At 58.0% G+C, this 110479-nt stretch carries 119 protein-coding genes and 1 tRNA gene (2 of these 120 running past the window's edge); 62 read left to right on the top strand and 58 right to left on the bottom strand.

The genetic code is table 11. The annotated features are described in order from the left end of the window. From ACR0EV_RS09270 to ACR0EV_RS09260, 3 genes are all read right to left on the bottom strand, one after another. Window positions 1-807, bottom strand: the 5' portion of a protein-coding gene (locus ACR0EV_RS09270; RefSeq protein WP_480799825.1) for a DUF2927 domain-containing protein. 570 nt of this gene lie to the left of the window's left edge; the window shows 807 of its 1377 coding nt (coding positions 1-807); its start codon is at window positions 805-807; its stop codon lies beyond the left edge, outside the window. Further along, window positions 804-1253, bottom strand: a complete 450-nt coding sequence (locus tag ACR0EV_RS09265) for an N-acetyltransferase family protein (RefSeq protein WP_480799824.1) — start codon at window positions 1251-1253, stop codon at window positions 804-806. Before ACR0EV_RS09265 ends, ACR0EV_RS09270 begins: the two co-directional genes overlap by 4 nt. A 101-nt stretch (window positions 1254-1354) precedes the next feature. Then, on the bottom strand, window positions 1355-2200 hold the full coding sequence (locus tag ACR0EV_RS09260) for an AAA family ATPase (protein ID WP_480799823.1): 846 nt from the start codon (window positions 2198-2200) through the stop codon (window positions 1355-1357). A gap of 382 nt (window positions 2201-2582) precedes the next feature. Here ACR0EV_RS09260 and dksA point away from each other — a divergent pair, with 382 nt between their 5' ends. Continuing rightward, window positions 2583-3005: an RNA polymerase-binding protein DksA gene (gene dksA / locus ACR0EV_RS09255; protein ID WP_170354457.1), complete on the top strand. Its 423-nt coding sequence runs from the start codon at window positions 2583-2585 to the stop codon at window positions 3003-3005. A gap of 71 nt (window positions 3006-3076) precedes the next feature. Further along, entirely contained in the window at window positions 3077-4228 is a 1152-nt protein-coding gene (locus ACR0EV_RS09250) for an FAD-dependent monooxygenase (protein ID WP_480799822.1), read from the top strand. 4 nt (window positions 4229-4232) lie between these two features. On the opposite strand, the gene xth is transcribed toward ACR0EV_RS09250, so the two are convergent. Both xth and ACR0EV_RS09240 read right to left on the bottom strand, forming a co-directional pair. Continuing rightward, window positions 4233-5012: an exodeoxyribonuclease III gene (gene xth, locus ACR0EV_RS09245; protein WP_480799821.1), complete on the bottom strand. Its 780-nt coding sequence runs from the start codon at window positions 5010-5012 to the stop codon at window positions 4233-4235. A 280-nt stretch (window positions 5013-5292) separates the two neighbouring features. Then, window positions 5293-5616 (bottom strand): HesB/IscA family protein, encoded by a 324-nt coding sequence (locus ACR0EV_RS09240; protein WP_171090564.1) that lies wholly within the window; start codon window positions 5614-5616, stop codon window positions 5293-5295. A 76-nt stretch (window positions 5617-5692) separates the two neighbouring features. Here ACR0EV_RS09240 and ACR0EV_RS09235 point away from each other — a divergent pair, with 76 nt between their 5' ends. Then, complete coding sequence (locus ACR0EV_RS09235) at window positions 5693-6832, top strand: deoxyguanosinetriphosphate triphosphohydrolase (RefSeq protein WP_480799820.1); 1140 nt, start codon at window positions 5693-5695, stop codon at window positions 6830-6832. Here ACR0EV_RS09235 and ACR0EV_RS09230 read toward each other — a convergent pair whose 3' ends face one another. Then, entirely contained in the window at window positions 6833-7384 is a 552-nt protein-coding gene (locus ACR0EV_RS09230) for a putative pterin-binding protein (RefSeq protein WP_480799819.1), read from the bottom strand. Window positions 7385-7515: 131 nt separating this feature from the next. Here ACR0EV_RS09230 and argS point away from each other — a divergent pair, with 131 nt between their 5' ends. From argS to ACR0EV_RS09200, 6 genes are all read left to right on the top strand, one after another. Beyond that, window positions 7516-9261, top strand: a complete 1746-nt coding sequence (gene argS, locus ACR0EV_RS09225; RefSeq protein WP_480799818.1) for an arginine--tRNA ligase — start codon at window positions 7516-7518, stop codon at window positions 9259-9261. 88 nt (window positions 9262-9349) lie between these two features. Beyond that, complete coding sequence (locus ACR0EV_RS09220; protein WP_480799817.1) at window positions 9350-10405, top strand: SPOR domain-containing protein; 1056 nt, start codon at window positions 9350-9352, stop codon at window positions 10403-10405. Beyond that, window positions 10402-11409, top strand: coding sequence for a beta-N-acetylhexosaminidase (gene nagZ / locus ACR0EV_RS09215; protein WP_480799816.1), 1008 nt, complete (start codon window positions 10402-10404; stop codon window positions 11407-11409). The genes ACR0EV_RS09220 and nagZ overlap by 4 nt, the downstream gene beginning before the upstream one ends. Then, window positions 11399-12193 (top strand): segregation and condensation protein A, encoded by a 795-nt coding sequence (locus ACR0EV_RS09210; protein WP_480799815.1) that lies wholly within the window; start codon window positions 11399-11401, stop codon window positions 12191-12193. Before nagZ ends, ACR0EV_RS09210 begins: the two co-directional genes overlap by 11 nt. After that, entirely contained in the window at window positions 12186-12836 is a 651-nt protein-coding gene (scpB, locus tag ACR0EV_RS09205) for an SMC-Scp complex subunit ScpB (RefSeq protein ID WP_480799814.1), read from the top strand. The genes ACR0EV_RS09210 and scpB overlap by 8 nt, the downstream gene beginning before the upstream one ends. A gap of 65 nt (window positions 12837-12901) precedes the next feature. Next, entirely contained in the window at window positions 12902-13117 is a 216-nt protein-coding gene (locus tag ACR0EV_RS09200; protein WP_480799813.1) for a hypothetical protein, read from the top strand. A gap of 3 nt (window positions 13118-13120) precedes the next feature. On the opposite strand, the gene ACR0EV_RS09195 is transcribed toward ACR0EV_RS09200, so the two are convergent. The 8 genes from ACR0EV_RS09195 to ACR0EV_RS09160 all read right to left on the bottom strand — a co-directional run bounded on the left by ACR0EV_RS09195 (window position 13121) and on the right by ACR0EV_RS09160 (window position 18477). Continuing rightward, a complete protein-coding gene (locus ACR0EV_RS09195; protein ID WP_480799812.1) occupies window positions 13121-14200 on the bottom strand; it encodes a 2'-deoxycytidine 5'-triphosphate deaminase in 1080 nt (359 codons plus the stop codon). A 61-nt stretch (window positions 14201-14261) separates the two neighbouring features. Next, window positions 14262-14338: transfer RNA gene (locus ACR0EV_RS09190), tRNA-Pro, on the bottom strand. Between the two features lie 61 nt (window positions 14339-14399). Further along, on the bottom strand, window positions 14400-15005 hold the full coding sequence (locus ACR0EV_RS09185) for a MerR family transcriptional regulator (protein ID WP_480799811.1): 606 nt from the start codon (window positions 15003-15005) through the stop codon (window positions 14400-14402). A gap of 18 nt (window positions 15006-15023) precedes the next feature. Continuing rightward, on the bottom strand, window positions 15024-15326 hold the full coding sequence (ihfA, locus tag ACR0EV_RS09180) for an integration host factor subunit alpha (RefSeq protein ID WP_152458234.1): 303 nt from the start codon (window positions 15324-15326) through the stop codon (window positions 15024-15026). A 96-nt stretch (window positions 15327-15422) separates the two neighbouring features. Further along, window positions 15423-16394, bottom strand: coding sequence for a beta-ketoacyl-ACP synthase III (locus ACR0EV_RS09175; RefSeq protein ID WP_480799810.1), 972 nt, complete (start codon window positions 16392-16394; stop codon window positions 15423-15425). Between the two features lie 21 nt (window positions 16395-16415). Continuing rightward, window positions 16416-17504, bottom strand: a complete 1089-nt coding sequence (plsX, locus tag ACR0EV_RS09170; RefSeq protein ID WP_480799809.1) for a phosphate acyltransferase PlsX — start codon at window positions 17502-17504, stop codon at window positions 16416-16418. A 24-nt stretch (window positions 17505-17528) separates the two neighbouring features. Continuing rightward, entirely contained in the window at window positions 17529-17735 is a 207-nt protein-coding gene (rpmF, locus tag ACR0EV_RS09165; RefSeq protein WP_170570029.1) for a 50S ribosomal protein L32, read from the bottom strand. A gap of 205 nt (window positions 17736-17940) precedes the next feature. Then, on the bottom strand, window positions 17941-18477 hold the full coding sequence (locus tag ACR0EV_RS09160) for a YceD family protein (protein WP_480799808.1): 537 nt from the start codon (window positions 18475-18477) through the stop codon (window positions 17941-17943). An 85-nt stretch (window positions 18478-18562) separates the two neighbouring features. On the opposite strand from ACR0EV_RS09160, the gene ACR0EV_RS09155 reads away from it, so the two are divergent. The 3 genes from ACR0EV_RS09155 to ACR0EV_RS09145 all read left to right on the top strand — a co-directional run bounded on the left by ACR0EV_RS09155 (window position 18563) and on the right by ACR0EV_RS09145 (window position 21754). Next, entirely contained in the window at window positions 18563-19036 is a 474-nt protein-coding gene (locus ACR0EV_RS09155; protein WP_480799807.1) for an outer membrane protein assembly factor BamE, read from the top strand. A gap of 100 nt (window positions 19037-19136) precedes the next feature. Then, entirely contained in the window at window positions 19137-19877 is a 741-nt protein-coding gene (locus ACR0EV_RS09150) for a GNAT family N-acetyltransferase (RefSeq protein WP_480799806.1), read from the top strand. Between the two features lie 68 nt (window positions 19878-19945). After that, a complete protein-coding gene (locus tag ACR0EV_RS09145) occupies window positions 19946-21754 on the top strand; it encodes an ABC-F family ATP-binding cassette domain-containing protein (protein WP_480799805.1) in 1809 nt (602 codons plus the stop codon). Here the strand turns inward: ACR0EV_RS09145 and ACR0EV_RS09140 are convergent. Together ACR0EV_RS09140 and ACR0EV_RS09135 are read right to left on the bottom strand one after the other, a co-directional pair. Then, window positions 21751-22299 (bottom strand): sugar O-acetyltransferase, encoded by a 549-nt coding sequence (locus ACR0EV_RS09140; RefSeq protein WP_480799804.1) that lies wholly within the window; start codon window positions 22297-22299, stop codon window positions 21751-21753. The two genes, ACR0EV_RS09145 and ACR0EV_RS09140, sit on opposite strands and share 4 nt — an antisense overlap. Window positions 22300-22308: 9 nt before the next feature. Then, window positions 22309-23064 (bottom strand): 3-hydroxyacyl-CoA dehydrogenase, encoded by a 756-nt coding sequence (locus tag ACR0EV_RS09135; RefSeq protein ID WP_480799803.1) that lies wholly within the window; start codon window positions 23062-23064, stop codon window positions 22309-22311. A gap of 207 nt (window positions 23065-23271) precedes the next feature. Between ACR0EV_RS09135 and ACR0EV_RS09130 the strand changes: the two genes are divergently transcribed. After that, on the top strand, window positions 23272-24069 hold the full coding sequence (locus tag ACR0EV_RS09130) for a hypothetical protein (protein WP_480799802.1): 798 nt from the start codon (window positions 23272-23274) through the stop codon (window positions 24067-24069). 79 nt (window positions 24070-24148) lie between these two features. On the opposite strand, the gene tyrS is transcribed toward ACR0EV_RS09130, so the two are convergent. Next, window positions 24149-25399, bottom strand: a complete 1251-nt coding sequence (tyrS, locus tag ACR0EV_RS09125) for a tyrosine--tRNA ligase (RefSeq protein WP_480799801.1) — start codon at window positions 25397-25399, stop codon at window positions 24149-24151. Window positions 25400-25642: 243 nt separating this feature from the next. Here tyrS and ACR0EV_RS09120 point away from each other — a divergent pair, with 243 nt between their 5' ends. From ACR0EV_RS09120 to ACR0EV_RS09110, 3 genes are all read left to right on the top strand, one after another. Next, a complete protein-coding gene (locus tag ACR0EV_RS09120; RefSeq protein ID WP_480799800.1) occupies window positions 25643-26764 on the top strand; it encodes an anhydro-N-acetylmuramic acid kinase in 1122 nt (373 codons plus the stop codon). Between the two features lie 78 nt (window positions 26765-26842). After that, entirely contained in the window at window positions 26843-27133 is a 291-nt protein-coding gene (locus tag ACR0EV_RS09115) for a hypothetical protein (protein WP_480799799.1), read from the top strand. A 9-nt stretch (window positions 27134-27142) separates the two neighbouring features. Beyond that, window positions 27143-27604: a hypothetical protein gene (locus ACR0EV_RS09110; RefSeq protein ID WP_480799798.1), complete on the top strand. Its 462-nt coding sequence runs from the start codon at window positions 27143-27145 to the stop codon at window positions 27602-27604. A 67-nt stretch (window positions 27605-27671) separates the two neighbouring features. Here the strand turns inward: ACR0EV_RS09110 and ACR0EV_RS09105 are convergent, their stop codons facing one another. From ACR0EV_RS09105 to ACR0EV_RS09095, 3 genes are all read right to left on the bottom strand, one after another. Continuing rightward, window positions 27672-28562: a fatty acid desaturase gene (locus tag ACR0EV_RS09105; protein ID WP_480799797.1), complete on the bottom strand. Its 891-nt coding sequence runs from the start codon at window positions 28560-28562 to the stop codon at window positions 27672-27674. 45 nt (window positions 28563-28607) lie between these two features. Beyond that, a complete protein-coding gene (locus ACR0EV_RS09100; protein WP_480799796.1) occupies window positions 28608-29339 on the bottom strand; it encodes an extensin-like domain-containing protein in 732 nt (243 codons plus the stop codon). Between the two features lie 96 nt (window positions 29340-29435). Then, a complete protein-coding gene (locus ACR0EV_RS09095) occupies window positions 29436-29855 on the bottom strand; it encodes a cupin domain-containing protein (protein WP_480799795.1) in 420 nt (139 codons plus the stop codon). 86 nt (window positions 29856-29941) lie between these two features. Between ACR0EV_RS09095 and ACR0EV_RS09090 the strand changes: the two genes are divergently transcribed. Beyond that, entirely contained in the window at window positions 29942-31360 is a 1419-nt protein-coding gene (locus ACR0EV_RS09090) for a protein adenylyltransferase SelO (protein WP_480799794.1), read from the top strand. 14 nt (window positions 31361-31374) lie between these two features. On the opposite strand, the gene ACR0EV_RS09085 is transcribed toward ACR0EV_RS09090, so the two are convergent. Continuing rightward, window positions 31375-32262: a DMT family transporter gene (locus ACR0EV_RS09085; protein WP_480799793.1), complete on the bottom strand. Its 888-nt coding sequence runs from the start codon at window positions 32260-32262 to the stop codon at window positions 31375-31377. A gap of 220 nt (window positions 32263-32482) precedes the next feature. Here ACR0EV_RS09085 and ACR0EV_RS09080 point away from each other — a divergent pair, with 220 nt between their 5' ends. The 6 genes from ACR0EV_RS09080 (at window position 32483) to ACR0EV_RS09055 (ending at window position 37002) form a co-directional block, all read left to right on the top strand. Further along, on the top strand, window positions 32483-33187 hold the full coding sequence (locus ACR0EV_RS09080; protein WP_480799792.1) for an endonuclease/exonuclease/phosphatase family protein: 705 nt from the start codon (window positions 32483-32485) through the stop codon (window positions 33185-33187). A gap of 83 nt (window positions 33188-33270) precedes the next feature. Beyond that, window positions 33271-33684, top strand: a complete 414-nt coding sequence (locus ACR0EV_RS09075) for a Fur family transcriptional regulator (protein ID WP_171090502.1) — start codon at window positions 33271-33273, stop codon at window positions 33682-33684. 133 nt (window positions 33685-33817) lie between these two features. Further along, window positions 33818-34696: a DMT family transporter gene (locus tag ACR0EV_RS09070; RefSeq protein WP_480799791.1), complete on the top strand. Its 879-nt coding sequence runs from the start codon at window positions 33818-33820 to the stop codon at window positions 34694-34696. A 135-nt stretch (window positions 34697-34831) separates the two neighbouring features. Continuing rightward, a complete protein-coding gene (gene eno, locus ACR0EV_RS09065) occupies window positions 34832-36109 on the top strand; it encodes a phosphopyruvate hydratase (RefSeq protein WP_480799790.1) in 1278 nt (425 codons plus the stop codon). A 48-nt stretch (window positions 36110-36157) separates the two neighbouring features. Continuing rightward, entirely contained in the window at window positions 36158-36697 is a 540-nt protein-coding gene (locus ACR0EV_RS09060) for a GNAT family N-acetyltransferase (protein ID WP_480799789.1), read from the top strand. Between the two features lie 140 nt (window positions 36698-36837). Next, on the top strand, window positions 36838-37002 hold the full coding sequence (locus ACR0EV_RS09055) for a hypothetical protein (protein ID WP_171183540.1): 165 nt from the start codon (window positions 36838-36840) through the stop codon (window positions 37000-37002). On the opposite strand, the gene ACR0EV_RS09050 is transcribed toward ACR0EV_RS09055, so the two are convergent. From ACR0EV_RS09050 to mazG, 3 genes are all read right to left on the bottom strand, one after another. Then, window positions 36999-37448 (bottom strand): GNAT family N-acetyltransferase, encoded by a 450-nt coding sequence (locus tag ACR0EV_RS09050; protein ID WP_480799788.1) that lies wholly within the window; start codon window positions 37446-37448, stop codon window positions 36999-37001. The two genes, ACR0EV_RS09055 and ACR0EV_RS09050, sit on opposite strands and share 4 nt — an antisense overlap. Further along, window positions 37445-38386 carry a nucleoside hydrolase gene (locus ACR0EV_RS09045; RefSeq protein WP_480799787.1) on the bottom strand — a complete coding sequence of 314 codons (942 nt, stop codon included), beginning with the start codon at window positions 38384-38386 and terminating at the stop codon, window positions 37445-37447. Before ACR0EV_RS09045 ends, ACR0EV_RS09050 begins: the two co-directional genes overlap by 4 nt. Window positions 38387-38447: 61 nt before the next feature. After that, entirely contained in the window at window positions 38448-39305 is an 858-nt protein-coding gene (gene mazG, locus ACR0EV_RS09040) for a nucleoside triphosphate pyrophosphohydrolase (RefSeq protein WP_480800006.1), read from the bottom strand. A gap of 66 nt (window positions 39306-39371) precedes the next feature. Here mazG and ACR0EV_RS09035 point away from each other — a divergent pair, with 66 nt between their 5' ends. The 4 genes from ACR0EV_RS09035 (at window position 39372) to ACR0EV_RS09020 (ending at window position 43025) form a co-directional block, all read left to right on the top strand. Beyond that, window positions 39372-40535 (top strand): M20 aminoacylase family protein, encoded by a 1164-nt coding sequence (locus ACR0EV_RS09035; protein WP_480799786.1) that lies wholly within the window; start codon window positions 39372-39374, stop codon window positions 40533-40535. Between the two features lie 12 nt (window positions 40536-40547). Continuing rightward, window positions 40548-41522, top strand: coding sequence for an agmatinase (speB, locus tag ACR0EV_RS09030; RefSeq protein WP_480799785.1), 975 nt, complete (start codon window positions 40548-40550; stop codon window positions 41520-41522). 87 nt (window positions 41523-41609) lie between these two features. Beyond that, the gene (speB, locus tag ACR0EV_RS09025) at window positions 41610-42557 is read left to right on the top strand and encodes an agmatinase (RefSeq protein WP_480799784.1); all 948 of its coding nucleotides are present in this window, start codon (window positions 41610-41612) and stop codon (window positions 42555-42557) included. 66 nt (window positions 42558-42623) lie between these two features. After that, window positions 42624-43025 carry a DUF1499 domain-containing protein gene (locus tag ACR0EV_RS09020; protein ID WP_480799783.1) on the top strand — a complete coding sequence of 134 codons (402 nt, stop codon included), beginning with the start codon at window positions 42624-42626 and terminating at the stop codon, window positions 43023-43025. A 15-nt stretch (window positions 43026-43040) separates the two neighbouring features. Here the strand turns inward: ACR0EV_RS09020 and ACR0EV_RS09015 are convergent, their stop codons facing one another. Beyond that, entirely contained in the window at window positions 43041-43322 is a 282-nt protein-coding gene (locus ACR0EV_RS09015; RefSeq protein ID WP_480799782.1) for a hypothetical protein, read from the bottom strand. A gap of 62 nt (window positions 43323-43384) precedes the next feature. On the opposite strand from ACR0EV_RS09015, the gene prfA reads away from it, so the two are divergent. The 3 genes from prfA to ACR0EV_RS09000 all read left to right on the top strand — a co-directional run bounded on the left by prfA (window position 43385) and on the right by ACR0EV_RS09000 (window position 46102). After that, a complete protein-coding gene (prfA, locus tag ACR0EV_RS09010; protein WP_480800005.1) occupies window positions 43385-44440 on the top strand; it encodes a peptide chain release factor 1 in 1056 nt (351 codons plus the stop codon). Further along, window positions 44437-45282 (top strand): peptide chain release factor N(5)-glutamine methyltransferase, encoded by an 846-nt coding sequence (prmC, locus tag ACR0EV_RS09005; protein WP_480799781.1) that lies wholly within the window; start codon window positions 44437-44439, stop codon window positions 45280-45282. Before prfA ends, prmC begins: the two co-directional genes overlap by 4 nt. Before the next feature lie 241 nt (window positions 45283-45523). After that, window positions 45524-46102 (top strand): DUF4167 domain-containing protein, encoded by a 579-nt coding sequence (locus ACR0EV_RS09000; protein ID WP_480799780.1) that lies wholly within the window; start codon window positions 45524-45526, stop codon window positions 46100-46102. A gap of 47 nt (window positions 46103-46149) precedes the next feature. Here ACR0EV_RS09000 and rsmA read toward each other — a convergent pair whose 3' ends face one another. The 5 genes from rsmA to lptG form a co-directional block, all read right to left on the bottom strand. After that, window positions 46150-46998 carry a 16S rRNA (adenine(1518)-N(6)/adenine(1519)-N(6))-dimethyltransferase RsmA gene (gene rsmA, locus ACR0EV_RS08995; protein ID WP_480799779.1) on the bottom strand — a complete coding sequence of 283 codons (849 nt, stop codon included), beginning with the start codon at window positions 46996-46998 and terminating at the stop codon, window positions 46150-46152. An 84-nt stretch (window positions 46999-47082) separates the two neighbouring features. Next, window positions 47083-48048 (bottom strand): 4-hydroxythreonine-4-phosphate dehydrogenase PdxA, encoded by a 966-nt coding sequence (gene pdxA, locus ACR0EV_RS08990; protein ID WP_480799778.1) that lies wholly within the window; start codon window positions 48046-48048, stop codon window positions 47083-47085. Then, a complete protein-coding gene (locus ACR0EV_RS08985; RefSeq protein ID WP_480799777.1) occupies window positions 48045-49298 on the bottom strand; it encodes a peptidylprolyl isomerase in 1254 nt (417 codons plus the stop codon). Before ACR0EV_RS08985 ends, pdxA begins: the two co-directional genes overlap by 4 nt. Beyond that, complete coding sequence (locus ACR0EV_RS08980) at window positions 49289-51445, bottom strand: LPS-assembly protein LptD (RefSeq protein WP_480799776.1); 2157 nt, start codon at window positions 51443-51445, stop codon at window positions 49289-49291. The genes ACR0EV_RS08985 and ACR0EV_RS08980 overlap by 10 nt, the downstream gene beginning before the upstream one ends. Then, window positions 51445-52545 carry an LPS export ABC transporter permease LptG gene (gene lptG / locus ACR0EV_RS08975; protein WP_480799775.1) on the bottom strand — a complete coding sequence of 367 codons (1101 nt, stop codon included), beginning with the start codon at window positions 52543-52545 and terminating at the stop codon, window positions 51445-51447. The genes ACR0EV_RS08980 and lptG overlap by 1 nt, the downstream gene beginning before the upstream one ends. Before the next feature lie 229 nt (window positions 52546-52774). On the opposite strand from lptG, the gene ACR0EV_RS08970 reads away from it, so the two are divergent. Genes ACR0EV_RS08970 through ACR0EV_RS08960 form a run of 3 tightly spaced genes read left to right on the top strand, consistent with a single transcriptional unit; the run spans window position 52775 to window position 55782 of the window. Further along, entirely contained in the window at window positions 52775-54241 is a 1467-nt protein-coding gene (locus tag ACR0EV_RS08970) for a leucyl aminopeptidase (RefSeq protein ID WP_480799774.1), read from the top strand. 4 nt (window positions 54242-54245) lie between these two features. Then, window positions 54246-54704 (top strand): DNA polymerase III subunit chi, encoded by a 459-nt coding sequence (locus ACR0EV_RS08965; RefSeq protein WP_480799773.1) that lies wholly within the window; start codon window positions 54246-54248, stop codon window positions 54702-54704. A gap of 31 nt (window positions 54705-54735) precedes the next feature. Next, entirely contained in the window at window positions 54736-55782 is a 1047-nt protein-coding gene (locus ACR0EV_RS08960; RefSeq protein ID WP_480799772.1) for an aldo/keto reductase, read from the top strand. A gap of 74 nt (window positions 55783-55856) precedes the next feature. On the opposite strand, the gene ACR0EV_RS08955 is transcribed toward ACR0EV_RS08960, so the two are convergent. Next, on the bottom strand, window positions 55857-56843 hold the full coding sequence (locus ACR0EV_RS08955; protein WP_480800004.1) for a GlxA family transcriptional regulator: 987 nt from the start codon (window positions 56841-56843) through the stop codon (window positions 55857-55859). Between the two features lie 133 nt (window positions 56844-56976). Between ACR0EV_RS08955 and bcoG the strand changes: the two genes are divergently transcribed. The 4 genes from bcoG to ACR0EV_RS08935 are packed head-to-tail and all read left to right on the top strand — an operon-like array spanning window position 56977 to window position 60531. Further along, complete coding sequence (bcoG, locus tag ACR0EV_RS08950) at window positions 56977-57894, top strand: 3-dehydrocarnitine:acetyl-CoA trimethylamine transferase BcoG (protein ID WP_480799771.1); 918 nt, start codon at window positions 56977-56979, stop codon at window positions 57892-57894. A gap of 18 nt (window positions 57895-57912) precedes the next feature. Continuing rightward, the gene (locus ACR0EV_RS08945) at window positions 57913-58296 is read left to right on the top strand and encodes a hypothetical protein (RefSeq protein ID WP_480799770.1); all 384 of its coding nucleotides are present in this window, start codon (window positions 57913-57915) and stop codon (window positions 58294-58296) included. 13 nt (window positions 58297-58309) lie between these two features. Continuing rightward, window positions 58310-59776: a carnitine 3-dehydrogenase gene (locus ACR0EV_RS08940; RefSeq protein ID WP_480799769.1), complete on the top strand. Its 1467-nt coding sequence runs from the start codon at window positions 58310-58312 to the stop codon at window positions 59774-59776. Next, window positions 59773-60531 (top strand): SDR family oxidoreductase, encoded by a 759-nt coding sequence (locus tag ACR0EV_RS08935; RefSeq protein WP_171090452.1) that lies wholly within the window; start codon window positions 59773-59775, stop codon window positions 60529-60531. The genes ACR0EV_RS08940 and ACR0EV_RS08935 overlap by 4 nt, the downstream gene beginning before the upstream one ends. A gap of 1 nt (window position 60532) precedes the next feature. On the opposite strand, the gene ACR0EV_RS08930 is transcribed toward ACR0EV_RS08935, so the two are convergent. Both ACR0EV_RS08930 and ACR0EV_RS08925 read right to left on the bottom strand, forming a co-directional pair. After that, window positions 60533-60715, bottom strand: a complete 183-nt coding sequence (locus ACR0EV_RS08930; protein ID WP_171090450.1) for a hypothetical protein — start codon at window positions 60713-60715, stop codon at window positions 60533-60535. Between the two features lie 79 nt (window positions 60716-60794). Further along, the gene (locus ACR0EV_RS08925) at window positions 60795-61664 is read right to left on the bottom strand and encodes a helix-turn-helix domain-containing protein (RefSeq protein WP_480799768.1); all 870 of its coding nucleotides are present in this window, start codon (window positions 61662-61664) and stop codon (window positions 60795-60797) included. Between the two features lie 108 nt (window positions 61665-61772). Between ACR0EV_RS08925 and ACR0EV_RS08920 the strand changes: the two genes are divergently transcribed. Genes ACR0EV_RS08920 through ACR0EV_RS08910 form a run of 3 tightly spaced genes read left to right on the top strand, consistent with a single transcriptional unit; the run spans window position 61773 to window position 63795 of the window. Then, complete coding sequence (locus ACR0EV_RS08920; RefSeq protein WP_171090445.1) at window positions 61773-61976, top strand: DUF2061 domain-containing protein; 204 nt, start codon at window positions 61773-61775, stop codon at window positions 61974-61976. Continuing rightward, the gene (locus ACR0EV_RS08915; RefSeq protein ID WP_480799767.1) at window positions 61969-62871 is read left to right on the top strand and encodes a fatty acid desaturase; all 903 of its coding nucleotides are present in this window, start codon (window positions 61969-61971) and stop codon (window positions 62869-62871) included. The genes ACR0EV_RS08920 and ACR0EV_RS08915 overlap by 8 nt, the downstream gene beginning before the upstream one ends. 21 nt (window positions 62872-62892) lie before the next feature. Then, window positions 62893-63795 carry an EamA family transporter gene (locus ACR0EV_RS08910; RefSeq protein WP_480799766.1) on the top strand — a complete coding sequence of 301 codons (903 nt, stop codon included), beginning with the start codon at window positions 62893-62895 and terminating at the stop codon, window positions 63793-63795. On the opposite strand, the gene ACR0EV_RS08905 is transcribed toward ACR0EV_RS08910, so the two are convergent. The 4 genes from ACR0EV_RS08905 to ACR0EV_RS08890 form a co-directional block, all read right to left on the bottom strand. Continuing rightward, window positions 63792-65153 carry a DEAD/DEAH box helicase gene (locus ACR0EV_RS08905; RefSeq protein WP_480799765.1) on the bottom strand — a complete coding sequence of 454 codons (1362 nt, stop codon included), beginning with the start codon at window positions 65151-65153 and terminating at the stop codon, window positions 63792-63794. The genes ACR0EV_RS08910 and ACR0EV_RS08905 overlap by 4 nt on opposite strands. A gap of 185 nt (window positions 65154-65338) precedes the next feature. Then, the gene (locus ACR0EV_RS08900) at window positions 65339-66268 is read right to left on the bottom strand and encodes a glycosyltransferase family 2 protein (protein ID WP_480799764.1); all 930 of its coding nucleotides are present in this window, start codon (window positions 66266-66268) and stop codon (window positions 65339-65341) included. Continuing rightward, the gene (locus tag ACR0EV_RS08895; RefSeq protein ID WP_480799763.1) at window positions 66265-67008 is read right to left on the bottom strand and encodes a hypothetical protein; all 744 of its coding nucleotides are present in this window, start codon (window positions 67006-67008) and stop codon (window positions 66265-66267) included. The genes ACR0EV_RS08900 and ACR0EV_RS08895 overlap by 4 nt, the downstream gene beginning before the upstream one ends. 49 nt (window positions 67009-67057) lie before the next feature. Continuing rightward, complete coding sequence (locus ACR0EV_RS08890) at window positions 67058-68662, bottom strand: peptide chain release factor 3 (RefSeq protein ID WP_480799762.1); 1605 nt, start codon at window positions 68660-68662, stop codon at window positions 67058-67060. 109 nt (window positions 68663-68771) lie between these two features. Here ACR0EV_RS08890 and ACR0EV_RS08885 point away from each other — a divergent pair, with 109 nt between their 5' ends. From ACR0EV_RS08885 to ACR0EV_RS08850, 8 genes are all read left to right on the top strand, one after another. Beyond that, window positions 68772-69134: a SnoaL-like domain-containing protein gene (locus tag ACR0EV_RS08885; RefSeq protein ID WP_480799761.1), complete on the top strand. Its 363-nt coding sequence runs from the start codon at window positions 68772-68774 to the stop codon at window positions 69132-69134. Between the two features lie 75 nt (window positions 69135-69209). Continuing rightward, window positions 69210-69989, top strand: a complete 780-nt coding sequence (locus ACR0EV_RS08880) for an SDR family oxidoreductase (protein WP_480799760.1) — start codon at window positions 69210-69212, stop codon at window positions 69987-69989. A 2-nt stretch (window positions 69990-69991) separates the two neighbouring features. Further along, complete coding sequence (locus ACR0EV_RS08875) at window positions 69992-71104, top strand: hypothetical protein (protein ID WP_480799759.1); 1113 nt, start codon at window positions 69992-69994, stop codon at window positions 71102-71104. Window positions 71105-71210: 106 nt separating this feature from the next. After that, window positions 71211-72263 carry a methyltransferase domain-containing protein gene (locus tag ACR0EV_RS08870; protein ID WP_480799758.1) on the top strand — a complete coding sequence of 351 codons (1053 nt, stop codon included), beginning with the start codon at window positions 71211-71213 and terminating at the stop codon, window positions 72261-72263. A gap of 45 nt (window positions 72264-72308) precedes the next feature. Continuing rightward, window positions 72309-73439: an ABC transporter ATP-binding protein gene (locus tag ACR0EV_RS08865; RefSeq protein ID WP_480799757.1), complete on the top strand. Its 1131-nt coding sequence runs from the start codon at window positions 72309-72311 to the stop codon at window positions 73437-73439. Window positions 73440-73552: 113 nt separating this feature from the next. Continuing rightward, window positions 73553-74335, top strand: a complete 783-nt coding sequence (surE, locus tag ACR0EV_RS08860) for a 5'/3'-nucleotidase SurE (RefSeq protein WP_480799756.1) — start codon at window positions 73553-73555, stop codon at window positions 74333-74335. Next, on the top strand, window positions 74332-74982 hold the full coding sequence (locus ACR0EV_RS08855) for a protein-L-isoaspartate(D-aspartate) O-methyltransferase (RefSeq protein ID WP_480799755.1): 651 nt from the start codon (window positions 74332-74334) through the stop codon (window positions 74980-74982). Before surE ends, ACR0EV_RS08855 begins: the two co-directional genes overlap by 4 nt. A 62-nt stretch (window positions 74983-75044) precedes the next feature. After that, on the top strand, window positions 75045-76220 hold the full coding sequence (locus tag ACR0EV_RS08850) for a peptidoglycan DD-metalloendopeptidase family protein (RefSeq protein ID WP_480799754.1): 1176 nt from the start codon (window positions 75045-75047) through the stop codon (window positions 76218-76220). Window positions 76221-76283: 63 nt separating this feature from the next. Here the strand turns inward: ACR0EV_RS08850 and ACR0EV_RS08845 are convergent, their stop codons facing one another. Both ACR0EV_RS08845 and ACR0EV_RS08840 read right to left on the bottom strand, forming a co-directional pair. Next, a complete protein-coding gene (locus ACR0EV_RS08845) occupies window positions 76284-76955 on the bottom strand; it encodes a helix-turn-helix transcriptional regulator (RefSeq protein ID WP_480799753.1) in 672 nt (223 codons plus the stop codon). 21 nt (window positions 76956-76976) lie between these two features. Then, window positions 76977-77282 carry a hypothetical protein gene (locus tag ACR0EV_RS08840; RefSeq protein WP_480799752.1) on the bottom strand — a complete coding sequence of 102 codons (306 nt, stop codon included), beginning with the start codon at window positions 77280-77282 and terminating at the stop codon, window positions 76977-76979. Between the two features lie 222 nt (window positions 77283-77504). On the opposite strand from ACR0EV_RS08840, the gene ACR0EV_RS08835 reads away from it, so the two are divergent. From ACR0EV_RS08835 to ACR0EV_RS08820, 4 genes are all read left to right on the top strand, one after another. Beyond that, window positions 77505-77738, top strand: coding sequence for a twin-arginine translocase TatA/TatE family subunit (locus ACR0EV_RS08835; protein WP_480799751.1), 234 nt, complete (start codon window positions 77505-77507; stop codon window positions 77736-77738). Window positions 77739-77744: 6 nt separating this feature from the next. Then, window positions 77745-78203 carry a Sec-independent protein translocase protein TatB gene (tatB, locus tag ACR0EV_RS08830; RefSeq protein WP_480799750.1) on the top strand — a complete coding sequence of 153 codons (459 nt, stop codon included), beginning with the start codon at window positions 77745-77747 and terminating at the stop codon, window positions 78201-78203. Continuing rightward, entirely contained in the window at window positions 78200-79081 is an 882-nt protein-coding gene (tatC, locus tag ACR0EV_RS08825) for a twin-arginine translocase subunit TatC (protein ID WP_480799749.1), read from the top strand. Before tatB ends, tatC begins: the two co-directional genes overlap by 4 nt. A 113-nt stretch (window positions 79082-79194) precedes the next feature. Then, window positions 79195-80037 (top strand): ATP-binding protein, encoded by an 843-nt coding sequence (locus ACR0EV_RS08820; RefSeq protein WP_480799748.1) that lies wholly within the window; start codon window positions 79195-79197, stop codon window positions 80035-80037. Window positions 80038-80097: 60 nt separating this feature from the next. Here the strand turns inward: ACR0EV_RS08820 and ACR0EV_RS08815 are convergent, their stop codons facing one another. From ACR0EV_RS08815 to alr, 11 genes are all read right to left on the bottom strand, one after another. Next, window positions 80098-80742 carry an SDR family NAD(P)-dependent oxidoreductase gene (locus ACR0EV_RS08815; protein WP_480799747.1) on the bottom strand — a complete coding sequence of 215 codons (645 nt, stop codon included), beginning with the start codon at window positions 80740-80742 and terminating at the stop codon, window positions 80098-80100. Between the two features lie 42 nt (window positions 80743-80784). Next, a complete protein-coding gene (locus ACR0EV_RS08810; protein ID WP_480799746.1) occupies window positions 80785-81033 on the bottom strand; it encodes a hypothetical protein in 249 nt (82 codons plus the stop codon). 266 nt (window positions 81034-81299) lie between these two features. After that, entirely contained in the window at window positions 81300-82823 is a 1524-nt protein-coding gene (gene purF / locus ACR0EV_RS08805) for an amidophosphoribosyltransferase (RefSeq protein WP_480799745.1), read from the bottom strand. 651 nt (window positions 82824-83474) lie between these two features. Continuing rightward, window positions 83475-84068 (bottom strand): CvpA family protein, encoded by a 594-nt coding sequence (locus tag ACR0EV_RS08800; protein ID WP_480799744.1) that lies wholly within the window; start codon window positions 84066-84068, stop codon window positions 83475-83477. 40 nt (window positions 84069-84108) lie between these two features. Next, a complete protein-coding gene (radA, locus tag ACR0EV_RS08795) occupies window positions 84109-85473 on the bottom strand; it encodes a DNA repair protein RadA (protein WP_171090399.1) in 1365 nt (454 codons plus the stop codon). 122 nt (window positions 85474-85595) lie between these two features. Further along, window positions 85596-86378 (bottom strand): DNA repair protein, encoded by a 783-nt coding sequence (locus tag ACR0EV_RS08790; RefSeq protein WP_480799743.1) that lies wholly within the window; start codon window positions 86376-86378, stop codon window positions 85596-85598. A 150-nt stretch (window positions 86379-86528) separates the two neighbouring features. Then, window positions 86529-86981 carry a paraquat-inducible protein A gene (locus ACR0EV_RS08785; protein ID WP_480799742.1) on the bottom strand — a complete coding sequence of 151 codons (453 nt, stop codon included), beginning with the start codon at window positions 86979-86981 and terminating at the stop codon, window positions 86529-86531. An 86-nt stretch (window positions 86982-87067) separates the two neighbouring features. Beyond that, window positions 87068-88264: an adenylate/guanylate cyclase domain-containing protein gene (locus ACR0EV_RS08780; protein WP_480799741.1), complete on the bottom strand. Its 1197-nt coding sequence runs from the start codon at window positions 88262-88264 to the stop codon at window positions 87068-87070. Window positions 88265-88331: 67 nt separating this feature from the next. Beyond that, entirely contained in the window at window positions 88332-89078 is a 747-nt protein-coding gene (locus ACR0EV_RS08775; protein WP_480799740.1) for an ABC transporter ATP-binding protein, read from the bottom strand. Beyond that, the gene (locus tag ACR0EV_RS08770; protein ID WP_480799739.1) at window positions 89075-89857 is read right to left on the bottom strand and encodes an MlaE family ABC transporter permease; all 783 of its coding nucleotides are present in this window, start codon (window positions 89855-89857) and stop codon (window positions 89075-89077) included. The genes ACR0EV_RS08775 and ACR0EV_RS08770 overlap by 4 nt, the downstream gene beginning before the upstream one ends. After that, window positions 89854-90888, bottom strand: a complete 1035-nt coding sequence (gene alr, locus ACR0EV_RS08765; protein WP_480799738.1) for an alanine racemase — start codon at window positions 90886-90888, stop codon at window positions 89854-89856. Before alr ends, ACR0EV_RS08770 begins: the two co-directional genes overlap by 4 nt. A gap of 240 nt (window positions 90889-91128) precedes the next feature. Between alr and ACR0EV_RS08760 the strand changes: the two genes are divergently transcribed. Then, entirely contained in the window at window positions 91129-91668 is a 540-nt protein-coding gene (locus ACR0EV_RS08760) for a GNAT family N-acetyltransferase (RefSeq protein ID WP_480799737.1), read from the top strand. A 37-nt stretch (window positions 91669-91705) separates the two neighbouring features. On the opposite strand, the gene ACR0EV_RS08755 is transcribed toward ACR0EV_RS08760, so the two are convergent. From ACR0EV_RS08755 to ACR0EV_RS08725, 7 genes are all read right to left on the bottom strand, one after another. After that, entirely contained in the window at window positions 91706-92752 is a 1047-nt protein-coding gene (locus tag ACR0EV_RS08755) for a Hint domain-containing protein (protein WP_480799736.1), read from the bottom strand. Between the two features lie 121 nt (window positions 92753-92873). After that, window positions 92874-94364, bottom strand: coding sequence for a replicative DNA helicase (locus ACR0EV_RS08750; RefSeq protein ID WP_171179946.1), 1491 nt, complete (start codon window positions 94362-94364; stop codon window positions 92874-92876). A gap of 225 nt (window positions 94365-94589) precedes the next feature. After that, complete coding sequence (locus ACR0EV_RS08745) at window positions 94590-95270, bottom strand: orotate phosphoribosyltransferase (RefSeq protein WP_171183461.1); 681 nt, start codon at window positions 95268-95270, stop codon at window positions 94590-94592. 137 nt (window positions 95271-95407) lie between these two features. Continuing rightward, a complete protein-coding gene (locus ACR0EV_RS08740) occupies window positions 95408-96589 on the bottom strand; it encodes an ammonium transporter (RefSeq protein WP_480799735.1) in 1182 nt (393 codons plus the stop codon). A gap of 204 nt (window positions 96590-96793) precedes the next feature. Beyond that, window positions 96794-97261, bottom strand: a complete 468-nt coding sequence (locus tag ACR0EV_RS08735) for a CinA family protein (protein ID WP_480799734.1) — start codon at window positions 97259-97261, stop codon at window positions 96794-96796. Then, window positions 97258-97755, bottom strand: a complete 498-nt coding sequence (locus ACR0EV_RS08730) for a phosphatidylglycerophosphatase A family protein (protein ID WP_480799733.1) — start codon at window positions 97753-97755, stop codon at window positions 97258-97260. Before ACR0EV_RS08730 ends, ACR0EV_RS08735 begins: the two co-directional genes overlap by 4 nt. Then, window positions 97752-98882 (bottom strand): bifunctional 2-C-methyl-D-erythritol 4-phosphate cytidylyltransferase/2-C-methyl-D-erythritol 2,4-cyclodiphosphate synthase, encoded by a 1131-nt coding sequence (locus ACR0EV_RS08725; RefSeq protein ID WP_480799732.1) that lies wholly within the window; start codon window positions 98880-98882, stop codon window positions 97752-97754. The genes ACR0EV_RS08730 and ACR0EV_RS08725 overlap by 4 nt, the downstream gene beginning before the upstream one ends. A gap of 181 nt (window positions 98883-99063) precedes the next feature. On the opposite strand from ACR0EV_RS08725, the gene dusB reads away from it, so the two are divergent. The 7 genes from dusB (at window position 99064) to ACR0EV_RS08690 (ending at window position 108113) form a co-directional block, all read left to right on the top strand. After that, complete coding sequence (dusB, locus tag ACR0EV_RS08720) at window positions 99064-100047, top strand: tRNA dihydrouridine synthase DusB (protein ID WP_480799731.1); 984 nt, start codon at window positions 99064-99066, stop codon at window positions 100045-100047. Continuing rightward, a complete protein-coding gene (locus tag ACR0EV_RS08715; protein WP_171183449.1) occupies window positions 100044-101132 on the top strand; it encodes a two-component system sensor histidine kinase NtrB in 1089 nt (362 codons plus the stop codon). Before dusB ends, ACR0EV_RS08715 begins: the two co-directional genes overlap by 4 nt. Further along, the gene (locus ACR0EV_RS08710) at window positions 101132-102499 is read left to right on the top strand and encodes a response regulator (RefSeq protein ID WP_480799730.1); all 1368 of its coding nucleotides are present in this window, start codon (window positions 101132-101134) and stop codon (window positions 102497-102499) included. The genes ACR0EV_RS08715 and ACR0EV_RS08710 overlap by 1 nt, the downstream gene beginning before the upstream one ends. Window positions 102500-102622: 123 nt before the next feature. Beyond that, the gene (locus tag ACR0EV_RS08705) at window positions 102623-104887 is read left to right on the top strand and encodes a sensor histidine kinase NtrY-like (RefSeq protein ID WP_480799729.1); all 2265 of its coding nucleotides are present in this window, start codon (window positions 102623-102625) and stop codon (window positions 104885-104887) included. Then, window positions 104884-106293: a nitrogen assimilation response regulator NtrX gene (gene ntrX / locus ACR0EV_RS08700; protein WP_480799728.1), complete on the top strand. Its 1410-nt coding sequence runs from the start codon at window positions 104884-104886 to the stop codon at window positions 106291-106293. The genes ACR0EV_RS08705 and ntrX overlap by 4 nt, the downstream gene beginning before the upstream one ends. A gap of 24 nt (window positions 106294-106317) precedes the next feature. Beyond that, window positions 106318-106896, top strand: a complete 579-nt coding sequence (locus tag ACR0EV_RS08695) for a helix-turn-helix domain-containing protein (protein WP_480799727.1) — start codon at window positions 106318-106320, stop codon at window positions 106894-106896. Between the two features lie 53 nt (window positions 106897-106949). Then, the gene (locus ACR0EV_RS08690; RefSeq protein WP_480799726.1) at window positions 106950-108113 is read left to right on the top strand and encodes an MFS transporter; all 1164 of its coding nucleotides are present in this window, start codon (window positions 106950-106952) and stop codon (window positions 108111-108113) included. Here the strand turns inward: ACR0EV_RS08690 and ACR0EV_RS08685 are convergent. Then, window positions 108105-108587 carry a hypothetical protein gene (locus ACR0EV_RS08685; RefSeq protein WP_480799725.1) on the bottom strand — a complete coding sequence of 161 codons (483 nt, stop codon included), beginning with the start codon at window positions 108585-108587 and terminating at the stop codon, window positions 108105-108107. The genes ACR0EV_RS08690 and ACR0EV_RS08685 overlap by 9 nt on opposite strands. A 96-nt stretch (window positions 108588-108683) precedes the next feature. On the opposite strand from ACR0EV_RS08685, the gene trkA reads away from it, so the two are divergent. Continuing rightward, complete coding sequence (gene trkA, locus ACR0EV_RS08680; RefSeq protein ID WP_480799724.1) at window positions 108684-110060, top strand: Trk system potassium transporter TrkA; 1377 nt, start codon at window positions 108684-108686, stop codon at window positions 110058-110060. After that, window positions 110060-110479: the 5' portion of a TrkH family potassium uptake protein gene (locus ACR0EV_RS08675; RefSeq protein ID WP_480799723.1), read on the top strand. The gene runs 1119 nt beyond the window's last position; only the first 420 of its 1539 coding nucleotides appear in the window; its start codon is at window positions 110060-110062; the stop codon falls past the right edge of the window. The genes trkA and ACR0EV_RS08675 overlap by 1 nt, the downstream gene beginning before the upstream one ends.

The following is a 110479-nucleotide window of genomic DNA, read 5'->3' as shown; positions in this document are numbered from 1 at the left end:
CAGCCGATTGCCGCGCGGGTTCAGGCGGCTCAGCACTCCGGGGATCACGGCGGCAACCTCTTCGCGGCTCATGCCCGTGCGCAGTTCGGGCGCATAAGCGGCGCGCAGGATCAACATGTCAAACCCGGTCAGAACGGTGTGGATGTTGTCGTCGTTGAACACAGAATCCGGCAGGTGGTAGAGGTCATTCAGCGGCCCAAGGGCCTGGGCCAGCTCTTCATGCAAGCAGTCCCGTATTTCCTGCGGGCTGACGTCATAGGGGATGAAAATGCCAAGCCGTTCGCGTCGACGCAGTTCGGTCCAACTGCTTTTGGCCTTGCGGCGGTCACGGCGGTACTCGTTCAGGCTTGAGGCGTTTGGAACCACAAAGCAGGCTGCATTGGGCAGAATGCGCAGGATGTCTTCCTGGCTCACCGCCTCGATCGTGATATTGGCCTGACCCTCGCGGATCTGCCGGATATTGATCCCGGCTTCGCGTTTCAGGCGGTTCAGCAGCCGTGTCAGATCCTGCTGCATGCTGGTGGTGGGTGAACCGGTCAACCTTACAGTGATTGGTGTTTCAAACCGGGTGAACACGGGCAGCGCAGCCCCGCTTTCCAACGCGAAATGCAACGATAAAAAATCTTCGGCGATGTTCTTGTTGGATCGGGCAGGTGGCCAGGGCCGCGGAGCGCCAAAGGTCTTTGTCGGAGGCAAAGTTGCCTCAACCGAGCGGACCTCGTCTGACACTGGAATGGTTTGAATGGTTTCAACTGATGTGCAGCCCGCCGCAAACAACGCCAGAACAAGAGCGGACCAGCGCATCATGAGCGGGAATACTTGATAAATGGCGTGACTGTTCCAATGCGGTCATAGAGCTGACGCGCTGTTTTGTTGAACTCTTGTGTCAGCCAATAGACAGACGGGGCACCTTGTCGGTCCGCCTCGTCATACACCGCCTGGATCAGGGCACGGCCCACGCCTGTACCACGAGCTTCGGGGCGCGCGAACAGGTCTTGCAGATAGCAGACCTTTTCCACTTTCCATGCGTGGCTGTGAAACAGGTAATGCGTCAACCCGACAAGTTTGCCATCCTGCTCGGCGACAAAACACGAAAAATTCTGCGGATCATCCCCCAACAATCTTGAGAATGTCGTCTCGTACACCTCAGAGGGCAGCGCGGTTTCATAGAACGCCAGATAGTCCCGCCACATGTCTGCCCACTGATCCTTATCTTCGGCTTGAAGTGGGCGGATTTTCAATGCGTTCGCCAAGCGATCTATCCAATTCTGTGTGGTTGAGCCTGTCACTTCCGCGATGCTGACAGCCGGGGTGCAGCAACGCAAGTCAAGATCACCAATTGTTCAGGTTTCAGCTACCGTTTGCCGCGCGCCATGAAAGCCAGGCGCTCGAACAAATGCACATCCTGCTCATTTTTTAGCAAAGCACCATGCAGTTTCGGCAATGCATTGGCTCCGTCGCGTTTAAGGTCTTCGGCGGACAGGTCTTCGGCCAGCAGCAGTTTCAGCCAGTCCAGAACCTCTGAGGTCGATGGCTTTTTCTTTAAGCCCTGTGTCTCACGGATTTCGTAGAACTGGGTGAGAGCCGTGGTCAAAAGCGCGTCTTTGATACCAGGGTGATGCACTTCGACGATACGGCGCATCGTAGCCTCGTCGGGGAAGCGGATATAGTGAAAGAAGCAACGACGCAGAAAGGCGTCGGGCAGCTCTTTTTCGTTGTTCGAGGTAATGATAACGATTGGGCGGTTCTTGGCCCGGATCGTTTCTCCGGTCTCGTAAACATGGAACTCCATCTTATCGAGTTCCTGCAAAAGATCGTTGGGAAATTCGATATCCGCCTTGTCGATCTCATCAATTAGCAAAACGACCTTTTCATCGGCGTCGAATGCCTGCCACAACTTACCCTTGCGGATATAGTTCGACACGTCATGCACGCGCTCTTCGCCCAACTGACTGTCGCGCAGGCGGCTGACAGCGTCATATTCATACAGGCCCTGTTGCGCGCGCGTCGTGGATTTCACGTTCCACTCGATCATCCGCAGACCCAACGCGCCGGCCACCTGTTTGGCCAGCTCAGTCTTACCAGTGCCGGGTTCCCCTTTGACCAGCAGGGGGCGTTCGAGTGTGACGGCTGCGTTCACGGCAATGGTCAGATCGTCTGTGGCGACATATTCGGCTGTACCTTGAAAACGTGCTGTCATGGGCCTCTCATGTGGTTGTGCGACGTGGTTGGGCAAACTGTGTTTTCCGGGTTACAGAGAGGCAAGGTTTTTGACAACCCGGGTCCCTGCGTCGAACGACGGGATTTTTACTGCATCTCCAAGCCCTTTTGCTTGATTCGCGTGCAGTTAACGTTAAGGCGTTTAGCAAGCCGCCCCAAAAAAGCCTGCTCAATTTCATAGAAAAACAAGGTTTTCTTGATGTTTGTCTCATATTTAGACAAATCCGCGTGGGTGAATGTGGATGCAACGTTTGTGTAGTGACATTCCACGGCCCGTCGGCTAAACGCTGCGCAGAAGGGAGAGCCAAATGTCAGGTGAAACAACCGCGACCGACGTTTCTGGCCATACCGAGGGAGCAAAGATGAAGCAGGAAGTTTTTCTGCCGGAGGACTACCGTCCGGCCGAAGATGAACCTTTCATGAATGATCGTCAGCTTGAGTATTTTCGGCGCAAGCTGCTGGATTGGAAGACAGAACTATTGGCAGGCAGCCGCGATACGATCGAGGGGCTGCAGGACAACACCCGTAACATTCCGGACGTCGCAGATCGCGCCAGCGAGGAAACCGACCGTGCGTTGGAACTGCGCACACGGGATCGCCAGCGCAAGCTGGTCGCCAAGATCGACTCGGCGCTGCGCCGGATCGACGAAGGTGAATACGGGTATTGCGAAAAGACCGGCGACCCGATCTCGCTGAAACGTCTGGACGCGCGTCCCATCGCCACAATGACGCTTGAGGCGCAAGAACGTCACGAGCGCCGCGAAAAGGTCCACCGCGACGATTGATCGCCGGACTGGGGTTAAAAACTTAAACGCCGGGGCCTGTGGCTCCGGCGTTTTTGCGTTAAGGCGGTGGCATGAATATTCAGGGTTTGAAGTTTTGCGTGATTGGTGGCGGCATCGGTGGTCTGGCCGCCGCGCTTGCGCTGCGCATCAACGGCGCGCAGGTTACCGTGCTCGAACAGGCTGCCGAATTGACGGAAGTTGGGGCAGGTCTGCAAATCAGCGCCAATGGTATGACTGTGCTGAGGGCTCTTGGGGTTGCAGAAGGCAAACCTGCTTTCGGGCAAAAGTCGTTTGGCACAGTGCTGCGTGATTATCGGAAAGGGCGGGTGATCAGCCGCGTACCCAGTCCTGCCGCAGGACCAACCTTTTATTACCATCGTGCCGATTTGCTAGATGTACTGCACAAGGCCGCGTTGCGCGCCGGAGTGGAACTGCGCCTTGGATCACGCGTCACCGAAGTGCGCAAACACCCCGGAGAGGCCGAGATTGTTCTGGAAGGCGGCGAATGGCTGCGGGCCGAATGTGCCATTGCAGCAGACGGCGGACGCAGTGTGATCCGGCCAATCCTCAACGGACCAGAAACACCAGCCTTCACCCATCAAGTCGCATGGCGGGCCACGATTCCATGGAACCGTCCCGAGCAGATGCCGCGCGCCGCATTGACAATGGGGCCCGGATGTCACGTGGTGACGTATCCTTTGCGCGACCAAAGCCAGATGAACATCGTAGCGATCGAAGAGCGGTCGGACTGGCATCAGGAAGGATGGCGTCTGGAAGGCGATCCAGTTGATCTGCGTGCGCGTTTTGCTGACTTTGGCGGGGAAGTGGGCGAGATTTTGGCGCAAGTCCATCAGGTCAACATTTGGGCTTTGTTCCTGCGCCCGGTTGCCGAGAAATGGCAAAACGGTCGCCTTGCTTTGCTGGGGGATGCGGCACACCCGACGCTGCCCTTCATGGCGCAAGGAGCCTGCCTGGCGCTAGAGGATGCGTGGTGTCTTGCGCGCGTATTCGAGGCGCAGTCAGGTGTCGCACAGGCGTTGGCTGCGTATGAAAGCGCGCGCAAAATACGCGCGCGAAAAGTCGTTGCTGCAGCGGGATCAAACGCGCGGAACTTTCATCTCAGAGGCCCGATGCGCCTGGCTGCGCAGGCCGCTCTGATGGCGCTTGGTCCAAGGCTGGCACAACGATACGAATGGATTTACAGCTACGATCCGACGGCCTGAGGGTTTACAGATCCAAATCAACCCAGACCGGCACGTGATCCGAAGGCTTTTCATGTCCACGGATTTCAAAGTCGATCCGGCAATCGCGCATCAAATCCGCAGCTTGAGGGGTTAACAGGAAATGGTCGATCCGAATGCCGTCATTCCGGTTCCAGGCACCGGCCTGATAATCCCAGAATGAATAATGCCCGGGGCCTTGGGTCGTGGACCGGAACGCCTCGGTGAACCCAAGGTTCAGGATCTTGCGAAAAGCTGCCCGGCTTTCGGGGCGGAACAGGGCGTCCTCCCGCCATGCATCAGGACGGTTGGCATCTTCGGTCTGCGGAATGATGTTGTAGTCCCCCGCCATCAGGGCGGGCTCTTCACTGTCCAGCAGGTCACGCGCGCGTTGATACAGTCGTTCCATCCACGCCAGCTTGTAATCGTATTTCGGGCCGGGCACGGGATTGCCATTGGGCAGGTACAGGCCGCAGAGCCGCAGCGCTTTTTTTCCGACTACTGTCGCTTCGATCCAACGCGCTTGTTCATCTTCTTCGTCACCGGGCAGACCTCGCGAGACATCCTCCAAAGGCAGTTTCGATAGGATTGCCACGCCATTGAAGCTTTTTTGACCATGGGTTTCCACGTTATAACCACGCTCTTCAAACATCTCGTGTGGGAAGTTCTCGTCGATGGACTTGATTTCTTGCAAGAGAACGACGTCGGGTTGTGCGTCATCCAGCCACCGGGGAAGGGCTTCGGCCCGCGCTTTGATGCCGTTGATGTTGAACGTGGCGATTTTCATGCGCGATCCTCCGAAGCCATTGGCAACCTATCGCTCAGAATGAACCCAGCGGCAAGGTGGTGGGCGAGTTTGCGAGGCTCTGCCTCGCGCTCCGAGGTATTTTTAGCCAGATGAAGAAACGGATCTTTAACCTATTCAATCGATGCTTTTGAGGCGGTACAGGCGGAGGCGCCGATGACCGCGCCAGGTGAAGCTCTCTGATCGCTGGGTCAGAGCGCGGATCCCTGCTTCATCTGGCCAGAAATACCTTGGGGGTGTGAGGGCAAAGCCCCCGCGGCGCTTACATCGAAAAAGACGTGCCGCAGCCGCAAGAGGATGTCGCGTTGGGATTGTCGATCACAAAACGTGCGCCGATCAGCTCTTGGGTGAAGTCGATGACCGCATTTTCCAGGAAAGGCAGCGAAATCGCATCGACGATGACTTTCTGACCATTGCCTTCAAGGATCAGGTCATCCTCTTTCGGGGTGTCCAGCGCGATTTCGTATTGAAAGCCCGAGCAACCGCCGCCTTCCACCGCAACACGCAGAGCCTGGCCCTGATCCGCCGCGCCAATTTCGGCCAGACGTTCAAAGGCGCGTTCAGTGACTGTAGGGGGCAGATTCATGCCGCTCTCCAAAGGTTTATTTCCTCAGCATCCTACAATATATGGAACTCGAGGACAGGCGACAAGGACTAGACCGTTGGTCAGAGCGAGTTTTGCCTCGGACCCGGACCGCGCAAGGGGGCGGCTGGTGCCAGAGGAAGAGAGCAGCTTCCGGTCATGCTTTCAACGCGACCGGGACAGGATCATTCATGCAAGCGCATTTCGGCGGCTCAAGCACAAGACGCAGGTCTTTGTTGAGCATGAAGGCGACAGCTATCGCACGCGCCTGACCCATTCCATTGAGGTGGCGCAGGTGGCGCGGACCATTGCCGGGGCGTTGGGTCTGAACCCAGAACTCACCGAGGCCGTGGCTTTGGCACATGATCTGGGGCACACGCCGTTTGGTCATACTGGTGAAGACGCCTTGCACGCGTTGATGGAGCCCTATGGTGGCTTTGACCACAACGCGCAGGCCATTCGAATCGTGACGCGGTTAGAGCGTCACTACGCCGAGTTCGACGGCTGCAACCTGACCTGGGAATGTCTGGAAGGGATCGCGAAACATAACGGCCCGGTTGTGGGTGATTTGCCCTGGGCATTGGCCGAATGTAATCATGGCTTTGACCTTGAACTCCACACCCATGCCAGCGCTGAGGCGCAGGTCGCGGCGCTGTCTGACGACATCGCTTACAACAATCACGACCTGCTGGATGGGTTGCGGGCAGGGTTGTTCAAAGACGATGATCTGTTCGACATGCCCATTGTTGGGCAGTGTTACGCGGAAGTGGATGCAAAATATCCAAACCTTGACCCCTATCGGCGGCGTCACGAAGCGCTGCGGCGGGTGTTCGGCGTTATGGTGTCTGACGTTATCAACACGTCCCATGACCTGATTGAGAACTCAGGCGCGCAGTCTGTCGAGGATATCCGCCATCTTGGCTATCCGGTCATACAGTTTTCGGACGGGATTTGGGCGCAACTTCGCGAAATCAGGGCGTTTCTGTTTACCCGGATGTATCGTGCCCCCAGTGTCATGAAGGTCCGGGCCGAAGTCGCAACGATCGTAGAGGACCTGTTTCCCATCTACTTGAAGGACCCGAAACAGATGCCTGCGCGCTGGCACAATGACATTGAAGCGGCCAAGGATGAGACCGCCTTGGCGCGTATTGTGTCGGACTACATTGCGGGTATGACCGACCGATTTGCTCTGCAGGATCACGCCCGGCTGACGGGCTAATCACTCTACAGCGATGTAAGCTATGGCCCAGACTTGCTGACCCGCTTGTTCCGCGGATTGGTCAGCGTCGTCCGTTGGCGGGAATACGATCATCGTGGGGCCGTACCCTCCGATCCCCATGGGTGAACCATCGGCGTGCGTGGCAATGATTGGTTTATGGGTGGTGATGCTGTCCCACGCGATTTCGGCCTGATATCCGTCCAAAGCCATGGGCAGCGCTGATTTACCTTCGGCACCCGCCATGATCATGACTTCGGAAAGAAGGGGGCCTGAGAACGTGAAATCTCGTTGATTGCCCGGAGGGCCATAGGGGATGGTGATTTCAATCTGTTGCAGCGCATCCAGCATGGCCGCATCAAATCCGGCAGCCCCGTCATGGGTGACTTCGAGATAACCCAAAAGGCCGCCGTCATTCTCACCGCGCGCTGGCAGGTTTGTTTCGCTGACAGCGCCGCCCAGCGTCAGCAACACATGGCCTTGCGGCCGGGGCAGATCGGCCAAAGCGGGAATAGCGGTCGTCAGAAGCAAGGCAAAAGGCAAGGCACGGCGCATGTGTGTCTCCGGTCGTTGGGGTCAGGCCGAGAGTAGCGAGGTTTGTGCCTAAACCAAGCTTAAACATTAGGCGTCCATTGACCTTGCCGCTTTGCGTGTTAAACCGCCGGGCAAGCAAAAGGACATCCGAAATGAACCTGTTTTCCGAGATCCGCGGCCTGGTACTGGACGCACTGACGCAGATGCAATCCGAAGGTGCTCTGCCCGAGGGGTTGAGCTTTGACAACGTGGCGGTCGAACCCCCGCGTGATGCCGCGCATGGCGACATGGCGACCAACGCGGCGATGGTGCTTGCGAAACCGGCCAAGATGAAGCCTCGGGATATCGCCGATGTGCTGGCTGGGAAGCTAGCAGCGGATGACCGGATCACCAGCGCCGAAGTGGCTGGTCCCGGATTCCTCAACCTTCGGCTCGCAGCTTCAGTTTGGCAGGGTGTGCTGGCCGCGGTGTTGGAAACAGGTACGGACTATGGCCGCTCATCCATGGGGCAGGGGCAGAAGGTTAACGTTGAGTATGTTTCGGCCAACCCCACCGGTCCCCTGCATGTGGGCCACACGCGGGGGGCGGTGTTCGGGGACGCTCTGGCGAGCTTGCTGGCCTATTCCGGCCATGACGTGACCCGTGAGTATTACATCAACGACGGCGGCGCGCAGGTGGATGTGCTGGCGCGCTCGGCCTACGAACGGTACCGCGAGGCCAATGGTCTGAGCCCCGAGATCGCCGAAGGGCTCTATCCCGGTGACTACCTGATCCCAATTGGTGAGGCGCTAAAGGAGAAATACGGCGATAGCCTGATCGACAAGCCCGAAAGCGAATGGCTGGAAGAGCTACGCAGCTTCGCCACGGACGCGATGATGGACCTGATCCGCGCTGACCTGAAGGCGCTGGGCGTTGAGATGGATGTGTTCTTCTCGGAAAAATCGCTCTATGGCACGGGCCGGATTGAGGCAGCACTTCAGTCGCTGACCGACAAAGGTCTGATCTACGAAGGTGTCCTTGAGCCGCCGAAGGGTAAGAAGCCCGAGGATTGGGAACCGCGCGAGCAGACCCTGTTCAAATCGACCGAGCACGGCGATGATGTGGACCGCCCGGTCAAGAAATCGGATGGCAGCTGGACCTATTTCGCCCCGGATATCGCGTATCACTATGACAAGGTCAGCCGTGGCTTTGACGCGCTGATTGATGTGTTCGGGGCCGATCATGGCGGTTATGTCAAACGGATGAAGGCGGCGGTTTCGGCCCTGTCCGATGGCAAGGTGCCGCTGGACATCAAGCTGACGCAGTTGGTGAAGCTGTGGAAGAATGGCGAGCCGTTCAAAATGTCCAAACGGGCAGGGAACTTTGTTACCCTGCGCGATGTGGTCGATCAGGTGGGCCCGGATGTGACGCGGTTCGTGATGCTGACCCGCAAGAATGACGCCCCGCTGGATTTCGATTTTGACAAAGTGCTGGAACAAAGCCGCGAAAACCCGGTGTTCTACGTGCAATACGCCCATGCCCGCGTAATGAGCGTTCTACGTCGCGCAGCCGAAGCCGGGATTGCAGCTGATGACGCGACGCTGGGTGGAGCGGACCTGAGCAAGAACGACCATGCCTCGGAACTGACCATTGCCAAAAAGCTGGCCGAATGGCCGCGTCTGGTGGAAATTGCGGCGCGCACCAACGAACCGCACCGCGTTGCCTTCTATCTCTATGAACTCGCGGGCGACTTCCATGCGCTTTGGAACAAGGGCAATGACGAAACCCAGTTGCGCTTTATTCAGGATGGCGATGTTGCCACAAGCCAGTCGAAAATCGCATTGGCCCGTGCCGTTTCTGTTGTGATTTCAGCGGGCTTGGGTATTCTTGGTGTCACTCCGGCGCAGGAGATGCGGTAACAAATATCGCCCGAACCGCCGGTACGAGGTAGGCAAGAAATGACCCGCGCGCCTTATTTTCAGGCGCGAAACGGGCAGTGAGGCGGACATGGCGAGTTACGATTACTCGGGGCAGCACAGCCCCGAGCAGATGCATTACCCGAATCAAGCGTATTCTGAGGATGCGTATGATTACCCCGATGATATGCAAGACTATGACGCACCGCGCGGCACGTATGGGCTGGGCCGGATCGTGAATGTTCTTGGCGCGGTCGCGTCCTTGGCGTTGGTCGCGGGTGTTGGCATATGGGGCTATCAACTGGTCATGCGGGATGTGAGCGGCGTGCCCGTGGTGCGTGCAGCCGAAGGCCCGATGCGCATCCAACCGGAAAATCCGGGTGGAACCCCTGCGGATCACCAGGGGCTGGCCGTCAATGCCGTTGCCGCTGAAGGTACCGCTGCAGCCCCCGCAGATCGGCTGATCCTTGCGCCACGACCAGTATCTTTGACGGACGAAGACCTGCCTGGCGGCGACCTGAAGCCAACCCCGGCGCTGCATGTTGTCGAAGAGCCGATCTCAACCCAAGAAGCTGCGCGTCTGCGCCAAAGCGCGGTGGACGCGCTGGTGGCTGAACTGGCGGGTGAGGCGGCCAAGACCCAGCAGGAATTTGAAGACGGGACACAAGTGGCGTCGCTGGCCACGCCCGAGGAAGAACCGGCTATTGATCCCGCCGATTTTGCGGCAGCCTTGCCAGATCCGGCCATTGCCGAGTTGCCGGGGGTTCGCAGGTCATTGCGCCCGGTCAAACGCCCTGCGCGCAGTCAGATCTCACCCAGCGAGACGTCTGAGGGTGCGATCAATGCAGCCGTTAAGGCTGCGGTTGGGCTGGATGTCGATCCCGACACGCTGGCCAAAGGCACGCGTCTGGCGCAGCTTGGGGCCTATGACAGCACTCAGGTGGCGCAGGCTGAATGGGATCGCCTGAGCGGTCGGTTCGGTGAATATATGGATGGTAAACAGCGCGTTATCCAGAAAACCTCAAGCGGCGGTCGAACCTTTTACCGCCTACGCGTTCTGGGATTTGAAGACCTGAGCGACTCGCGCCAGTTCTGTGCCGCGTTGGTCGCGCAAGGGGCTGATTGTATCCCGGTGGCCGTGCGGTGAAATTTGGCGCCACGATCACCGACGCCGAAGGACTGCGTCTGACGCAGGAGGAAAGAGACCTGTTTCGCCAGATGAACCCGTTCGGGTTCATCCTGTTTGCCCGTAACTTAGAAAGTGCTGATCAGGTTCGCGCCCTGTGCGACGACTTCCGCGAGGCGGTCGGGCGCAATTGCCCGATCACGATTGATCAGGAAGGCGGGCGCGTGCAGCGCTTGCGCGCACCTTTGGCCCGCGAATGGCTGCCACCGCTGGATCACGTTGCACGAGCAGGCGATCAGGCCGAACGGGCGATGTATCTGCGCTATCGCTTGATTGCGGACGAACTGTTCAGCCTGGGTATCGACAGCAACTGCGCTCCCATGGTCGACGTGGCGCGGTCTGATACACACGCTTTTCTCAAGAACCGCTGCTATGCTTCTGATCCTGAACAAATTTCCAAGATTGGTCGAGCCGTGGCAAAAGGGCACTTGGACGGGGGCGTTCTGCCTGTGATCAAACACATGCCCGGACACGGCCGCTCCACGCTGGACAGCCACTACGACTTGCCGCATGTCGATCTGTCGTTGGACGAATTGGACAGCAGCGACTTCGCACCGTTCCGTGTACTGAACGATTTGCCAATGGGGATGACCGCGCATCTGGTCTACGATCAGATTGATCCCCAACCAGCCACGATTTCAGCCACCATGATGGGTGTGGTCCGCGACAAGATCGGCTTTGAAGGGCTGATCATGACCGACGATATCGGGATGAAAGCGCTAAGCGGCACTCCGGCTGATGTGTCACGTCAGGCCATTCAGGCGGGCTGTGACGTTGCTTTGCACTGTAACGGTAGTTTTGCAGACCGAGCCGCAGTGATGGAAGCCGCCGGAGAGATGACCGATCAGGCACAAGCCCGCGCAGAACGGGCGCTGGCGATGCGCAAACCTCCGCAGCAACTTGACATCCCTGCCGCCGAAGCGGAACTATCTGCCCTAATGGGCGGGCAGGTATATGAACGATAACCTCTTTAGCGAAGACCCTGTCTCGGTCGCGGATCGTCTTGCGGCCGAAGCACTGATCGTTGACGTCGATGGGTTCGAAGGCCCGCTGGATGTGCTGCTGACCCTGTCGCGGACGCAAAAGGTGGATCTGAGGAAAATCTCGGTTCTGGCACTTGCACAGCAGTACCTGGCTTTTGTCGAAAAGGCCCGCGCGCTTAGGATCGAACTGGCCGCTGACTATCTGGTCATGGCCGCGTGGCTGGCTTTCTTAAAGTCCCGCTTGCTGTTGCCACCTGACCCGGATGACGACGGTCCATCGGGCGAGGAACTGGCCGCGCATCTGGCGTTTCAGCTGGAACGCCTTCAGGCCATGCGTGACGCTGCCGCGCGATTGATGGCGCGCGATCAGTTGGGTCGCGATTTCTTCAAGCGCGGGCAAGGCGAAGATATCACGCGAATCCGGACCGTGACATATTCCGCCACGCTACTGGATCTGATGCAGGGCTATGCCCGTATCCGTACTCGGGACGAATTCCGCCCCTTTGTGATGGATCGCGACTCGGTCTTCACGATGGAACAAGCGCTGGAACGGATGCGCCCGTTGATTGGCTTTGCCGGAGCGTGGACCGACATGGAGACGTACCTGCCGGAGGGCTGGGACGCCGACCCGGTGCGGCGCAGGTCCGCGACGGCGGCAACTTTTGCGGCCTCGTTAGAGCTGGTGAAGGAAGGACATATGGAGATGAAACAGAGCGAGACATTCGCTCCGATCCATCTGCGAAAGAGGACCGAGACACGTGACTGACGCCCCTGAAGAAACCGGTACACTGTTCGAAGCGCCCCCGTTGGCGGAACAGGAACGCATGGTAGAGGCTGTTCTTTTCGCCAGTTCTGAACCGGTAACAATCGCGGATCTGGAAGCCCGGATGCCCCATGGCAGCGACGCGGCGCAAGCGGTTGAATTGCTTCAGAAACGTTATGAAGGCCGCGGCGTGCGCGTGGTGCGTGTGGGCGATGCCTGGGCCATCCGCACAGCGCCTGATTTGGGTTTTCTGATGCAGAAGGAAACGGTCGAAACCCGCAAACTCAGCCGCGCCGCGATCGAAACTCTGGCCATCGTGGCTTATCACCAACCCTGTACACGGGCCGAGATCGAAGAAATCCGTGGCGTTTCGGTGTCGCGCGGAACCATTGACCAACTCTTGGAGATGGAGTGGATCAAACTGGGCCGCCGCCGTATGACGCCGGGCCGTCCTGTGACCTTTGTGGTAACACCAGAATTCCTGGATCATTTTGGTCTGGAAAACGCGCGTGACCTGCCGGGCTTGAAAGAACTTCGGGCGGCGGGGCTTCTCGAAAACCGGCCTCCACCGGGTGCCATTCCGCTGGGTGAAGGGCGCGAGGATGAGGTCGACGAAGATCAGACCGAGCTGTTCGAGGAAGAGTGATAGCGCAGCCCTTTTGTTGCCGCATAAAGCGCCTATCTTTAACCCTGAGGACAGGGAGTTGAGCAATGAATGCAAATCGGATCATTGATATGATCGTGCGTCAGGTCATGCGGCGACAGGTGAACAAAGGCGTGAACAAGGGCATTGATATGGCCAGTCGCATGGGAAATGGCGACGGTTCATCCAAGGGGCCAAAGCACGCCAATTCATCTGATCATGCCCAAAAGCTTAGGCAGGCCGAGAAGATGAGCCGGCAGATGCGCCGGTTCATGAAATTCTAGTGCTTATCCTACAGCCTTGAAGTGCTTGGACAGTTTCAGGCCCTGACCCTGATAGTTTGATGCAATGCCTGCACCGTACAATTGCGTCGGCATGTCGGCCATCTTCTCATAGACGAGACGCCCGACAACTTGCCCGTGCTCCAGCACAAAAGGTGCTTCGTGGCAGCGAACCTCCAAGACACCGCGCGATCCGGCCCCGCCAGCTGCGGCGTGACCGAAGCCCGGATCAAAGAAACCAGCGTAGTGCACCCGGAATTCGCCAACCATTGCCAGATAAGGGGCCATTTCGGCGGCGTACATCGGCGGAATATGCACCGCTTCGCGGCTGACAAGGATATAGAACGCGCCGGGATCAAGGATGATACAACCGTCCTTGGTACGCACTTCCTCCCAATAATCTTGCGGATCGTATTCGCCGATACGATCCAGATCGATAACCCCGGTGTGGGGCTTTGCGCGATAGCCGACCAGATCAGTGTCAGGCAGTTGTAGATCGACCGAGAAGCCGAGACCGTCCTGAATAACAGCAGGTCCATCCACCAGCGGCGACTCGGCGTGCAGAGACTTCAGTTCTGCGTCTGAGAGAACGGCCTGCCCCTGACGGAAGCGAATCTGGTTGAGACGCATGCCGGGGCGCACCAGTACCGAGAACGAGCGCGGGCAGATTTCGGCAAAAAGCGGGCCCGAGTAACCTGCGGGAACCCGGTCAAATTCAGTACCCCCATCGGTGATGGTCCGTGTCAAAAGGTCCAGCCGCCCGGTCGAGCTTTTGGCATTGGCGACAGCGCTCATGTCGTCGGGCAGGGCGAGCGATTCCATCAGCGGCACCAGATAAACGCAGCCCTTTTCCAAAACTGCCCCGTCGGTGATGTCGATGCGGTGCATCTCGAACTCGGCCAATCGATCCGTGACACTGCGGCCTTCACCCGCAAGGAACGAGGCGCGGACGCGGTAAGCAACTGTTCCCAAACGTAAATCAAGGCTGGCTGGTTGAATCTGTGCGGGTAGAACGTGCGGGCTGGCGGTGATCTCGCCGCGCGTGATCATCGCTTCAATCTGCTGGTTTGGGCATACACCTGTCATCTCGATCCCCTCTGGTGCCAGAGCGGGATCTGGCCTGTGTGCCATAAACGTCGGTGTGATTTGGTCGGGCTAGCAGGACTCGAACCTGCGACCTTCCGTCCCCCAGACGGACGCGCTACCAGGCTGCGCCATAGCCCGACGTTGGGGTGTTCATAAAGATTTTCCCGGCAGGGGCAAGAGGAAAACAATGCCTTTTTTCCTAACCCGTCGCCGGTGTCTCGACACGATCCAGCCAGTGGCGCAGGTCTTTTGCAATCGGAGCGATGCGGCGCAGCAGATCGTCGTCAAACTCTGCCCGGTTCCATGCCAACGATGCGATTCCACCCAATAACGGAGCGGCATCAAGCTCAGGCTCTGCGACTGGTTTTGCTTTGGTGGCTGGCGCGGCGTTGATCTGAGCATCCTCTTTCACCAACGGCTCGGATGGTTCGCCCAAATCCATGTGGATCTGTTCCGTGACTGGCACGGTTTTGGGCTCAAACGGCACCACGGTGTCTTCCACCGGTTCAGCCGGGGCAGGGGATTGTTCCTCTAGCGACGGAGACAGCGACGCAACATGCGCCACGCCTTGCTCGCGCAGGATACGCTGAACGCCTTTGATCGTGATTCCGTCTTCGTGGAGCAGTTTTTTGATCCCGCCCAGAAGCCGCATGTCATTGGGGCGGTAATACCGGCGTCCACCCGCCCGTTTTACGGGTTTCACCTGCGTGAACCGGCTTTCCCAGAAACGCAGAACATGGGCCTGTACGCCAAGCCAATCCGCAACTTCACTGATAGTGCGAAACGCGTCGGGAGACTTGCTCATATCCGCGCGACCTCGGGGTTACTTGCGATTCCCGGCAGCGACGCGATCTTTCATCAGATGCGACGGACGAAAGGTCAGCACGCGGCGCGGCTGAATTGGAACTTCTTCACCGGTTTTGGGATTGCGGCCAACGCGGGCGGTCTTGTCACGAACACTGAACGTGCCGAAAGATGAAATCTTGACCTGTTCACCGCGCACCAGAGCGTCAGACATGTGGTTCAGAACGCTTTCAACCAGCTGTGCGCTTTCATTTCGTGAAAGCCCAACCTCGCGAAAGACGGCTTCGCTCAGATCCATTCGAGTCAGTGTTTTATCGCCCATGCCATTTCCCCTGTTGATATCAAAGCATATGGGTATGGCAAATTCGCTGTCAATATCAATGAATTGCGGGCGGCTGTGTAAGCCGGTTTGCGCCGGTCACCAGCGCAGAACAACCGCGCCCCATGCCAGTCCGCCACCAATGGCTTCGGTCACGATCAGGTCGCCAGGCTTGATCTGCCCACGCTGTTTGCCCACCGAAAGGGCCAGCGGAATCGATGCGGCCGAGGTGTTGCCATGATCCTGAACCGTCACCACGACGTTCTCCATAGGCAGGCCCATTTTCTTGGCGGTGCCCTGAATGATGCGGATATTGGCCTGATGTGGCACGATCCAGTTTACGTCCGAGTTCCCCAGCCCCGCACGCTCAAGCGCGGTTTCAGCAGTTTTTGTAAGCTTTTCAACAGCATGCCGGAATACTTGGTTGCCTTGCATGCGCAGATGTCCGGTGGATTGCGTTGATACACCGCCATCGACATACAGCAGATCCTTATAGCGACCGTCCGAGTTCAGATCGGTTGCCAGAATGCCGCGATCTTCCGAGGTGCCGTTGCCTTCCTGAGCTTCCAAAACCAAAGCTCCGGCGCCGTCGCCGAAAAGGACGCAGGTAGAGCGATCCGTCCAGTCCATGATCCGAGAGAACGTCTCGGCACCGATAACCAGCACGCGCTTGGCCTGGCCCGAAACAATCAACGCATTTGCGTTGGAAAGTGCAAAAACGAATCCCGCGCAGACGGCCTGTACGTCAAAGGCAAACCCTTTGGTCATGCCAAGCCGGGCCTGAACCATGGTTGCCGCAGACGGGAAGGTCAGATCAGCGGTCGATGTTGCTACGACGATGGCGTCAATGTCATCCGCGCTCAAATCGGCATCTGCCAAGGCAGCCTCAGCAGCCTTTGTCGCCAGATCCGAGGTCGTTTCGCCCTCGGCTGCGAAATGGCGACGCTCAATACCCGATCGCGTTCGGATCCATTCGTCGGTTGTGTCCAGCGTTTTTTCAAACTCGGAATTGGGAACAATGCGTTCCGGCAAATAATGCCCGACACCTACTACAACTGAACGGCCTGCCATATTGGGGTACTGCCTTTTTGGTTATTTTTCGGTCTGCGGCGCAGCTTGCGCGGCATCTTGTGCAAGCTGGGCTGTGGATGCAACCCGCGCGGCCAATTTTTCGGAAAAGCCAGATTGCGCCAACGTAAAAGCCAGCTTGATTGCAGCCGACACGCCGGTCGCGTCTGCGCCACCATGAGATTTCACCACGGTGCCGTTCAGTCCAAGAAAAACACCACCGTTCACACGCCTTGGGTCGATCCGTTTCTTCAGACGGTTTAGCGACGTGATGGCCAGTATCGAAGCCAGCCGGGACAGCGGAGAATACTTGAAGGCCTGACGCAGCAGGTCGCCAATCAGGCTGGCTGTACCTTCGCCGGTCTTGATCGCAACATTGCCGGTAAACCCGTCCGTGACAATGACATCTGCCTTATCGCCCGGAATGTCGCTGCCTTCGACAAAGCCCACAAATTCGAAATTTGCCTGCTCTGCAAACTCGGTGATCATAGCGTGCGCTTCTTTCAGCTCGGCGCGACCTTTGTGTTCTTCGGTGCCGACATTCAGCAATCCGATCCGAGGCCGGGTCAGCGCCATGCCATTGCGCGCATATGAGGCACCCATCAGGGCATATTGCAGCAAATCCTTGGCGTCGGCGCGGACGTCGGCGCCCACGTCGAGCATCACGTTGAACCCCTGAGGGTTGCGCGAAGGCCACAGAATCGCAATGGCCGGACGGTTCACACCCGGTAGTTTGCGCAGGCGCATCATCGACAATGCCATCAGAGCACCTGTATTGCCGCAAGACACCGCGCCATGTGCTTCGCCCTGACGTACGGCCTCAAGCGTGGACCACATCGAGGTTTGTTTGCCGTTGCGAACAACCTGGCTGGGTTTGTCCTCCATCGTGACGACGTCCGGACAATCACGAAAAACGACGCGCCCTTCAAGGACACGCCGTTTTGCCACTAGCTTTCGCAGTACCTGTTCGGGCCCGTGCAGCAAGAAACCAATATCCGGGTTCTTGTCGGCCGACTTTGCCAGACCTGCAACAACAACTGCGGGACCCTCGTCCCCGCCCATAGCGTCGACCGAGATGGTGATCCGTTCGGCGTGCGTGGGCTGTTCAGTCATGCCTCGGCCAGCGCTCAATCAGGCTTAGGCTGCGTCTTCGTCCAGGTCGATTTCGTCGGCCTGCGCGACGACTTCACGATCATCATAATAGCCGCAAGACGCGCAAACGTGGTGCGGGCGCTTCAGCTCGCCACAGTTCGGGCATTCGTTCGGGTTTGCAGCAACCAGAGCGTCGTGTGCGCGGCGGTTGTTGCGACGCGACTTGGAAACTTTGTTCTGTTGGACGGCCATGGTCTCAACCTTTGTCTACTGAGGGTCAGCAGATTCGCCGCCGACCGGGTTTCATATTTCGTTTTATCGTGGTTTGACGCGCGTTTAGGCGACCAGCCCCGCAATGTCCAACCCAAAATCCGATGAGCGCGCGAAAATACTGCGATTCTCGACATGTTCAAGTGATTTTTCTGACCGCTTGCTATGACAGGAAATCAGACCTCTGTCACTCGTCTTTTTTCAGCGCATCGCGCAATCCCGCCAATCCGGCAAATGGCTTGACGTCTTCGTCGGTCATGGCCTGTTTGCCCGGCTCCGTATAGTCGGCCTGGCCCAATTCTGCCCCGTCTTTGCGCGGATATTGGGGCAATGCCAGCGACAGCGCCTCGACCATGACCAGTGCCGGGTCAATCTCGGGACCCAGCGGCTCGGATTCGTCATCTTCCGGGATCTCGAACTCGGGTTCATCCGGGTCCGTCCAGTCGGCCAAAAAGGTGCGTTGAACCGGGACATCAATACGGGTTGTGACAGGGTCGAGTGTCACGACGCAGGACTGAATGACAGTGGCCCCCAGTTTACCGGTGAGACCCCAGTCGCGCTTGCCCTGGGCACGGACCTCTCCCACAAAGCTGAGCTTACGCAATCCCAGCAATCCCAGATCTTGCCGAATCTCTTCCAATGAAGCGGCAGAAGGGCGCAAATCGAACGAAGTTGGGGCGTTCTGGGGCAGATCTGCCACCCGAAGTGATGTAAGGTTGCTCATTTGTGAGCCTTTCTATGTGTTGAACCGTGGCAGCGGTTTCTGTAATCGGATAGAAGCCGCAAGAGGCCAAGGCAAGAGGGTGCGTATGTTGAAGGTAGTGAACCGGTTGAAACCAGCGACGAAATCGCTTGTGTTTGTTGCCTGTCTGGCTGCGGCCGGGGCGTGTACGCCCATCTTCAAGAATCACGGCTATGTGCCCCCGGCCGAGGAACTGGCAGAAATTAAGGTTGGCGTCGATACGCGTGACAGTGTGGAAGAAGCCATCGGCGCACCGGGCGCATCGGGTGTGGTGCGGGATTCGGGCTATTACTATGTCCGTTCGCGGGTGCGCCACTACGGCCCGAAACGCCCCGAGGTCGTATCGCGCGAACTGGTTGCCATCAGTTTTGATCAACGCGGCGTCGTCAGAAACATCGAGCGTTTTGGCCTGGAAGACGGGATCGTGATTCCCCTGGAACGCCGCGTGACCGATTCCAACGTTCAGGACAAAGGCTTCCTGCGTCAGCTGCTTGGTAATATCGGCAACTTCAACCCGGCAAATATTCCGGGCGCCAACTAATTCGGTCTTCTGACTTGTGAAGGTCACAAGACAGTCACATGTCTTGTGTTAGCGAGGTCATGACGACAACATTGGGTCGGCAACCCCGGAGGGTGAGACCGTGGCGACAACGGTTTTGTTGAGCAAAGGGCGCTATCGCGCCCGATTGGCGCAGTCGGTTGAAGATATCGGCGCCGCACAGGCTTTGCGTACCCAGGCTTTTGGCACTCAGCAGCTGGACAGCGATACGTTCGACGGGCGGTGTTGCCATGTCTTGGTTGAGGATATGCGCACTGACGCAAGGCTTGTCTGTTGTTTCCGGATGATGAGCATGGATCACGGTCGAGAGGTTGGGCGCAGCTACTCGGCGCAGTTTTACGACCTAAGTTCGCTTGAGGATTTCGATGGCAGAATGGTCGAGATGGGACGTTTTTGTATCCACCCCGATTGCAATGACCCCGATATTCTGCGCGTTGCGTGGGGTGCAATGACGGCTTATGTGGATCAGAACAATGTTGAGATGCTGTTTGGATGTTCCTCTTTTGCCGGAACCGAAACCAAACAATATCTGGACGCGTTTGCGATGCTCAAACATCGTCATCTGGCACCAAAACGATGGCTGCCACGGGTGAAAGCACCGGATGTTTTTCGCTTTGCCTCGCGTCTGCGACGCAGGCCGGATCTGAAACAAGCGATGTTGCGGATGCCGCCTTTGTTACGGACCTATCTGATGATGGGCGGCTGGGTCAGTGATCACGCGGTTGTGGATCGCGACATGAACACCCTGCACGTGTTTACTGGGTTGGAAATCCGGGCGATTCCTCCGGCGCGGAAACGTCTGCTGCGGGCGGTGGCCGGGTAGTTTGAGTATTTTCGAAAAGGTGAAGCTGGGGCGTTGACGCAGTGTGACTGCCGGTTTAGCTGGCGGGCATGGCGAGAATTCCTTTGTTGCAGATGTCCGGCATTTCCCTGACCTTCGGGGGCGATCCGGTGTTTTCCGATCTTGATCTGGTTGTCCAACCCGGCGACCGCGTGGCGCTGGTGGGGCGCAACGGGTCGGGCAAATCGACCCTTATGAAAGTGATGGCGGGACTGGTTGAAGCTGATCAGGGTGAGATCGTTGTGCCGCCGGGGAAATCCGTAGGGTATATGGAGCAAGACCCAACGATGGAGGGGTTTGCAACGCTGGGGGACTATGCCTCTAGCGGGTTGGAACCGGGCGAATTGTACAAGGTGGAACGTGCTGGCGAAGGGCTGAAGTTCGATCCTTCTCGCCCTGTTGAAACGGCCTCGGGCGGGGAACGGCGGCGGGCCGCGCTGGCCAAGTTGATGGCTGAAGCACCCGATCTGATGCTGCTGGACGAGCCAACTAACCATTTGGACATTGAAGCCATTGCATGGCTGGAGCGTGAACTTGGCTCAACACGTGCTGCATTCGTATTGATTTCGCACGACAGAGCCTTTTTGCGGGCATTGACGCGGGCGACGCTTTGGATCGATCGAGGGGCCGTCAGACGGCAAGAGCAGGGTTTTGATGCGTTTGAGGCCTGGCGGGACAAGGTCTGGGAAGAAGAAGACCAACAGCGTCACAAATTGAATAGGTTGATCAAATCCGAAGCGAAATGGGCGGTCGAGGGCATCAGCGCCCGGCGTAAACGCAATCAGGGTCGGGTACGAGCCTTGCAGGCGTTGCGGGCTGAAAAGGCGGCGCAGATCAAACGTCAGGGCTCGGCCGCCATGACGCTGGAAGCGGGGCCAAAATCGGGCCGAAAAGTCATTGAAGCCAAAGGCTTAGTCAAGGGGTTCGGCGACAAACAGATTGTTCGGAATTTTGACCTTCTGGTACAGCGCGGTGATCGTGTGGCGTTTGTTGGACCGAACGGGGTCGGCAAGACAACGTTGCTGAAGATGCTGCTGAGGCAGGTGGAGCCGGATGAGGGCTCGGTTTCGTTGGGCACAAACCTTGAGGTCGCTGTGTTCGACCAAACTCGCGCTCAACTGGATCCCGAGATGTCGCTATGGGACAGTCTGACCGGCGACCCCGAGATGCGGGTGTCGGGTAAGGCCGATCAGGTGATGGTCGGCGGGCAGCCCAAGCATGTCGTCAGTTACCTCAAGGAATTCCTGTTTGACGAACGGCAGGCAAGAGCGGCCGTTAAGTCCTTGTCTGGTGGCGAAAAAGCACGGCTGTTGCTGGCGAAGCTGATGGCGAAATCCTCGAACCTTTTGGTGCTGGACGAACCGACCAACGATCTGGATGTCGAAACGCTGGATCTGCTGCAAGAGCTTTTGGACGACTACGACGGCACGGTTCTTCTGGTCAGCCACGACCGGGATTTTCTGGACCGTGTGGCCACGACGACAATTGCGATGGAAGGCAATGGGCGCGCCACGGTTTATGCTGGCGGGTGGTCGGATTACATTGCGCAACGCGGTGATGTGAGCGACAAAAAAGAAGAAAAAGCAAAAGCTTCAAAGCCAAAGGCTAAGCAAGAGGCCAAGCCGAAATCGGGTCTATCTTTCTCGGAAAAGCACAGGTTGGAGAAACTGCCCGCCGAGATTGCGCGCCTGGAGGCAGAGATCGCCAAGCTGGAAGAACTGATGTCTGACCCCGAGCTGTTCACTCGTGAGCCCGTCAAGTTCCAGAAGGCCACCGACGCTCTGGTGGAGCGGCAGGAAAAGCTGTCGGCGGCAGAGGAAGAGTGGCTGATACTCGAAGAAAAGGCAGAAAGCGCTTAGGGCTTCAGACTTCTTGCAGGGTTGCCGACCACGGTCTCTCCGGCGGAAACGTTTTTGGTGACGACGCTGCCTGCACCAATCGTGGCATTGTCGCCGATTGTGATGCCGGGCAACAGGATCGCGCCACCACCGACCCACACATGTTTGCCTATTGTAACCGGCAAGCCGATTTCCAGCCCCTGCGCCCGCCCGGCCGGGTCTTTGGCGTGTTGAGCACAGTAGATCTGGACATGGGGGCCAAACATTGTGTCGTCCCCGATCCTTACCGGAGCTGTGTCCAAGATCACGCAACCGGTGTTGAAATAGACTCGTTTGCCCAGATGGATGTTCATCCCATAGGCGCAATGGAACGGGGCTTCGAGGAAACAGTCTTCACCTGTTTGACCCAGCAAGGCACGCAACTCGGGTGCCATCTCTCCACGCGCGTCGGGTGGGCAATTGTTGTGCGCGTGAACCGCGCGTCTTGCCTGCGCGCGTAAGGCATCAAGTTCCGGGTCCAGACAGCAATACCATTGACCGGACAGCATTTTTTCACGTTCCGACATGGGGCAGGTTTAGCGCATGCGCAGGGCGCCGTCGATGCGGATGACCTCACCATTCAGATAACCCATCTCGACAATGAAACCGGCCAGACGACCGTATTCCTTCGGGTCGCCCAAACGGGGCGGGTTCGGGACGTCAGCGGCGAGCTGTTGTTGTACCTCTTCGGGCAGGCCAGCCAGCATAGGTGTCATGAAGATGCCGGGTGCAATTGTCATGACGCGAATGCCGGTTGAGGCCAGATCTCGGGCCATTGGAAGGGTCATGCCGACGACACCGCCTTTGGACGCTGCGTAGGCCGCCTGACCCTTTTGCCCGTCATAGGCGGCGATAGAGGCGGTGTTGATGATTACGCCCTTTGCGCCATCGGATTCGGGGTCATTCTTGGCCATCTCTGCGGCGGCAAGACGAGACACGTTGAACGTCCCGACCAGATTGATGTCGATGGTGCGCTGAAAGGCATCCAAAGGGTGGGGACCATCTTTGCCGACCGTCTTGATGCCATACGCGATGCCCGCGCAATTTACGGCGACAGTGATCTTGCCCATCTTCTCCAGGCCATGGCGCACGGCGGCGGCCACCGAGGCTTCATCCGTCACATCGGTTTGCGCGAAGTGCCCGCCGATTTCTGCGGCGACCATAGCGCCGCGATCTGCGTCGCGGTCCAGAATGGTCACCTGCGCACCTTCAGAGGCAAAATAGCGGGCCGTCGCTTCGCCGAGGCCTGAAGCGCCGCCAGTGACGAGTGCGGCTGTGGTGGACAGGTGCATGGTGAACTCCTCCCAGAGATATGAACACTTGTTCAATAACTGTTGCGCGGGGGTGGTGTCCACATATTTGATGAAGAGGTTGTCCATTCGGGCTTTGTTCTCGTTCCTGAAGACAAATTAATCCGTCCCTCACGAAAACGCGCCTGTAAGTGAGTGAAGATGTTGGGGCCGTCATGTGTTTTTTCGCCAGGAGGTCCTGATATGGTTATGAGTAAGAAAAAATCCCTGGGCGCTGTTGTTGTCGCGCCTGTTTTTGGTTTGGTGATGATAGGCAGCGCATCTGCTGCGCCCGAAACTTGCACGGGAAAAACAGCCCGCAGCCTTGCGAATGCAGGGGATTATGCGGGGCTGTGCGATTGTGTGCAGGTGACGCCGAGTTTTCTGGACAGGCTTCAGAGACGGTCGGATTTCGAGACAACGTTGGACGTCACCGGCGCGCAATGTCCGGGTCTCGCCGCGCTACTGACGGATTTGCCGACGGCAAGCTTGTCGGGTTCAAGTGCAAACCGTGGCGAAAGCCGGGGATCTGAACCGCTTGGTGAAGCGTTTGCTGATGCGGGAAATCCAGGATCGCCAGGCGGTGGTGAACCCGGAGATGGCGACGGTCCGAGCGATGGTGGCGGTCCCGGTGACAGTGGAGGCCCCGGTGATGGCGGCGGACCCGGAGATGGCGGTGGCCCCGGTGATGGCGGCGGACCCGGAGGTGGCGGCGGACCCGGAGATGGCGGCGGACCGGGTGATGGTGGCGAACCCGGTGACGGCGGCGGCAAAGGCGGCGGCAAGGGAGAAGGTAAAGGCAAAGGCGGCGGCAAAGGCGGCGAAGGTAAAGGTAAAGGCGGTAAAGGCGGCAAAGGCGGCAAAGGCGGCAGCAAAGGCAACAACGGCGGCGGGAATGGCGGTGAAGGCAGCAGCCCGGGCCGGGGCAACAACGCCAACAATGACGAAGGCGGCGATGACCGGAACGGTCGTGGCGGCGGTCGAGGTGGCGGAAAGGGGCTTAGGTAAACAACCCGTCTTACGACGCAACACGGCCACCCGATTGGGTGGCCGTTTTTTTGCTTGGTCTCTTCTGATTGAGGCCGTGTCAGCCGAGCTGAACCAGCGCGTGGCGCTTTTTGCCAGCGCTCAGCTTGATGGGCGATGACAGCGCGCCTGCGTCGATCATCAGCCCTGCATCCGTTAGCGGCGCATCGTCCAGCTTGGCCCCGTTCTCGGCAATCAGGCGCTTGGCCTCTTTGCCGGATTTGGCCAAACCCGATTTGACGATGATCTGCACGATGGACATGCCGTCACCCAGTTCGTCAGCGCTGAGGGTGAGGGTCGGAAGATCTCCGCCAACGCCGCCTTTCTCGAACACTTCACGGGCGGTGGCTTCGGCGGTTGCTGCGGCCTCAGCCCCGTGCAGCAGGGTTGTGACCTCATTGGCCAGACGGATCTTCGCCTCGTTGATCTCTGAGCCTTGCAGCGCGGCCAGACGGTCGCACTCGTCCACCGGCAATTCGGTGAAGATCTTCAGGAACCGGCCCACATCGGCGTCGGTGGTGTTGCGCCAGAATTGCCAGAACTCGTATGAGCTCAGCATGTCGCCATTCAGCCAAACCGCGCCGCCCTGAGATTTACCCATTTTGCGTCCGTCGCTGGTGGTCAGCAGCGGGGTCGTCAGGCCATAGATTTCCTGATCAAGAACGCGGCGGGTCAGGTCGATGCCGTTGACGATGTTGCCCCACTGGTCCGAGCCGCCCATCTGCAAAACGCAGTTATACCGGCGGTTCAGCTCCAGAAAGTCATACGCCTGCAGGATCATGTAGTTGAATTCGAGGAAGCTCAGCGACTGCTCACGATCCAGACGAGATTTCACCGATTCAAACGATAGCATCCGGTTAACCGAGAAATGCCTGCCGATGTCTCGGAGAAAGTCGAGGTAGTTCAGACTGTCCAGCCACTCGGCATTGTTCAGCATAAGCGCGCCGGTTTCGCTGTCATCATAGGACAGGTACTTGGCGAACACCTTTTGCATCCCGGCGATATTGGCGTCGATCTGTTCGGGCCCCAGCAGGGGACGTTCGTCCGAACGGAACGACGGGTCGCCCACCTTGGTGGTGCCGCCGCCCATAAGGGTGATCGGCTTGTGGCCGGTTTTTTGCAGCCAGCGCAGAACCATGATGTTCATCAAATGACCCACATGCAGCGACTGTGCGGTGGCGTCATAGCCAATATATGCTGTTTGCACCCCACTGATCAGCGCGTCGTCAAGGCCCTGATAATCGGTGCAGTCGGCAAGAAAGCCGCGCTCGATCATCGTGGCGATGAAATCCGATTTGGGGTGGTAGGTCATATCGTGCCCTTTGGGTTAATGTTGCGGGGCACTGTATAGGCGGCAGCGCGCAGGAGGAAAAGCCACCTTTTCATCAGTGGGCCAGGTGTCGATCCCGCCACGCGATTTGCGAAAAATGAATGCCGCCTGATGAGAACGCTTGCGTTTTTGTGCAAACAAAAGGCAGTTTGACCGGGCTGCAACCCAGAGGTGAACCCAAAGACCCGGATGTGGCGAAAAGAACAGCCAGATCAGGAGGCAGGCGTGAGCCAGACCATCAGCAAACACGGGGTGATCCGGGCACTGGGCGCAATGTCGGGTACTTCGATGGATGGGGTGGATGCCGCGATGGTCGAAACCGACGGGCACCAGATCATCGGGTTCGGGCAAAGCAGTTATCGAGCCTACACTGACGCTGAACGCGATGTGCTGCGGACGGCGCTGGGGCAATGGCATGGGCCAGATGTCGATGCAGCAGCCGAATTGGTCACTTTTGCGCATGCCGAAGCGCTGTCGGAATTTGAAGAGGTCGACCTGATCGGTTTTCACGGCCAGACCCTGGCGCATGAGCCGCGCGGGCGAGGAACTTTGCAAGTGGGCGACGGTCTGGGACTGGCGCAAGCGTTGGGCCGCCCGGTCGTCTGGGATTTTCGCAGTGATGATGTGGCGATGGGGGGCGAGGGGGCTCCGCTGGCGCCGTTCTTTCATTTTGCCTGCGCCAAGTGGTTCGGCGCGGATCGGCCTTTGTGTTTTCTGAACCTGGGTGGGGTTGGCAATCTGACCTATGTTGATCCGTCCTTTGACGGGCCTGAAGTGCCGGGCGCTTTGCTGGCGTTCGATACCGGGCCTGCCAATGCGCCTGTTGACGATCTGATGCAAGCCCGGCTGGGGCTGGCTATGGACCGGGACGGGGCGCTTGCGCGGGATGGCACCGTCGAAATGGGCGCGTTGGAGCTGTTTCTGGCCGAGCCATACTTTGCCCGGATGCCACCGAAATCATTGGATCGGAATGACTTTTCGGAAATGATCGGTCTGGTGCAGGAATTGAACGATGCGGATGCCGTGGCAACCCTGACCGGGATGTGTGCCGCGGGGGTCGTGCAAGGGATGGAGCATTGCCCAAAACCTCCGTCATGTGTGCTGGTCACCGGCGGCGGGCGACATAATCCGGTTTTGATGGAGATGTTGCGCGTGTCGTTGGACTGCCCGGTCGAACCGGTCGAGGCAGTTGGACTGGATGGCGACATGCTCGAGGCGCAGGCGTTTGCCTATCTGGCGGTGCGCGTGGCGCGGGGCCTGCCGACCTCGTGCCCCGGCACAACCGGTGTTCAGGCACTGGTCGGGGGCGGAGTGGTCAGTTCGGTTTCGATGGATGCGGTAGGGTAGCGTTACCCAAAAACAGTTCAAAAAAACAACTTGTTGTGCGACGGTTACCTCGGACCCATGGATTGAGGGTAAAGTGTTATGGCGACCAAAGCAGAGCTTGAAACAGAATTAGAGAAATTACGGCAGCGCAACGCGGCACTAGAGGCGCGGGTTGAACAGGACCCGAAGCCCAAGGACGCGCCCAAACGCGCCAAGACATCAGATGAAATCCGAAAGTTGCTAGAGGAGCATGGCATTGATCTGAGCAAGGCACAGTCCTTGGGAGAGGACGTGGTCGAGGAGTTCGGCCGCCTGCAAAAGGATTATCCGATTACTGCGTTACTGATTGCGTTTTCGCTGGGATACGTTGTCGGTCGCGCGCAAGGTTAGGAGGGACCCATGAGCAGATTGAGTAGAAATCTGGTGACGATCTATCGGACGGAACGTTTGATCGCCCGGCGCCGTCTGGCCGTGGTTCAACAGCAGACTATTTTGATGGGGATCGCGGGTATTGCTACCCTGTCCGCGTTGGTGCTTGTGAACGTTGCTTTGTTCTTTGCTCTGCAAAACTCCATGTCGCCCGCTTCGGCTGCCGCATTGCTGGCGCTTGCCAATCTTGCGTTTGCCTGTCTGCTGGTCTTGTTCGCGCGACGCAGCAACGCAGAGGACGAAGTCGCCCCGGCGGTTGAAGTTCGCGACATGGCAATTGCAGATATCGAGGATGAGTTGGAAGAGATGGCGACCGAAGCGCGCGAAGTTGTGCAGGCGGTCAAAAGCATCGGAGCGAATCCATTGGGTTCGATGGCGACAGTGTTGGTGCCTTTGATCAGCATGTTGATCAAAAGCCGAAGCGGCGAATAGGGGGCGCTGCCCCCGCCGCGCAAGCGCGCCTCCCCCGAGGTATTTGGGGCCAGATGAAGAACGGATCTTATGAGTTGAGCGTGCGGGCGTAGTCTTTGGTGAATTCCGTGTAACCGTTGGATGTGGATTTCAAGTGCGCGCGTGTCCAGTTGTGCAGCTCGGGCAAATGGTGGAACGGGACGTTTGGAAGGGAATGATGCTCGGCGTGGTACGGCATGTTCCAGGCCAGAAACCGTAAGGCCCGGTTGGTAAAGGTTGTACGCGAGTTTTCGAGCATGTTTGCCACCGGCGGGCAGAGGCCATGCTCGGCCAGCAGGTAAAGGCGTAAAACAGGTTGAGCGACCAGCACCGGAAGAAGCCAGACCCAGAACAGTATCGTGCTATAAGTCAGGCTGATGAGCGTTAAGGTATAGAGACCAAGTAGAATGCGCGTTTCGACCTTCATTGCCGTGTGTTGGCGTTTCGGAAGGTAAGGGGCATCCAGGTGGCCGCTTGCGTTTTGAACCAGCACCTTTGCCATGCCCTTCCAATAGGTCCAACCGCTTAGGTAGATCAGCAGGTCAGGCCAGTTGTCGGGGCGTGGTTTTCCATCCAGTTCCGGGTCGCGTTTGGGGTCGTTTGTCCATTTGTGGTGGGCCAGATGGAAATATCGGAACCACGTAAAGGGCAGGGCGATTGGTACCGAGACCAGATGTCCGACCACATCGTTCAGCCACCCTGTTCGAAAAGGGGTCTTGTGGGTGCATTCGTGGCTGAGGGTGAAGAGGAACACCAGCAAAACGCCTTGCGGCAGGATCAAGACCGGCCAGAACGGGATTTGCGCCACGATCGCCGCGCTCAGGGTCGCTAGCGCTGCCAAATAGATCAACAGATGCCTCAGCCCGGCGGTGTTCGACCGGCGTTGCAATCGGTCCTTGGTCTCTGCGGGCAGAGAAGCGATCAGGTCTTTGTGGTCCATGTTGGCATCGTTAAACCCGGTAAATGCCCGGTCAAGCCCGAAGGGCTAACGGCAAACCGGAGCACCTTTACGCTGCGCAGTGTCAAAGTGAAAATGTCCAACGTGATAGCGGTCGGCGTCCGGGCCCAGCACGGTACTGAACACACCACAGGCACCGCTGTGCAGCTCGCGTAAAACCGCGCTTTGGGTTTTGTCTGTCCATCCGTCCTTCACGGTGATTTGTGTACCGTCCTGAAGGACAAAGGTTGAAATATCGATGGCCCGCCCGCGTGCATGTTGAGACAGGCGCGCGCGTGGCTGGTTGTTCTGGGTTTTGCAGGCATAGTGCCCCACAACCCGCATCCCCTTTAGCCCGCCGCCCATATCGGCAAAGGCGGGTTTGGCAACGGTTTCGATCCATGTTTTCAGCGTGACCGCCGTCTGACAATCCATCAGTGAAAACTGACTGAGGGCAACATCTGAGATCCGGTAGACCCGAACCGGTTTGGCAATGCCGCAGCCCCGAGCCTTGCTTTTCAGGGTTTTGCGTGTTTCGCCCAAAATCGTCCAGTCGCCGCAAACGGCTCCGCGTTCGCGCATCCGCTCGCGCCCTTGTTCCAATTGCATGGCCGCGCATGGGGGCAGGTCTTCGGGCGTCTGCGCGGCTGGTTCGGTCGTTGTGGACTCGTTGGGCAACGAAACATCCAGCGTTTCGCCAGAATCTGCACAGTCCGGGCTGGCGCTTGCGATCCCTGCACTAAGGCAGGCAAACAGAACAGTCAGACAGACCTGCTTCATGCTTACTCGATACTCCGTCACACACGGTTACGGGTACAGGATGGTCAAAGCTGGGCCGTCTGTAAACTCAACTTTTCAGAGATTTCTTGGGTCGGGCTATTCCCTGGGGATGTCAAAACCCGGTGCGGCCAGCTCAAAACCTTCGAAATCAAAGCCGGGAGAAACCGTGCAGCTGACCAATGTGTAATCGCCCGTGCTGCGCGCTGCCTGCCAATGGCCTTCAGGAACGATCAACTGCGGTGCGCCTTTGGACAAGTCAGGTGTGAGAAGCTGATCAGCGGCGGGGCCGTTATCTGTTGCACTCAGGGACAGGGTCAGAGGCGCGCCTGCGTGGTAGAGCCAGATCTCGGTCGCGTCGACCCGGTGCCAGTGGCTGCTTTCACCAGCCTGCAACAGGAAATAGATGCAGGTGCCGGTGGGGCGACCTGCGTTGCTGGCGCGCCAGGTCTCGGCATACCACCCGCCTTCAGGGTGACGTTGCAGGTTCAGGTGGTCGATAATATCTTGTGCAGTCATGAGTGCCCTCTTGGTTCGATGCGATTATGCACGGGAACTTACGATCCGCTATGGTATTCGTGCGCCTGAAGAATATGTAGTGCGACATGACCCTGACGATCCCCTTCGATAACACCTATGCCCGTCTGCCGGATGCGTTTTTTGCGCGGCAGGCACCGGTTCCCGTCCGTGCGCCACAGATGATCGCGTTCAACGATGATTTGGCGAAGTTGCTGCAAATTGCACCCGGAGATGTGCAGGACATGGCCGAAGCTTTCGCCGGCAATCGTCTTCCAGCTGGTGCAGAGCCCATTGCGCAGCTGTATTCGGGGCACCAGTTCGGACAGTATAACCCTCAATTGGGGGATGGGCGTGCGGTGTTGCTGGGCGAGACCGTGGGCACCGATGGGGTGCGCCGGGACATACAGCTTAAAGGCTCGGGCCCAACGCCGTTCTCGCGCCGAGGCGATGGTCGGGCGTGGCTGGGCCCGGTTCTGCGTGAATATGTGGTGTCCGAGGCGATGCACGCGCTGGGCGTTCCGACCACGCGTGCTCTGGCGGCTGTAGAAACAGGTGAGACGGTGTTTCGCGAGGGCCCGATGCCCGGTGCTGTGCTGACGCGTGTGGCCAGCAGTCATTTGCGAGTGGGAACTTTTCAGGTTTTTGCGGCTCGGGGGCAGTTGGACAGTTTGCGCCAACTGACGGAATACGCTATCGCGCGTCATTATCCCGATGTAAAGGGGCCGATGGGCTTGTTGCGGGCGGTGCGGGACGCGCAGGCTAGGCTGATTGCGCAGTGGATGAGCGTGGGGTTCATTCACGGGGTGATGAACACTGACAATTGCTCGATCGCGGGCGAAACGATTGATTATGGCCCTTGCGCTTTCATGGACACCTATCACCCCAATACGGTGTACAGCTCGATTGACCGGATGGGGCGCTATGCCTATTCGAACCAGCCCGACATTGCCGTGTGGAATCTGGCGCAGTTGGCGACGTCCCTGATCCAGCAGATGGATGACAAGGAGGCCGCTGTCGAAGAGGCGACGGAGATCGTCCATGCCATGCCAGAGCTTTTGCAGCAGAATTGGTTGACCCTGTTCCGGGCCAAGATCGGTCTGACGGCTGACGAAGACGCTGATCTAGAGCTTGTGACGGATCTTTTGAAACGCATGGCTGAAGGGCAGGCGGATTTCACCAACACATTCCGGGCGCTGGGCAGCGATACCGCGCGGGATCAGTTTGTTGACCCCGCCAGCTATGACAGTTGGGCCGAGGGCTGGCGCGCGCGATTGGCTCGCGAAGCGCAACCGATGGACGTAATGGCCGCTGCAAACCCGGCGTTCATTCCACGTAACCACCGTGTCGAGCAGATGATCCAAGCGGCAGTGCAAGGGGACTACGCGCCGTTCCATCGGCTGAATGCCGTCCTCGCAAGGCCTTACGATGATCAGGATAATGCAGCAGATCTGAAACGGCCCCCCGCCAAGAATGAAGTGGTGCACGCAACCTTCTGTGGGACGTGACCGATAGGGCGACACTACTGTCGCACAATCTCCAACACGGCGGCGCTGACGATCAGCGCAGCGCCCAGAAACTCGCGCAGGCCAAACGGTTCCCCGGACAGCGCAGCGGCTGAGGCGATGCCGACGACCACTTCGCTCATCAGCAGCAGGCCGACCCGCGATGGGGAAAGCTTCGTCGCAGGCCAAATCGTCATGTAGATCATGGGCAGGATGTAGAAGGCCGACAACAGGGCAAGCAGAAGAACGCGGATGGTCTCGCTTTGCGAGATAGATGGCCAAACCTGCTCGCCCAGCAATGGAAGGCTGAACAAGGACAGGATCAACGCACCCAATACAAAGGCAAAGACCTGTCCCGTGATCGAGATGCGGCTGGCACGATAAAGGCCCAGCGTGCCCAGGGCCCAGCATATGCCTGAGGCCAATGCCAGCCAGTCGCCAATGTTTTTCGGCCACGGCACGAAACCGGAACCGCCCAGAACAACAAACAGGCCGCCCAACCCGCAGAATAGTCCCGCCATGCGCATAAGGTTAAGACGCTCACCGAGAAACAAAACGCCCAGAAGCGTTCCCCAGATCGGTGTGAGGTAGAACAGCAGGATCGACCGCACAACGTCTGTATACACAAGGCTGATGGAATACAGGCTGAACGCAGCCCCTGTGAACATGCCGCTGAGCATCAGGTTGCGCCATTCCCGCACCAGTGTTTGCCGGCCGCTCCAAATAAACGGAAACAAGGCTATCAGGGCCGCGCAGTACATGACAATCCCGGGCCAGGGGCCGGTCAGACCCTGATCCAGAAAGAACCGAACAGGGATCCAGTAGAGCCCCCATAGCGCTCCGCCCATGACCAGAACCAGGCTGGCGCGGGTGCTGTTGTCCGGCTGTGTCTGATGCAGTTCCATTCAGTCCCTCGAGTTGCGGCGGTGTAGTCGGTCCACTGCAATCGGATAGAGCAGGGGATCAAAAGGAACAATCCTTTGATGATCGCTTGCAGGTCGTTTGCCAAATTAACGTGCAATTGGCTTTGTTTCTTTTCAACGCATTCCTTCTGTAACGGAACAGAGGGGTTGCGCACCGCGCCAGAGGTGGCACATTGGGCGCAAGCTCATTGGTCAAGCCTTTATGAAACGGTCTTCAACGCTACGTATCGCCAGCTATAACATTCAAAAGTGCCTCGGGCTGGATTTCCGGCGTCAACCGCAGCGCATCCTTCAGGTTATCGAACACATGCAGGCCGATATCGTTGTATTACAAGAGGCTGACAAACGCTTGCCGCCCCGCCCCGCGGCATTGCCGCATTTCATGTTGGATGAGGCAGGTTGGCAGATCGTCGATTTGGGCGGGGCCGGAAGCCTTGGGTGGCATGGCAATGCGGTCATCTGGCGAGGTGCGGAGATTTCAGTCAGGCAGACTGGGCACCACGAGTTGCCAGGTTTGGAACCACGCGGGGCGGTACGTGTCGAGTTTGAAACCCAAATCGGGCCGCTGCGTGTCATGGGAATGCATCTGGGGCTATTGCCTGCGTCCCGACGACAGCAGATTTCGCATATCCGGCGCTGTGACGACGATCTTGACCAGATGCCGACCGTCTGGGCCGGAGATTTCAATGAATGGTCAAGACAACCGGTTCTGGACCATCTGGCACCCGAGATGAGCTTTCTGCCGCCCCGACCCAGCTTTCCTGCGGCCCAACCGTTGGGCGCACTGGACCGGATCGCGCTGGGCGCAGGGGTAAGGGCCACTGCGCATGGGGTTCACAATGCACGCCCGGCGCATATTGCATCGGATCATCTGCCCGTATGGGCCGATCTGACACGTGCCGCGTAAGATCAGCGGAAAAGCAGAAATCCTTGTGGCGCAAACCGCGCAGACATACTAAGACAGAGACCCGAGCAAGTCTGAGGGGCATCATGTCGGATACGATTATTGGGCGTTGTGAGGCCAAAGGCCTGCGCATGACCGGTCAAAGAAGGATCATCGCGCAGGTGCTTGAGCAAAGCGACGACCATCCGGATGTCGAAGAACTCTATGCACGTGCCTCTGCCGTCGACAAAGGTATCTCGATCGCGACGGTCTATCGGACGGTCAAACTGTTTGAAGAGGCCGGGATTCTGGAACGTCTGGAATTCGGCGACGGCCGCGCGCGGTATGAAGATGCCGAGCGTGATCACCATGACCACCTGATCGACATGCAATCGGGCGAGGTTATCGAATTCGTCGACCCCGAAATCGAAGCCCTTCAGGAAAAAATCGCGGCAAAACTGGGATATAAGCTGAAAGGTCATCGGCTGGAACTGTACGGCGTGCCACTGGAACAAGACTGATGCATCACGAAACGCGATTGATCTCCTCACGTTAATTCATCAAGTGTGACTGGAATTGTCTTGCCCGACGCTGCCGCATGAGGTTGTTGTGCACGATAGGCACCCGAAGTGCCCTTTTCCTGTGGACGCGCATATGAACAACGTAAACGGCATTCTGCTGCTCATAGGGTCGATGGCGGCCTTTGCACTTGAAGATATGTTCATCAAGGTCTTGTCGGTCTCTGTGCCGACTGGGCAGATCATGGTGTTCCTCGGTCTGGTCTGCGGGTTCGTGTTCGCGGTTTTGTCGCTGGTCTCGCGTAAGCGGATTTTTGATCCGGTGGCCTGGCAATTATTGCCAATGGCACGCGCGGCAACCGAAGGGATCGGGGCGGTGACCTTTGTGACAGCACTGTCTTTGATCGATCTGTCCACGGTCGCCGCCGTGTTTCAGGCCATGCCCCTTGCTGTTACCATGGGGGCGGCACTGTTTCTGGGTGAACAGGTTGGCTGGCGGCGCTGGAGCGCCATTGGCGTTGGTTTCATCGGCGTTCTGATGATCATCCGCCCCGGTTTGGAAGGTTTCCAGCCCGAATCCCTGTTTGTGGTGTTGACTGTCATTGCGATTGCCGCACGGGATCTGATCACGCGCAAGCTGGACGTGCGGGTGGCCTCGACCGTTGTGGCAATGCAGGCCTATATCGCCGTTGCGCTGGCCGGGGGCCTTTTGATGGCGATGTCTGGTGCATCCTTTACACCACTTCAGGATGGACAAGCCCTGCCATATCTGGGCGCCGCAGGGTTTGGTGTGATTGGATATTACGGCATTGTTACTGCAATGCGCGTGGGTGAAGCGTCGGCTCTTATGCCGTTCCGCTACACACGTCTGGTGTTTTCGATCCTTGCGGGGATGCTGATGTTTGGTGAGCGGCCAGATGTCCTGACAATGGCGGGCGCGACCCTTATCATCGGGTCCGGCCTGTACACCTTTGTCCGCGAACGGCGATTGGCTCGCGAACTTGTTCCAGCCTGATCTTGTTGGCGCAAACAGAAAACTGTTAGCCCTAAAGGGCCGTAAATATGCGTGTTAGCGTTAACGGAAACGGTTTACTTTTGGGCCGGTGCTGCTATGACGCGTGCAACGACTGCAGCCATAGGGACAGGCCTCATGAGCACTATAATCGACATCCACGCACGCGAAATTCTGGACAGCCGGGGCAACCCGACAGTTGAGGTTGATGTGATTCTGGAAGACGGCACCATGGGCCGCGCGGCGGTACCGTCCGGTGCGTCCACAGGTGCATATGAGGCCGTTGAAAAGCGCGACGGTGACAAATCGCGTTACATGGGCAAGGGCGTTCTGGAAGCCGTTGCTGCCGTGAACGGGGAGATCGCAGAAGAGCTGGTTGGTTTCGACGCAACAGAACAGGTTTCCATCGATCAGGCGATGATCGAGCTGGACGGAACCGAAAACAAGGGCCGTTTGGGTGCAAACGCCATTCTGGGTGTTTCGCTGGCAACGGCCAAGGCAGCGGCGGATTTCACCACACAGCCGCTGTACCGCTATGTGGGCGGCACCTCGGCCCGCGTTCTGCCGGTGCCGATGATGAATATCATCAATGGCGGTGAGCACGCGGACAACCCGATCGACATTCAGGAATTCATGATTATGCCCACCTCGGCCGCGAATATCCGCGAGGCGGTGCGCATGGGGTCCGAGGTGTTTCACACCCTGAAACGCGAGCTCTCGGCTGCCGGTCTAGCCACAGGTGTGGGCGACGAGGGCGGGTTTGCCCCCAACATCGCCTCGACCCGCGAAGCGCTGGATTTCATCCTGCAGGCCGTTGAAAAGGCAGGCTACAAGCCGGGTGAAGAAATCCACCTGGCGTTGGATTGCGCGGCCACCGAATATTATCGCGATGGAAAATACGTTCTGTCGGGCGAGAACATCTCTCTGACCTCGGAAGAAAACGCCGAGTATCTGGCGACTCTGGTCAACGACTATCCGATCATCTCGATCGAAGACGGCATGTCCGAAGATGACTGGGACGGCTGGAAAGCCCTGACTGATGCTATCGGCGACAAGGTGCAGCTGGTGGGTGACGACCTGTTCGTGACCAACCCCGCGCGTCTGGCTGAAGGGATCGAACGCGGCTGTGCGAACTCAATGCTGGTCAAGGTGAACCAGATCGGTTCGCTGACCGAGACCCTGCGCGCCGTCGATATGGCGCACCGTGCGCGTTACACTAACGTCATGTCCCACCGCTCGGGTGAAACCGAGGATGCCACCATCGCCGATCTGGCCGTGGCGACCAATTGCGGTCAGATCAAAACCGGCTCGCTGGCGCGGTCGGACCGCTTGGCAAAATACAACCAGCTGATCCGCATCGAAGAGTCGCTGGGCGAAGTTGCGGAATACGCGGGCGCGTCGATTCTTCGCAAATAACCCTTCTGGTGCTAGGCTGGCCCTTGGATAAGATCCGGGGGTCACGTCTTGCTGAAGATTATTGAACCAGAAACGCCGGACCAGCTAAACGCGGTTCGGCGTTTGTGTTGGGAATACAGGGATTTACTGCTGACTCTGGACGAGCAATCCGTTCGGATCGTTCAAACGTTTTACCCCAAGGAAAAATACGCTCGTTTGATGGACACTATCGAGGTGGATCATGGGCCGCCCAGCGGTGGAATCAAGTTGGCCATGCTGGAAGGAGAGCCAATTGGTTGCGGCATGTTTCATACAATCGAGCCGGGCGTGGCCGAGATTAAACGGGTGTATGTAACGGATTCGGCAAGGGGGTCTGGAGCGGGGTGTGCAATCATGTTGTCGCTGATTGAAACCTGTCGGGATCTTGGTTTCGATCATATCCGGATGGACACCGGAAAACCGCTGACAGCTGCGACTCGGTTATACCTGTCGTTAGGGTTCCAACTGCGTGACGCTTACTCTGAGATTCCAGAAATCGCACGGGAACACCTGCTTTTTTTCGAAATGCCACTGGCAAAAGTCAAAAAAAGTAAAAATAACAATAATTGAATTTAATCAGCGTTTTACTCGCCGTTAAGCTCTGTTTTGCTCGCAGTAAGTTTGTTTAAAATTTATTATGTGTGAACTTGTTACTAACAAAGTCCACTTTGAATCCCGTAACCTCGCTTCATTACAGAAAGGGGGCTACGATGTCTGTATCAAAATTCCTTCTGATAATCGCCGCAACGTCCATAACCATTCTGTCCGCGTGTGCGGGTCCGGGAACCTACCCGATAACCGGGGAAGAAGTATCGGCGAATGATCCGGTTCAGGACATGAATCCCGCCAATATCTTTCGGGGAGAGTCGCGCTAAAGCGCTTTGCTCATCAGCATGTACTTATCGCGGGGTTTGAACCCGGTACGCAGGTACAGCTTCTGAGCGGCCTCGTTGGTTCTGTCCACTTCAAGGTGAAGTGCGGTCAGACCTGCTCCGGCCAGTGCTTTGGGAAGATCCAGCAAAACCTCGGTGGCGATGCCACGGCCGCGAACGGCAGGGCGGATATAGATTTCGTCTACGAACCCGTCCATGCCACCGAACTCGACTGACCAGCCGAAGGTTAGGATGATATAGCCCAACGGCGCGCGTCCCGGGCCAATCAGGTAGACACAGCCATGGGGGATGCCTTCCAGCAAGGAGGCAAGGGCATTTCGGGTTTTGTCAGCGTCCTGTTCGATCCGCGCCTCGGCATGAAACGCAGTGACCAGCGCCATCAGACGATCCAGATCTTCGGGGCGCGCAAGGCGCAGAGCGGCGCTCATAGTCGGGCCAGCCTTTCTGTCAGCAGGGCAAAAAAGCCATCCGCGTCGAGGTCGCCGACAAACAGCGCATTAGGTGCACGGTCAGTCACGCCCCACCAGTCGGCGACGGTCATGCCCATGGTCAGTTCCGACCGGGTCTCAACCTCGACATTTACATGACGGCCCGAGAACAATTCGGGCCGGATCAGATAAGCGGTTACGCAGGGGTCATGCAAAGGCGCGCCCGCGCTGCCGTATTTTTCCTTGTCGAAGCGTTCAAAAAAGTCGGTCATTTCCGCCACAGCAATGCCGACCTTGTTTCCCAATGCCCGGAACGCATCATTGCGGGGTTTGGTGACCAGCGCCTTGTGCGTGACATCCAGGGGCATGACCACGATGGGTCTGCCGGATCTGAAAACAATATCAGCGGCTTCCGGGTCGACGTGGATGTTGAATTCGGCTGTGGGGGTGATGTTGCCCACTTCGAAATAAGCGCCCCCCATCAGCACGATCTCCTGCACCCGATCGACGATGTCGGGGGCCTTGCGGAACGCCATGGCGATGTTGGTCAGTGGCCCCAACGGGCAGAGTGTCACGGTGCCCGATTCATGTTTGCGCAGTGTTTCGATGATGAAATCAACCGCATGTCCGTCTGCCAGGGGCATTTCAGGGTCCGGCAGAACGGGCCCGTCCAGTCCGGTTTTGCCATGTACATGTTCTGCCGTGACCAGAGGACGGATCAAGGGGCGATCACAACCTGCATAGACGGGAACGTCGGTCCTGCCCGCCAGTTCGCAGACAATCCGTGCGTTCTTGGCGGTCAACGCCAAAGGAACGTTTCCGGCAACGGCAGTGATGCCCAGAACATCGATCTCATCCGGGCTGGCCAGGGCCAGCAGGATGGCGACGGCGTCGTCTTGTCCGGGGTCGGTGTCGATGATGATTTTGCGCGGTGCCATTGTGCCTCCGGGGTCTTGAAACGCGGACACTCGCAAGTGTCACCGCACTTGTCCAGCAGTTTCAGGCCCCGGTCGGCGCGTCCACCGGCGGGAGTTTGCCGTTGGCGCGATGCTCTTCGGTTTTAACCTCGTCCCAAAGCGCATCCATCTCGGCAAGGTCGCTTTGTGCGGGGGTTTTGCCGCGCTCGGCCAGACGGGCTTCGACCTGTTCAAAGCGGCGGGTGAACTTGGCATTGGTGCGGCGCAGGGCGGCTTCGGGTTCGATACCCAGATGGCGTCCCAGATTGACTATCACAAAAAGCAGATCGCCAAATTCGTCCTCAAGCGCATCGGCGTCCATCTTGTCGCGCGCTTCTTCCAATTCAGCCGCTTCTTCGGTGATCTTGGCCAGCACATGGCTGGCATCGGGCCAGTCAAAGCCTACGCGAGCGGCACGTTTTTGCAGTTTGTGCGCGCGCAGCAGGGCGGGCAGGTTCGCCGCGACACCGTCCAGCGCACCTTTCTGTTCCTTGCCTGCACGCTCGGCGGCCTTGATCGCTTCCCAATCCTTGGTCTGTTGATCCGCTGATTTGTCGCGGGATTCGTCGCCAAACACATGCGGGTGGCGGCTGACCATCTTGTCCGACATGGTGCGGACCACGTCCTGAAAGGTGAAATGCCCGGCCTCTTCAGCCATTTGCGCGTGAAAGACGGATTGGAACAAGAGGTCGCCCAGTTCCCCTTTCAGCTCATCATAGGCTTCACGCTCAATAGCGTCGGCGACTTCATACGCCTCTTCAATTGTATAGGGGGCGATGGTCGCGAAATCCTGCTCGATATCCCATGGGCAACCGCTTTGCGGATCGCGCAAGCGGCGCATAATTTCCAGCAAACGTTCGATACCAGCGTCGCTGTCGTGGATCAGAGGATTTTCGACCATTGCGAACCCTTTCGTTCCGGTGTCAGATGCATCCATTCCGCAGTCCCGATCAGGAGTCCACCCCAGATGCCCGTCGTCAACCGAATTGCCGATTTCTCAGCCGATATGGCCGCATGGCGCCAGCATTTGCATACGATCCCTGAATTGGAGTTCGAGTGCTATGAGACAGCCGCGTTTGTGGCCGAGCGTCTGCGCGAGTTCGGGGTGGATGAATTGCACGAAGGCATCGCCAAGACTGGAATGGTTGCGATCATCAACGGGCAGGGTGCAGGGCCGACCATTGGCCTGCGCGCGGACATGGATGCCCTGCCGATATCAGAAGAAACAGGTGTCGAATATGCCTCGAAGAACCCCGGTAAGATGCACGCCTGCGGTCATGACGGCCATACCACGATGCTGTTGGGCGCGGCACGCTATCTGGCCGAGACGCGGAACTTCAGCGGCCGTGTGGCGCTGATCTTTCAGCCTGCCGAGGAAGAGGGCGGAGGTGCCGGAGTGATGGTCGAAGAAGGCATCATGGACCGGTTCGACATCTCGCAAGTTTACGGAATACACAACGACCCGGGAAACCCGGAAGGCGCCTTCTATACCACGCCGGGCCCGATTATGGCGGCGGTGGATTCGTTCGAGGTTCATATACAAGGTGTCGGAGGGCATGGGGCGTTGCCCCATCTAACCAAAGACCCCGTTATGGCGGCCTGCGGTATTGCACAGGCGATCCAGACCATCGTCAGCCGCAACCACTATGCAGTGGAAGATCTGGTGATCTCGGTCACACAGATACATACGGGAACAGTTAACAACGTAATCCCGGACACTGCGTATCTGAATGGCACAGTGCGCACCTTTGACCCGACTGTGCAGAAGATGGTCATGGAGCGGATGGAACAGATTGTTCAGGGGCAGGCGGCGTCTTACGGGGTTGAGGCACGGTTGGACTATCAGATTGGGTATCCCGCAACGATCAATGACGTCGAAAAAACCGCTTTTGCTGCCGATGTCGCGCGCGAAGTCTCTGGCCCCGAACGCGTGGTCGACACTATGGGGCGCGATATGGGGGCCGAGGATTTTTCATACATGCTGCAGGAACGGCCCGGCGCGTATCTGTTCTTGGGACAAGGCGAGGGTGCAGGGCTGCACCATCCCAAGTACAACTTCAACGACGATATCGCACCGGTCGGCGCGTCTTTTTTTGCACGTATCGTGGAAAAGGCGCAGCCGTTGGGCTGATGGGGTAAACAGATGGCACTGGAAGACGCAAAGAACCAGGTGGACGAGGCGTTCACTAATCCCGATCTCAAAGGGTTGTCTTATGAGAACACTTTTGGCGGGGCGACCTCGTTCCTGCGACGGCTGTACACCAAGGATCTAAGCGGCGTGGACATCGCGGTGACTGGGGTGCCTTTTGATCAGGCCGTCACCAATCGCCCCGGCACGCGCCTTGGCCCGCGTGCGATCCGCGAGGCCAGCGCCCTGCAATCACCTGACGCGCCTTATGGCTGGCCTTTTGATGCGCTCAGCGAACTGGCCATCGTGGATTATGGAGACATGGCTTACGACTATGCCAATATCCCGGCCTTTCCCGACACCCTAACCGATCATATCCGCACCATTCTGGCGGCGGATGTGGCGTCCGTCACGCTGGGCGGGGACCATTATATCAGCTTCCCGATCCTGAAAGCCTATGCCGAGAAATACGGACCCATGTCATTGCTGCAATTTGATGCGCATACGGACACCTGGGCCGATGATGACATGTCCCGCGTTGACCACGGGACAATGTTCTACAAGGCGGTGAAGTCGGGGATCGTGGACCCGAAACGCTCGGTCCAGGTGGGCATTCGCACCACCAATGAAGACACACTGGGCGTCAACATCATCGACGCGCGTGAGGTCTATGAAGCCGGCCCTGCCGCGGTCGCGCAGAAGATCAAGGGCATTTTGGGTAACAGTCCCGTTTACCTGAGCTTTGACATCGACGGGCTGGACCCGGCCTTTGCACCCGGCACCGGGACGCCGGTCTGGGGTGGACTCAGTTCGATCCAAGCGCAGATCATCCTGCGAGACATTGCCGGTATCAACATCAAAGGCGGAGACGTGGTCGAGGTCTCTCCGCCCTTCGACACGTCCGGCGCAACGGCGATTGCCGGGGCGCATGTGGCGACGCAGATTATCTGTTTGCTGGGATGGGACAAGTTGGCAAAGGCGAACGAGTAAACCCGTTGGGGTACGCGTTAACTTCTGGTTAGCCATACTTCCGGTATGTGCTGGAAGACGCGAAAAAAAGGATGGGGCGGCACGCGCATGACAGAATTCAACCAACCGGTCAGTGGCAATGACTTGGCACGCTTTTCGGGGCCGAACACGTTTATGCGCCTTCCACAGGCCGCGTCACTGGCAGGGCTGGACGTGGCGGTGCTTGGCATTCCGATGGATATCGGCACCTCGTGGCGGTCGGGCACACGGTTTGGCCCGAAACAGATCCGCAGCGAAAGCGCGATGATCCGGCCCTATAACATGGCCACGTCGGCGGCCCCGTTCGATAGTCTGCAGATCGCTGACATCGGGGATCTGGCGATCAACACCTTCTCTTTGTCGGACAGCCTGAGGATCATCAAAGAAAGCTATGATGCGATACTGGCAAAGAACGTCATCCCGGTGGCGATGGGGGGCGATCATTCGATCACCTTGCCGATCCTGCGGGCGATTGCGGCCAAGCACGGTCCGGTGGCACTGGTGCATGTGGATGCCCATGCGGACGTGAATGACGAGATGTTTGGAGAAAAGGAAACCCACGGCACCGTTTTCCGCCGCGCCTATGAAGAGGGGCTGATCGTTCCTGACAAAACCTTTCAGATCGGCATTCGTGGATCTGGCTACGCGGCCTCAGACTTTGCCGAGGCCAAGGACTGGGGTTTTCGCCAGTTCCCCGCTTGGGAGCTCTGGCAGCAGAACCTGACCCAGATCGGCTCGCAGATTCGCAAGACCATCGGCGAGCATCCGGTTTACATCACTTATGACATCGACAGCCTGGATCCGGCCTTTGCTCCGGGCACCGGCACGCCTGAGATTGCGGGGCTGACGACCCCTCAGGCTCTGCAACTGATCCATGCCTTGCAGGGTGTGAACGTAGTAGGCTGTGATCTGGTCGAGGTCTCACCACCGTATGATCCGTCAGGCAACACGGCGCTAACGGCGGCGAACCTGATATACGAGATGCTGTGCATCCTGCCGGGGGTGACGTCACGGTAAACTGGTCTGGAACGGGTTGTGCAAGCGCTTCATCAGCCTAGGATTTGCCCCAGAGGGTAAAGTGGGATGAAAAAGATGGTTCTTTGGGCAGTGCTCGCGCTTGTGATCGGGCTGGGCGCATATATCCGGCTGGCCCCATCCGACCCCGCGCAATGGAATGTTGCGCCGGTCGCATCCGTGGATCAGGATCTGCCAGGCGGTGTGGTGCGCGTTGTTGAAACCGGTCCCGACGGGTTGCAGCGTCTGGACCAGATCATCCGCGCCACGCCTCGCACATCGGTTTTAGCAGGGTCCGTCGATGCGGGCATGATCACCTACGTCACTCGCACCAAGTGGATCGGCTTTCCCGACTACACCACAGTTCAACAGGACGGTAACACTCTGCGCATTTATGGCCGCCTGCGGTTTGGGCGCAGAGACTTTGGTGTGAACAAGGCGCGGGTCGACGGGTGGTTGGAACAGATGTGATTGAGCGGCGGTGGTTTAAGACGCGTCACCCAGCGCAGCGTTCTCCAAGGGTTTACTCTGCAACCCCGATGACAAGCACCCTTCCTGAACCTCTCGCCACATGGGAACGTTCAGCGACATCTGACATTGCGCGGTGAACATGCGGCCATCGACCTGCAGGCAGATCATCTCACCCAACTCGATGCGCGTCCCTGAGGTATCGGTGCAATAGCAATCGCGGGTTTTACCGTCCGGGCCGATGTAATCAGCAAAAACCGGCGTAGATGTCAGCAGTAAAGCAAGCAAAATCCGTTTCATGGTGGCAAGCTTAGCATGACGTTGCCCTTGACCAAAGCCCCGGGATGAGAGACACCGCCCGGATGATCCCCGAAGAACGTCTTGAACAGATCACCCAGCGTTTTCAGTACCTCGAAGCTGCCATGGCCGATGGCGTGTCGGGGGGCGATATTGCGACGCTGGCAAAAGAGTATTCCGATCTCAAGCCTGTGGTCGATCAGATCATGGCCTGGCGGCAGCTGGTTGCGGATCTGGCTGAGGCTGAGGCGATGTTGGCCGACCCGGATATGAAAGAACTGGCCGAGGAGGAAATTCCTCAGCTACAGGCCAGTATTCCCGCCGCAGAACAGGCCTTGCAATTGGCGTTGCTGCCAAAAGACGCAGCCGATGCGCGCCCGGCGATGTTGGAAATCCGACCCGGTACCGGCGGGGATGAGGCTGCTTTGTTCGCAGGCGACTTGCTGCGCATGTATCAGCGCTATGCCGAGGCTCGGGGTTGGCTGTTTGAGATCATCGAGGAACAGGCATCGGATTTGGGCGGCATCAAAGAGGTCGTGGCCCATATCAAGGGCGACAATGTTTTTGCCCGGATGAAGTACGAATCCGGTGTGCACCGCGTGCAGCGCGTGCCAGAGACCGAAAGCGGCGGTCGGATTCATACATCGGCTGCGACAGTGGCGGTTTTGCCCGAGGCTGAGGATGTGGACATTCAGATCGACGCAAATGACATCAGAATCGATACGATGCGCAGCTCGGGCGCGGGTGGGCAGCACGTGAACACCACAGATTCGGCGGTGCGGATCACGCACCTTCCGACGGGGTTGGTTGTGACGAGCTCCGAGAAATCCCAACACCGTAACCGCGAGATTGCCATGCAGGTGCTCAAGACGCGGCTTTATGATCTGGAGCGGCAGCGGATTGACAGCGAACGATCGGCAGATCGGGCCAGTCAAGTGGGCTCGGGCGACCGTTCGGAACGCATTCGCACCTACAATTTCCCGCAAGGTCGCATGACGGATCACCGGATCAACCTGACGCTTTATAAGCTGGATCAGGTGATGCAGGGTGATCTGGATGAGGTCATTGATGCGCTGACGGCTGATGATCAGGCGCGGCTGCTGGCCGAGATGGCGCAATGACCGGCCTGCAGACAGCGGCACAGGCCATGGTGGCGGCAACGGCCCGTCTGCGGGCAGCTGGCGTGGATGACCCCGCGCGGGACGCACGTCTGCTGCTGGCCCATGCGGCGCGTATTGAAGCCAGTCGGGTGACGCTGATTGCGCCCGAGGAGTTGCAGCCCGAGATAGCCGAGCGTTACGACCAATTGATCTCGCTTCGCGCCATTCGGGTGCCGGTTTCACATTTGTTGGGCGAACGCGAGTTTTATGGGCGCCGGTTCCGCGTCAGCCGGGATGTGCTGGACCCACGACCCGAAACCGAAACCCTGATCGAAGCGGCGCTGAGCGCGCCGTTTGATCACGTTCTGGATTTGGGGGTCGGCTCGGGTTGCATCCTGATTACGTTGCTGGCCGAACGTGCCAGCGCGTCAGGCGTCGGGGCCGATCTGAGCGAAGCAGCCTGTCTTCAAGCCAGTGCCAACGCAGTTGAGCATCATGTGCAGGGGCGGGTTGATATTGTGCGCTCGGATTGGTTTGAAAACATTGATGGTCAGTTTGACCTTATTGTTTCCAACCCGCCTTATATCTCAGTGGACGAGATGGTCGAATTGTCGCCAGAGGTCAAAGAGCACGAGCCTCGTATGGCCCTGACCGACGAAGGGGACGGGTTGGGGGCTTATCGTCGGATCGCTGCATCAGCTCCGGATTTTCTGTTGCCGGGGGGGCGGATTCTTGTGGAAATAGGCCCAACGCAAGCAAAAAAAGTTGCTGCTTTGTTTGATGCAGCAGGGCTTGTAGATGTTTGTGTGATCCCGGATCTGGACGGGCGAGACCGTGTGGTTGGCGCAAAAATGCCGGGTTGATCGGCGGGATTGCGACTAAAAAACGCTGCCCGAACCAAAAAAGCTGGTGAAAACCCGAGATTCCTCTTGTCTGCGCGGTCAGGACATGTTTACTCAGGATTAGTCGGCGAGGTTGACGCTGTTGCAGCGCACCCCTGACGCCAAGCCCAAAAAAGTCGAGATCCCGTCACGGCAAACGCCTCAGAGCAGTGCAAAACACGGGTGGTTCGACAGCGAATTGACAAGGCTGACGTAGAGAAAGATGAGATCTTCCAAATCCCGCTCGCGGGCCAAGAATAACCGCAATCGTCCCTCCGGCGGCAACGTCGTAAACCGTGTGTTTGACAGCTCGGGCCCCGAGGGCAAGGTGCGTGGCACGCCGCAGCAGATCATTGACAAATACAACCAACTGGCACGTGACGCGCAACTGTCAAACGACCGTGTGGCAGCTGAAAACTTTCAGCAGCATGCCGAGCATTATTTGCGAATGCTGAGTGAAGCGCAGCGCGAAATGGAAGCCCGCCGCGAAGAGCAGGAGCGCCAGAACCGCGAACGCCAGGCCGAACGGGATCGCGAACGCGCCGAACGTCAGGAACGCGAAGCCGCCCGTCAGGCCGACCCGGCCGAAGCGCCGCAGCCGGATGTGATGGATTTCGCAGCCCCCGAGGCCGCACCTGAAAGCGGGTTGGTTGAAACTCCGGAAAGCAAAGAGGCTGAAGGCTCGGCACCGGAGAAAAAGGAAAAACCGGCACGCAAGCCGCGGGCGCGGAAGCCCAAAGCTGCACCGGTGACGGAAGATGTCCCGAAAACTGATGGGGACGCACCGGAAGCGGCTGAATAAGCCAATAAACAGATCGAACAAAAAAGCCCCGGTAGAACCGGGGTTTTTTATTTTTTGGCCTTTTGAACTTCGCGGGCCAGTGCGCAGAATGCCTCCAGCGGTACTTGTTCCGCGCGTTCTGTGGGTTTTATGCCAGCCGCCAGCAAACGGTCTTCGATATCGGGGGCCACGCCCTTCAATGAAGCCCGCAGCATTTTGCGGCGTTGATTGAAGGCAGCAGCCACAACGCGGGACAGGGTGGCTGCATCAGCGGGATAGCAGGGCTCGGGCAGGGCGGTCAGGTGGACCACAGCGCTGGACACCTTGGGCGGTGGAGTGAACGCGCCCGGGGGCAGCGACATGGCGATGCGCGGCTCGGCCCGCCACTGAGCGAGGATCGCGAGACGGCCGTACGCTTTGCTGCCGGGTTGCGCGACGATGCGTTCGGCCACCTCGCGTTGGAACATCAGCGTCAGGCTCTGCCAGAAGGGTGGCCATTCTGGTGGCGTCAGCCAACGGACCAGCAATTCGGTTCCCACGTTGTATGGCAGGTTGGCCGCAACGCGGATCGGCGGCGTCAGGTGCTCCAGCGGGTTGACTTCCAGCGCATCGCCGTTGATGACCTGAAGCCGTCCGGGATAGGCGGCAGCGATGTCGTTCAGGGCGGCGATACAGCGCGTGTCTTTTTCCAGCGCCACGACCTTGCGCGCGCCTTCAGACAAAAGCCCGCGTGTCAGGCCGCCGGGGCCAGGTCCTATTTCCAGAACATCACATTCTGTCAGGTCCCCGGCCTGGCGGGCGATCTTGGCGGTCAGGTTGAGGTCTAACAGGAAGTTCTGACCCAGCGATTTGCGCGCCGAGAGCTGATGGGTCGCGATGACCTCGCGCAGCGGGGGAAGTGTGTCGATAGCGCTCATGATCCGATTACCGTGACGCAAAGGGGCGCAGGTGCGCCAGAAGAATTTTGCCTCCGGCGGAGGTATTTTCAGCCAGGTGAAGGATCAAGAGCTTTTTGCCATGCGTTGAGCAAGCTTCAGGGCCTCGATCAGGCTGGTGGGCGTGGCGACGCCTTTCCCGGCGATGTCCAGCGCGGTGCCGTGATCCGGTGACGTACGTATAAAGGGCAGGCCCAGTGTCACGTTCACGCCTCGATCGAAATCCAGGGTCTTGATCGGGATCAGGGCCTGATCGTGATACATCGCGATGGCCGCGTCGTAACGCGCGCGGGCCGCGGCGTGAAAAAGGGTATCTGCCGGGTGGGGCCCAGTGAGGGTCGCACCATCCGGGTCTAGTTCAGAAATAAGCGAGGCAATCCAATCGCCTTCCTCGGTTCCCATTTTACCGCCTTCGCCGGCATGAGGATTGAGGCCAGCGACGGCGATGCGTGGGTTGGCAATGCCGAACTGTTTGCGCAGGCCTGCCGCAGTGATGTGAATCGTGTCGCGCAGAAGATCCGGGGTCAGGGCTGCTGGAACTTGAGACAACGGAATATGGATTGTGGCAGGCACGACACGCAGTTGATCGCTGGCCAACATCATCACAACCCGTTGCGTACCAGAGAGAGCGGCGAGAAACTCGGTATGACCGGGGTAACTAAATCCGGCCCCGTCGATCAAAGCTTTTTTGTGGATGGGGGCTGTGCAAAGCGCCACGGCCTGTCCTGTTTTTACCAATTCGACACCGGTTTCGATGGCATCGATCACAGAAGGCGCGTTGGTGGGGTCGGGCTGGCCCGGCACATTGGGGGCGGGGAAGTCCAGTTGAAGGATTGGCAACGCTCGATCGCAAACCGTGAGGGCCTGTGCAGGATGTTCGATTTCCGCGACAGGAGTGTCAGCAGGCAGGTGGCTGGAATCGCCGATATAGAAAAACGGGCAGGTGCCGCGCAGTTCGCTCCAGGCTTTGGCCGCTATTTCGGGGCCGATCCCTGCCGGCTCACCGCAGCTGAGCGCGATTGGGCGTGTCATTCCTGAATGATAACGGCGTCAGCCCGCAGCTGTTCCACCAGGCTTTCGGCAAAGGCCTGAAGACGCTGTTGTGCCAGGGCATTGGCCACATCCGCGCGCGAGGTATTTTCTCCCAGATCACGAGTGCGATTGCATAGCATCAGGAACACCAGCGTCTGACCATTGTTGCGCGTCAGGTTTATGGACACCTCGTTGCGGTCCAGCTTGGCCAATTCTACCGCGACATCACGCGGTACTTCGGAAGGGGCGGCTTCAACGCGATCCAGCACTTCTGGGGGCTGATCTTTCGCGATGCCGTAAAGGTCGTCGCAGGTATCGATCTCTTCCTTCAGGCGTGTGGCTTGCGACAACGCGTCGGTACTGCGGCCACCTGGAATATAGTAGATCGCGTAATCCAATTTTGAGATTGGGGCGGCCGAAGTCGCAACCTCACGCAAGCCGCGCATCTGGAACAGGGCGACAGCATTCGGCAAGGAAATGGGATCCGTGACCTCTCCGTTTTGAAGTCCCAGAATAACAGGCTGCAGAGCTGGCGGAAGGTCGGTGATGTTCAGCCAGTCTAGTCGTCCGCCCTGATCACGGGTGGCGGCTGCGGAATATTGTGCTGCCGCCGCCGAAAACGCATCAACGCCTTCCAGTCGCGAAATTTCCTGAGCCAGCAATTCGGTCTGCGCAACGGTTTGCTGGTTCACCGGGATGATAATTTCGGACAACAGGACCTGAAGACCACCGCCCCCGGTCTGCCCCAAGGCCCGGTCGATCTCATCTTCGGTGGGACGCGCCTGCGACAGGTAGCGTGAGCTGATGTAGTCACGCCAGGCCAACTGATCCGCGACGTAATCCCGAACGGTTTCTGGGTCGACGCCAGAGTCTCCTAGCAATTGCAGGAACTGTTCCGACGATAATTGGCCCCGAGACGCAAATTCGTCGATGCCCAGTTGGACGGCCTCGGGGGCAGCTTGCACGCCAGCTTCGCGCATGACCTGCTGGCGCAGCTTTGCATCGATCAGGGCATCTCGTACGTCTGCTTCGCTGCTGCCGGGCAGGCCCAGTACGTTCAGAAATTGCAAGCGTTGTTCGAGTTCGTACCAGGTAACGATGTCCTGATTAACCCGGATCGCAGGAGAAAACAGGCTTTGCGCCATGGCTTGCGAGCCTGCAATTGCAAAAACCGCGGCGGCCAACGCCGGCGCGACCGGTTTAAGCCAACCGGAACGTAGAAACCTGGAGAAACCTGATATCAACTGCATGTTCTCTTGTATGTCTTACCACCGCCTTCGACAGAGTATCCTGTCAATGACAGGGTAAAGCCGAATTCTGTCGAAGGCTCAATAGTGGATGTTGAAGTAAAGCGTCGGCTTACGGACATGTTAACCTGCACGCATTCGTTGCGGTATGTCACGCCCAAACCCAGACGGATCGGTTCGGATTGGCCCAGATCATAGCGCGCTTCGGCATTTGTCAGCCAATTCTGGTCCACTTGGTACCGGCCCAGAAGCCAGATTTCCGAGATTTCGTTGACGATGTTTTCTGCCGGGTCCGGTTCCTGCCAGATATAGCTGCCGGAAATCCCCGCAAACTCATTTGCCCAGGCGCCACGAAGTTCCGCTTTGACAAAGCTGAAATCGTTGTCGATCAATCCGCGCCCGCCAAGTGACCAGCCATTGTTCGTTCTGATCTGTCCAGCGACCAGCAGATCCGATGAGGTGCCCTGCAACCCAGATGTCAGGGTGAAATTCGGGTCGGCATCCGCCCGGAACACCTGACCCACGGTGGCAAGCGCCTGCCAGCCACCCGTGCCATAACGGGCCCAGTTCAGGCCGACGACACCGGTGGCGCCGTTTTCGCGTTGGTCTTCTGCCGGGAAACGCGAGAGCGCCAGTAGGTTACCCTGATCGAATTCCTGAAAGGTGCTCTCGTCATTTGGCACGTCTGTGTCCGACACATGCGTCCATCCGATCTGGGCTATGGGTTCCAGGAATTGAACCGCGCCTGATTGCTCGCGCCGTGTCATCGGATAGCGCAGCGTCAGAGCAGCCCTTGGCGTCGAGCGGGTAACCTGTGAGGGGAAGTTACTGTCATGTCGAATGTTGAACGTATCGACAGACGCCCCCAGCGTTGCATCGGCGCGCAGACCCGAAGCGAAGGTCCAGCTGCGCAGCCATTCTGCGTCAAACGTGGCGCGGGCGATGTCTCGGCCAACAACGTCCGCGTCGCTTGTGCGTTCATGGGCGTGGCTGATAAAGGCCAGTCGCACTTCGCCGCCCAATGCAGCCGGAAAAAAGCGTTTTTCGTAATTCAAGTCGAAAACGCGAGACGGAATTTCGTCCTGATTTTCGCTTTCGCGCAGCGTTTTGTAATGGATCAGGCTTGTCTTGAATGCGGTATCCCGCTTGATCCGCTCCAGCGAAAGTTCACTGCGCAAACGATCCAGATCAGGCAGGCCATAATCCACCAGATACGCATCATCCGACGTTGTTTGCACGTTGAACGTCAGTCGGAAGTCATTCTTGAGGTTGAACCAGCCATTTGCAAACAGGTAGCCACGATCCTGATCGGGCTGAACGTCATCGCGGGTATAAGCGCCTTCTAACTGAATACGTCCATTCACAAAGGCTTGACGGTATCTATACCCCAGCGTCGTTGTTTTGGATGACACGTAAGGTGTCAGCGTTAGGTCCTTATGGTCCCCCAGCTTGATGAAATACGGAACCTGCACACCGGTTCCCAATTGCGAGGTACTGCGGATCGACGGGACCAGAAAGCCCGTCGCGCGGTCCAGCGTGGGATCGGGCAGGCGCAGATAGGGAAAATAGAACACCGGGTAGTCCAGCACCCTCAGCTGCGCACCTTCGAAATAGAGCTGTTGTTCCAACTGGTCATGTGTGACGCGACGGGCCCGTATCTGCCAGAGCGGCGGCTTGCCGTTGGCGCAGACATGGCAGGACGTGGCCGAAACCTTGCTGAACTGCGTATAGCGGCCCGCTGCCCGTTTTGCCTGAACCGAAGCAATCTGAACCTGCTGTTCAAATACCATCCGTGCGCCGACCAGCAGGCCGTTCTGGATACCGCTGTCAAGCTGCCCGGAATCGGCCAACAACGTTGTCTGGCCGCCCTGGTCGATACGGATGGGGCCTTCCAATGTCAGCTCACCGGTTTCACGGTCATAGGTGATACGCTGAGCGGACAGCTTAGTGTCGCCCTGAAAAGCCTCGACATTGCCTTCTGCCACCAGTCTGCGTTCGGGCGTGATGAAAACCTTGTCGGCGACCAACAGGGCCGGCTCTTCCTGTGTCTCTGCGCCCTGAGGCTGCACTGGCGTCGATTGGGCCACAAGAGTTGCCGGGGCGGACAAGGCCAGCGCGCTGGTCAGCAACAGGGGAACAATGCGCCGCATCAGCCGTCCTCCGCATGAAGCAACAGGCCAAGAGACAGCAAAATGGCGGCAAATGGCGGTGCCCAGGCAGCGATATAAGTCGGCAATTGTCCGTTTTCCCCAAGGATTTGCGCAAAGTTGCGGACGAAGTAGATGGCAAAGCCAAGCAGAACCGCTGTCAGTACTGCGATACCCGTTCCGCCAAAGCGGACGTGACGCATAGTGAAAGCTGCCCCGATCAGGACCATCGAGACCAGAAAGAAGGGACGTGCCAGCTGCACTTGCAGCCAGACCTCATATTGTTTGGTCGAAAAGCCTGCTTCGCGCAGATCCGCGATCAGTTGTGGCAGGTCGTAAACCGAAACGGAATCCTGTTGCCCCAGCGTGTCGAGAATGCGTTGACGGGTCAGCGAGGTCGGCAGATCCAGACGGTCGTGTACAACGGCGTTGGTTTCTGGGTTCTCACCATCTTGCATGGACCAGATCTTGGCGTTGGTCAGGACCCAACGGCCATCCTCCAGATCGGCTCGGTCGGCAATGATCTGTTGGGTTGGCTTTCCATCGCGTGCAAACGTGATCACGGTCACGTCGTCCAGCCCCAGCGTGTCGCCGTTTGAGGTGCCGCGCGCGTGGATCACGGCTTGTCCGTTTTCCGCCGATTGGCGCAGCCACAGGCCTTCACTGCTGATCGACAAGGCAGAACTGCCGTTGTTGCGGTAGGAATCGGACAGGCGCTGGAACTCTTCCGAGGTGGCGGCAGCTATTGGGTTCAGCAATGCCACGGCCAGCACGCCGATGGTCAGTGCCAGAAGGACAGGTGCCACCAAAGCGCGGATGCCCGAGCGGCCAGTGGCACGTGTCACCACCAGCTCTGAGGTGCGCGCCAGCCCTACGAAAAGGGCGATGGTCGACAGAATGACCAGCAGCGGGAGCATTTCGCTGATCGCGGCCGGTGTGTTGAGCAGTGTAAGTTGCAACAACTGGCCGAAAGACAAGTCGTAATCGTCAAACCGGCGAATCTGTTCGATCAGATCGATAAGAATCATCAGGGTCAGAAAGATGCCGCCAATGACCAGAAAACTCTGCATGAACCGGCGGGCGAAGTAGCGGTCAAGGATCACGGGCGCGCCCCCGCAAAGCTTGCAACACGGGCGTTCGGGCCGATTGCGCGCGCGCAGAATGTTCTGCGCAACGGCTTATGCCTGCCCTCTCGTGCCACGTCTTTCTCCCCCGAGCCTGCCGGTTATTTTTCGGAGACCTTAATGCAATTGAAGGCCGGGGAAAACTGCTATCTGGTCAAGCGGTGCTACGCGGGCTAGGTCTTGGGGAACAGAATTTGAGGAGTTTACAATGAGCAGTCTGGTTCCGATCCGCTTTCAGGAGTTTGATTTGGATGCGATGGCGCAAGCCGAAGGCCGTGTAGCCATCATCATCCCGTCTGACGGCAAAATGAGCCCTGCCGCACGACGGGCCAACCGACTGACAAAGGGGGCTGTCGGTCGATTGGTGGAAAGCGGATCTTTCGAAAAATCCAAGACTGCGGATGTAATCTCGTTGGCGTGGCCCGCCGGGATGGCGGCAGAAGCCTTGGACGTTCTGGTGTTGCCGCGCCGCCCCGAGGCGGACGAGGCGCGCAAGGCGGGCGCTGCATTGGCCAAGCTGTCGGGTGGTAAGGACGTGCTTGTGATGGTTGGCAATCAGGCGCGCACTGAAGATTTGGCTTTGGGTATCGCGCTGCGTAGCTATGACTTTGACGCGCACAAGACCAAAGAAAGCGAAGACGCAGGCACGGTTACAATCAGCCATTCGAAACCTGAAGAGGCAGAGGCGGAATTTGCGCCGCTTTACGCAATTGCAGATGGCGTGCGGATGACCCGCGATCTGACCAACGAGCCTGCAAACGTTCTGACAACCACCGAATTTGCAGATCGATTGGTCGAGATGAAGGAATTGGGGCTGGAAGTTGAAGTTCTGGACGAAGACAAGCTGGCCGAACTGGGAATGCGCACATTGCTGAGCGTGGGGCAGGGCTCGGACAGCCCGTCCAAAGTGGTTGTCATGAACTGGAAGGGCGGTGACAAGGGCGATGCGCCGCTGGCTCTGGTCGGCAAGGGCGTGGTGTTTGACACCGGTGGTATCTCGCTCAAGCCTGCCGGTGGCATGGAAGAAATGACCATGGATATGGGCGGCGCTGGTGTTGTTGCGGGGACCATGCGTGCGCTGGCCAAGCGCAAGGCCAAGGCCAATGTCGTAGGTCTGGTTGGACTGGTTGAAAACATGCCATCCGGCAATGCCACACGCCCCGGCGATGTGGTCAAATCGATGAAGGGCGACACGGTCGAGATCATCAATACCGATGCCGAGGGCCGTTTGGTTTTGTGTGACGTGATGTGGTACGCGCAGGAACGGTTCAAACCGGTGGGCATGATCGATCTGGCCACGCTGACGGGGGCGATCATCATCGGGCTTGGGCATGAGAATGCCGGTGTGTTCTCGAACAATGACACGTTCTGCGACGCTTTCCTGAAATCCGCCAAGGCCGAGGATGAAGGCGCGTGGCGTATGCCGTTGGGCGATGCCTATGACAAGATGCTGAAATCACGCATTGCCGACATGAAAAACATAGGCGGTCGGCCCGCAGGCTCGATTACCGCCGCGCAGTTCCTGCAACGTTTTGTGAAAGAAGAGACGCCCTGGATCCATCTGGATATCGCGGGTGTGGCTTCGGTATCGTCCGAAACATCTTACGCGCCCAAAGGCGCCACCGGTTGGGGTGTTCGCGCGCTCAGCCGGTTTGTGCAGGACAATTTCGAGTAAGCAGATGGGCGCTGTCTATTTCTACCACCTGACCCGTCAGCCGCTGGAGCACACATTGCCGGTGCTGCTGGACAAGGCGCGGCAGGCCGGGTGGAAGATTGCCGTGCGGGGCACTGACCCTGCGCGGATGGACTGGCTGGATGAAAAGCTGTGGCTGGGCCCCGAAGACGGGTTCCTGCCGCATGGCCGCGAGGGTGGCCCCCATGACGCCGAACAGCCGATTTTGCTGACCACTGGATCGGAAGCTGCCAATGGCGCGTCCTGTGTCATGGCGGTTGACGGCGCGGCGGTCGAGGCGGAAGAAGTCGCCGCGTTGGAGCGGGTGTGCATTCTGTTCGATGGCAATGACGATATGGCCGTACAACACGCGCGTGGGCAATGGAAAACGCTGACCACGGCGGGATGTTCGGCGCAATACTGGTCGGAAGAATCCGGACGGTGGGAAAAGAAGGCCGAAGCCTAAAGGGTGACGCCGTTTTCAGGAGATTTGAAAGATGCAAATGAAGCCTTTGGGCCGTACAGGAATCATGGTGAGCGACCTGTGTCTTGGAACCATGACGTTTGGCACGCAGACCTCCGAAGCCGATGCGCACAGGCAGATGGACATAGCACTGGATGCCGGCATCAACTTTGTGGATGCGGCCGAGATGTATCCGGTGAACCCGGTTTCAAAAGAAACCATCGGGCGCACCGAAGAGATTCTGGGCAACTGGAACGCGGCAAATGCGGCACGGCGTGGGGATTACATTCTGGCGACCAAGCATTCAGGCGAGGGGTTGTCCTTTGTTCGCGACGGCGCGCCGATCACGGGCAAGACGATACCCGAAGCGATTGAAGGATCGTTGAAGCGATTGCAGACAGAGTGCATCGATCTCTACCAGTTTCACTGGCCGAACCGCGGCAGCTACATGTTCCGTCAGAACTGGGATTTTGCGCCAACCGGGCACAATACCGATGACGTTCTGGAGAACATGCAGGAGTGTCTGGAGGCATTGCAGGCTCAGGTCGACAAGGGCAACATCCGCGCCTTTGGCCTGTCCAACGAAAGCGCATGGGGCTCGGCGCAGTGGGTGCGTTTGGCCGAAAAGATGGGCGCGCCGCGTGTGGCATCGGTTCAGAACGAATATTCGCTGCTCTGTCGTCTGTTCGACACGGATATGGCCGAGCTATGCGTGCATGAAGATGTCGGGCTGATGGCGTTCTCGCCTTTGGGTACCGGGTTGCTGACGGGTAAGTATCAGGGTGGTGCCGTCCCGGACGGTTCACGCATGTCGCTTTCGCCTGAACTGGGCGGGCGCAAGTCTGATCGGGTGTTTGATGCTGTGGCGGCTTATCTGGACGTTGCTGCGCGTCATAGCTTGGATCCGACGCATATGGCATTGGCCTGGTGTCGTACACGTCCGTTCATGATGTCGGCTATTTTTGGCGCAACCACGGTTGAGCAGCTTGAACACGTATTGGCTGGCGCGGATCTGACCTTGTCAGATGAGGTGCTGGCAGAGTTGGATGCAGCCCATAAGGCGCACCCGATGCCTTACTGAGGGCCGGGGGCTCTGCCCCCGCCGCCTTCGGCGGCTCCCCCGAGGTATTTTTAGCCAGATGAAGTTGGATCCGGTCAGTGATGAGTAGGGTGCGCGCGTTCTTGCCTGAGGTCGCGGGCGGACTGACCGTGTGCGGTGCGAAAGGCACGGGCAAAGCTGGATTGTGATGCAAAGCCCGTGGCCAGCGCCACATCCATCAGCGGCATGTCGGTGTCTGTCACGAGGCGGCGTGCTTCCGCTAAGCGCAGTTGCAAATAATGATCTTGCGGCGTGGTGTTCAGGCGCAGACGGAACTGTTGTTGCAGGGTGCGTGGGCTGGTGCCCAGTCGGTCTGCGATATAGGCAAGTGGCAAGGGGTCATCCAAAGAGTCCTGCATCAGTGAATTGGCCTTGGCGGTCAATGCTGTGTGGCGGTGTGGTGCGCCAGTGCGACTTTGCGGTTTGGCAGGGTCGGGTGCGCCTTCGTAGAGGAACAAGCCTGAAACGCGCGCTGCGAAACCTGCTCCGTGGCGGGCGGCGATGATGTGCAGCATCATCTCGACCGCCGGGATTGCTCCACCTGATGTCAGCCGAGCGCCCGAAACAGTGAAGCGGTCTGGGCGTACGTCCACTTCGGGGAAGCGGGTGGCAAAGTTTTCCAGATCTTCCCAATGGGTGGTGGCGGCGTGACCGTCAAGCAGCCCGGCCTCGGCCAGCAGCCATGGGCCGCCGTCGATGCCTGCCATCGTTGCGCCAGTACCTGCAATCCGGCGCAGACCCGCGAGCAGGCTGGGCGTGGCGTGGCGCGCCAGTTGGAACCCGGCCACAACGATCATCAGGTCACAGCCTTGCAGACGTGCCAGCGGGATGCCGGGCACTTGCAGGGCGCTGGTCAGCATTGCCGGTTCGGGTGTCGCTGTCACATAGTCCCAGTCAAAAGCCGGGCGGTCGGCCAGACGGTTGGCCGCGCGCATCGGGTCGACGGCCGAGGCGAAGCTGAGCGTGTTGCAGTCATCAAGCACCAGCACCGCCGTTTTCAGGGCGCGATGTTCGGGTTGCAGTATGTTTTTTGCGGATTGCATCAAGTTCGATTCGCATTCTGGCAAGTTGTTTTCCCAAGGCTGCGCCAGAGTCGGGTCAGAACGCAAATCGGAATCCGGGGAGAAGCCTGGGGAAAACTCAGGTCAAAACCGGGTATAACTTGGGGAAAACACCATGCCTCTGGAAATGAACCGCGATGTCTTTATCACTTGCGCCGTGACCGGCTCGGGTGGAACGCAGGATCGCAGCCCTCATGTGCCGCGCTCGCCGCAGCAGATTGCCGACAGCGCGATTGCTGCCGCCAAGGCCGGGGCCGCGGTGGTGCATTGCCATGTACGCGACCCCGAAACCGGTGCGCCAAGCCGTCGGCTGGACCTGTATCGTGAAGTGACAGATCGGATTCGCGACGCCGATGTGGATGTTGTTCTGAACCTGACTGCGGGGATGGGTGGGGACATCGTGTTTGGTGGCGTTGAAAGCCCGTTTCCGGTGAATGAGGCTGAGACCGACATGATCGGTGCGTCGGAGCGCGTGGCGCATATTGCCGAATGTCTGCCCGAAATCTGCACTTTGGACTGCGGCACGATGAACTTTGCCGAGGCCGATTACGTCATGACCAACACGCCCGGTGCGTTGCGCGCTATGGGGCAGATGATGACGGATATGGGCGTGAAGCCCGAGATCGAAGCCTTCGACACGGGCCATTTGTGGTTTGCCAAGCAGTTGGTGAAAGAGGGCATCCTGGAGCCCAACGCGCTGGTTCAGCTGTGTATGGGTGTGCCGTGGGGCGCGCCGGACGATCTGAACACCTTTATGGCGATGGTGAACAATGTCCCCGATGACTGGACCTTCAGCGCATTCTCTTTGGGGCGGAACCAGATGGCTTATGTCGCGGCGACGGTTCTGGCGGGTGGCAATGTGCGCGTCGGGTTGGAAGACAACCTGTGGCTGGATAAGGGCGTGCTGGCCGAAAACTGGCAACTGGTCGAACGCGCCGGGACCATCATTGAGAATATGGGCGCACGGGTGATCGGACCACAAGAGGTGCGCGAGAAATTGGGGTTGGTGAAAAGAGCCCCACTAGCGAAATAGAAAACAGCGAGAATCGGCGTGACAAAATTCTCTCTCAGGGTTAACGACGCAGGTATGACTGTGTTGTTTTTCTTGTCGTTTTTCGTCGCGTCGATGCTTAGCTTGACCGCGTATCTGCAATCAGAGTCCCGGTGGTGGACAGGCCCGGCGTGGGCCTTTCTTCTGTTCGTGCTGGGCTTCTTCGGTGCCTCTTGGGTGACAGAAGTAGAAGGCACAGGCTATCCCTCTCCCGCCGTTTTTCTAGTGGTGGGTGCTTGGTGGTGTGCTGGTATTATCGGGATTGGCAGCGTCTCGGCGCTTGTACTACGCCGTTTCCGGAACGCAGGTCAGGTCGCTGGAATCGTCTTTTTGGGCGGTTGGATGCTGACATTCCTCTGGTTTGTGACTGGAGGTTCTACCTGAATGGAAAAACGATATGACAAAAACGGCAGCAATCATTGGCGGCGGTGTAATCGGCGGCGGATGGGCCGCGCGGTTTCTGCTGAATGGCTGGAACGTGCGGGTGTTCGACCCGGACCCGGAAGCAGAACGCAAGATTGGTGAGGTTCTGGACAATGCGCGGCGATCACTGCCGGGCCTGAGCGATGTGCCTTTGCCGCCCGAAGGCGCGCTGAGCTTTCACGATGACATGGTCGACGCCGTAGAAGGCGCGATTTGGATTCAGGAAAGCGTGCCGGAACGGCTGGATCTGAAACTGAAAGTCTACAAAGGTTTGCAAGAAGCTTGCGACCCGGGCGCAATCATCGGGTCGTCGACCAGCGGCTTCAAACCCTCGGAACTGCAAGACGGTGCGCTGCGCCCCGAACAGATCGTCGTCACACATCCGTTCAACCCGGTTTACCTGTTGCCGCTGATCGAGCTGGTGCCCACCGACAAGAACCCGCCCGAGACAGTCGCGCGGGCGCAGGATTTGCTGAAATCGGTCGGGTTCTTCCCATTGCATATCAAGAAAGAAATCGACGCGCATATCGCGGACCGGTTCCTTGAAGCGGTGTGGCGCGAGGCTTTGTGGCTGGTCAAGGACGGCATTGCGACGACCGAGGAAATCGATGAGGCGATCCGCATGGGGTTTGGCATTCGCTGGGCCCAGATGGGTCTGTTCGAAACCTATCGCGTAGCTGGGGGTGAAGCCGGGATGCGCCATTTCATGGCGCAGTTTGGCCCGGCCCTGAAATGGCCTTGGACCAAGCTGATGGATGTACCCGAGTTCACCGATGAACTGGTCGACATGATCGCCGATCAGTCCGACGCGCAATCGGGGATGCACACGATTCGCGAGCTGGAGCGTATTCGCGACAACAACCTTGTGGGCATGATGCGGGCGCTCAAGGTGCAGAATTACGGGGCAGGCGCTGTGCTGAACCAGCATGATGCGGCTTTGAAACCAGGTGCCTTGCCGACGTTGGATCAGGCGGATCTAAGCCAGCCGATCCTGACTGTTGCGCGTGCGGTTCCGTTGGACTGGACCGACTACAACGGCCATATGAACGAGGCAAAATATCTGGAAGCATTCTCTGCCGCCACCGACCGATTCATGGAGATCATCGGATGCGACGCCGAGTATATCTCATCCGGCGGCAGCTATTTCACAACTGAAAATCACATCCGGTATATCGACGAGGTGCACGCGGGCACCAAGATTGAGGTCCGCACGCAGATGTTGCTGGGGCAGGGCAAAAAGTTGCACGTGTTCCACAGCATGTATGTAGGCGACAAGCTTCTGGCCACTGGCGAAAGCTTCATGCTGCATGTCAGCCTTGAGACGCGCCGACCGTGCCCTCCTTCCGCCGAGATTGAGGCTGCGATGGCAAGAATTGCTGAGGCGCAATCCGCTTTGCCTTACCCTGAAGGTGCAGGGGCTGCTATTCGGAAACCCTCATGAACCAGAGGGTGCTGGTAACGGCTGGCGCGTCTGGTGTCGGTCGCGCCATGGCCGAAGCGTTTGACGCGGCTGGATATGATGTCTGGGTCACGGATATCGATCAGGCAGCGCTAAGCTCCGTGCCCGATCATTGGACGACGCATTGCGCCAATGCGTCGGATGAGGCTGATATGCGCTGCGTCTTTGATGCTGTGTCTGAGGCAGGCGGGCTGGACACCCTGTGTGCCAATGCAGGAATAGCAGGGCCAACCGATGCCATTGAAGACATCGATCTGAACGCATGGCGGGCCTGTATTGCGGTTAATCTGGACGGTGCGTTTCTGGCTGCCAAATATGCAGCACCATTGATGAAATCGGCGCGGGCGGGAAGCATCATCCTGACCTCGTCGACGGCGGGGCAGTATGGCTATCCGTACCGCGCGCCCTATGCTTCGGCCAAATGGGCGGTCATTGGCTTGATGAAGACACTCGCGATGGAGCTGGGCCCGCATGGCATACGCGCTAACGCCATCTGTCCGGGCGCAGTGGAAGGTCCGCGCATGGAGGGCGTTCTGGCCCGTGAGGCAGAAGCCAAAGGCATGAGCCGAGACGCGGTGTACCAAGGCTATGCTTCGGGTACGTCCATGGGGCGCTTTGTCGAAGCGCAGGACATAGCCAATATGGCCGTCTTCCTTGCGTCAGATGCGGCGCGGCTGGTGTCGGGTCAGGTCATCGCGGTGGATGGTCACACGGTAAATCCTGACCCGAAACTGTGATCTAGCCCTGATTTGGCCCACGAATCTGGCGGATGGTCTGACGGACCGCCTGCCAGTCCTGTGCTTCCTGCTGGTTTCCGGCAGCCTCGCATTCGCGCATTTTCTGCGCAGCTTCGGCCTCGGCCCGGTCTCCGTGAGCGGCGTAAAGGGCACGTGCGTATTGAGCGGTTTGTAATGCGTCCATTCCTATGGTCCTCCGTCTGTGATCGGAATGCCCGAAGGTTCGCGCCAACGGACCATAGCACAGGATTGGTCTGCCCGCATCATGTGGTTTCAGAAATCCTGGATCTGAGCTGCCGCAGGTGGTTGGGAAAGTTTCGGGCAGTCACGTCAGCTTCGCGCACCAGCGTGTCGAAGTGACGTGTGAAGGTTTCGATCCGGTCCCGGTCGCGGAACGCCATATAGTGACTGCCAGCGTAGAACACGCAAAGCAGGGGGCCGAAAATCGTCACCGGCGCGGAATAGAGTCGTTTGGCATCAAATAGATAGATCCGCATTCTGGGGTAAAGCTGATCGCATAGTGTCAGAAGGTGTTCGATCTGTTCCAGCCGCACCTGCGCGCTAAGGCCGCTGTAATATCCTGTGGCGCTTGCAAAGCTCTCGATTTCGAACAGCGGCATGGCTATTTCATAATCCGACTGCGCACTGCGCATCCATGCCAACCTGTCTTCGGAGGCGCCGATGGCCTGATCTGCGGTGCGCCCCAGATGCGGTGCATATTCCCATTCCAGCACAGCACGGGTCTTGAGCATGTCGGGCAGGGTCGCCGGGACATAGCGAACCTTGTAGCCAGCGGCCTCTTTGTGCCACTCGAAGATCCGTTCATCGACCAGTGCGCGGGGGGCTTCGGTAAAACTCAGGGAGCTGGCCAGAAGTTCAGCCGCGCTTTCGGGCCTGTCGGAGAGGCTCAACAACCAATCGGCTGAAACACCAAGTGCGGCCGCGCATCCCCCGACCACATGCGCGTTGGGCAGACGCGCACCATGCCCGGTCAAAAGCTGCGATACGGTCGAACGATCAACACTTATGTGCCGTGCCAGCGCGCTTTGACTGATGTCTCGCTGCTCCATCGCCTGGGCCAGACGTTGACGGAACTGAGCGGCGCGATCTCTTTTGTCGATTTTTTCCTGCATACAGTGATAAATATCATAGATGTTGAATTTTGTTAATCATATTCAGAATTCCCACCATGACTACCGACCTGTAACCCTTTGAAAAAAGCAAAAAGACTGAGGGTCGGAATGGAAACGCGGCGAAGATCTGTCGTGAAAGCAATCGTTTGGAATGTCATGGGGCTTGTCACCATGACTGTTGTGGGGCTGATTGCCACGGGCTCGGCCACTGTAGGCGGGGTTGTGGCGCTGGTGAACACCGCCATTGGCCTGACCATGTACGTGATTTACGAGCGGGTTTGGGCAGGTATCTCGTGGGGGCGCAATGGCTGAGCGACCCACTTCCCAATCGCCTGAATGGGGTACATTTTTCCTGATCATTGCCTGCTATGGGGCGTGGCTTGCAGGGCTGTTTTGGTTGGCAAGCGTGTCGGTTTGGCTGGCCGTTCCGGCCCTTGCTGTTGTTGCGGCGCTGCATTCATCGCTGACACACGAGGCCCTGCACGGGCATCCTTTCCGCACAAAATGGGTGAACGAGGCGCTGATGGCGCTGCCTCTGACGCTGTTCATCCCGTACAACCGTTTCCGGGATTTGCACCTGGCGCACCATCAGGATGCAGCGTTGACCGACCCCTATGACGACCCGGAATCGAACTATCTGGATCCCAAGGTCTGGTCGACTCTTCCGCGCGGCTTACAAAGGCTGCTGGCGATCAACAACACGCTGCTTGGGCGCATGATCTTGGGCCCGGCCATCGGACAAGTTCTGTTTCTGCGAGACGAATGGCGAGGCGCGCGGCATTGGGACAAGGATATCCTGCTGGCTTGGGCTTTGCACCTGCCGGGTGTGGCGGTGGTACTGTGGGTTGTCGCCCAGTCGGCCATGCCGGTTTGGGGCTATTTGATCTCTGCTTATTTCGGCTTGGGGCTGCTGAAAATTCGTACGTTCCTTGAGCACCGCGCGCATGAAAAATCACGGGCGCGTACCGTCATCATCGAAGATCGTGGGCCGCTGGCATTTCTGTTTCTGAACAACAATCTGCACGTGGTTCATCATATGAACCCCAACGCCCCGTGGTACCAGTTGCCGCAACTGTATGAAGACGGCAAAGACAGGTATCTGGCTTGTAATGAGGCTTACGTGTTTCGGTCTTACGCGCAGATTTTCAGGCAGTACCTGTTGCGTGCTAAAGACCCCGTGCCGCATCCGCTCTGGCCAAAGTCCTGATTTGACGACAAAACAGGTGGCATGAGTTTCTGGATCCCTGTCACCATCGCTGCCGCCAGTTTTCAGACGGTACGTTTCATGCTGCAAAAGTCGCTGAGCAGTGTGAAGCTGTCCGCGGCTGGTGCAACATTCGCGCGCTTTGCTTATTCCATGCCGTTGGCTGTCGTGGGTTTGCTGATCGCTTTGCGGGTAACGGGCGCAAGTTTGCCGTCCCTCAGCCCGTTGTTCTGGCTGTACGCGGTGATCGGCGGGACGGCGCAGATACTGGCGACGATTTGTGTTGTTGCCCTGTTCAAGCAGCGCAACTTTGCGGTGGGGATCACCTTTAAGAAAACCGAAGTGATTCAAACCGCGATTGTCGGCTTTCTTGTGCTGGGGGATCGCGTGTCAGCGGGCGCGCTGGTGGCTATTCTGTTGGGGCTTGCCGCAGTTTTGCTGCTGTCGAAAACACCCGGAGGTGATGGGGCTTGGTGGCGACATCTGACCAACCGCGCCTCGCAGCTGGGGCTGGGTTCGGGTGTTCTGTTTGCGTTTTCCGCCGTCAGCTATCGCGGTGCCTCGTTGCAACTGGGCGATGTGGATGCATGGTTCAGGGCCTTGGTCACTCTGGCCGCCGTTGTGACGTTTCAGTTCCTCAGCATGGGACTATGGCTGTTGTGGCGGGACCGGTCCGAGTTGAGTGCGGTCTGGCAAACGCGGTCCACCGGTGTCTTTGTCGGGCTGACCAGTCTGGGTGGGTCGTTCTGCTGGTTCTGGGCCTTCACCTTGCAGAATGCGGCATATGTCAAAGCTTTGGGGCAGGTCGAACTGCTCCTCAGTTTGATGGCCTCGACATTGTTCTTCCGTGAAACGATCACCCGGCGAGAGATCGCCGGAATGACTTTACTGGGGCTTTCGATACTGGCTCTGGTGCTGGCAATTTAGCCAGCACGACGCTCATCAAAGCTAAGAGCGATAAAGCTGGGCAGGTGATCACCCATCCCTACAACAACCGGACCGTTATCGGCCTTGCGGCCTCGACCACGTCCTTTGGGTTCGCGCTCTTTCCGGGTGTCCTTCGTGCCTTCCTGGTCCTTGGCCCTTTTTTCGGTTTTCGGCTTCTCAGATTTGGCCTTTTCGGGCTTGGGCTCTTCCTTGACCGGGTTGTTGATGCGCGGGATGTCTTTCTGGATCAGTTTTTCGATTGCATCCAAAGCTTTTTCATCACGACCTGAGCAGATGGTGATGGCCTTGCCCTCGCGCCCGGCGCGGCCGGTGCGGCCGATGCGGTGGACGTAATCCTCGGCATGGCCGGGCACGTCGAAATTGAACACGTGACTGACCGAAGGAATATCCAGGCCACGTGCGGCGACATCTGACGCCACCAGCAGGCGCAGCGACCCATCGCGGAATCCGTCCAGTGTCTTCATACGCTGCGACTGATCCAGATCGCCATGGATTGCGGCAGCATTATAGCCGTATTTCTTCAGCGATTTTGCGCAGATATCCACATCCGTCTTGCGGTTGCAGAAGATGATCGCGTTGGTGCATTTCTCACCTTCGGCATCAATCAGCGCACGCAGAACCTTGCGCTTGTTGCTGGCCTCACGATCACGGCGACCGCCTTTGAACATGACGACCCCCTGTTCGATGGTCTCGGATGCGGTGGCCTGACGGGCAACCTCAATCCGGGCAGGGGCGGACAGGAATGTGTCGGTGATACGCTCGATCTCAGACGCCATGGTGGCCGAGAAGAACAGGGTCTGGCGCGTGAACGGCGTCAGCGAAAAGATGCGCTCGATATCGGGAATAAAGCCCATGTCCAGCATCCGGTCGGCTTCGTCCACCACCATGATCTGAACGCCGGTCAGCAACAGCTTGCCGCGTTCGAAATGGTCCAGCAGGCGACCCGGCGTGGCAATCAGAACGTCCACACCACGGTCAATCAGAGCCTCTTGCTCCTTGAAGCTGACGCCGCCGATCAACAGCGCTTTGGTCAATTTCAGGTGCTTGGTGTAGGTGTCGAAATTCTCAGCCACCTGCGCGGCGAGTTCCCGTGTCGGGCACAGCACCAGCGAACGCGGCATGCGTGCACGGGCGCGACCACGGGCCAGCAGGGTGATCATCGGCAAGGTGAAGCTGGCGGTTTTACCAGTGCCGGTCTGCGCAATCCCCAGAACATCGCGACCTTCCAGAGCGGGTGGAATCGCACCTTCCTGGATCGGAGTGGGGGTTTCGTATCCGGCTTCCTCAATGGCTTTGAGGACCTTTGGGTTCAGGTTCAGTTCGTTAAACTTTGTCATGTAAGTCCGGTTTTTGCGGACACTTGACCTGGCCCGCGCGTCAAAGATGTGCCGGGCCCGGATGGCCATGCGCGCAATGCGCCTGTTCGGCTTGGGGGCGGACATAACAAAAACGTGGATCAGGGTCAAATGAAGACCGCTTAATCCGTCTCGCGCCGCGGTGATACAGGATTTTCCGCAACAATTCAGCAGCTTCCGGGGAAGTGTTTCGCCAGCTTTGCGTCCAGATCCAAGGGGCGGTGACGCAACAGGCCGTGCTGTTCCAAACGGGTACGAACCTCGGGGTCTACGCCGCTCATCTCATCATAAAACGCGCGCAACCCGTCCGCACCCTGTTCGGCTTGGATCCAATTGAACAGTTCGTTCTTGCTCAGACCACCCTGTTCGCGCGGGACATTGGGGGCCATGCCTGCCTGATAAGAGCCGCGATCCATGCGAAATTGGTAATGCCCGATCCAGTGATCCCAATCAGGGGCGTGACGGTGGCACAACTCGACCTCGGGCAGCTCGTATTTGCAAGGCAGCAGCTTTTTGTTCTGAAACAGGTTGTGGATGCGGAAGTTCAGGTATTTCAGGCCGGTGCGAACGAACAGCTTGCCTTGCACATGGCTGAGAAAACCGCCCAGAACAAATGCTCCGTAGGTTGGATAGATGGCTTCGACCAGAGCCTCGCGGTTGGGGCCCTGGGGGATGTGTGCCTTGTACAGATCGTCGCCAGTTGCAAGCGCCTCCATCGGGCGGACACGGGCGGCGTTGATGTTGGGCGGCACATTGCCCAGCACTTCGGCGATGGGGGTTGGGGACCAAAGAAACTCGTCGACGTCAATATGCGCAAGCCAGTCCAGCGGCGTGTTGCGATAGGCAAAGGTTGCATGAACCGTTTGACGAACCTGATGCTTTTCCGGCCGAGCGCGACCTCGCTTTTCCCAGAACGCATCATCGCAGACCCGCACACGCACCTTGGGGTGCATCCGAAGGGTTCGAAATGTAAGCCGATTGGGTTCGTCCATGTAAATGTACATAAAGTCCGCGCCCAGATCGAGGTGATGGGCCACAAAACGTAGCACGTTCTCGGTCGGGCCGCGAACCATCGAGACGATGCCCCACGTCGTCATGCGCGCGGTGCGCGGGCGTCGCGCATGTGCTTCAGGCGGCGAAAGACACCGCCGGGATCTTTGTTGAGCTCCGTCATCAGATGATCGACCAACGGTGCGATGGTCGGGTCGTGCATTGCCCGGGTCCAGATTGGCGCGATAAGATTGACGTCCAACCCGCCTTTTTCAAAGGAAAACCCCTTCATCTGAAAGGGCAGATCCACATGGTTTTTGTCTTCGAACCGAAAGGGCGTATCCGGGGCCAGTCCCGAGAATAGGCGTTCAAACTCATAAAGCTTCATTAGGCCAAACAGCATCCGCAACGCATGACCCACCTCGCGCTGTGTCGCTGTCTGGCCGTGGTCTGCAAATGTCTGAACCGAAGACACCAGCCAGCGCAAGTCAAGCGTTCCTAACAGGTGGTCGGACTGTTCATCCCACAACCGGCAGAACAGGGCTGGCGCGTGGCGGGGAAAGGACCGTTTTCTAAGGTTCGAAATCAATTGCGCGTTCAGGAAGGCCAGTTCTGACTGACCAACAAACTCGCGCGCGATTTGGGCGCGTTTGCGATCCCAAGTGGTGCTGCGTCCGGCCGGCACTTCGGTGGCGCTGTCTGGAACCGTGCGTCTGGCCAGATCATCCAGATCGACGTCAAGATCGGGTAAGGTGAGTGTGCCGAACTGAAACGGGTTGCGCCGGTTCTCATAGCTGTCCAGCATGTCGGGCAGGCCACCGGGATAGGTCAGTTCGTCGTCACTCATGCGCGCAGGATTGCACAGCCGGGTTCGGCTGCGCAATCAGCCAGTTGGATCACACCATCATCTCTTTTGTCGCGGTCAGGTTCAGCGCGGGATAGTCGCGCACCACCCGGTCAATATCCCATTGCAGGCGTGTCAGATAGACGATGTCACCGTCATGATCATGGGCGATGTGCTGCTTGTTGGCGTTGACGAATTTTTCGACCTCCGCCTTCTCGCCGCTGACCCATCGGGCCGAGGTGAATTGCGACGCTTCAAACCGTACTGGCAAGCCGTATTCCATCTCGATCCGGCTGGCGAGCACTTCGAATTGCAGCGCGCCGACAACGCCGACGATAAAGCCCGACCCGATCGAGGGTTTGAACACCTTGGCCGCGCCTTCTTCGGCAAATTGCATCAGGGCTTTTTCCAGATGTTTGGCTTTCATCGGATCGCCAGCGCGCACGCCCTGCAGCAGTTCCGGCGCAAACGAAGGAATGCCAGTCACGCGCAGCGCCTCGCCCTCGGTCAACGTATCGCCGATGCGCAGTTGCCCGTGGTTGGGGATGCCGATGATGTCCCCGGCCCAAGCCTCTTCGGCCAGTTCGCGGTCAGAGGCGAGGAACAGCACAGGGTTCGAGATCGCCATTGGCTTTTTGGACCGCACATGGGTCAGTTTCATGCCGCGTTTGAAATGGCCTGACGCCATACGCACAAAGGCCACCCGGTCGCGGTGCTTCGGGTCCATATTGGCCTGAACCTTGAAGACAAAGCCTGCGACTTTCTTCTCGTCGGGGGCGATCTGACGCGGTTCAGCGGACTGAACCTGCGGCTGCGGGCCATAAGCGCCGATACCTTCCATCAGCTCTTTGACGCCAAACGAATTGATCGCCGAACCAAACCAGATCGGGGTCATGTGGCCTTCCAAAACCGCCTGCGGGTCAAGTGCTGGCAGCAGTTCACGCGCCATCTCGACCTCTTCCAGCAGTTTTTCCAGCAGATGCTCGGGCACATGTTCGGCCAATTTCGGGTCGTCCAACCCGTTGATTTCGATGCTTTCCGCCACCTTGTTGCGGTCAGCGCGGTCCATCAATTCCAACCGGTCGCGCAGCATGTCGTAACAGCCGATGAAGTCACGACCCACGCCAATCGGCCACGCAGCGGGCGTAACGTCGATAGCCAGCATTTCCTGAATTTCGTCGATAATCTCGAACGTATCGCGGCTCTCGCGGTCCATCTTGTTACAGAAGGTCAGGATCGGAAGATCGCGCAGACGGCAGACCTCGAACAGTTTTTGCGTCTGGCTTTCCACACCTTTCGCACCATCGATCACCATGACGGCCGCGTCTACCGCAGTCAGTGTGCGATAAGTGTCTTCCGAGAAATCGCTGTGACCGGGCGTGTCCACCAGATTGAAGCGGAAATTGTCATAGTCGAACGACATTGCCGATGCGGAAACCGAGATGCCCCGATCCTTTTCCATCTGCATAAAGTCCGACCGCGTACGCCGTGCCTCGCCCTTGGCGCGCACCTGACCAGCCATTTGGATCGCGCCCCCGTACAGCAGGAACTTTTCCGTCAACGTGGTCTTGCCCGCATCCGGGTGCGAGATGATGGCGAATGTCCGGCGACGGGCGATCTCGGGCGGCAGGGTGGGTTGGTTCGAGGTATCAAGCATGAGCGCGCATATATGCGGGGAAACCCGCCGAAGCAAGACAAAGGGGCTGGTTCGAATCATACGCCTGTGGCAATAAGAACATATAGTGAACAAATAATGGAGAGGATCAATGAATTTAAAAGAGATTGCAGATGAACTGGTCGCCGGATGCCGTGAGGATCGCGCCAAGGAAAACCTTGAAAAACTTTATGCTCCGGATGCTGTTTCGGTCGAAGGGCAGGACTTTCAGGGCATGGGGCGCGAAACCCACGGCGTAGAAGCCATACGTGGCAAGCATGAGTGGTGGGAAAGTGCTCATGAAGTCTCGGGGGCTTCCGTCAGTGACCCGTTTCCCCATGGTGACGACCGCTTTGCTGTGATTTTCGAAGTGCAGGGCACTGTGAAAGAAACGGGTGAAGCATTCGATATGCGCGAAGTCGGTGTTTACCACGTGGCCGATGGCAAAATCGTTCGGGAAGAGTTCTTTTACTGATGAACGAACCGTTTCTGGTCTTCTTTGTCTGGCCAGTGCTAGACATGCGCAAGTAGACAGGCAAAGGGGATCAGAATGGATCTGGGCATACAGGGAAAACGTGCGCTGGTGTGTGCCAGCAGCAAAGGGTTGGGATTGGGCTGTGCCGAGGCGTTGGCCGAAGCAGGCGTTGATCTGGTGATGAACGCGCGAGGTTCTGACGCTTTGGAGGCTGAGGCTGCGCGTCTGCAGAATGACTACGGCGTCAAGGTGAATACCGTTGCCTGTGATGTCACCTCAACTGAAGGGCAAGAAGCCGTGATAGATGCAGCGCAGGGCGTTGATATCCTTGTGACAAATGCAGGTGGCCCCCCTCCGGGTTTGTGGTCGGACTGGGATCGTGACGACTTCATTAAGGCGTTGGATGCTAACATGCTGACGCCAATTGCGTTTATGACAGCATTGTTGCCCGGAATGATCGACAAAGGATGGGGCCGTGTCGTCAACATCACGTCGCAATCGGTGCGTGCTCCGATCCCGGCCTTGGGGTTGTCGAACGCGGCGCGCACGGGCCTGACTGGTTACGTGGCCGGCACGTCGCGTCAGGTTGCGCCCTTTGGGGTCAATATCAACAACCTGTTGCCGGGAATTCATGCCACCGATCGGGCGGATTCACTGGACAGCGGTGTCGCATCGCAACAAGGCATTTCGATGGATGAGGCGCGCGCAAACCGAGCTGCCACGATCCCTGCACGCCGCTATGGCACGCGGCAGGAGTTCGGTGCCGCTTGTGCGTTTCTTTGTTCGCAACAGGCGGGTTTCATCGTCGGGCAGAACATTCTGCTGGACGGTGGCGCCGGAAACATGACGATGTAAACATGGCTCAGAATTTCTCCTTGAAAGACCAGTTGTTCAATGCGGAAAAAACCCGTTATCTCGCGGGTTTGTTTGACGCAGCTGATGCATCTTTTGATGCCGATGCGTTTCATGCCCAGGTCATGTCGCGCCTGCTGGAACTGGAACTGAAAGAGAGAATGGCCTGGATTTCAGACTGTCTTCAACAGGCTGTGCCGGGCGATCTGCCAACGGTTGCCCCCGTCATCCTGCGCGCTTTGCCGCCGCCGTTGGACCCCACGAAGACAGATGACGATTTCGGGGATTTCATCTTTGCCCCTTTGGGCGAATGGGTGGCGGCGATCGGGCAGGATCACGTGGAACTGGCGCTGGATGTGCTGGAAGAAATAACACAGCGGTTTTCTATGGAATGGGCCATTCGCCCGTTTCTGAACCAAGACCCAGATGCTGTTTTAAAGCGAATGCACCAGTGGTGCAGTCATGACAGTTATCACGTGCGCCGATTGGTCAGCGAGGGCACACGCCCCCGGTTGCCTTGGGGGCAGGGCGTTGATCTGGAATCGACCGATCCGCTACCGCTGCTGGACCAACTGCACGGGGACGAAACGCGGTATGTTACTCGGTCTGTGGCCAATCATCTGAACGACATCACCAAGAAACATCCTGAATTGGTGCTGGAACGCTTGGAGAAGTGGCGCGTTGCTGGGCAGCAAAACGCGGCTGAGTTGGATTGGATGACGTCCCACACATTGCGCGGGCTGGTGAAAGCAGGGCATCCCGAGGCGATGAAGGTGTTGGGGTATGACCCGGATGCAGAAGTAACAGCGTCAGTTGACGTGATTTCTGAAGCCCGGATCGGTGATGCGCTGGAGTTTTCAGTGACACTGACCGGTGCAAAGGAACAACCGGTTCTGGTCGATTATATCGTTCACTTTCAACGTCCTGGTGGAAAAACCTCGGCCAAGGTGCATAAGCTTAAACAGGCGGCGCTTAAAAACGGTCACCTGCAACTGACCAAGCGACATAAGCTGAAGGGCGACGCCACAACGTTCAAACTGGTGCCCGGCGCGCATCGTCTTGAGGTGCAGGTGAACGGTAAGGTTCGCGCAGGTGTCGATTTCGAACTGCTGGGCTAGGACCACGTAGAAAGTTAACGCTTTTGTAAAAAACGCGGGCTTTGGATTGCTTGACGCAGCGCGCTGCATTACCTGCAAAACAACCATGTATGAAGGGAAGACTGCGATGAAGCATGAATCGGTGCAGAATTACTATGGTGAAGTCCTGCAAAGCAGTGCGGATTTGCAGACCAATGCGTGCTGTACGCCCGATGACATGCCGGATCACGTGAAAAAGATCCTGTCGAAAATTCATGACGAAGTGCTGACCCGTTACTACGGCTGTGGTCTGATCGCGCCTCTGGATCTTGAGGGCATGTCGATCCTCGATCTGGGCTGCGGCGCGGGGCGGGACGTCTACGCCTTGTCAGCCATGGTCGGTGAAACGGGCCGGGTTGTTGGTGTCGACATGACGCCAGAACAGTTGGACGTTGCCCGTGCGCATCAGGACTATCATGCCCAAGCCTTTGGCCACGCCAAAAGCAACGTTGAATTCCATCACGGCTATATCGAAAAGCTGGATGAGCTGGACTTGGAGCCCGGATCCTTCGACATCATCGTGTCGAACTGCGTCATCAACCTGGCCACCGACAAAGATGCGGTTCTGCGCGGCGCGCATCGGCTGCTGAAAGAAGGCGGCGAGATGTATTTCTCGGACGTCTACGCAGACCGCCGTATCCCGCAGGCGATGGCCGAGGATGAAGTGCTGTATGGAGAATGTCTGTCGGGTGCATTGTACTGGAATGATTTCCTGTCGATGGCCCGTAAGGCCGGTTTTGGTGATCCAAGACGCGAAACGCACCGTCCGTTGACGATCGAAAATCCCGCGCTCGAAGCACGTGTGGCACCGCTTAAGTTCCTGTCGGCGACGTATCGATTGTTCAAACTGCCCGCGCTGGAACCGGCTTGCGAAGATTACGGCCAGGCGGTGATCTATAAGGGCACTGTGCCCAACGCCCCGCATGAGTTTGTTCTGGACGATCATCACATCATCGAAACCGGCAAGGTCTTTCCGGTCTGTGGCAACACATGGATGATGCTGCAGGACACACGGTTCGCGCGACACTTTGACTTTATCGGTGACTTCTCGACCCATTACGGCATCTTCGAAGGCTGCGGCGGTGAAAGCCCGTTTGAAGCTGTGGGTGAGGCCGCATCAATGGGCGGTGGCTGCTGCTGATCCCTTGCACCTGAGGGGCGGGGTTGCTATCCCCGCCTAAGCCCGATGGAATTGATCGGGAAAGGCAATTGGGGTCCATCGGTGACAGGTAACGCAACTCCTCCACGTCTGGAAATTCGCAACATTATCCGCCGGTTCGAAGGCCGGGTTGTGGTGGATGACGTGTCACTGACCGTGCAGGCGGGCAAGGTGACGTGTTTGCTGGGGCCTTCGGGCTGCGGTAAATCCACAACGCTGCGCATGATCGCCGGGGTCGAGATGCAGGACTCGGGCGAGATCTATGTTGATGGCAAGCTGATCTGTGACACTGTCTTCCGAGTGCCGCCAGAACGGCGAGAGATTGGCCTGATGTTTCAGGATTTCGCGCTGTTTCCGCATCTGAGCGTGGCCAACAACGTGGCGTTTGGCCTTAAGGGCAGCAAGGATGAGAAACGCACCCGGGTTGAGGAGCTGCTGCGCAAAGTAGACCTGATGCGCTTCATCGACGGATTTCCGCATCAACTGTCGGGGGGTGAGCAGCAGCGTGTGGCGCTGGCCCGCGCCTTGGCACCGCGACCCCGGATCATGTTGATGGACGAGCCGTTTTCTGGTCTCGACAACCGTCTGCGTGACGGCATTCGGGACGAAACGCTGTCCATCCTCAAGGAAGAGGACGCCGCCGTTCTGCTGGTCACGCACGAGCCGGAAGAGGCGATGCGCATGGCGGATGAGATCGCCCTGATGCGGCGCGGCAAGGTGGTGCAGCAAGGCGCGCCCTATAACGTTTACACGCGGCCTGCGGACAAAGCTGCAGTGGCTTTTTTCAGTGATGTCAACGTGTTGCGGGCGCAAGTGAATGGGGCTTTGGCAGATACGCCGTTTGGTCAGTTTCTTGCGCCGGGCATCCCGGACGGAACGGATGTCGAAATTGTATTCCGCCCGCAGCACGTCAAGCTGGACTTTGACCGCAATGGTAAGGGGCCTTCGCCCACGCCCTCGGCTGGTGTGGCTGCGCGAGGCGTGGTCGAGCGTGCGCGCTTTTTAGGAAACGAAAGCCTTGTCGAGTTTCGCATGGATTATGACGGCTCGATCCTCAAGGCGACAGTTCCAAATGTCTTTGTGCCGGGGCCGGGTCGCGTCATGTGGCTGACCATTCGCCGAGACAGGTGTTTTGTGTTCCCCGAGAGCAAAACTTGACCTAACGATTTCCACCCAAGTGGTGCGCGAAAGCCTCAGATTGCAGTCCTGCGTCGCTTGCCGCAACGCAGGCCGGGGTCTATCAAGGGCCAAACGCGGGGGTAAAACGGGCAATGCGTATTCTTCTGACCAATGATGACGGGATCAACGCTCCGGGCTTGATCACGCTTGAGGCGATTGCGGCCGAACTGGCTGGGCCGGATGGCGAAGTTTGGGTGGTCGCGCCTGCCTTCGAGCAATCCGGGGTCGGGCATTGCATCAGCTACACCCATCCCACAATGATCGCCAAGCTGAGCGAGCGGCGCTATGCAGCCGAAGGGTCGCCTGCGGATTGCGTTTTGGCGGGGCTGCATGATGTGATGGCAGACTGCCGACCCGATCTGGTTTTGTCAGGTGTGAACCGGGGGAACAATTCGGCTGAGAATACGCTTTACTCAGGCACTATCGGTGGAGCGATGGAGGCAGCCCTGCAAGGTGTGCCGGCAATTGCACTGTCGCAGTATTTCGGCCCACGCAATCTGGGGCTGGATGATCCGTTTGAGGCTGCTGCGCGGTTTGGGGCCGATCTGGTCCGGCGTATTCTGGGTGCTAATCCGACAGAGCAGGGCGATTACCGCCTGTTCTACAACGTGAATTTCCCACCTGTTCCGGCAGATGAGGTGCTGGGCACGCGCGTCGCTGCGCAAGGCTTCCGCCGCGACACGCATTTCTCGGTCGAACCGCACAGCTCACCTTCGGGGCGACGGTTCCTTTGGATCAAGGGCGGCTATCAGCACAACCCGACGGCTCCGGGCACCGATGCGGCGGTCAATCTGGAAGGCTATATCTCGGTCACGCCGATGCGCGCTGACCTGACCGCCTACGACATGCTGGAGGCGCTGAAGGCAGTCGAATGAGCGGACTGGACCCTGAAACCGTAATGCAGTTCCTGTTTGCCCTGCGCAAACGGGGCGTGACCGATGCGCGTGTTCTGGCGGCGATGGAGCAGGTGGACCGGGGACGGTTTGTCACTGGTCTGTTTGCAGACCGCGCTTATGAGGACATGCCGCTGCCGATTGCGTGCGGCCAAACCATCAGCCAGCCTTCGGTTGTCGGGCTGATGACGCAGGCGCTGGATGTGCGCGCACGCGACACTGTGCTCGAGATTGGTACCGGTTCGGGTTATCAGGCGGCGGTCCTGTCCAAACTGGCGCGTCGGGTATACACGGTCGAGCGCCACAGGCGGCTGGTCAACGAAACAGGTAAGCTGTTCGCCGACCTGGGGCTGACCAATATCACTGCCATGTTGTCTGACGGTTCCTTTGGACTGCCGGAGCAGGCACCCTTTGACAGAATCATTGTGACCGCTGCGGCCGAAGACCCTCCGGGCCCGCTCTTGGCGCAGCTGAAAATCGGGGGTATTATGGTTTTACCCGTGGGTCAGTCGGACGCCGTGCAGCAGTTGATCAAAGTGACGCGCACCGAAACCGGTCTGGACTATGATGAATTGACGTCGGTTCGTTTTGTGCCCCTGCTGGAGGGGCTTGGGAAGGACGAGACGTAACAGGCTTTGTGAATTGGTCGCCGGAACCCCGAAAAACAGGGGCAGGCTTTGAGGACAGAATTATGAAAGCAGTATCCAAATCAGCTATGCGCCGCTGCGCGACCGGACTGGTCGCTGTGGCTGTTCTGGCCGGGTGTGAAGGGCCTTTGGACTATGATCTGCGTGGGCAGGTCGGCGGGTTCTCGACAACCGATGCGGCACAATCTGCCACAACTTCGCGGCCAACGCCGGACAGTCGGGGCGTGATCACTTATCCCAACTATCAGGTTGTCGTGGCCCGTCAGGGCGACACGGTGCGCGACGTTGCCGCGCGGGTTGGCCTGCCGGAAGGAGAGTTGTCGCGCTTCAACGGATTGCAGACCACCGACACTTTGCGAGAAGGCGAAGTTCTGGCTCTGCCGCGCTCGGTTGGTGCCGGTAGCGGGGTGGATATCGCTTCGGTAGCCGGAAGCGCGATCGATCAGGCCCCGGATACGGGCGCGGTTCAGACAACGACATTGGAACCAGCGAAACCCGCGCCAACCGCCGCCCCTGTGCCTTCGGGGCCGGAACCGGTTCGGCACAAGGTTAAACGGGGTGAGACGGCCTATACCATCTCGCGGCTCTATCAGGTGCCGGTTGACGCGCTTGCGGAATGGAACGGGCTGGGGCCCGATTTTACCGTACGCGAAGGTCAGTTCCTGTTGATTCCAGTCAAGAACCAGGCTGCGCCACGGCAAAGCGCTGCGGCGGCAGCGGCACCTGTTGCGGCTACTGAAGTCACCGAGCCAGGGCAGGGATCGCCGACACCGACCCCGCCAAGTGCCACCCAACCGCTGCCTGAAGAAAAAGTTGCGCCATTGGCAGAGGCACCGGATGTCACCGCTGAAGCCCCGACCAACACACGATCTTCAGCCCTCTCACTGCCGGTGAGCGGAACCATCATCCGTGGTTACAACAAAGGCAAGAATGAAGGCATCGACATCGCTGCAGCACCCGGTACGGCTGTCACAGCGGCCGAGGCGGGCACTGTTGCGGCGATAACGGCGGATGCGGATCAGGTTCCGATCATCGTGGTCAAACACAAAAACGATCTGCTGACTGTTTATGCCAATGTGGACGACATCACCGTTAAGAAAGGTGACCGCGTGCGTCGCGGACAAAAGCTGGCGCAGCTGCGGGGTGGAGACAACGCCTATGTACATTTTGAAGTGCGCAAAGGGTTCGAGTCTGTTGATCCAGAGCCCTACCTGAAGTGAGGGTGAATGGCCCTTTTCGGGCCATGCCTCCGGCGGGAGTATTTTTGAAAAAGATGAAGAAGGTCAGACGTTTGGGTCATAATCGCTCAGGCGTTTGCCGGGTTCGTCCGCAAAGAGTTCCGGTAGCGGCGCGACAGTTTCGATCAGGTCGATGCGGAAAACGCGGAAACCCTGGCGAAGCTCGCACCAGGCGGTGAGGGTCCAGACGCGACCCCAGTACTCCATGTGAAGCGGGCGGATGGTACGTTCGGTCAGAACGCCGTCGATCCTGCGATAGCGCAAGTGCAGTTTCTGACGCGTTTTGATGGCCGCGCGGATCGGGGCCATATGTGCCAGCCCACGAGCGGCGTCAGCAAACGGGTAGACTGCGAACTTCCAGGCGTCCGCCTCGGCCACGACCTGCGTGGGCAAGACGGCATCGATTTTGTCAGCCAGAGAATTGGCAGCGGCTTTCAGGTCAGGATCGGCGGCCTCGGCTACGATGGCCATGCCGAGGTTCAGCGCCTCAAGCTCGGCTGGTGTCAGGTTCAGCGGGGGCAGGGTGATCTGCTCGCGGACCATATAGCCTACGCCACGTTCGCCTTCGACCGGAACACCCGAAGCCACCAGTGTATCCATATCGCGATAGATGGTGCGAACCGACACCTCAAGCCGGTCCGCAATGTCCTGCGCACGGTGCAGTTTGCCGTCGCGCAAGATCTGGATGATGTCAAACAGGCGATCCGTCCGGCGCATATTACGCCGTCCGGGCCGCACTTAGGCGGTCATGTTCCATAACACATTCTCGTGGCGCATCTGAATGCTTTCAGGGTTGATGGCTGCCATCAGCCCGGCGCAGAAGTCCTGTTGCGGGAATTGTGCGGCGGCGTCCTTGGCTGCTTTCATGTCCGTCCAGACAACATAATCGGTCCAACGCCCGTCTTCTCCCTGGCTTAACTGGCGATGGGCAAAGCCCGGTGCGCTGCGCACAAAGGTCTCTGAGGCTTGGCTGAGTTTCACGAACTCTTCCGGTGTGGTGCCATTGGCAAGTGTGAAGGTGACGATTTCAGCAACATGGGTCATATGGTTCTCCGTTGACCAGGTTTCGATATCGTCTTCTTATCCATACCCTACTGACATAAACCTGTCAGTAGGAAAAGGCGAACCCTTAGATTCTGCCGGATCACATCAAAATTGGGCATCAATTTGATCTACCGCCCTTTTGAGATCGGGCTTTGGCGCGTAAACAAGCGCAGAGAATGAAAATCCGACGTTGTATGCGTCGTTGTAGCAAGGAGAGATCACATGATCACAACACCCATGGTATTGACCAACGTCCCACCGGTCGGCTGGTTGCTGATTGCCATCGTAATTCTCGTTTTATTTGGCCGCGGAAAGATCAGCTCGCTGATGGGTGAAGTCGGTAAAGGGATCACATCGTTTAAGAAGGGCGTAAAAGAAGGCACAGAAGAGCTGGAACAAGATGCGTCTGAGGTGGCAAAGGACGTCACACCTAACTCTGACAAAGACAAAGCGTAACATCAGATGTTCGATCTTGGCTTTACCGAGCTTCTGGTAATTGGAGTTGTTGCTCTGATTGTCGTGGGTCCGAAAGACCTGCCTGTGCTGTTTCGCAACGTAGGGCGCTGGGTCGGTAAAGCCCGGGGCATGGCGCGCGAATTTAGCAGCGCGATGAATGAAGCTGCAGATCAATCTGGCGTGGCCGATATTCAAAAGGGGTTAAGTTCAGCGACTCAGCCCATGAACACAGCAGTGGACAGCGTCAAGCAAGCTGCACAGGATATGGCTAAGAGTATTGATCCGACCAAGTTTGATCCGGACAGTGAAACGGGGAAACTTGCGGCAGAACGGGCCGAGCAAGCCAAGAAGATCCAAGCTACGACCGCTCGAGCAGCAGCAGAACGAAAAGCCAAAGAAGCGGCTGATGCCTTGGCAAAGGCTGAAGAGGCTGAAGCCGCTGTAAATTCTGAAAGCAAGAAATGAGCAAGACCGACGAGATCGAAGATACCTCGGCCCCACTGATTGAACATCTGGCCGAACTGCGCACACGGTTGATCCATTGTGTTGCAGCTTTTGTTGTCGGCATGTTCGTTTGTTTTGCCATCGCTACGCCGATCTTCAATTTTCTGACTGCGCCGCTGTGCGAAGCCTTGTCCGAACGGGGGCAGGATTGCGGTCTGATATTCATCTCTCCACAAGAAGGTTTCTTTGTTGCAATCAAGGTGTCCCTGTTTGGCGGGTTCATTCTGGCTTTTCCATATATAGGCTTGCAGCTTTGGCGCTTTGTGGCACCTGGGCTGTACCGGACTGAAAAGAATGCTTTTCTCCCGTTTATGCTTGCCTCGCCCTTCATGTTTTTACTCGGGGCCAGCTTCGCTTTCTACATTGTCACGCCATTGGCCTATGACTTCTTCCTGAGCTTCCAGCAATTTGGCAGCGAGGGGGAGGCTGTGATTGACGAGACAACCGGTGCTCCTTTGAGCGTGGTGTTTCAGGGCTCGGCTCAGGAATACCTGAACCTGACAATCAAGTTTATTGTAGCCTTTGGCTTATGTTTCCAATTGCCGGTGCTACTGACTTTGATGGGAAAGGCCGGGTTGGTCAGCGCCGAAGGGCTGGGTGCCGTACGTAAGTATGCAGTGGTCGCGATTTTGATCTTGGCGGGGATCGTGACACCCCCGGACGTGATCACGCAGGTTATTCTGTTTGTGGTGGTTTATGGACTCTATGAAGTGTCTATCTTCCTGGTCGCTCGGGTCGAACGCAAGCGCGAAGAACAACTACGTGCCGACGGCTATTACGACGATGAAGAGGCTGAAGCGGATGCCGATAATATGCAGGATTACGAAGAAAAATCGTGATCTATAGAAAATACTGAACAAGGCGCGCCAATCGCTGGCGCGCCTTTTTCGTTTCCGCCTCTTGTTGCGCCGGAAGGAACATGGTTTGAACGCCAAAACGACCGGAGGCCCCTATGGATGATCAAGCCCTGAACCGTATCGCTGATGCGCTGGACCGCATGGCACCGGCCCCGTTGGCCGCCCCGGATTTCGACGAAGCCCCTGCATTTGTCTGGCATGTGGAACCCGACCGGTTAGAACCAGTGAAGCAGATCAACCGCGTCGATTTGGATCTGTTGGTTGGCATCAATCGGTCGCGCGACACCTTGCTTGATAACACGCGCCGGTTTGCCGCCGGATACAAAGCGAACAACGCGTTGTTGTGGGGCGCGCGGGGGATGGGCAAGTCCAGCCTTGTCAAGGCAGTGCACGGAACCCTGCAAACGGACCATCCAGATTTAAAGCTGGTGGAGTTACAACGCGAGGATATGGCGTCGGTTGCACGCCTTCTGAACCATCTGCGCGCCGCACCGCACCGGTTTATTTTGTTCTGTGATGATCTGTCGTTCAGCCACGATGACCAGCATTACAAATCGCTCAAGGCCGTTCTGGACGGTGGCATCGAAGGTCGCCCGGAAAATGTCGTGTTCTACGCCACCTCGAATCGTCGTCATCTTATGCCGCGGGACATGATCGAAAACGAACGCTCCAGCGCGATCAACCCATCCGAGGCGGTTGAGGAAAAGGTTTCGCTGTCCGACCGTTTTGGGCTTTGGCTGGGCTTCCACCCCTGCGATCAGGACGAATACCTGGCCATGATTGACCGCTATTGTGCGGCCTATGGCGTATCGGTCGATGCAGACACCCTGAGGGCCGAAGCCACTGAATGGCAAGCCACGCGCGGCTCGCGCTCAGGCCGTGTTGCCTGGCAATTCTTTGTCGATCTGGCCGGGCGCAACGGCGTTCACATCGCCTGATCCCAGCTTCATCTGGCTAAAAATACCTCCGCCGGAGGCATGGCCCGCGAGGGCCATTTCCTATAGCAGCGCCAGAATGCGCGCGGCTTCACTTGCCGTGCTGTTCAACGCGTCCCGGTCTTCTCCGGGATGGAACCGTGCGCGTACGGCGGTGGGCATAGGCGCAGGTTCGACAATTGAAACGCGTGGGCCGGTGCGTTCAGTTTCCGCGGCCCAACTGCGGGCCAGGGCCATCTGCGCGGCCTTGGTGGCCCCATAGATGCCATAGAACTTCTCGCCGGCCTTCGGGTCGTCAAAGAACACCGCGTGGCCGTTTTCACCCAGCAGGGGCGTTACGTACGGGATCAGAACCGAGGTCGCATTGGCGTTGGTGTTAACGGCCTTTGCCCACTCTTTCGGATCAATGAAATGAGTTGGTGTCAGGGCCGAGGTATGGATCGCCGTGTGCAACCACAGATCCACCTTGCCCCAACGGTCATGTATTCCCCTGCACAAGGTCGCCATGGCATTTGGATCGGTGATGTCCATGGGGGCCAGCGTTGCCGAACCTCCCTTTGCCTTGATCCGGTCGTCCAACTCTTCCAGGCCGCCGGTGGTACGGGCGACCGCAACAATGTGATACTCGGGCGTCAACGCTTCGGCGAGGGCAGCGCCCAACCCGCGAGAGGCCCCGGTGATAAGGGCGATTTTGGTCTGATCGGTCATGGCTGCGGTTTGAACCCCTGCGCGCGGGGCGTCAAGTCGCGATTAGCTGCCGGGAATAGGGATCCGCTTGGTCTGGCCGCTTTGTCGCAGCATGATGCCATGTTCATCAATCGCAACCACCGTGCCCGAGGCGACCCGGCTTCCGGTTTTTACCTCTTTGACACGGCCCGATGAAAGCCGCATAAGGGCCCGCAGGTCGGCCTTAGGTCCAAAAACTCCAAGAACCGAGACGGAATTCTTCTTCATCGCGCCCCGCTGCGTGGCCGCGCTTTTGACTTTTGCATTCGACATGATCTGCGGCTTGGACCGTAGCCCAAACCCCTTTTTAAGTGAGTGGTGCGGGCCAAGTATCAAAACCGAAACGGAAGCAAAAGCGCATGACACACAGAAGTCATTGAGACAAAGTCGCCCCGCTAAAAAGCCCTTGAGATCACGTGGCATTCACCGCTGAGTTGTGGCAAATTCCCACTCATCTCAACGGCCCGAAGCGAATGTAGTTGTAACGTTCCGATGGCGAATCGTTTGCCCTTAGCTGCGGGTAGTAAAGGTGAGCCCGTTCAGCCAGACGCCAGCTTAGCTGCGTTCCACGACCCGCCCGGAACCTGCATATCTGCACGTTTTTTGCTGACGCGGGTGCTGTTTTCCAAGCTGTCCAGATAATCTTCGCTGACGCTGCCGGTGATGTAGTTTCCGTCAAAGCATGAGCAGTCAAAGGCTTCGATCTCTGGATTGCCTTCTTTGGCGGCCCAGATCAGGTCATCCAAATGCTGATAGAACAGCGCATCCGCACCCAATTCTTCGCGGATCTCCTCGATCTCTTTGCCGTTTGCGATCAGTTCTGCCTTGGTCGGCATGTCGATGCCGTAGACATTGGGATACTTCACCGGGGGCGAGGCGCTGGCGACGTAGACTTTTTTGGCGCCGGCGTCGCGGCACATCTGAACGATCTTTTTGATAGTGTTGCCGCGTACGATGGAATCGTCGATCAGCAGAACACTGTGACCATCAAACTCCAACGGCACGGCGTTCAGCTTACGGCGGACGGATTTCTGTCGCTCTGCCTGACCGGGCATGATGAAGGTGCGCCCGACATAGCGGTTCTTGACCAGACCTTCGCGATAGGGGATGCCTGTGATCTTTGCAGCTTCCAGCGCCACGGGGCGGGCACTGTCCGGCACCGGTATGATCCGGTCGATTTCCAGACCGGACTCCTGAATCTGCTTGGCCAGTGTCTGACCCATGCGCATCTGGGTCTTGTAGACCGAGACACCGTCCAGCAGTGAGTCCGGGCGCGCCAGATAGACATACTCAAAGATACATGGCGTCAGTTTGCCTTCGACGGCCTGAAACTCATGCATGTTGCCGTCCAGATCGATCAGGATCGCTTCGCCCGGTCGCAAGTCACGCAGCTTCTCAAAGCCATTGATGCCAAAGGCCACATCTTCCGAGGCGAACGCATAGTCATCTCCTGCGCCGTCCACTGAGCGTTTCGCAACCGACAAGGGGCGAATGCCAAACGGATCGCGGAAGGCCAGCATCCCGACGCCTGCAACCAGACAGATCACGGAATAAGCGCCTTGAACCCGCTCCATCGTCATCTTCACACCTGCAAACAGGTTGCGGATGGGTTCTGCATTGCCGTTCACCTTGATCGCGTCGGCCACTTTGTCGGCCAGAACGTTCAACAGGATTTCGGAATCTGACGTTGTGCGCAGGTGACGGCTGTACTTGCCTGTAACTTTCTCGCGTTGTTCTGCGGTATTGGTAATGTTGCCGTTGTGAACCAGATAGATGCCATAAGGCGCGTTCACAAAGAACGGCTGAGCCTCGGCCGCGCTGAGCGAACCAGCGGTGGGATACCGGACATGACCCATTCCGACATAACCCAACAGCGTTTCGGCATCCTTTGCATTGAACACATCCTTGACCAGTCCGTTGGCCTTCTTTTCCCGGAAAAACTCGCCATTGAAGGTCACAATCCCCGAGGCATCCTGACCCCGGTGCTGCAGCATCAGCAGCCCGTCATAGATCTCGGCAAACACATCGTGTGTCCGGCTTGCGATTCCCAAAATCCCACACATTTACGGGGCTCCAACTTCTATGACGATTTGATCTGAGGACTGACCGCTTTACGGCTTCGGACAATCTGTGACGCGTGCGCGGGTGTATTTGAGGCAGAAAAAAATGACGCCAATAGGGCGATCATCATCACGACCAGCGCGCATTCATACAGAAAGAACAAGATCGGTGGCTCCGATTCCGTGGCGGGTTGGCCTCCACATAAAGCCTAATGGCGTGGCTGTCATCAAAGGATCACATTTACCAATTGCCGCAGGCTGAAATTGTCCTCGACGCTCATGTTCGGGAAACGGATGACATGTGCAGTCATATATGCTGTCATGCGCATGAATATGCATAAGTCTGGATTGGAGAAACACCCAGAGGATCCGAATGTGGCAACATAAGTCTCAGCAAAAGAAACCGGAACGGGTCAAGCAACGGTGCCATCGATGCCGGGGCATGGGGCGCGCTCCTTGTCAGATCTGCAACGGCGCCGGCGAAGTTGTCAAAAGCCGCGATATTCTGGGCAAACCCATCTCCAGCCGGTGTGATGGGTGTTTCGGATTAAAAACGATCAAATGCACTGTTTGCGGTGGCGAAGGTTTTATCTGACCCGCAAGAAAAAGCCCGGTCAGAGCCGGGCTTTCGATGAACCATGAATTGCGAGGCGTTTAGCCGTCCGCAGGCGCAGTGGTTGCCGGTTGTGCGTTGTCTGCGGTGCAGCTGGCCACTAGTTCTTCATACTGTGCGGTAACCCAGCCCAAAGCGGCTTCGGGGTTTTGTTCTTCGATCTGACCGCTGAATTGTTCAAAGACCTTGGCCGAGCGGCTTTCGTCGACGATCGTGTAGGACTGACCGGTCATCACGGTGTCGTAGACAAAGAAAGCGATCGCAACCAGCAGGATGCCCCGCGCGATGCCGAAGAACAGACCAAGCGCCTGATCCAGACCGCCCAGGGCCGAGCGTTGCACCAGTGATGAAAACAACGGTGTAAAGATGCTGACCACGATCAGAGCGATTGCGAATACGGCAGCAAAGCCGGTGATGACCGAAAGCTCGCAGCTGTCGCGCAGGAAGTCTCCGACAACGGGGATTTCCTTGACCAGTGGGACGGCCTGCGGAGCAAAGATAAACGCCAGAACAGCCGCTGCGACCCAGCCTGCAATGGCCAGAACTTCGCGCATGAAACCACGTGAGTAGGCCAACAAGCCCGACACCACGATGACGAGGGCAACGACCCCGTCAATTATTGTAAAACCTTCCATGGCCCTCGCCTGTTCGTTTTCTGCCCCTCAGGGCGCGACTTTAACCTGCTCCGAAGGTTTCGCCAACAAACCCAACCAAATCAGAGGGTCGGGTGAGTGACAGACCTGCCACAGTGCCGGTTTTGCCACCTGCCGGAGCAATTGCCGCTGTGAAACCAAGTTTTTGAGCTTCTTTCAACCTGTTTTCTGTCTGCGGAGCGGGTCTAAGTGCCCCTGATAGCGAGATTTCTCCGAAAACGACGGTGTCGGCGGGCAGGGCAGTGTCTTCACGCGCGCTGAGTAACGCAGCGGCAACCGCGAGGTCTGCGGCGGGTTCGCTGACCTTTAGCCCTCCGGCGACGTTCAGATAGACATCAAGGCCTGCAAACGGGATTCCGCAACGCGCCTCGAGCACAGCAAGGATCATGGCCAGACGTCCGCTGTCCCATCCAACAACCGTGCGGCGGGGTTGGGAATGGGGCGACGGGGCAACCAGCGCCTGCAATTCGACCAGAACGGGGCGGGTGCCTTCAATGCCTGCAAAGACGGCCGAACCGGGGCTGGGCGTGCCGCGTTCCGAAAGGAACAGGGCCGAAGGGTTCGTGACCTGAGCCAGCCCTTTTCCGGTCATCTCGAAGACACCGATCTCATCAGCGGGGCCAAAGCGGTTCTTGACGGCGCGCAGGATGCGGAACTGGTGGCCGCGCTCGCCTTCAAAATACAGCACCGTGTCGACCATATGTTCGACCACGCGGGGACCGGCAATCTGGCCTTCCTTGGTGACATGGCCGACCATGATGATCGAAACGCCGTGTCGTTTCGCAAATGTGGTCAATTCATGGGCTGCGGCCCGGACTTGTGACACCGAGCCCGGCGCACTGTCCACATTGTCGGCCCACATGGTCTGGATCGAGTCGATGATCGCCAGACCGGGCTTTTCGGCCTCAAGCGTCGTAAGGATGTCGCGCAGGTTGGTTTCTGCGGCCAGTTGGACAGGCGCGTCCTCCAGCCCCAGGCGGCGTGCACGCATCCGAACCTGTGCGCTGGCTTCCTCGCCCGAGACGTAGATGGTTTTGACACCAGCACGCGCGAACCGGGCAGCAGCCTGCAACAGCAGCGTGGATTTACCGATACCCGGATCTCCACCCACCAGAAGGGCAGATGCCGGGACCAGACCACCGCCCAACACCCGGTCAAGTTCTTCCACGCCGCAAAGGGTGCGGGGCGGTGGGGTTTCCTCGGTCGACAAATCCGTGAGTGCAATGGACTGGCCGCGTTTGCCGCCGAGGGATTTCTTTGTCGGGCCAGCCGAAAGGGGCACGTCCTGAACGATGGTGTTCCATTCGCCGCAGGCATCGCAGCGTCCGGACCACCGCGTATGTGTTGCTCCGCAGGCCGAGCAGGAGAAAGAAGTCGTTTTTGCCATGCGGCCTTTGGTGCCCGAGCTTGGGCGGTTCTTCAAGCCCTTGTGGGCTTTCCTCACCGCCGGTGGCGCGCTGCGGCCTCAGGCCCCGAACGGGCCATCGCCCACAGCGGGCGCTGACGCGCCTATTCCGCCGCCCGAGGGGGGGACATCGCAACCACGCTGGACGCCTTTGAGGTGCTGTCTTTGCGCGGTGTCTGCAATTGGGTCGACAGTTCGGGCAACAGTTCGAACAGTTCATCGCGAAGGCGTGCCAGTTGCGACTTGGCGATGGTCTCTTCCATTTCCACGTCGCGCGTCCATTGGCGCAACTCGTTCTGGATGACCTGAGCCTCTTCCAAACGTTGCTGGAACAGCTCAATCTCTTGCTGCCGTTGTTGCAGGAACATCTGCGCACGTTCAACCCGCGCGGTGCCATAGGTCTCGGCCAATTCCTGGCTGATCTGACTCATCTGCGCGGCCAGTTCCAGAATCTCTGGTTCCAGCGATTGCAGGTCAGGGTGCTGGCGCAGAAACGCCATACGCTCTTTGACCGCGTCGAACTCGGACGACATCATGAACAGCCCGCCTCGGTCAGCGGCATGGGCCATCTGATACGCGTTCGCGATGTCATGCATGTTGAGGGCAAATTTGCGATGGTTGTTTTCCAACGCCATCATTCGCGCGTTTGCCGGCAGATAAAACGCCAGCATGAGAATCAGTGCGGTCAACCCGATCTGGATGAACATCCCGGCATCCGTTGCCGGACCGTCGCCGAATCCGGCCTGCATCGAAAGCCAGGGCAATACGCCCAAAGCGGATAAAATCGTGGTTAAAACGGCCAGCAGGGCCGCCATGCAGATCAGTAAAAAAGTCAATCTTAAAAAGGCATTCTGACATTGCAATGTGATGTTGTGGAGGGCGGCCATGATCGTCGAACTCCTTTTTCAAACCGGAACACACCGGGCCGAAGCGGAGGAAGATCAAACAACTTAGGGCGATCCGCTGCGGACCCGAAAACTACAAATCTTAACTGCTCGAAATATAAAGATGATACTTAGATATGTGTTTTCAATCAATTAGGTCTGAGCTTTTCGTGAACCAGATGTCATCTCTGTAATATGGCCAAGCGCGATCGAAGCCAGAATGCAGGCCGTGAACAGGTAGAGACCCCATGCGGTTTCGATGGTGGCGTAAGAGATACCCTTGGCCAAAGTGATGTAAAGCGCGATCAGGAAAATGTCGGCCATGGCCAGTTTGCCGAGGATATTCAGCGCAGGTTGGACGCGCGCGTCCAGCAGGTCCCATTGGATCAGTGCGGTGCCGATGGTTTTGATGTAGGGGGCGAAGAGGGCGAAGATGGTGACGATCAGCGCGAGGAAAATGTCGGATTTCCACAGGGATTGCAGCCCGGTGATAACGCTGATTTCGCTAAGGCCGAAGATCGGCAGGAACCCCGCGCGCATCAGCGGAGCGAACCACGCGATGGGGTAGAGGATCAGGAGCGAGAGGGTGGCGAGGCGGAGGGTCATGGTTTCGAAGTTGAGTGTGGCTAATCACTGAGAAACATCAAGGTTGGTTGGCGACCCAGCTGTTAATAGAACTCGCTTTTTCGGGGTCAGGACAGCCATTTCCAAGTTGCTGGGATCGAGTATTCCTCAATTAGGTACATCTTTTGCTTTTCGTCAAAACCCCGTAGCTCCCTTTCGATCCCAGATGTTTCCACGTTTTCTAGCAACTCGTGAAAGGCAGCAGAACATACCATATTGACGCCCTGTTTGGTCGCATCTTCCAGCATTCGTGCGGTCAAATTCACCGCTGGCCCAATTGCGGTGAAATCCAGCCTTGTTTCTGTTCCGATGTTGCCGAGAAAAACTTCTCCGACGTGAAGGGACGATTTGAAGAAAATTCGCGTCTCTGAAAACTCTTCGTTTATGTCGTTTTGTGTATCTTCAACCGCCGCCAGAGCACATTGAGCAGCTGCTTTTTGAGCGTCTTTTGAGTAAGTGGATCTAAAAATTACCAAAACTCCATCTCCGAAAAACTTGAGAATTTCGCCTTGGTATTTTTCTACGTTCCTTCCAATAATCTCAAAGAACAGATTTAAGGTCGCAAGAACCTGCTCGTAGTTGGATGTGTTGGCAATCTGAGTGAAGCCTGAAAGGTCGGCGAACAATATCACCGCAGTCACTACTTCGCCTTCGCCTCGACTTACTTTGCCGTTTAAGATTCTCTTGGATGGTTCTCTGCCAACATAAGACTCCAAAACGAACTTCTTGTCGAAGTGTTCAGTGTGATATTCTTTCAACCTAGCTATAGGATTGCAAAGCGTTTTCAAAGCCTTGACTTGCGTCATAGTAAAGCCATCAGCTTCTTTGGTTGAGAACTCAATGTTCCCAGTCGCAGAGCCGTCTACATTTATTAGCGGGAGAATCAAAACGTCGCTGTAACCCAAGTCTTTGTAAGCTTTTTGGAAACGAGATGAAAACTGTGACCGATCTGGTGAGAAACGGAAGCGGATCTCTTCGCGAGTTTCAACCATAGAGGACAAAGGTGTTTCCAAGAACTCTGGTGATTTCATAAACGAATGGTCAAAGGTGCGTCTTCGTACGCCTTTTTCTCGAGTCCAACTGTAGCGAATGCCTCTGATCTGAGGATGAACGAACAATCCATTTACAACACATGCAGACAGTGGCACTCCTGCATCGGCAAGTCGCGCAGCGCATTCTAGTAACAATTCTTCAATTGACTTGGGCGGCGGAGCGCCAGCAATTAGCCAATTTACAATGGAGTCAACTTTTTTGGTGTCGACCATGTTGATGCTCAAAATTGATTGTGTCTAACACTTACTCGAAATCATCTAATTGAGCGACAGTTATTTGTCACCGAACCGCCTCAATCGGCCCCTCTGCACTCCCGCTGATAAACTGCTCGACATAAGGATCGCCCGAGGCATCCATCTGCCCGACGGGACCGGTCCATTGGATGACGCCTCCGTGCAGCATGGCGACGTTGTCGGCAATCGCGCGGACCGAGCTCATGTCATGGGTGATGGTCATCGCGGTGGCGCCCATCTCGTTCACGATTTCGCGGATCAGATCATTGATGACGCCGGACATGATCGGGTCGAGGCCGGTGGTGGGTTCGTCAAAAAAGATGATCTCGGGCTCGGCGGCGATGGCGCGGGCAAGGCCGACACGTTTTTGCATCCCGCCCGACAGCTCTGCCGGAAAGCGGTCGGCGACGTCGGATTTCAGACCCACGCGGCGCAGTTTTTCGATGGCGATCTCGCGTGCTTCTTCGGTCGGACGTTTCAGAGAACCACGGAGCAGGCGGAAGGCAACGTTCTGCCAGACGGTCAGTGAGTCAAACAGGGCCGCCCCCTGAAACAGCATCCCGAACCGTGCCAGAAACGCGTCGCGGTCGCCCTTGCTGGCGTCTTTGCCGTCCACATAGATCATGCCGCTGTCGGGGTGGATCAGGCCAAGGATACATTTCAGCGCCACCGATTTCCCGGTGCCCGACCCACCGATGATGACCATCGAGGTGCCCTTGGGGATCTCAAGATTAAGCCCTTGCAATACACGGTTGTCGCCAAAGGCTTTATGTACGTTCTCCATCCGGATCATAGCGAGAAGAATACCCCTGTGAGAACGAAGTTTGCGGCCAGGATCAGCACAGCTGCGGCCTCAACTGAGCCTTTGGTAGCACGGCCCACGCCCTGTGCGCCGCGACCGGAGTTCATGCCATAGTAACAGCCCATGATGGCCGCGATCAGACCGAAGGCCGCGCCTTTGACCAGTGATGAGACGATGTCGCGGGTTTCAAGGAAATCCACGGTGTTTTTCAGATAAGCCGCCGGGTTGAAGCCCAGGTTTTGTGTGGCAACCGTGTAGCCTCCGGCAATGCCGATAATGTCACCCACTGCAACCAGTGCAGGCACCGTAATCAACGCGGCCAACACGCGGGGCGCGGTCAGGTATTTCATTGGGTGGGTCGACAGCGTGACCAATGCGTCGATCTGCTCGGTCACTTTCATAGTGGCGATCTCGGCCGCGATGGATGAGGTCACGCGGGCGGCAATCATCAGGCCGACCAGCACCGGGCCAAGCTCCCGCACCATGCCAATGGCGACGATTTGGGGCACCACCGCCTCGGCGTTGAAACGCGCGCCGCCAGCGTAGATCTGCAGCGCCAATGCGCCGCCGGTGAAGATCGCGGTCAGGCCAACCACGGGCAGGGACAACCAGCCGATATTCAGCAGCGCCATGCCAAATTCGCGCGGATAAAAGGGTGGGCGCAGAATGTGCGAGATGGCATCAAGCGCGAACAATGCGACACGGCCAAAGGCCGCCATAAGGCTCAGCACAGCACGGCCCAGCCCTCCAAGCGCTGCGATCGGGTTCATTCCACATAGCCTCGCGAATAGCGATTGCCCAAGGATGTCAGGATCTCATACCCAATCGTTCCGGCAGCTTCGGCCAGATCGTCGACGGTTTGATGGCCGTTGAGAATACGCAGGCGTTCCGGGTCATGGGGCAGATCGGTCACATCCACGGTGATCAGGTCCATCGAAATCCGACCGACCACCGGGCAGGGCTGGTTTCCGGCAAACGTGTCAATCCCACCACCGATTGCGCGATGCAGGCCATCCGCATACCCAGCCGAAACGGTGGCGATCCGCGACGGGCGGCGCGCCACCCAGCTGTTGCCATAGCCAACCGTTTCGCCGACCTCCAGTTTGCGCACTTGGATGACGGGCAGATCAACGGTGACAACCGGTTTGGCACCGGCAAAGGGCAGGCCACCGTAGAGACCGATGCCCGGACGGCAGAAATCGAAATGGAACTCTGGCCCCAGAAATGTGCCTCCGGTCGCGGCCAGAGAACGCGGTGCGGTGACGCCTTCGGTCATCTCGCGAAAGGTCTTGAGTTGCTGCTGGTTCATCGGGTGATCCGGCTCGTCGGAACAGGCCAGATGAGACATGACCACCGCCGGATTCAAAGCCTCGGCCTTTGGGCGCAGTTCGGCCCAGTCGGCGGGCTCCAGCCCCAGACGGTTCATGCCGCTGTCCAGCTGAATGCCAAATGCGTGATCGGGCAGGGCTTGTTCATGGCGCTTAAACTGCTCAGCCGAGTTGATCAGCGGTGTCAGATCATGCGCACGCAGCAGATCTGTGTCGCCTTCCATATGCCCGGAGAAGACACCGATCATCGGGCCAGGTCCCACCGCCTCGCGCACGGCGGCACCTTCTTCTGCGGCAGCGACAAAGAACTTGCGAACGCCTTCTTCTGCCAGCATATCGCTGACCGGCCCGGCCCCCAGCCCATAGGCATCGGCCTTGACCACGGCCCCGGTTTCAACCCCGGTCTTCGCATCAAGCGCCCGCCAGTTGCTGGCCAGCGCCTGAAGATTGATCGTCAAACGTGCAGTACTCATGGCACTGTTCATGACATTGCGCCGTCCAAGGTCAAGAGGGAATGGTGCATTTCCGTAGCGTATTCCGTCGCCACGTTGCCGCAATCGACGAAAAGCGCCGAAAACCAAGACATTTTGGCGGTTTGTTGCTGTGCGGGATCTGTTTTGTGATTGTCTTCACATTGGTGTTAAAACGATTTTGCGAGTGTGATCGTTCCATCGCAACTCATTCGGGACTGTGGCAGTAGGAGTGCGGAAATCATGGAGTTTTCGACGGGGCTAACACCGGATCCTTCTACTTTGGTTCAGTTGTTTGCGGATGTTTTTTCAGCGTCCGAAGGAGAGGATGAAGGCGCGCTGATCGGCGCGTTTGTGCAAGACCTGATCGAAACCACCCCACCTGAGGATCTGGTCGTGTGCACAGCACATCGCCATCACGAGTTGCTGGGATGCGCCATCTTTTCTCGGGTCGTGTATCCACAGGATACGCGTTCTGTGTTCATTCTGTCGCCGATGGCCGTTCGGACCGGCAGCCAGAAAACAGGTGTTGGCCAAGCGTTGATTTCCTACGGGCTGGACCGACTGCGTGCCAAAGGTGTGGATGTGGCTCTGACCTACGGTGATCCGGGGTACTATTGTAAAACGGGGTTCAAGCAGATTACTGAGGACACTGCTCAACCGCCTCTGTCGCTGAGCCACCCGCATGGGTGGTTGGGGCAAGCGTTGAACGGCCGGGAACTGACGCCACTGACAGGCCCATCGCGTTGCGTGGCTGCGTTGAGTAACCCAACGCTTTGGTGACTTGCCATATGATTAAGCCGCCCAACGGGATTTCCCGTTAGATCAGAGGGTGATCGATCATCGCTTTGCTGTTGCGTATGTGGCGGGCAACCAGTGTTTTTTGCCGCCGTCCGCTGGGGATGTGGCAGGCAGGTGTCATTTCTTGATCGCTGATAAGGGCCGGGAACAGCGTGAGCAGTTCCTGTTGCGCTTCTAGTGAAAGCGATTTCAACGCTTCTGGTCCGGTGAACAGGCTTTCACTTGGCGCGCCTTCGGCAAACAGAACAACGTGACGGTCAAAAACGAGGTGATGATAAGTCACTTTGGTCGCCAAATCGTCGACATAAATGCCAGGCAACTCGGTCAATCGGATGGCCGAGATCAAAACGTCCCGCGTCGCAAACATTCGCTGCGCAATGGCCGAGCGGACCAACATCCGATGTTGACGCGATACAAGCAGGTCGCGGCGCGGTATGCCATGACCCAACGAACCCGCCATGATGCAGACCGGGTGCAGCTCCGGCTTCTTCAAAAGATCTGCGTGTCGCAGGGTTCGCGACAGGCGCATGCGCACCGTTTCCATCGTGCCGTTGGTCGACATGACGCGCATTCCGGGTTCGATATCCTGAACGAGGATCTCACCCTGATCGGTAAGAATCAAAGTGTCCGAGGTGAAACAGGGGGCGCCGGGACTTGGATTTGGATCCTGAACAAAATTCACCCCATCGGTTGAGGACAACGAAGACGTGTCATCTGTGCCATTGCTGCCGATTTGGGTTGAGGTTTGACCGTTTGCTGGACCCTGGGTGGCCGTTACCTGCGCATCGAAAGACACAAAGCTCAGAACCGAACCGTTGTCAGACAATGAGACCGCGCCCAATCTGTTGATACGGGCCGTGACCACGTAATAGTCGAAGCCGCCCACGGTCGTCATTGTCGCCGTGTCGACATCTGTGGAACTGCGCACTGAACCATTAGGGTTATAGACATCAACCTGAAGCCCGGTGACATCGGTTCCGGTCGGCACACGGACTTCGATGAAATCCCCGTCCGGCGCAAAATTCGGACCGTTCCGATATCTGATTTCCGAGATGATCGCGGGCAAAACTCGGGGCCTCCGACCGGCATGAGCGTGCTGTGCAAATTACCTTTACCTACCTTAACACAGCATGAAAGCTACGCCACCAGTTCGACCAGCGGCGTACCCATTGTCAGAAGCAGTGTGATCAGTATCCCTCGATCTCGCCGCCCTGCTGCCAGGGTTTAACCAGATTGCCAAAACGGGTGAACTGGGCTTCAAACGAAAGCTCGACCGTTCCGATCGGACCGTGGCGCTGCTTTCCAACGATGACCTCGGCCTTGCCGTGCAGGCGTTCCATGGCCTGCTTCCACTCTTCCATCTTTTCCAGCTCGTGATCGCCGGGCTTTTCGCGTTCTTTGTAGTATTCCTCGCGGAATACAAACATCACCACGTCGGCATCCTGTTCGATCGAGCCCGATTCCCGCAGGTCCGACAGCTGTGGGCGCTTATCGTCGCGGTTTTCTACCTGACGGCTTAACTGTGACAGCGCGATGACCGGGATATTCAATTCCTTGGCGATGGCTTTCATGCCCATCGAGATCTCAGCAATCTCGTTCACCCGGTTGTCGGACATACCGCGGCAAAGCTGCAGATAGTCGATCACCAGCAGGTCCAGCCCGTGGGTTCGCTTCAACCGCCGCGCGCGGGCGGCAAGCTGTGATATCGGCAGGGCAGGCGTGTCGTCGATGAATAGGGGGCAGGCTTCCAGTTCCTTGGCCGCATCGACGAAGCGGCGGAACTCGGCCTCGGTCATGTCACCCTGACGGATCTTGTGGCTGGAGATCTCGGACGCTTCAGCCAGCACACGGCCCGCCAATTGCTCGGCGCTCATCTCGAGCGAGAAGAAGCCCACAACACCACCGTCGATCGCGCCTTCTGATCCATCCGGCTTTTGGCCGCGTTTGTAGGCTTTGGCCACGTTGAACGCCACGTTCGTCGCCAGTGAGGTTTTCCCCATCGACGGACGCCCGGCCAGAATGATCAGGTCAGAGGGGTGCAGGCCACCCAATTGCTTGTCCAAGTCGGCCAGACCGGTGGAAATCCCCGCCATGCCGCCACCACGCTGGTAGGCTTCATTGGTGACGTTGACGGCTTCTGTGACCGCCTTGAGGAAGGATTGAAAACCTTGTTCGGTCTGGCCCTGCTCGGATAGCTGATAGAGCTGCTGCTCGGCTTCGACGATTTGTTCTTTTGGCTCACTGCTGACTTCGACCCGCGCGGCCTTGTCCGAAATATCGCGGCCCAGTCGGATCAACTCACGCCGAATGGCGAGGTCATAGATCATCTGGGCGTAGTCATGCACCGCAAAGGCGCTGATCGAGGCTCCGGCCAGCTTGACCAGATAGGCCGGACCGCCCAGTTCTTTCAGGCCCTCATCTTCGCCCATAAACGATTTCAGTGTGACGGGCGAGGCCAGCGCATTCTTGGCGATACGGGCGGCGGCGACTTCATAAATCCGGGCATGGACCGGATCATAGAAATGCTCGGCCCCGATAATCGAAGCCACCCGGTCATACAGATCGTTGTTGGTCAGAATCGCGCCAAGCAATTGCTGCTCGGCCTCGATTGAATGCGGCATGGTTTCCGCGTTTTGAATCTGTGCTGCTGCCTGCTCGATACTGCTGATCTCGTTCATCTTGTCCCCGCTGCCCGTTAGGGGGTTTTACACGCGAAACGCCACCGCAAGCTATCTGGAAATACCTGTGGCTAAGTTGGGGTAAAGCCTAGGGATAACTTTCCGTGTCGTTTGGACACCTGCGTATGCGTAGCTTATTATGTATGAACTGAGGGAAAAGTCACCAGATATCGTGGCCCGTGCCCCGATTCTTGTTCACTTATCCCCATTTTGCCCACAAGAGGTTTACGTGGATTTATTGGCCTCTTGCCAGCCACGTGGGTCATTCAGGAACGCCTCGACACCGTCAAGTGTCTCTTGGTCAAAGGCTTTCTGCGCCTTGGCCTCGGCAAGAACGTCCCACCATGTGCAAAGCGAATGCAGCTTTACGCCGTGGTCGCCCAGTGTCTTTTCGGTTTCGGGGAAAATACCATAGTAGAAAATCACCGCAGTATGCCCGCAGGTCGCGCCGGTTTCGCGGATCGCGTCCACAAAAGACAGCTTGCTGCCACCATCAGTGGTCAGATCCTCGACCAGCAGCACACGCTCGCCTTCACTCATCGCGCCTTCGATGCGGGCGTTGCGACCATAGCCTTTAGGTTTCTTGCGCACATAGGTCATGGGCAGCGCCATGCGTTCCGCCACCATGGCAGCAAAGGGGATGCCTGCCGTCTCGCCACCTGCGATGTTGTCGAACGCTTCGAACCCGGCATCGCGCATCACGGTCACGGTCAGGAAGTCCATAAGGGTCGACCGGATACGCGGGTAAGAGATTAGCTTGCGGCAGTCGATGTAAGTCGGGCTGGGCAGGCCCGAGGCAAGCGTGAACGGCTCGCGCGCATTGAAATGAACGGCCTTGATCTCCAGCAGCATCCGCGCAGTCAGGCGGGCGATTTCGGTGCTGTCGGGAAAGGAACTGGGGATCATGGCGCAAACCTCGGGGCTGAATACACATTGCGGGCTGATAGCCCGAGCGCTGGCCCGGAGTCGAGAGGGTCGCAAAAGAAAAGCGGACCCCCAAGAGGCCCGCTTTTCGCCCTTTCGGGCAGAGCGCCAAGGTGGGCTTAGCTGCTCATATCGTAGGCGCGTTCCCCGTGCACCGACAGGTCCAGCCCGTTTGTTTCGGTCTCGGCGTCTACGCGAAGCGGGGTGAGAAGTGCAACCACCTTGACCAAAACAATCGTGACAACTGCCGTAAAGGCACCCACGATCACCAGCCCGCCCAATTGCGCGGTCCATGTGCCAAGGCCAAACGCAGCGATCATGATGGTGCCGAAAATGCCGCCGACGCCATGCACCGCAAAGACATCTAGCGTGTCGTCGATGTTCAGCTTGTTGCGGATGACACTGACGGCTTCCTGACACAGGACACCGGCGACCGCACCGATGATCAGCGCTTGTACCGGACCCACAAAGCCGGATGCCGGTGTGATCGAGGCCAAACCGGCAATGGTGCCTGTGACCAGACCAACCATCGAAGCCTTGCCAAAGCGGATACGTTCCCACAGGGCCCAGGTCAGCGACGCGGTTGCGGCGGACAGATGCGTGACGGTCATGGCCATTGCGGCGCCGCCATCTGCGGCCAGCTGTGATCCGCCATTGAAGCCGAACCAACCGACCCACAGCATTGCTGCACCAACCATGACATAACCGGGGTTGTGCGGCGGTGTGGTGCGATTGCGGCGCGGGCCAAGTATGACGGCGATGATCAGAGCGGCCAGACCCGCAGTTTCGTGGACAACGATGCCGCCCGCAAAGTCGCGCACACCAATCTCACCCAGAATACCGCCATCAGCCAGCATCCCGCCGCCCCAGATCCAGTGGACCACCGGCGCGTAGCAGAGAAGCATCCAGAGGGCCGAGAAGGTCAGGACGAACCCAAAGCCAACGCGTTCGACATAGGCCCCTACAATCAGCGCCGGAGTGATAATCGCAAAGGTCATCTGAAAGGCGAAGAACAGGATCTCGGGCAGGGTGCCTGCAAGGCTGTCGGCATCCACACCGTTCAGGAACGCTTTGCCCAGACCACCCCACACGCCACTTTCGCCGGGGCCAAAGGCGATAGAGTAGCCTGCTACGAGCCACAGAATGCTCATCAAACAGGCGATTGAGAAGCAGTGCATGAACACGCTGAGCACATTTCGGGCACGTACAAGCCCACCATAGAACAGGGCAAGGCCCGGCAATGTCATGAAGAGGACCAGTGCGGTTGCAACGATGATCCAGGCTGTATCGGCTCCATTCATGGGCCGTTCTCCTTTCCCCTGCGTTTGGTCAGGGGGGCTGTTCGGCAGCTCTCCGGACCCTTGTGAGTGTGTGCGCAGCCTTGAAACGGAGGAGGAGTGAGGAAAAAAGAGGCAGACTTGCAAAAGGCGCTTAAAATGTCGCCTTTTGCACAAGAGATGACAGTTTTAGCAGCCTTTTGTGCGATGCGCCTAAATAATGGGCGCTTATGAAAGCCCGTCTTTGAGCAAATCCAACGCGTGATCCCGCGCAGCCAGACGCACAGCATCCCGACCCAACGCGCCGAATTCAACGGTTTCGGTCTGCGTGTTCCGACCATCACGGGCCAGTCCGAAACACACGCGCCCTTCCGGTTTGAACTCGGATCCGCCCGGTCCGGCAATGCCCGTGATCGACACGGCAAGCTGCGCCTGTGAGTGTCGAAGCGCCCCGTCGGCCATCTCGCGGGCCACTTCTTCGGATACAGCGCCATGAGCGGTCAGGGTCGCGGCCAGAACGCCCAGCATGTCTTGTTTGGCTTCGTTGGTGTAGGTAACAAAGCCCCGGTCCACCACAGCAGAGCTGCCGGGAATATCGGTCAGGGCAGCGGCCACCATTCCGCCGGTACAGCTTTCAGCCGTGGCGATCATCATGCCCTGCGCCTTGGCAAGATCCAACAACTCGCTCACGTTCACAGGCCCAGAACTCCGTGAGCAATTCCTGCAAGAACCATCACGCCGATGGCTGCGAAAACGCCCGCGATGACGTCGTCGAGCATAACGCCCATAGGATCGCCGCGCCTGTCGGCCCAACCAACGGGGCCGGGTTTGGTGATGTCGAACAAGCGGAACAGGATGAACGCAGCCACCCAGCCGGGCCAAAGGGCGGTAATGTCGATCCCATGGGCCCAGGACGGGTAAGAAATCGCCCAAAGCGCGATGAACTGGCCTGCGACCTCATCAACGACGATTTCTGACGGGTCGTGATCATCTTGGCCCTCGGTCATCACGCGGGTTGCCCAAAGGCCGCCAACAAAAACGGCCAGTGTTGCAAGTGCCAGCAGGGGAAACCCACCCAGCGTATGCAACACCCAAGCCATCGGCAGCGCCGCCAGGGATCCCCAGGTGCCTGGGGCAGGGCGCAAATAGCCGACACCACCGACTGTGCCGATCACCTGTGCAGCGGTCATGCCTTCACCAGGCAGGCTGTGGCGAGCGAGGCGATCCCTTCGCTGCGACCAGTAAAGCCCAAACGCTCGGATGTGGTGGCCTTGACCGAGACCTGATCTGCGCTTAACCCCATGATTTTAGACATTTCAGCGCGCATGGCAGCGGCATGAGGGCCTATCTTTGGATATTCGCAGACCAAGGTGCAATCGACATTCGAAATGCGGTATCCCATCTGCCCCGCCAGCTCGACCGCATGGCGCAGAAAAATCTCGCTGGCTGCACCCTTCCATTGCGGATCTGAGGGCGGGAAGTGTTGACCAATGTCCCCCTGCGCCAAAGCGCCATAGATCGCATCGGTTACGGCATGCATCCCAACATCTGCATCCGAGTGCCCCTGCAATCCGCGCCCATGAGGCACCTTCACGCCACACAGGATAACATGATCCCCGTCACCAAAACGGTGCACGTCGTACCCGTTGCCAAGCCTTACATCCATATCCGTTCCCATTATCCGTTTCGCCCGGGCAAAATCCTCGGGTCGGGTGATCTTCAGATTGTCCGCGTCGCCGGGGACGATACAAACTTCGAGCCCTGCCGCGCGGGCGACCTCCACATCATCCGCAGCCCCGCCCGAATGGGCCGCGTGGGCAGCAGTGATAGCATCATAGTGAAACCCCTGCGGTGTTTGCGCGGCGTAGAGGCCATTACGGTCCTGCGTGCCGCTCACAGCGTTGTCCTGCCCAACCCACAGCGCATCCGTGACAGCAAGCCCCGGCGCGGCCGCCTGGTGCGTTTCCAGCGCGGTCAGCACGTCCTGTATGATGCGCGATGAGACACAAGGGCGGGCCACGTCGTGGATCAGAACATGTTGCACACCCAGACCTTCCAAAGCCTGTAATCCGCTGCGTACCGAGCTTGACCGATCTGATCCGCCCGAGGCGAGGATCAGATCAGTGTCGCGAAACTCTTCCCATGCGGGGGTGTCTTCGTCAGAAAGCACCAGAACGATGTGATTCACCTGCCCGCGAAACTGTTCGATCGTCCAGTCGGCCACGCGACGTCCCGCAAGGCTGCGCCATTGCTTGGGCACGCCGCCTCCGGCGCGCAATCCGCGCCCTGCGGCGACTATGATGGCGGCTGTGGTCATGTCTCGGGCGCTCCTTCGTCTAGGCTGTGTTTAGGCGGCGGTGAAAGCAGAGGCAATCACCCAAGGTAAAACGATTAAAAAATAGGCACGTGATGATTTTGCGGGCTTGTTTCACGCCGTTTTGTTGTTCATATGCGCGGAATTCGATATCAAATCAGCAACTGCCCAAGGATTAAGCACGTTGACCCTTCACCTCGCTGACAAGGAAGTAAACCCGCCAGTATTGCTGGCCCCGATGGCCGGAATCACGGATCGCCCGTTTCGCGATCTGGTGATGCGGTTTGGTGCCGGCATGGTGGTAAGCGAAATGGTTGCCAGCCAGGAGATGGTGCAAGCCAAGCCTGGCGTGCGCGAACGTGCGGAACTGTCAGCGGATGTCGAAAACACTGCTGTGCAATTGGCCGGGCGCGAGGCGCATTGGATGGCTGAAGCCGCTCGTCAGGTCGCCGACAGGGGCGCACGGGTGATCGACATCAACATGGGCTGTCCCGCCAAGAAAGTGACCAATGGTTATTCTGGTTCGGCGCTTCTGAAAACGCCGGATCATGCGCTGACCCTGATCGAAGCCGTGGTCAGTGCCGTTGATGTGCCGGTGACCTTAAAAACCCGGCTGGGCTGGGACGACTCTCTGCTAAACGCGCCAGATGTAGCGCGACGTGCACAAGACGCAGGCATTCAGATGGTCACGATTCATGGTCGCACGCGATGTCAGTTTTACAAAGGCCATGCCGATTGGCGGGCGATCCGGGCCGTGAAAGAGGCCGTGTCGATTCCAGTCATCGCAAATGGCGATATCGTGGATACCGCTGCCGCGCAGACTGCGTTGGGTCAGTCAGGCGCAGATGGGGTGATGGTTGGGCGCGGCGCGCAGGGCAAACCCTGGCTCTTGGCACAGGTATGCTATGACCTATTCGGGGCAGAGGCCCCTGATATTCCGGTCGGCGCGGACCTGATAGACATGGTGCAGGCGCATTATCAGGCGATGCTGTCCTTCTATGGGGCGGATCTGGGCCTGCGCGTCGCGCGCAAGCATCTTGGATGGTACATGGATGAAGCCGGGACACCAGCGCCTTTGCGGCGGGCCGTTCTGACCTCACGCGATCCAAGCGAAGTGTTGCGCCTGTTGGCGGATGCATTGAGTGAGACGGGCGAGGTGGCGGCATGAACTCGAACGCCAGCATCTGGAACTCATTGCCCGTTCCAGCTTTCATCATTGATCCGGACGATCGCATTTCTGATGTAAACGCGGCAGGTGAGGGGTTTTTGAACGCGTCACGCAAGGCAGTGATCGGCCATCCCGTGTGGGATCAGATCGCCGTGGATGCACCGCTTGAAGAGGCTTTTGAACGTGCCCGGACCTATGGCACGCCTCTGTTTGTGAACGATGTAGACGCCGGATCGGGAAACCGTGCGCCGTTGCAATGCGCGTTGCAGATCGCGCCTTTGGTTGGGTACCCGGGATCGATGATCATGATCATCTCGCCGCGCGAATTGTCGGGGCGGATGACACGGGGCAACACCGTAAAATCGGCGGCTCAATCGGCTATCGGCATGGCCGAGATGCTGGCCCACGAAATCAAGAATCCGTTGGCCGGGATCACGGGTGCCGCACAGTTGCTAAGCATGAATATCCCGGCGCAAGATCTTGAACTAACAGACCTTATCGTGGCGGAAAGCCGCCGGATTGTGAAGCTGCTGGAGCAGGTTGAACAATTCGGTAACTTGCAAAAACCCGACTTCAAGCCTGTCAATATTCACGATGTTCTGGATCGCGCCCGCCGTTCTGCCTTGCTGGGGTTTGGCGCGGATATGACGATCATCGAAGATTACGACCCATCCTTGCCGCTGGCGTTCGGAGACCCGGATCAACTATTGCAGGTGGTGTTGAACCTGCTCAAGAACGCGTCCGAGGCCGCCGGACCACAGGGCGGAACCATTCGGCTGCGGACCTATTTCGAGCATTCTTTCCGGTTGCGCCGCAGCGATGGGTCTGGCCATTCATTGCCTTTGCAGATCGAGATCATAGACGACGGCCCGGGCCTGCCCGAAGACATTCGCGGCGATATCTTTGATCCGTTTGTTTCAGGCAAAGAAAACGGCACCGGCCTCGGGCTGGCGTTGGTCAGCAAGATCATATCGGACCACGACGGCTGGATTTCGGCCGATTCTGTCCCCGGGCGAACCGTATTCAAACTATCGCTGCGCCGCGCACCGCGCGAAGACGCCGAGCACAAAAAGGAGACCACCTAATGGATGGCACAGTACTGGTTGCGGATGATGACCGCACGATCCGTACCGTTTTGACACAGGCCCTGACGCGCGCTGGGTGCAAGGTACATGCAACGTCGTCTCTGACCACGTTGATGCGCTGGGTCGGCGAGGGCAAGGGCGATGTGGTGATCTCGGACGTGGTCATGCCCGATGGTAACGGGTTGGAAATGTTGCCGAAGATTGCCCAGGATCGCCCCGGTCTGCCTGTTATTGTGATTTCAGCACAGAATACGATCATGACAGCGATTCAGGCCGCAGAGGCGGACGCATATGATTACCTGCCTAAACCGTTCGATTTGCCGGACCTGATGAAGCGAACCGCACGTGCGCTGGATCAGAAACAACGTGCCCAGCCGGAGAGCACCGAAGCAGATGGCGAACGCCCGGACGAGCTGCCTTTGGTTGGACGCACTCCAGTGATGCAGGCCTTGTACAGGTTGGTTGCTCGGGTCATGAATACCGATCTTTCGGTGATGATTTCTGGTGAAAGTGGCACGGGTAAGTCTCTGATTGCGCGCGCTATTCACGACTTTTCTGATCGCCGCACCTTGCCATTTGTCACAGTAACAGCGGCAGAACTGCGGGATCTGGAAGGCCCCGCGCGTGTATTGGCGCGGGTACGCGGCGGTACGCTGCTGATTGATGAGATTGCCGATATCGACGATGAGGTTCAGGCCCGGATCGTGCGCATGATGGACACGCCCGGCGATCACGTTCCGCGTTTCATGGCCACCAGCCAGTCGGATCTGACCGAAGGCATGGAAACCGGACGCATTCGTCAGGATCTGTATTACCGGTTGTGTGGCGCCACCATTCATGTGCCGTCCCTGCGCGAAAGAGTGGACGACATTCCTCTTCTGGCCGAGCATTTCTTGGCCCGTGAAGAACGTGAAAGCGGCGCGAAACGTTGGCTTAGCCCCGAAGCGGTGGAACTGGTTCGCCGCTATTCCTGGCCCGGTAACGTCAGGCAGTTGGAAAACGCGGTGCGCAGGTTGGGTTTGACCAGCCGCGCCGATGAAATCTCGAAAGCCGAAGTGGAAATGGTTCTGGGCAGCCAGCCCGAAGCGGAACCGGTTCTCAGCGGTGGCGAGCGTGAAAAACTGTCGACTTCGGTCGAGCGCCATCTGCGGCGGTATTTTGATCTGCACGGAAACATTCTGCCGCCGCCGGGCTTGTATCAGCGCATTTTGCGCGAGGTTGAGGCCCCCTTGATCGAAATCGCACTCGATGCAACCGGCGGAAATCAGGCGAAATGTGCGGATTTGCTGGGAATCAACCGAAATACGTTGCGAAAAAAGATCACTGACCTCGATATTCAGGTGACACGCCGCCGCAAACTGATGTAATATCGCCACACAAACCGTGGCATCCCGGCATCTGTTGGGAAAAGATCACGATATATGGCGGTAAGCCGCAAACGCGGCACATCAGGATGAGGGCAGACGGTGGCAACCCGAGCACAGAGCGGGATGATCCCATCGATAAGTCGATGGCGTAAATCACGAAAACTGCGCAATTTCGGTACCTTTGGGCTGGTCCTTTTGGGGCCAATTCTGGCGCTGGCAACTTATCTGGTCATTGGTCCCTTTGATCTTGGTGCAACGGCACCAACTCTGCGGCTGATTCTGCTGGCAGACCTCGTCTACGTACTGGTTGTCGCGGCACTGGTGTTAAGTCAGGTCGGCAGCCTGATCGCGGCGCGCAGGGCCAAGTCGGCGGGTTCGCGCCTTCATTTGCGTTTGATCGGGGCTTTTACACTGCTGGCGCTGGTGCCGACCGTGACCGTTGCGATTTTTGCCGGACTCACCGTAAATATCGGCTTGGAAGGCTGGTTCTCGGACCGGGTTCGGCAAGTGGTGGGATCGTCGCTTACTGCGGCAGAAGCCTATGAGCAGGAACACCGCCGCGGGCTGGTCCAGGATGCGTCCGTTCTGGCGCGGTATCTGGACAACGCGCGCTCGCTGGATTTCTACATCTCGGACGCCGAACTGCGCGAAGTGCTGGCGCAGGGACAGGCGCAGATCCAACGCGGATTGCGGGAAGCGTATGTCATCGATGGAAGCGGTGAAATCAAGTCGCGTGGGGATCGGTCTTACCTGTTCAATTACGAAGCGCCCACTACGGAAGAGATGGCCGAGGCCACTGACACAGGGCTGTTGATCATAGCTGATTGGCCGAACAATGAATTCCGTGCGCTGGTTCCTCTGACGGCTTATCTAGACCGGTATCTTTATGTCAGCCGCGAGGTGGATGGGCAGTTGTTGACACTGCTGGATGACACCAAGGAAACAGCGCAGTTTTACCAACAACTCGAAAGCGAACGGGGCAGGGTGCTGTTTGAGTTTGGTCTGCTGTATCTGGGCTTTGCGTTGATCCTGATCCTTGCCGCGATGTCGCTGGGAATGTGGTTCGCTGAACGTTTGTCGCGCCCGGTTGGTCGGTTGACGACAGCGGCACAACGGGTCGGGGCCGGAGACCTGAGCGTTCAGGTTATCGAAGAGGCCAGCGATGACGAGATCGCCATGTTGGGCCGGTATTTCAACCAAATGACCCGGCAACTGAAAGGGCAGCGAGACACTCTGCTGGAAAACACGCAGCAAATCGAAAGCCGCCGGCGACTGTTCGACTCGGTTCTGAGTTCGGTCACGTCGGGCGTTGTCGGCGTGGACCCCGAAGGCTGCGTGACATTTGTGAACCGCTCGGCCGAACGGCTGCTGGACTGGTCGCGGGGCGAAGAACACTTGGCTATCGGCATCGCAGTACCCGAGTTTCTGCCTCTGTTCGAAAGCCTGAAGGACAGCGGGCAGGAGGCTGTCCAAGGAGAGGTCAAAGTCACCCGAAAAGGTCGTTTGGAAAACCTGCTGGTACGCATGGCCATCCGCCGTGGCGAAGATGGCGGGCTGGAAGGCTATGTGGTTGCCTTTGATGACGTGACCGATTTGGTCAGTGCGCAGCGGATGGCAGCCTGGGGCGACGTTGCCCGCCGTATCGCCCATGAGATCAAGAACCCGCTGACCCCGATTCAGCTGAGCGCAGAGCGCATCAAACGCAAGTTCGCGCGCAAGCTGGACGAAGAGGATTGCGAAAGCCTCGAGTCGATGACGGGTGTCATTGTGCGCCAAACCAACGACCTGCGTCGCATCGTGGACGAGTTCTCGAAATTCGCGCGGATGCCCGAGCCTGAGCGCCGCGAAGAAAACGTGGTCGAACTCGTGCGTGAAGCGGTTGTATTGCAGCAAGCGGGGCAACCGGATGTGCAGATCGACGCGGACTTACCGCAGCACCCCATCATGGCAGATTTGGATGCGACGATGTTGCATCAGGCCCTGACGAATTTGATTAAAAACGCCGGAGAAGCGATTGGCACCCTTAAAGAAAAAGGGGCGCCGGATAATCTCAAGCCACAGATAAAAGTGGCAGTTTCCAGTGATGATGCCGGTACGGTCATCACGATTGCAGATAACGGGATCGGTCTGCCCGAGGATCGGGCGCGACTGTTTGAACCCTATGTGACCACACGCGACGAGGGGACTGGGCTGGGCCTGCCCATCGTCAAGAAGATCATCGAAGAACACGGCGGAGCGTTAACGCTTGAGGACGCGCCCGTCTTTGACGGACAGGACCATTTTGGCGCGATGGCCGTAATCCGTTTGCCGGGGGCCAATATGTCCTCGACCGTTGCGCCACAGAAGCAGGCAATTAGAACCAACAAACTGAAAGCAGGCCAAAGATGAGTGACATTCTGATCGTAGATGACGAGCGCGATATTCGCGAGCTGGTGTCCGACATTCTGGAGGACGAAGGCTATTCAACCCGGCTGGCGGCCAATTCGGATGAGTGTATGGCGTCAATCAATTCCGAACCGCCGGGGCTGTTGATCCTTGATATCTGGCTGAAAGACAGCCGCATGGATGGGATCGATATTCTGAAGGCGGTGAAACGCGACAACCCGGATGTGCCGGTGGTGATCATTTCCGGACACGGCAACATTGAAATCGCTGTCGCCGCCATCAAGCAGGGCGCGTACGACTTTATCGAAAAACCGTTCAACATCGACCAATTGATGGTGGTGATTCGCCGCGCGATGGAGACCTCTCGCCTGCGTCGCGAGAATGCCTCGCTGAAGCGCAAAGAGGTCAACAACTCGGACATGATCGGCAAATCCGCGTCGTTCCGGGCCATGCAGGGTCAGCTGGACAAAGTGACCAAGTCAAACGGCCGCGTGATGCTGAGCGGTCCTGCCGGGTCGGGCAAGGAAATCGCAGCGCGCTATATCCACGCCCATTCCAACCGCGCCAACGCGCCCTTTGTGACCGTGAACTGTGCCGGGATCGAGCCTGAGCGCGTGGAAGAGGTATTGTTTGGCCGGGAATCCGCTGAGCGTGGGGTTGAACCCGGATTGCTGGAAGAAGCCCACGGTGGTGTGGTTTACTTTGACGAAGTGGCGGATATGCCCCTGGGCACGCAATCCAAGATCCTGCGGGTGCTGGTGGATCAACAGTTTCAGCGCGTAGGTGGATCTGACAAAGTACGCGTGGATCTGCGGGTCATCTCGTCCACCAACAAGGATCTGGACGAAGAGATCGCAGCCGAGCGTTTCCGCGAAGAACTGTATCACCGTCTGAATGTTGTGCCGGTTGCTGTTCCCTCGCTGGAAGATCGCCGCGAGGATATTCCGGTTCTGGCCCAGCACTTCATCGAAATGTGCAACGAAACCCAAGGTTTGCCGATCCGGGATCTCTCGGAAGAGGCGGTTGCCCTGTTGCAGACGATGACCTGGCCGGGGAATGTGCGTCAGCTCAAGAACCTGATCGAACGGGTTTTGATTCTGGGTGACGGAACCGGCCCGATCGAAGCGCGCGAGTTGCCAAGTGAAGAAGACAAGACCGAAGATTCGGGGCGTGTCGTTCTGTCGGGCGCGCTGGCGACATTGCCTCTGCGCGAGGCGCGTGAAGCGTTCGAGCGGGAGTACTTGCTGACACAGATCAATCGCTTTGGCGGCAATATCAGCCGCACGGCCAGCTTTGTGGGAATGGAGCGCAGCGCGTTGCACCGCAAGCTGAAGTCGCTGGGCGTGGTGACGTCGAACAAGTCCGGTGCACGTGTCGCGCAAATCGATGAGCCGGAACCGGCGGAGTAATCCGCCGGGACGGCTGGGCTGGCCATGAGTGTTTTGAGAACAGCGAACCGGCTTGAAACCCGAGGATATCCGGGGTTCGGAAAGCGCCTTAAAAGGTTGCGCCGGTCCGTCGGGTTCAAGCAGGCTCATCTGGCTGAGCTATTGCAGGTGGATCAGGCAACCGTCTCGCGTTGGGAAAGAGGTGGTCAGACACCGCCACCCGAGACCCAACAGGCCGTCTTTGCGGCCCTTTGTCCGACCCGCGCTGACGACAGCGCATTGCGGCGGTTGGTCATGAGCTCATCAGACTGTGTGCATTTGGTGGAAGAGGCGAGCCACAGGTGTCTTGCGTATTCGGCCAGCCGGGCGCGCGATTGGAAAACCAGCCAGAACGCCTTGCTGGGAGTGTCTCTGTGGCAGTTTGCAACGGATGAAATACAGGCGGCCGAGGCTGAACTCGATGCCGATGGATGGTGGGACATGCATACGCCCGCACCAAAGGCGTTCCTGACGTCCGAAGCTGTCCATGACCGTATTCGAATTAGCGCGGGCGAAATCATCTGGGAACGCCTGTATCTTTCTGACGGAACGCCTGTTCGTCTGGTCAGCGGATCCAGACACTGAGGTCGCATAATTTATGCGTTCCTTGATCCGGTTGTGCGCAGTAGAAGCGGCTTATGGTACAGATATTTCAGGTTCTTCTTCTCTGGCTTGCTGGTCTGGGCGCGGCGACTCAATTTGCAAAAATTGCAACTCCGTTTCCCGAGCTTGTCTTACTGTATCCTGATCACATCGAAACCATGGGATGGTTGCTGTCGATCATCAGCCTGATCGGAGCCGTGCTTGGGGCCTTGTCCGGGGCCATCGTAGGGCGGGTTGGGCCCATGAAGCTTTTGACCTTCGGCTTGTGCCTCGGTGGCGCGATTTCGATGTTTCAAGCGACATGGCCTGGGTTTTACGTCATGCTGGCCAGCCGCTTTGTTGAAGGGCTTTCGCATCTGGCCATTGTCGTCGCTGCTCCCACGTTGATCGCGCAAATCACAACCGGCAAGGCGCGCAACATCGCGATGGTCCTTTGGAGCACGTTCTTCGGTGTCGCTTTTGCGCTGAATGCGTGGATCGGATTGCCGCTGATCGCCTCTTTTGGTCTGACTACGTTCTTCCTGCTGCATGGTTTCTTGATGATTGGGGTAGCCGGTGTGATCCTGATCTGCCGGATGCACGTGCAACTTGCCTCTGACATCAAGCCCTGGCAGTGGACAGACGTGCTGAACGTTCATCTGCGCACCTATCGCTCTCCATTCGTGTCGGCCCCGGCAGTGGGGTGGTTCTTTTATACGCTGACCTTTGTGTCTTTGCTGGCCATCCTACCGGGTCGTTTGCCGGAAGACATCAGCGCGCACGTCGCTGGGTTGATGCCGCTGGCGGGAATTGTCCTGAGTTGGATGGCAGTTCCCGTCCTTCTCAACGTGATGCCCTGCGTTGCGGTGATCAATCTGGGATTCGGGCTGGGCATTTTGTCAGTTCTCGGGGCGTTCGTTGGCTTGCCGCTGGAGATCGTATGCGTTCTGCTGTTTGCCGTTTTGGGTCTTGTGCAAGGGGGCAGCTTTGCCGCCGTGCCGATCCTGAACCAAACGGCCGAGGCGCAGGCGCTCAGCTATGGGGCGATGGCGCAAATGGGAAATGCGGGTAACTTGCTGGGCACACCGGTTCTGCTGGCGGTTTTGTGGCGCGTGGATGAGGCCGGGATGCTGCTGAGTGTGATCGGAATTTATGCAATCGCGATCCTTGCGCACATCGCGCTGGCCCGCCAGCGCGCGGCGCAAATCGCTTCAACCTGACTGACCAGGCGAAATGATCTGAAAAGACCCATCATCGAATTTGACAAAACAAGATTGCGTCGTGAGCGGCGGCAATGTTGTTGTGCGCGTTGCAGGTACGCTCGACTTCACTCCGGATTTGCAGGGCGGCAGGCTGACGGGCCGGAACCCTTTCTGCGCCATGCATTGCGCCTCGACCGTGTTGCGCAGGCCCTGGTTCACATCCACGGTGTAGACCCGGCCCGGCTGCCACCATCCCGGGGACTGGTAACACCGCCCCCGACCGTCGCAATAGGTGCGGCCGGGCCAATATGTTGGCGGGCTTTGACGGATTTGATTTGCAACGGGCACCTCTTTGACCGCCTTGAGCTGGCACTGGGTCGTTTCTTGCTGCAGGCGGGAAACGGTTGCGCCTTCGCGGTAATAGAGCGAAAGCGGCCCGCTGCACGCGGACAGCACCATTAGGGTCACAAGCATAGGAAACAGCGTTTTCATACGCTTATCTTGCCGCAGCAGCGCAGGGATGACAATTCAATTGACCGCTTTGGGGGCATCTGTCATTCAATCCTTTCAGGCAGAAGGGCCAGAAACATGAAGGTCATCATTTGCGGCGCGGGTCAGGTTGGCTGGCAGATAGCGCGGCACCTTTCGGGCGAACTGAATGACGTAACGGTCGTGGACAACAATCCCGACCTCGTGCGCCGGGCGACGGAAACTCTGGATGTGCAGGGCATTGCCGGGTTTGCAAGCTACCCTGATGTGCTGGAGCGGGCAGGGGCCCGCGACGCCGACATGATTATTGCTGCGACCCATTCTGACGAAGTGAACATGGTCACGTGTCAGATGGCGCATTCGGTTTTTTCGATACAGCGCAAGATTGCGCGCCTTCGGTCGAAATCCTATCTGGAGGCCATTCACTCGGACCTCTACCGCCGCGATCACTTGCCCATCGATGTGGTGATTAGCCCGGAACGCGAAGTTGCAGCTGCCGCCATGCGCCGCCTGTCTGCCCCATCGGCCTTTGACACCGAGATTTTCATGGATGGCAAGGCGCAGCTTTTGGGCATCAGAGTGGAAGAGGACTGCCCAATCGTGAATACGCCGCTGCGGCAGCTGACGGATCTGTTTTCCACACTCAGTTCGATTGTCGTGGGGGTTCGGCGCGATGGCACGTTGTTTGCACCCGAGTCGGAAGATCAGCTGTTTGTCGGTGATGAATGTTACGTCTTCACCAATGTAAACGACGTGAACCGCACGATGGAGGTTTTTGGCAAAGCCCAGAAGCGTCAGGATCGCGTTGTGATTGTGGGCGGTGGCAATGTCGGATTGGAAGTCGCCAGCACCCTGGAAGAACGCGAGAGTCGGGTGCGCGCCAAGATCATCGAACGAGACCGGAAGTGTGCCGAGATCGCGGCCGAAGCACTGGAGCGGACGATTGTTCTGCATGGGGACGGGTTGGATTCCGGGCTGTTGAACGAAGCTGGTATCGACCGCGCCGATGCAATGTTGGCCGTTACGGATGATGACCGCACCAACATGCTGGCCGCTGTGCGTGCTAAAGCCGAAGGCTGTGCGCTGGCGATTGCGCTGATCAACGATCCCAGCATGGTTGCCCTGATGGGACCGTTGGGCATTGACGCCTATATCAACCCGCGTGCCACCACTGTCAGCTCGATCCTACGCCATATCCGTCACGGGCGCGTAAGACAGGTGTATTCCATCGGCGATGCCGAGGCCGAGGTGATTGAGGCCGAGGTTCTGTCCACATCTCCGATGGCGGGGCAAAGATTGCGCGATATCGATTTCCCCGAAGGTGTGCTGGTGGGTGCCGTGCGCAAAGGAGACGAGGTTCTGCGCCCGACAGGCAGCCTGCGGATCGATGAAAAGGATGTGGTCGCAATTTTTGCCATGTCCAAGGACGTGCCCGAGGTCGAGCGCCTGATGCAGGTATCAATCGATTTCTTCTGATGGCGCGAGCGGGGACACAACAAGTTGGGTTAATTCAGCGGCTACCGCTGTTCCTGCTGATCTGGGCAATCGTATCTTTGGCTATGTGGATTCCAGCACTCTATGCGCTGGTGCTGGATGATCACGACACCTCGCGGTCTTTTCTTTACTCCGGCATTCTTGGTCTGTTTCTGGTCTCGATCGTTGCAATAGCCTCATCTAACCGAATTCCACGGCGGGGGACGTTGGGGCAACTGGCGGTTATGTTGGGATGTTTCACCATCCTTCCTATCTTTCTTGCGATCCCGTTTCATGATGCGCTTGGCACGACCACGTTTCTGAACGCTTACTTCGATATGGTCAGCGCACTGACGACCACAGGGGCCGACCTGTTCCCGGATCACAACCGGCTGAGCGCACCACTGCATTTGTGGCGTGCG

This window comes from Ruegeria sp. CF8 (assembly GCF_056537285.1).
The sequence above is the reverse complement of the archived record's forward strand: the minus strand, read 5'-3'. Positions and strand labels throughout refer to the sequence as shown.

Bases quoted from the DNA above. Each gene is read 5' to 3' on its own strand.
- ACR0EV_RS09260 (WP_480799823.1), bottom strand. From the start codon at position 2,200: ATGACAGCACGTTTTCAAGGTACAGCCGAATATGTCGCCACAGACGAT.
- dksA (WP_170354457.1), top strand. From the start codon at position 2,583: ATGAAGCAGGAAGTTTTTCTGCCGGAGGACTACCGTCCGGCCGAAGAT.
- ACR0EV_RS09250 (WP_480799822.1), top strand. From the start codon at position 3,077: ATGAATATTCAGGGTTTGAAGTTTTGCGTGATTGGTGGCGGCATCGGT.
- xth (WP_480799821.1), bottom strand. From the start codon at position 5,012: ATGAAAATCGCCACGTTCAACATCAACGGCATCAAAGCGCGGGCCGAA.
- ACR0EV_RS09240 (WP_171090564.1), bottom strand. From the start codon at position 5,616: ATGAATCTGCCCCCTACAGTCACTGAACGCGCCTTTGAACGTCTGGCC.
- ACR0EV_RS09230 (WP_480799819.1), bottom strand. From the start codon at position 7,384: ATGCGCCGTGCCTTGCCTTTTGCCTTGCTTCTGACGACCGCTATTCCC.
- argS (WP_480799818.1), top strand. From the start codon at position 7,516: ATGAACCTGTTTTCCGAGATCCGCGGCCTGGTACTGGACGCACTGACG.
- ACR0EV_RS09220 (WP_480799817.1), top strand. From the start codon at position 9,350: ATGGCGAGTTACGATTACTCGGGGCAGCACAGCCCCGAGCAGATGCAT.
- ACR0EV_RS09210 (WP_480799815.1), top strand. From the start codon at position 11,399: ATGAACGATAACCTCTTTAGCGAAGACCCTGTCTCGGTCGCGGATCGT.
- ACR0EV_RS09200 (WP_480799813.1), top strand. From the start codon at position 12,902: ATGAATGCAAATCGGATCATTGATATGATCGTGCGTCAGGTCATGCGG.
- ACR0EV_RS09195 (WP_480799812.1), bottom strand. From the start codon at position 14,200: ATGACAGGTGTATGCCCAAACCAGCAGATTGAAGCGATGATCACGCGC.
- ACR0EV_RS09185 (WP_480799811.1), bottom strand. From the start codon at position 15,005: ATGAGCAAGTCTCCCGACGCGTTTCGCACTATCAGTGAAGTTGCGGAT.
- ihfA (WP_152458234.1), bottom strand. From the start codon at position 15,326: ATGGGCGATAAAACACTGACTCGAATGGATCTGAGCGAAGCCGTCTTT.
- ACR0EV_RS09175 (WP_480799810.1), bottom strand. From the start codon at position 16,394: ATGGCAGGCCGTTCAGTTGTAGTAGGTGTCGGGCATTATTTGCCGGAA.
- plsX (WP_480799809.1), bottom strand. From the start codon at position 17,504: ATGACTGAACAGCCCACGCACGCCGAACGGATCACCATCTCGGTCGAC.
- rpmF (WP_170570029.1), bottom strand. From the start codon at position 17,735: ATGGCCGTCCAACAGAACAAAGTTTCCAAGTCGCGTCGCAACAACCGC.
- ACR0EV_RS09160 (WP_480799808.1), bottom strand. From the start codon at position 18,477: ATGAGCAACCTTACATCACTTCGGGTGGCAGATCTGCCCCAGAACGCC.
- ACR0EV_RS09155 (WP_480799807.1), top strand. From the start codon at position 18,563: ATGTTGAAGGTAGTGAACCGGTTGAAACCAGCGACGAAATCGCTTGTG.
- ACR0EV_RS09145 (WP_480799805.1), top strand. From the start codon at position 19,946: ATGGCGAGAATTCCTTTGTTGCAGATGTCCGGCATTTCCCTGACCTTC.
- ACR0EV_RS09140 (WP_480799804.1), bottom strand. From the start codon at position 22,299: ATGTCGGAACGTGAAAAAATGCTGTCCGGTCAATGGTATTGCTGTCTG.
- ACR0EV_RS09135 (WP_480799803.1), bottom strand. From the start codon at position 23,064: ATGCACCTGTCCACCACAGCCGCACTCGTCACTGGCGGCGCTTCAGGC.
- ACR0EV_RS09130 (WP_480799802.1), top strand. From the start codon at position 23,272: ATGAGTAAGAAAAAATCCCTGGGCGCTGTTGTTGTCGCGCCTGTTTTT.
- tyrS (WP_480799801.1), bottom strand. From the start codon at position 25,399: ATGACCTACCACCCCAAATCGGATTTCATCGCCACGATGATCGAGCGC.
- ACR0EV_RS09115 (WP_480799799.1), top strand. From the start codon at position 26,843: ATGGCGACCAAAGCAGAGCTTGAAACAGAATTAGAGAAATTACGGCAG.
- ACR0EV_RS09110 (WP_480799798.1), top strand. From the start codon at position 27,143: ATGAGCAGATTGAGTAGAAATCTGGTGACGATCTATCGGACGGAACGT.
- ACR0EV_RS09105 (WP_480799797.1), bottom strand. From the start codon at position 28,562: ATGGACCACAAAGACCTGATCGCTTCTCTGCCCGCAGAGACCAAGGAC.
- ACR0EV_RS09100 (WP_480799796.1), bottom strand. From the start codon at position 29,339: ATGAAGCAGGTCTGTCTGACTGTTCTGTTTGCCTGCCTTAGTGCAGGG.
- ACR0EV_RS09095 (WP_480799795.1), bottom strand. From the start codon at position 29,855: ATGACTGCACAAGATATTATCGACCACCTGAACCTGCAACGTCACCCT.
- ACR0EV_RS09090 (WP_480799794.1), top strand. From the start codon at position 29,942: ATGACCCTGACGATCCCCTTCGATAACACCTATGCCCGTCTGCCGGAT.
- ACR0EV_RS09085 (WP_480799793.1), bottom strand. From the start codon at position 32,262: ATGGAACTGCATCAGACACAGCCGGACAACAGCACCCGCGCCAGCCTG.
- ACR0EV_RS09080 (WP_480799792.1), top strand. From the start codon at position 32,483: ATGAAACGGTCTTCAACGCTACGTATCGCCAGCTATAACATTCAAAAG.
- ACR0EV_RS09075 (WP_171090502.1), top strand. From the start codon at position 33,271: ATGTCGGATACGATTATTGGGCGTTGTGAGGCCAAAGGCCTGCGCATG.
- ACR0EV_RS09070 (WP_480799791.1), top strand. From the start codon at position 33,818: ATGAACAACGTAAACGGCATTCTGCTGCTCATAGGGTCGATGGCGGCC.
- eno (WP_480799790.1), top strand. From the start codon at position 34,832: ATGAGCACTATAATCGACATCCACGCACGCGAAATTCTGGACAGCCGG.
- ACR0EV_RS09055 (WP_171183540.1), top strand. From the start codon at position 36,838: ATGTCTGTATCAAAATTCCTTCTGATAATCGCCGCAACGTCCATAACC.
- ACR0EV_RS09050 (WP_480799788.1), bottom strand. From the start codon at position 37,448: ATGAGCGCCGCTCTGCGCCTTGCGCGCCCCGAAGATCTGGATCGTCTG.
- ACR0EV_RS09045 (WP_480799787.1), bottom strand. From the start codon at position 38,386: ATGGCACCGCGCAAAATCATCATCGACACCGACCCCGGACAAGACGAC.
- mazG (WP_480800006.1), bottom strand. From the start codon at position 39,305: ATGGTCGAAAATCCTCTGATCCACGACAGCGACGCTGGTATCGAACGT.
- ACR0EV_RS09035 (WP_480799786.1), top strand. From the start codon at position 39,372: ATGCCCGTCGTCAACCGAATTGCCGATTTCTCAGCCGATATGGCCGCA.
- speB (WP_480799785.1), top strand. From the start codon at position 40,548: ATGGCACTGGAAGACGCAAAGAACCAGGTGGACGAGGCGTTCACTAAT.
- speB (WP_480799784.1), top strand. From the start codon at position 41,610: ATGACAGAATTCAACCAACCGGTCAGTGGCAATGACTTGGCACGCTTT.
- ACR0EV_RS09020 (WP_480799783.1), top strand. From the start codon at position 42,624: ATGAAAAAGATGGTTCTTTGGGCAGTGCTCGCGCTTGTGATCGGGCTG.
- ACR0EV_RS09015 (WP_480799782.1), bottom strand. From the start codon at position 43,322: ATGAAACGGATTTTGCTTGCTTTACTGCTGACATCTACGCCGGTTTTT.
- prfA (WP_480800005.1), top strand. From the start codon at position 43,385: ATGATCCCCGAAGAACGTCTTGAACAGATCACCCAGCGTTTTCAGTAC.
- prmC (WP_480799781.1), top strand. From the start codon at position 44,437: ATGACCGGCCTGCAGACAGCGGCACAGGCCATGGTGGCGGCAACGGCC.
- ACR0EV_RS09000 (WP_480799780.1), top strand. From the start codon at position 45,524: ATGAGATCTTCCAAATCCCGCTCGCGGGCCAAGAATAACCGCAATCGT.
- rsmA (WP_480799779.1), bottom strand. From the start codon at position 46,998: ATGAGCGCTATCGACACACTTCCCCCGCTGCGCGAGGTCATCGCGACC.
- pdxA (WP_480799778.1), bottom strand. From the start codon at position 48,048: ATGACACGCCCAATCGCGCTCAGCTGCGGTGAGCCGGCAGGGATCGGC.
- ACR0EV_RS08985 (WP_480799777.1), bottom strand. From the start codon at position 49,298: ATGCAGTTGATATCAGGTTTCTCCAGGTTTCTACGTTCCGGTTGGCTT.
- ACR0EV_RS08980 (WP_480799776.1), bottom strand. From the start codon at position 51,445: ATGCGGCGCATTGTTCCCCTGTTGCTGACCAGCGCGCTGGCCTTGTCC.
- ACR0EV_RS08970 (WP_480799774.1), top strand. From the start codon at position 52,775: ATGAGCAGTCTGGTTCCGATCCGCTTTCAGGAGTTTGATTTGGATGCG.
- ACR0EV_RS08965 (WP_480799773.1), top strand. From the start codon at position 54,246: ATGGGCGCTGTCTATTTCTACCACCTGACCCGTCAGCCGCTGGAGCAC.
- ACR0EV_RS08960 (WP_480799772.1), top strand. From the start codon at position 54,736: ATGCAAATGAAGCCTTTGGGCCGTACAGGAATCATGGTGAGCGACCTG.
- ACR0EV_RS08955 (WP_480800004.1), bottom strand. From the start codon at position 56,843: ATGCAATCCGCAAAAAACATACTGCAACCCGAACATCGCGCCCTGAAA.
- bcoG (WP_480799771.1), top strand. From the start codon at position 56,977: ATGCCTCTGGAAATGAACCGCGATGTCTTTATCACTTGCGCCGTGACC.
- ACR0EV_RS08940 (WP_480799769.1), top strand. From the start codon at position 58,310: ATGACAAAAACGGCAGCAATCATTGGCGGCGGTGTAATCGGCGGCGGA.
- ACR0EV_RS08935 (WP_171090452.1), top strand. From the start codon at position 59,773: ATGAACCAGAGGGTGCTGGTAACGGCTGGCGCGTCTGGTGTCGGTCGC.
- ACR0EV_RS08930 (WP_171090450.1), bottom strand. From the start codon at position 60,715: ATGGACGCATTACAAACCGCTCAATACGCACGTGCCCTTTACGCCGCT.
- ACR0EV_RS08925 (WP_480799768.1), bottom strand. From the start codon at position 61,664: ATGCAGGAAAAAATCGACAAAAGAGATCGCGCCGCTCAGTTCCGTCAA.
- ACR0EV_RS08920 (WP_171090445.1), top strand. From the start codon at position 61,773: ATGGAAACGCGGCGAAGATCTGTCGTGAAAGCAATCGTTTGGAATGTC.
- ACR0EV_RS08915 (WP_480799767.1), top strand. From the start codon at position 61,969: ATGGCTGAGCGACCCACTTCCCAATCGCCTGAATGGGGTACATTTTTC.
- ACR0EV_RS08910 (WP_480799766.1), top strand. From the start codon at position 62,893: ATGAGTTTCTGGATCCCTGTCACCATCGCTGCCGCCAGTTTTCAGACG.
- ACR0EV_RS08905 (WP_480799765.1), bottom strand. From the start codon at position 65,153: ATGACAAAGTTTAACGAACTGAACCTGAACCCAAAGGTCCTCAAAGCC.
- ACR0EV_RS08900 (WP_480799764.1), bottom strand. From the start codon at position 66,268: ATGACGACGTGGGGCATCGTCTCGATGGTTCGCGGCCCGACCGAGAAC.
- ACR0EV_RS08895 (WP_480799763.1), bottom strand. From the start codon at position 67,008: ATGAGTGACGACGAACTGACCTATCCCGGTGGCCTGCCCGACATGCTG.
- ACR0EV_RS08890 (WP_480799762.1), bottom strand. From the start codon at position 68,662: ATGCTTGATACCTCGAACCAACCCACCCTGCCGCCCGAGATCGCCCGT.
- ACR0EV_RS08885 (WP_480799761.1), top strand. From the start codon at position 68,772: ATGAATTTAAAAGAGATTGCAGATGAACTGGTCGCCGGATGCCGTGAG.
- ACR0EV_RS08880 (WP_480799760.1), top strand. From the start codon at position 69,210: ATGGATCTGGGCATACAGGGAAAACGTGCGCTGGTGTGTGCCAGCAGC.
- ACR0EV_RS08875 (WP_480799759.1), top strand. From the start codon at position 69,992: ATGGCTCAGAATTTCTCCTTGAAAGACCAGTTGTTCAATGCGGAAAAA.
- ACR0EV_RS08870 (WP_480799758.1), top strand. From the start codon at position 71,211: ATGAAGCATGAATCGGTGCAGAATTACTATGGTGAAGTCCTGCAAAGC.
- ACR0EV_RS08865 (WP_480799757.1), top strand. From the start codon at position 72,309: ATGGAATTGATCGGGAAAGGCAATTGGGGTCCATCGGTGACAGGTAAC.
- surE (WP_480799756.1), top strand. From the start codon at position 73,553: ATGCGTATTCTTCTGACCAATGATGACGGGATCAACGCTCCGGGCTTG.
- ACR0EV_RS08855 (WP_480799755.1), top strand. From the start codon at position 74,332: ATGAGCGGACTGGACCCTGAAACCGTAATGCAGTTCCTGTTTGCCCTG.
- ACR0EV_RS08850 (WP_480799754.1), top strand. From the start codon at position 75,045: ATGAAAGCAGTATCCAAATCAGCTATGCGCCGCTGCGCGACCGGACTG.
- ACR0EV_RS08845 (WP_480799753.1), bottom strand. From the start codon at position 76,955: ATGCGCCGGACGGATCGCCTGTTTGACATCATCCAGATCTTGCGCGAC.
- ACR0EV_RS08840 (WP_480799752.1), bottom strand. From the start codon at position 77,282: ATGACCCATGTTGCTGAAATCGTCACCTTCACACTTGCCAATGGCACC.
- ACR0EV_RS08835 (WP_480799751.1), top strand. From the start codon at position 77,505: ATGATCACAACACCCATGGTATTGACCAACGTCCCACCGGTCGGCTGG.
- tatB (WP_480799750.1), top strand. From the start codon at position 77,745: ATGTTCGATCTTGGCTTTACCGAGCTTCTGGTAATTGGAGTTGTTGCT.
- tatC (WP_480799749.1), top strand. From the start codon at position 78,200: ATGAGCAAGACCGACGAGATCGAAGATACCTCGGCCCCACTGATTGAA.
- ACR0EV_RS08820 (WP_480799748.1), top strand. From the start codon at position 79,195: ATGGATGATCAAGCCCTGAACCGTATCGCTGATGCGCTGGACCGCATG.
- ACR0EV_RS08815 (WP_480799747.1), bottom strand. From the start codon at position 80,742: ATGACCGATCAGACCAAAATCGCCCTTATCACCGGGGCCTCTCGCGGG.
- ACR0EV_RS08810 (WP_480799746.1), bottom strand. From the start codon at position 81,033: ATGTCGAATGCAAAAGTCAAAAGCGCGGCCACGCAGCGGGGCGCGATG.
- purF (WP_480799745.1), bottom strand. From the start codon at position 82,823: ATGTGTGGGATTTTGGGAATCGCAAGCCGGACACACGATGTGTTTGCC.
- ACR0EV_RS08800 (WP_480799744.1), bottom strand. From the start codon at position 84,068: ATGGAAGGTTTTACAATAATTGACGGGGTCGTTGCCCTCGTCATCGTG.
- radA (WP_171090399.1), bottom strand. From the start codon at position 85,473: ATGGCAAAAACGACTTCTTTCTCCTGCTCGGCCTGCGGAGCAACACAT.
- ACR0EV_RS08790 (WP_480799743.1), bottom strand. From the start codon at position 86,378: ATGGCCGCCCTCCACAACATCACATTGCAATGTCAGAATGCCTTTTTA.
- ACR0EV_RS08785 (WP_480799742.1), bottom strand. From the start codon at position 86,981: ATGACCCTCCGCCTCGCCACCCTCTCGCTCCTGATCCTCTACCCCATC.
- ACR0EV_RS08780 (WP_480799741.1), bottom strand. From the start codon at position 88,264: ATGGTCGACACCAAAAAAGTTGACTCCATTGTAAATTGGCTAATTGCT.
- ACR0EV_RS08775 (WP_480799740.1), bottom strand. From the start codon at position 89,078: ATGATCCGGATGGAGAACGTACATAAAGCCTTTGGCGACAACCGTGTA.
- ACR0EV_RS08770 (WP_480799739.1), bottom strand. From the start codon at position 89,857: ATGAACCCGATCGCAGCGCTTGGAGGGCTGGGCCGTGCTGTGCTGAGC.
- alr (WP_480799738.1), bottom strand. From the start codon at position 90,888: ATGAGTACTGCACGTTTGACGATCAATCTTCAGGCGCTGGCCAGCAAC.
- ACR0EV_RS08760 (WP_480799737.1), top strand. From the start codon at position 91,129: ATGGAGTTTTCGACGGGGCTAACACCGGATCCTTCTACTTTGGTTCAG.
- ACR0EV_RS08750 (WP_171179946.1), bottom strand. From the start codon at position 94,364: ATGAACGAGATCAGCAGTATCGAGCAGGCAGCAGCACAGATTCAAAAC.
- ACR0EV_RS08745 (WP_171183461.1), bottom strand. From the start codon at position 95,270: ATGATCCCCAGTTCCTTTCCCGACAGCACCGAAATCGCCCGCCTGACT.
- ACR0EV_RS08740 (WP_480799735.1), bottom strand. From the start codon at position 96,589: ATGAATGGAGCCGATACAGCCTGGATCATCGTTGCAACCGCACTGGTC.
- ACR0EV_RS08730 (WP_480799733.1), bottom strand. From the start codon at position 97,755: ATGACCGCTGCACAGGTGATCGGCACAGTCGGTGGTGTCGGCTATTTG.
- ACR0EV_RS08725 (WP_480799732.1), bottom strand. From the start codon at position 98,882: ATGACCACAGCCGCCATCATAGTCGCCGCAGGGCGCGGATTGCGCGCC.
- ACR0EV_RS08715 (WP_171183449.1), top strand. From the start codon at position 100,044: ATGAACTCGAACGCCAGCATCTGGAACTCATTGCCCGTTCCAGCTTTC.
- ACR0EV_RS08710 (WP_480799730.1), top strand. From the start codon at position 101,132: ATGGATGGCACAGTACTGGTTGCGGATGATGACCGCACGATCCGTACC.
- ACR0EV_RS08705 (WP_480799729.1), top strand. From the start codon at position 102,623: ATGATCCCATCGATAAGTCGATGGCGTAAATCACGAAAACTGCGCAAT.
- ntrX (WP_480799728.1), top strand. From the start codon at position 104,884: ATGAGTGACATTCTGATCGTAGATGACGAGCGCGATATTCGCGAGCTG.
- ACR0EV_RS08695 (WP_480799727.1), top strand. From the start codon at position 106,318: ATGAGTGTTTTGAGAACAGCGAACCGGCTTGAAACCCGAGGATATCCG.
- ACR0EV_RS08690 (WP_480799726.1), top strand. From the start codon at position 106,950: ATGGTACAGATATTTCAGGTTCTTCTTCTCTGGCTTGCTGGTCTGGGC.
- ACR0EV_RS08685 (WP_480799725.1), bottom strand. From the start codon at position 108,587: ATGAAAACGCTGTTTCCTATGCTTGTGACCCTAATGGTGCTGTCCGCG.
- trkA (WP_480799724.1), top strand. From the start codon at position 108,684: ATGAAGGTCATCATTTGCGGCGCGGGTCAGGTTGGCTGGCAGATAGCG.